Genomic DNA, 112472 nt, shown 5'->3' with positions numbered 1-112472 from the left:
TAACGGTGCACGATCTCTACGCGCACTATCCTGATTTCTTTATTGATATCCCTTACGAGCAGGAGCTGCTGCGTCAGCATGACGTGATTGTGTTCCAGCATCCGCTTTATACCTATAGCTGTCCGGCGCTGCTGAAAGAGTGGCTGGACCGCGTGCTGAGCCGGGGCTTCTCCAGCGGGGTGGGGGGCAACCAGCTGGCGGGAAAGTACTGGCGTAGTGTGATTACGACCGGTGAACCCGAAAGCGCTTACCGTCACGACGGGCTGAACCGCTATCCGATGAGCGATATCCTCAGGCCATTCGAACTGACGGCGGCCATGTGCCGTATGCACTGGATGAGCCCGATTATTGTCTACTGGGCGCGGCGTCAGGATCCGAAAGAGCTGGCAAGCCACGCCAGAGCCTACGGTGAATGGCTGGCGTCGCCCATTCCGGCAGGAGGTCGTTAATGGAAGGATCGAATTTACTCCTTGCCGGGGTGCTGTTTTTATTTGCGGCCGTCGTCGCGGTGCCGCTTGCTGCACGCATTGGTATCGGTGCGGTGCTGGGGTATCTGCTGGCGGGGATCGCGATTGGGCCCTGGGGGCTGGGATTCATCAGCGATGTAGATGAGATCCTCCATTTCTCCGAGCTGGGCGTGGTGTTCCTGATGTTCATCATCGGCCTGGAGCTGAATCCTTCGAAATTGTGGCAACTCCGGCGCTCTATCTTTGGCGTGGGCGCCGCGCAGGTGTTGTTCAGCGCCGCGATCCTGGGCGGCCTGTTAATGCTGACCCACTTTTCATGGCAGGCGGCGGTGATTGGCGGGATAGGCCTTGCGATGTCGTCGACGGCGATGGCGCTGCAGCTGATGCGCGATAAAGGGATGAATCGCAACGAAGCCGGTCAGCTTGGCTTTTCGGTGCTGCTGTTCCAGGATTTGGCGGTGATCCCGGCGCTGGCGCTGGTGCCGCTGCTGGCGGGGTCCGGGGACGATCACTTCGACTGGGCTAAAATCGCCATGAAGGTGCTGGCCTTCGCGGGCATGCTGATTGGTGGTCGTTTCCTGTTACGCCCCGTGTTCCGCTTTATTGCCGCGTCTGGCGTTCGCGAGGTGTTTACCGCCGCGACGCTGCTGCTGGTGCTGGGATCGGCGTTGTTTATGGACGCGCTGGGGCTGTCGATGGCGCTCGGGACCTTTATCGCCGGGGTGCTGCTGGCGGAGAGCGAGTATCGGCACGAACTGGAAATTGCCATCGATCCCTTCAAAGGGCTGCTGCTAGGCCTGTTCTTTATTTCGGTGGGGATGGCGCTTAACCTTGGCGTCCTCTATACCCATCTGCTGTGGGTGATAGTGAGCGTCGCCATTCTGGTCGCGGTGAAGATGCTGGTGCTGTACGTGATGTCACGTATCTACGGGCTGCGCAGTTCGGAACGCATGCAGTTTGCCAGCGTGTTAAGCCAGGGAGGCGAGTTCGCGTTTGTGCTGTTCTCGACCGCATCCTCCCAGAAGCTGTTTAAAGACGATCAGATGGCGCTTTTGCTGGTGACGGTCACGCTGTCTATGATGACCACGCCGCTGCTGATGAAGATGGTGGATAAACTGCTGTCGCGCCGCCTGAACCCAAATGACGATGAAGACGAAGCGCCGTGGGTGGAAGACGACAAGCCGCAGGTGATTGTGGTGGGCTTTGGCCGTTTTGGACAGGTGATTGGACGCCTGCTGATGGCGAACAAAATGCGCATTACGGTACTGGAGCGGGATATCAGCGCGGTCAACCTGATGCGTAAATATGGCTACAAGGTTTACTACGGCGATGCGACCCAGCTCGAGCTGCTGCGCTCGGCGGGGGCGGAAGCGGCAGAGTCCATCGTGATTACCTGTAATGATCCGGAAGACACGATGAAGCTGGTGGATCTGTGCCAGCAGCATTTCCCGCATCTGCATATTCTGGCGCGTGCGCGGGGACGTGTTGAAGCTCACGAATTGTTGCAGGCGGGTGTGAAACACTTCTCCCGTGAGACGTTCTCCAGTGCGCTGGAGCTGGGCCGTAAGGCGCTGATCTCGCTCGGCATGCATCCGCATCAGGCGCAGCGCGCCCAGATGCACTTCCGCCGGCTGGATATGCGGATGCTGCGCGAGCTTATGCCGGTACATACCGATACGGCGCAGATCTCCCGCGTGCGGGAAGCGCGTCGCGAGCTGGAGGAGATCTTCCAGCGAGAGATGCAACAGGAACGACGCCAGCTTGATGGCTGGGATGAATTTGAATAAAGGGTAACGAAAGATGGCTGTACGTAAACGCTTTATCGCGGGTGCAAAATGCCCGACCTGCCAGGCGCAAGATACCTTGGCGATGTGGCGGGAAAATAATGTTGATGTTGTTGAGTGTGTTAAGTGCGGTCACCAGATGCGTGAGGCCGATAAAGAGGCCCGCGATCACGTTCGCAAAGAAGAGCAAGTTATCGGGATTTTTCATCCGGACTAGCGATATGCCCTGAGTTTTTTTAAGCTAAAGGGTACACGGGTGCAGATTTCCGCTACAATCTGCGCCAGCAATTTTCCCACGCTCAGGAGATATCATGAAAGTAGCAAAAGACCTGGTGGTCAGCCTGGCCTATCAGGTACGTACAGAAGACGGTGTGTTGGTTGATGAGTCTCCGGTGAGTGCGCCGCTTGACTACCTGCATGGTCACGGCTCCCTGATTTCTGGCCTGGAAACCGCGCTGGAAGGTCATGAAGTTGGCGACAAATTTGACGTTGCTGTAGGCGCGAACGACGCTTACGGTCAGTATGACGACAACCTGGTTCAGCGCGTTCCTAAAGACGTGTTCATGGGCGTTGACGAACTGCAGGTTGGCATGCGCTTCCTGGCTGAAACTGACCAGGGCCCGGTTCCTGTTGAAATCACCGAAGTGGAAGATGACCACGTCGTGGTTGACGGTAACCACATGCTGGCTGGCCAGAACCTGAAGTTCAACGTAGAAGTTGTTGCGATCCGTGAAGCGACCGAAGAAGAGCTGGCTCATGGCCACGTTCACGGTGCGCACGGTCACGACCATGACCACGATCACGGCCACGACGGCTGCTGCGGTGGTCACGGCCACGATCACGACCATGGTCACGACCACGGTAAAGGTGGTTGCGGTAACGGCGGCTGCGGTTGCCACTAATTCCGTCATGCGGAAAATAAAAAAGCGGGATAATAATCCCGCTTTTTTTACGCCTCAATAATGAGGAGGTGGCGTCTCTTCTGACTGAGAGGCAATGTTTGACGGCTGTGTAGCCTTCAGCTTTTCCGTCAGCAGGCGCATATGATCCCGCAGTTTTGCCATTTCGAGCTCATGTGCGGTCACGGTCTGGTTTAGCTCTTCGATGGTGATGTCCTGAAAAGCCAGGCGGCTTTCCAGCTCAGCCATTCTCGCTTCTATTGCTGTATCCTTCATCATTCACCTCGTTTATTTCAGATTCGCCATAATGGCCCTGCGGCGGCGCAGTTTAACTGAGTTTATCCTTAAGTACAGTCCGCATCCCCTTGGCAGGAAACTTATTTAAACAAAAATAGTCTGAAAAGTGGCGAGAATTGGAAGTGTCTGTCTGTAGATTTCTTCCGCAACGTTTTATAGTACGTAACTCATTTACGTTTAACGCTGGGGTGAGAGTCCCCAGGCCCTGGAGATATGGATGAAATCACTGTTTAAAGTAACGCTGCTGGCGACGACGATGGCTGTTGCGCTGAACGCGCCGCTGTCATTCGCTGCTGATACTGCTGCGAAGCCTGCTGCCACTGCAGACAGCAAAGCGGCGTTCAAAAATGACGACCAGAAATCCGCCTACGCACTGGGCGCATCTCTGGGTCGCTACATGGAAAACTCTCTGAAAGAACAAGAGAAACTGGGCATCAAACTGGATAAAGCTCAGCTGATCGCGGGCGTTCAGGACGCATTTGCAGATAAGAGCAAGCTGTCTGACCAGGAAATTGAACAGACTCTGCAGGCGTTCGAAGCGCGCGTGAAGGGTGCCGCGCAGACCAAGATGGACGCGGACGCTAAAGACAACGAAGCGAAAGGCAAAGCCTACCGCGATACCTTTGCCAAAGAGAAAGGTGTGAAAACCTCTTCTACCGGCCTGGTGTACAAAGTTGAGAAAGAAGGCACCGGCGATGCGCCTAAAGACAGCGACACCGTTGTTGTGAACTACAAAGGTACGCTGATCGACGGTAAAGAGTTCGATAACTCTTACACCCGCGGTGAGCCGCTCTCCTTCCGTCTGGATGGTGTGATCCCTGGCTGGACTGAAGGCCTGAAAAACATCAAGAAAGGCGGCAAGATCAAGATGGTTATCCCACCGGATCTGGCCTATGGCAAAACCGGCGTTCCGGGTATCCCTGCCAACTCTACGCTGGTCTTTGACGTAGAGCTGCTGGATATCAAACCGGCACCGAAAGCGGATGCGAAAGCAGACGCACCGGCTGACGATAAAGCCGCTGCTGCTAAGAAGTAATGTTGAAAAAAACCGCCGCCTTTCAGGCGGCGGTTTTTTTATTGTGGGGCAGATATAATTAACACTGGAAAGCGCTACGCACGCTGTATTAATTTAGTTGTCCGTGTAGATAATGAGCCTGCCCTGAAAACCTAACGACAGGCTCCTGAAAAGGAGTGTTTTTTTCATGTCCAGGTCGCTTTTAACCAACGAAACCAGTGAACTTGATTTGCTGGATCAACGTCCTTTCGATCAGACCGACTTCGATATTCTGAAATCCTACGAAGCGGTAGTGGACGGGTTAGCGATGCTCATTGGCTCCCACTGCGAAATCGTATTGCACTCCCTGCAAGATCTGAAGTGTTCCGCCATCCGCATTGCGAATGGTGAGCATACTGGCCGTAAAATTGGTTCGCCAATTACCGACCTTGCATTGCGTATGCTGCATGACATGACCGGCGCGGACAGCAGCGTCTCAAAATGCTATTTCACCCGCGCCAAAAGCGGCGTGCTGATGAAATCAGAAACCATCGCGATTCGAAACCGCGAGCATCGTGTTATTGGGCTGCTGTGCATCAACATGAACCTTGATGTGCCATTCTCGCAAATTATGAGCACCTTTATTCCACCAGAAACGCCGGACGTTGGCTCTTCTGTTAACTTTGCCTCCTCCGTTGAAGATCTGGTGACGCAGACGCTTGAGTTTACGATTGAAGAGGTGAATGCCGATCGCAACGTCTCGAACAACGCCAAGAATCGCCAGATCGTGCTTAATCTCTACGAAAAAGGGATTTTTGATATTAAAGACGCCATCAACCAGGTGGCCGATCGTCTGAACATCTCCAAGCACACGGTCTACCTCTATATTCGCCAGTTCAAAAGCGGCGATTTCCAGGGACAAGACAAGTAATGCGTTTTGCGTTAATGGTGACAGGCCCGGCGTACGGCACTCAGCAGGCCAGCAGCGCGCTGCAGTTTGCGCATGCGCTACTGGCGGCCGGACATGAGCTAGCGAGCGTCTTCTTCTATCGGGAAGGGGTGTATAACGCGAATCAGTTTACGTCACCGGCGAGCGACGAATTCGATCTGGTGCGCGCCTGGCAGGCATTAAACGAAAAGCAGGGCGTAGAACTGCACATCTGCGTGGCGGCGGCACTGCGCCGCGGGGTGACCGATGCAACCGAAGCCGCACGTCTTGGTTTATCGGGTTCTAACCTGCAGCCCGGCTTTTCGTTGAGTGGCCTGGGTGCACTGGCACAGGCGGCATTAACCTGCGACAGAGTGGTGCAATTCTGATGAAGCGTGTCGCGTTTGTTTTTTCCTCCGCACCGCACGGCAATGCGTCCGGCAGAGAAGGGCTGGATGCGCTGCTCGCGACCTCAGCATTGACCGAAGATATCGGTGTCTTCTTTTTGGGCGACGGCGTATTTCAGCTTCTGGCGGGGCAACAGCCTCAGGCCATTCTGGCGCGTGATTACATCGCGACGTTCAAAGTGTTACCGCTTTACGATATCGAAACCTTCTATGTCTGTGCCGACTCCCTGGCTGCGCGCGGCCTAAACGAGGCAACGCCTTTCGTGCTGGATGTGACAGTCTTGTCTTCTGCTGCATTGCGCGAACACCTTTCCCACTACGACACCGTTCTGACTTTCTGAGGCTGACATGCTCCATACTCTGAGCCATTCACCGTGGCAATGTGATATCGACGCGTTACTGAGTATGCTGCGCGAAGGTGATGACCTGCTGCTGATTCAGGATGGTGTGCTTGCCGCACTGGACGGCAGTCGTTTCGTTGAAATTCTCACGAATGCCCCCATAACAGTCTCTGCGCTGAAGGACGATCTGGATGCGCGGGGTCTTTCTGGTCAAATTTCAGCCAAAATTGACGTGGTTGGCTATACTGATTTCGTCAATCTTACTGTGACGCACGCCAGTCAAATGAACTGGTGATTTGAGATCGCTGTATATTTCTTGACACCTTTTCGACGTAGCCCTAAAATTTCGCGTCCTCATATTGTATGAGGTCGTTTTATTACGTGTTTACGAAGCAAAAGCTAAAACCAGGAGCTATTTAATGGCAACAGTTAACCAGCTGGTACGCAAACCACGCGCACGCAAAGTTGCAAAGAGCAACGTGCCTGCGCTGGAAGCCTGCCCGCAGAAACGTGGCGTATGTACTCGTGTATATACCACCACTCCTAAAAAACCAAACTCCGCACTGCGTAAAGTATGCCGTGTGCGTTTGACTAACGGTTTCGAAGTGACTTCCTACATCGGTGGTGAAGGTCACAACCTGCAGGAACACTCCGTGATCCTGATCCGTGGCGGTCGTGTTAAAGACCTTCCGGGTGTTCGTTACCACACCGTTCGTGGTGCGCTCGACTGCTCAGGTGTTAAAGACCGTAAGCAGGCTCGCTCCAAGTACGGCGTGAAGCGTCCTAAGGCTTAATGGTTCTCCGTTAAGTAAGGCCAAACTGATTTATCTTAATGTCAAACTAAACTCTTTGAGTTTTGGACAATCCTGAATTAACAACGGAGTATTCCCATGCCACGTCGTCGCGTCATTGGTCAGCGTAAAATTCTTCCAGATCCGAAATTCGGATCAGAACTGCTGGCAAAATTTGTAAATATCCTGATGGTAGATGGTAAAAAATCTACTGCAGAAGCAATCGTATACAGCGCGCTTGAGACCCTGGCTCAGCGTTCTGGTAAAAATGAACTGGAAGCTTTCGAAGTCGCTCTCGACAACGTTCGCCCAACCGTAGAAGTTAAGTCCCGCCGCGTTGGTGGTTCTACTTATCAGGTTCCAGTTGAAGTTCGTCCGGTTCGTCGTAATGCTCTGGCAATGCGTTGGATCGTTGAAGCTGCTCGTAAACGCGGTGATAAATCCATGGCTCTGCGTCTGGCGAACGAACTTTCTGATGCTGCAGACAACAAAGGTACTGCAGTTAAGAAACGTGAAGACGTTCACCGTATGGCAGAAGCCAACAAGGCGTTCGCACACTACCGTTGGTAATCCCTTCGGAGTATTAGTCACCAGGCGGGCGCTTCAGAGAAGCCGCCCGCTCTGGGTAACTTAACTGAACGCCTAAAGATATAAACGAGGAATCAAATGGCTCGTACAACACCCATCGCACGCTACCGTAACATCGGTATCAGTGCGCACATCGACGCCGGTAAAACCACTACTACCGAACGTATTCTGTTCTACACCGGTGTAAACCATAAAATCGGTGAAGTTCATGACGGCGCAGCCACCATGGACTGGATGGAACAGGAGCAGGAGCGTGGTATCACTATCACCTCCGCAGCGACTACTGCATTCTGGTCAGGTATGGCTAAGCAGTACGAACCGCATCGCGTAAACATCATCGACACCCCAGGGCACGTTGACTTCACCATCGAAGTAGAACGTTCCATGCGTGTTCTTGACGGCGCGGTAATGGTTTATTGCGCAGTTGGTGGTGTTCAGCCACAGTCTGAAACCGTATGGCGTCAGGCGAACAAATATAAAGTTCCACGCATCGCGTTCGTTAACAAAATGGACCGTATGGGTGCTAACTTCCTGAAAGTTGTTGGCCAGATCAAAACCCGTCTGGGCGCGAACCCTGTTCCGCTGCAGCTGGCAATTGGTGCTGAAGAAGGCTTCACCGGCGTTATCGACCTGGTGAAAATGAAAGCCATCAACTGGAACGATGCAGACCAGGGCGTTACCTTCGAATACGAAGATATCCCAGCTGCAATGCAGGACCTGGCTGACGAATGGCACCAGAACCTGATCGAATCCGCTGCTGAAGCTTCTGAAGAGCTGATGGAGAAATACCTGGGTGGTGAAGAACTGACTGAAGAAGAGATCAAAAAAGCTCTGCGTCAGCGCGTTCTGAACAACGAAATCATCCTGGTAACCTGTGGTTCTGCGTTCAAGAACAAAGGTGTTCAGGCGATGCTGGATGCGGTAGTTGACTACCTGCCATCCCCAGTTGACGTTCCTGCGATCAACGGCATCCTGGACGACGGTAAAGATACTCCGGCTGAGCGTCACGCAAGCGACGAAGAGCCATTCTCTGCACTGGCGTTCAAAATTGCTACCGACCCATTCGTGGGTAACCTGACCTTCTTCCGCGTTTACTCTGGTGTGGTTAACTCCGGTGACACCATCCTGAACTCCGTGAAAGCGGCGCGTGAACGTTTTGGCCGTATCGTACAGATGCACGCTAACAAACGTGAAGAGATCAAAGAAGTTCGTGCGGGCGACATCGCTGCAGCTATCGGTCTGAAAGACGTGACCACTGGTGACACCCTGTGTGACCCGGATCACCCGATCATTCTGGAGCGTATGGAATTCCCTGAGCCGGTAATCTCCATCGCAGTTGAACCAAAAACCAAAGCTGACCAGGAAAAAATGGGTCTGGCTCTGGGCCGTCTGGCAAAAGAAGACCCATCATTCCGCGTATGGACTGATGAAGAATCTAACCAGACCATCATCGCTGGTATGGGTGAACTGCACCTGGACATCATCGTTGACCGTATGAAGCGTGAATTCAACGTTGAAGCGAACGTGGGTAAACCTCAGGTTGCTTACCGCGAAGCGATTCGCGCGAAAGTTACCGATGTTGAAGGTAAACACGCTAAGCAGTCTGGTGGTCGCGGTCAGTACGGTCACGTTGTGATCGACATGTACCCACTGGAGCCGGGCTCTAACCCGAAAGGTTACGAGTTCATCAACGACATTAAAGGTGGTGTAATTCCTGGCGAATACATCCCAGCCGTTGATAAAGGCATCCAGGAACAGCTGAAAGCGGGCCCTCTGGCTGGCTATCCGGTTGTTGACATGGGTGTTCGTCTGCACTTCGGTTCTTACCACGACGTTGACTCCTCTGAACTGGCGTTTAAACTGGCTGCGTCTATTGCCTTTAAAGAAGGCTTTAAGAAAGCAAAACCAGTTCTGCTTGAGCCAATCATGAAGGTTGAAGTAGAAACTCCTGAAGAGAACACCGGTGACGTTATCGGTGACTTGAGCCGTCGTCGCGGTATGCTGCGTGGTCAGGAATCCGAAGTAACTGGCGTTAAGATCCACGCTGAAGTTCCGCTGTCTGAAATGTTCGGATATGCAACTCAGCTGCGTTCTCTGACCAAAGGTCGTGCATCATACACCATGGAATTCCTGAAGTATGATGATGCGCCTAACAACGTTGCTCAGGCCGTTATTGAAGCCCGTGGTAAGTAATCCACAGGATTAAAACCTAAGTCCCGTGCTCTCTCCACAGGGGAGAGCACTATAGTAAGGAATATAGCCGTGTCTAAAGAAAAATTTGAACGTACAAAACCGCACGTCAACGTTGGTACTATCGGCCACGTTGACCATGGTAAAACTACCCTGACTGCTGCAATCACTACCGTTCTGGCTAAAACCTACGGTGGTTCTGCTCGTGCATTCGACCAGATCGATAACGCACCAGAAGAAAAAGCTCGTGGTATCACCATCAACACTTCCCACGTTGAATATGACACCCCGACTCGCCACTACGCACACGTAGACTGCCCAGGCCACGCCGACTATGTTAAAAACATGATCACCGGTGCTGCGCAGATGGACGGCGCGATCCTGGTTGTTGCTGCGACTGACGGCCCAATGCCTCAGACTCGTGAGCACATCCTGCTGGGTCGTCAGGTAGGCGTTCCTTTCATCATCGTGTTCCTGAACAAATGCGACATGGTTGATGACGAAGAGCTGCTGGAACTGGTAGAGATGGAAGTTCGTGAACTGCTGTCTCAGTACGATTTCCCAGGCGACGATACTCCAATCGTTCGTGGTTCTGCTCTGAAAGCGCTGGAAGGCGAAGCTGAGTGGGAAGCTAAAATCATCGAACTGGCTGGCTTCCTGGATTCTTACATCCCAGAACCAGAGCGTGCGATTGACAAGCCGTTCCTGCTGCCAATCGAAGACGTATTCTCCATCTCCGGTCGTGGTACCGTTGTTACCGGTCGTGTAGAGCGCGGTATCATCAAAGTTGGTGAAGAAGTTGAAATCGTTGGTATCAAAGAGACTGCTAAGTCTACCTGTACTGGCGTTGAAATGTTCCGCAAACTGCTGGACGAAGGCCGTGCTGGTGAGAACGTTGGTGTTCTGCTGCGTGGTATCAAACGTGAAGAAATCGAACGTGGTCAGGTTCTGGCGAAGCCAGGCTCAATCAAGCCACACACCAAGTTCGAATCTGAAGTATACATCCTGTCCAAAGACGAAGGCGGCCGTCATACTCCGTTCTTCAAAGGCTACCGTCCACAGTTCTACTTCCGTACAACTGACGTGACCGGTACCATCGAACTGCCAGAAGGCGTTGAGATGGTAATGCCAGGCGACAACATCAAGATGGTTGTGACTCTGATCCACCCAATCGCGATGGACGACGGTCTGCGTTTCGCAATCCGTGAAGGCGGCCGTACCGTTGGCGCGGGCGTTGTTGCTAAAGTTCTGGGCTAATTAATTATCCCCGAATAAAAAAGGACGCTTCGGCGTCCTTTTTTGTTTTCTGCCGCTCAGTTACTATCACAAAATTTCGCATTTTTTGCCTGCTCCCGCCCCGTATTGTGGCGTTTGTGCTATTGTAATCATAACCATTCTCACTTACACTTTGCGCATAATTTGAACGGGAGTCTCTATGTACGTTTGTTTATGTAATGGTGTAAGCGACAAGAAAATACGTCAGGCCGTTCGCCAGTTTCAGCCTCAGTCATTTCAGCAGCTACGCAAATTTGTTCCGGTGGGAAATCAATGCGGTAAATGTGTACGTGCTGCGCGAGAGATCATGCAGGACGAATTGATGCAGATCCCGGAATACAAAGAGATCGCGTAAGCGCCCATCTTTTTTTTGACATCCCTGTAGCCCGATCTACGCTTCAATGAGTGGAAGCGGAGGGACTATATAATGAAAGGTGATGTTAAAATCATAAGTTATCTCAATAAATTATTGGGAAATGAGCTTGTCGCAATTAACCAGTACTTTCTTCACGCAAGAATGTTCAAAAACTGGGGGCTTAAACGTCTGAACGACGTTGAGTACCATGAATCGATCGATGAAATGAAGCACGCTGATAAATATATCGAGCGTATTTTATTCCTTGAAGGTATTCCAAACCTGCAGGATCTCGGAAAGCTGGGCATCGGAGAAGATGTCGAAGAGATGCTGCGTTCCGACCTCAGGCTGGAACTTGAAGGTGCCAAAGATCTCCGTGAAGCCATTGCCTATGCCGACAGCGTACATGACTACGTCAGTCGCGATATGATGATCCAGATCCTGGCCGATGAAGAAGGCCATATTGACTGGCTGGAAACGGAGCTGGATCTGATTGCTAAAATCGGTCTGCAGAACTACCTTCAGTCGCAGATTAAAGTGGAAGAGTAACCACCGTCTTCCAGCCTACGCATAAACCCGCTGCTGCCAGAAATGGCCCAAAAGGCAGTGGGTTTTTTAATGCTCCCTTATCGCCGGTGAGTAACGAAAACACAAGAATGCTAAGTAGCGCCATAAGCGCAGCGAGTAACGCCAGTGTAGGCAGCATGCACCAGCCATGCCACGCGCCAAGCGCCGCCAGGTATTTTACATCGCCGTATCCCATCCCTTCACGCCGGCAGATAAACCGATATCCCCAGTAAATAACGGCAAAGCCGACATATCCAGCCATCGCTCCCACCACTGCACTCGGCAGAAAATCAGGTTGGACACAGAGCTGAAAGAGCAGGCCCGCCCATAGCAACGGGCAGAGAAATTTATCGGGAAGCAGTCCGTAGCGAATATCTGCACGGACGAGAAAGGTAGTCAGCGAAAAATAGATCAGCAAAAAGGGGAGGGTGGTTAACATGGCAAAGGCCTCAAAGGGGTTTGAGCGCATACTCGTTATAATCGACCTGGCCGGCAATCTACGAAATCGACACTTGCGTAGGGGTTCCAGACAAAGAAACGAGAACGGATTACATTGCATAAAATGTTGCGCACCTTAACGCATCCTCCGCCACTGGCGCTTAATTTCTAAACGGCACTTGCGTCTTGTCCAGATTTACGTATAATGCGCGGGCTTGTCGTAATTGACGGCGGGTTCAATCAGAACCAGAGTAGCTCATTTTGTTACTCAACAATGCTCCCAATTGGGGAGCTACGTAAGAACGGTTACACTCTCCCATCAATCGTAATGGGTTTGAGGAGTAATCATTTTCGTTTATAAAATAATTGGAGCTCTGGTCTCATGCAGAACCAAAGAATCCGTATCCGCCTTAAAGCGTTTGATCATCGTCTGATCGATCAATCAACCGCGGAAATCGTCGAGACTGCTAAGCGCACTGGTGCGCAAGTCCGTGGTCCGATCCCGCTGCCGACCCGCAAAGAGCGCTTCACCGTTCTGATCTCTCCGCACGTCAACAAAGACGCGCGTGATCAGTACGAAATCCGCACTCACAAGCGTCTGGTTGACATCGTTGAGCCAACTGAGAAAACCGTTGATGCTCTGATGCGTCTGGATCTGGCTGCCGGTGTAGACGTGCAGATCAGCCTGGGTTAATCAGGTCATCGAGCGATTGAGAGGTTGATACAATGATTGGTTTAGTCGGTAAAAAAGTGGGCATGACCCGCATCTTCACTGAAGATGGCGTTTCAATCCCAGTAACCGTAATCGAAGTTGAAGCAAACCGCGTTACCCAGGTTAAAGATCTGGCTAACGATGGCTACCGCGCTGTTCAGGTGACCACTGGTGCTAAAAAAGCTAACCGTGTAACCAAACCAGAAGCGGGTCACTTCGCTAAAGCTGGCGTAGAAGCTGGCCGTGGTCTGTGGGAATTCCGTCTTGCTGAAGGCGAAGAGTTCACCGTAGGTCAGGACATTAGCGTTGAGCTGTTTGCTGACGTTAAAAAAGTTGACGTAACCGGTACCTCTAAAGGTAAAGGTTTTGCTGGTACCGTTAAGCGCTGGAACTTCCGTACCCAGGACGCTACCCACGGTAACTCCTTGTCTCACCGCGTTCCGGGTTCTATCGGTCAGAACCAGACTCCGGGCAAAGTGTTCAAAGGCAAGAAAATGGCAGGTCAGCTGGGTAACGAACGTGTGACCGTTCAGAGCCTGGACGTAGTACGTGTTGACGCTGAGCGCAACCTGCTGCTGGTTAAAGGTGCAGTTCCGGGTGCAACCGGTAGCGACCTGATCGTTAAACCAGCTGTGAAGGCGTAAGGGGATAGCAATGGAATTAGTATTGAAAGACGCGCAGAGCGCGCTGACTGTTTCCGAAACTACCTTCGGTCGTGATTTCAACGAAGCGCTGGTTCACCAGGTTGTTGTTGCTTATGCAGCTGGTGCTCGTCAGGGTACTCGTGCTCAGAAGACTCGTGCTGAAGTAACTGGTTCTGGCAAAAAGCCATGGCGCCAGAAAGGTACCGGCCGTGCGCGTTCAGGTTCTATCAAGAGCCCGATCTGGCGTTCAGGTGGCGTGACCTTCGCTGCGCGTCCACAGGACCACAGTCAAAAAGTTAACAAAAAGATGTACCGCGGCGCGCTGAAAAGCATCCTGTCCGAACTGGTACGTCAGGATCGTCTGATCGTTGTCGAGAAGTTCTCTGTTGAAGCGCCTAAAACTAAGCTGCTGGCACAGAAACTGAAAGACATGGCTCTGGAAGATGTGCTGATCATCACCGGTGAGCTGGACGAGAACCTGTTCCTGGCCGCACGTAACCTGCACAAGGTTGACGTACGCGATGCGACTGGTATCGACCCGGTTAGCCTGATCGCCTTCGACAAAGTCGTAATGACTGCTGATGCTGTTAAGCAAGTTGAGGAGATGCTGGCATGATTCGTGAAGAACGTCTGCTGAAGGTGCTTCGCGCACCGCACGTTTCTGAAAAAGCGTCTACTGCGATGGAAAAAACAAACACCATCGTTCTCAAAGTTGCTAAAGACGCGACCAAAGCAGAGATCAAAGCTGCTGTGCAGAAACTGTTTGAAGTCGAAGTCGAAGTCGTTAACACCCTGGTAGTTAAAGGGAAAGTTAAACGTCACGGACAGCGTATCGGTCGTCGTAGCGACTGGAAAAAAGCTTACGTCACCCTGAAAGAAGGCCAGAATCTGGACTTCGTTGGCGGCGCTGAGTAAGTCGGAGGAGTAATACAATGGCAGTTGTTAAATGTAAACCGACATCTCCGGGTCGTCGCCACGTAGTTAAAGTGGTTAACCCTGAGCTGCACAAGGGCAAACCTTTTGCTCCGTTGCTGGAAAAAAACAGCAAATCCGGTGGTCGTAACAACAATGGCCGTATCACCACTCGTCACATCGGTGGTGGCCACAAGCAGGCTTATCGTATTGTTGACTTCAAACGCAACAAAGACGGTATCCCAGCAGTTGTTGAACGTCTTGAGTACGATCCGAACCGTTCCGCGAACATCGCGCTGGTTCTGTACAAAGACGGCGAACGCCGTTACATCCTGGCCCCTAAAGGCCTGAAAGCTGGCGACCAGATTCAGTCTGGCGTTGATGCTGCAATCAAAGCAGGCAACACCCTGCCGATGCGCAATATCCCGGTTGGTTCTACCGTTCATAACGTAGAAATGAAACCAGGTAAAGGCGGTCAGCTGGCACGTTCCGCTGGTACTTACGTTCAGATCGTTGCTCGTGATGGTGCTTATGTCACCCTGCGTCTGCGTTCTGGTGAAATGCGTAAAGTCGAAGCAGACTGCCGCGCTACTCTGGGCGAAGTTGGCAATGCTGAGCATATGCTGCGCGTTCTGGGTAAAGCAGGTGCTGCACGCTGGCGTGGTGTTCGTCCTACCGTTCGCGGTACTGCGATGAACCCAGTCGACCACCCACATGGTGGTGGTGAAGGTCGTAACTTTGGTAAGCACCCGGTAACTCCGTGGGGCGTTCAGACCAAAGGTAAGAAGACCCGCAGCAACAAGCGTACTGATAAATTTATCGTACGTCGCCGTAGCAAATAATTTTAGAGGATAAGCCATGCCACGTTCTCTCAAGAAAGGTCCTTTTATTGACCTGCACTTGCTGAAGAAGGTAGAGAAAGCGGTGGAAAGCGGAGACAAGAAGCCCCTGCGCACTTGGTCCCGTCGTTCAACGATCTTTCCTAACATGATCGGTTTGACCATCGCTGTCCATAATGGTCGTCAGCACGTTCCAGTCTTTGTTACCGACGAAATGGTTGGTCACAAACTGGGTGAATTCGCACCGACTCGTACTTATCGCGGCCACGCTGCTGATAAAAAAGCGAAGAAGAAATAAGGTAGGAGGAAGAGATGGAAACTTTAGCTCAACATCGCCATGCTCGTTCTTCTGCTCAGAAGGTTCGCCTTGTTGCTGACCTGATTCGCGGTAAGAAAGTGTCGCAGGCCCTGGACATCCTGACCTATACCAACAAGAAAGCTGCGGTATTGGTCAAGAAAGTACTGGAATCTGCCATTGCTAACGCTGAACACAACGATGGCGCTGACATCGACGATCTGAAAGTCGCGAAAATTTTCGTAGATGAAGGCCCAAGCATGAAGCGCATTATGCCGCGTGCGAAAGGTCGTGCAGATCGCATCCTGAAGCGCACCAGCCACATTACTGTGGTTGTGTCCGATCGCTGAGACTCTGGAGACTAGCAATGGGTCAGAAAGTACATCCTAATGGTATTCGCCTGGGTATTGTAAAACCATGGAACTCTACCTGGTTTGCGAACACCAAAGAATTCGCTGACAACCTGGACAGCGATTTTAAAGTACGTCAGTACCTGACTAAGGAACTGGCTAAAGCGTCTGTATCTCGTATCGTTATCGAGCGTCCAGCGAAGAGCATCCGTGTGACTATTCACACTGCTCGTCCTGGCATCGTTATCGGTAAGAAAGGCGAAGACGTAGAAAAACTGCGCAAGGTCGTAGCGGATATCGCTGGCGTTCCTGCACAGATCAATATCGCTGAAGTTCGTAAGCCTGAACTGGACGCTAAATTGGTTGCTGACAGCATCACTTCACAGCTGGAACGTCGTGTTATGTTCCGTCGTGCTATGAAGCGTGCTGTACAGAACGCAATGCGTCTGGGCGCTAAAGGTATCAAAGTTGAAGTTAGCGGCCGTCTGGGCGGCGCGGAAATCGCACGTACCGAATGGTACCGCGAAGGTCGTGTACCGCTGCACACTCTGCGTGCTGACATCGACTACAACACCTCTGAAGCGCACACCACTTACGGTGTAATCGGCGTTAAGGTATGGATCTTCAAAGGTGAGATCCTGGGTGGTATGGCTGCTGTTGAACAACCGGAAAAACCGGCTGCTCAACCTAAAAAGCAGCAGCGTAAAGGCCGTAAATAAGGAGCGTCGCTGATGTTACAACCAAAGCGTACAAAATTCCGTAAAGTGCACAAAGGCCGCAACCGTGGTCTGGCGCAGGGTACGGATGTTAGCTTCGGCACTTTCGGTCTGAAAGCTGTTGGCCGTGGTCGTCTGACTGCACGTCAGATCGAAGCAGCACGTCGTGCAATGACCCGTGCAGTTAAGCGTCAAGGTAAGATCTGGATCCGTGTATTCCCGGACAAACCGATCACCGAGAAGCCACTGGAAGTTCGTATGGGTAAAGGTAAAGGTAACGTGGAGTACTGGGTTGCCTTGATCCAACCGGGCAAAGTCCTTTATGAAATGGACGGTGTTCCGGAAGAGCTGGCCCGTGAAGCCTTCGGCCTGGCAGCAGCGAAACTGCCTATCAAAACCACCTTTGTAACTAAGACGGTGATGTAATGAAAGCAAAAGAGCTGCGTGAAAAAAGCGTTGAAGAGCTGAACGCTGAGCTGCTGAACCTGCTGCGTGAGCAGTTCAACCTGCGTATGCAGGCTGCAAGTGGCCAGCTGCAACAGACTCACCTGCTGAAGCAAGTGCGTCGCAATGTTGCACGCGTTAAGACTTTACTGACTCAGAAGGCGGGTGCGTAATGACCGATAAAATCCGTACTCTGCAAGGTCGTGTTGTTAGCGACAAAATGGAGAAATCCATTGTTGTAGCTATCGAACGTATTGTGAAACACCCGATCTACGGTAAATTCATCAAGCGTACGACCAAACTGCACGTACATGACGAGAACAACGAATGTGGTATCGGCGACAAGGTTGAAATCCGTGAATGCCGTCCACTGTCCAAGACTAAGTCCTGGACGCTGGTTCGCGTTGTAGAGAAAGCGGTTCTGTAATACAGTACGCCTTCTCAATACGAATAAACGGCTCAGCGATGAGCCGTTTATTTTTTCTACCCATATTGCAGAAGCGGTGTTATAATGCCGCGCCCTCGATATGGGGCTTTTTAACGGCTCTGATTTTAGAGTCTCAGGTAGTAGTTGACATTAGCGGAGCACTAAAATGATCCAAGAACAGACTATGCTGAACGTCGCCGACAACTCCGGTGCACGTCGCGTAATGTGTATCAAGGTTCTGGGTGGCTCGCACCGTCGCTACGCAGGCGTAGGCGACATCATCAAGATCACCATCAAGGAAGCAATTCCACGTGGTAAGGTCAAAAAAGGTGATGTGCTGAAGGCGGTAGTGGTGCGCACCAAGAAGGGTGTTCGTCGCCCTGACGGTTCTGTCATTCGCTTCGATGGTAATGCATGCGTTATTTTAAACAATAACAGCGAGCAGCCTATCGGCACGCGTATCTTTGGGCCGGTAACTCGTGAACTTCGTACTGAGAAGTTCATGAAAATTATCTCTCTGGCACCAGAAGTACTCTAAGGAGCGAATCATGGCAGCGAAAATCCGTCGTGATGACGAAGTTATCGTGTTAACCGGTAAAGATAAAGGTAAACGCGGTAAAGTAAAAAATGTTCTGTCTTCCGGCAAACTTGTCGTTGAAGGTATCAACCTGGTTAAGAAACATCAGAAGCCGGTTCCGGCCCTGAACCAACCAGGTGGCATCGTTGAAAAAGAAGCTGCTATTCAGGTTTCTAACGTTGCAATCTTCAATGCGGCTACCGGCAAGGCTGACCGTGTAGGCTTTAGATTCGAAGACGGCAAAAAAGTCCGTTTCTTCAAGTCTAACAGCGAAACTATCAAGTAATTTGGAGTAGTACGATGGCGAAACTGCATGATTACTACAAAGACGAAGTAGTTAACAAACTCATGACTGAGTTTAACTACAATTCTGTCATGCAAGTCCCTCGGGTCGAGAAGATCACCCTGAACATGGGTGTTGGTGAAGCGATCGCTGACAAGAAACTGCTGGATAACGCAGCAGCTGACCTGACAGCAATCTCCGGTCAAAAACCGCTGATCACCAAAGCACGCAAATCTGTTGCAGGCTTCAAAATCCGTCAGGGCTATCCGATCGGCTGTAAAGTAACTCTGCGTGGCGAACGCATGTGGGAGTTCTTTGAGCGCCTGATCACTATTGCTGTTCCACGTATCCGTGACTTCCGTGGCTTGTCCGCTAAGTCTTTCGACGGTCGTGGTAACTACAGCATGGGTGTCCGTGAGCAGATCATCTTCCCAGAAATCGACTACGATAAAGTCGACCGCGTGCGTGGTTTGGATATTACCATTACCACTACTGCGAAATCTGACGAAGAAGGCCGTGCTCTGCTGGCTGCCTTTGACTTCCCGTTCCGCAAGTAAGGTAGGGTTACTGAATGGCTAAGCAATCAATGAAAGCACGCGAAGTAAAGCGCGTAGCTTTAGCTGATAAATTCTTCGCTAAACGCGCTGAACTGAAAGCGATCATTTCTGATGTGAACGCTTCCGACGAAGATCGTTGGAATGCGGTTCTCAAGCTGCAGTCTCTGCCGCGTGATTCCAGCCCGTCTCGTCAGCGTAACCGCTGTCGTCAAACAGGTCGTCCACATGGTTATGTGGGCAAGTTTGGGTTGAGCCGTATCAAACTGCGTGAAGCCGCCATGCGCGGTGAAGTGCCAGGCTTGAAAAAGGCTAGCTGGTAATTACCAATTGAATCACGGGAGTAAAGACAGATGAGCATGCAAGATCCGATCGCGGATATGCTGACCCGTATCCGTAACGGTCAGGCCGCGAACAAAGTTGCGGTCACCATGCCTTCCGCCAAGCTGAAAGTGGCAATTGCCAACGTGCTGAAGGAAGAAGGTTTTATCGAAGATTTTAAAGTTGAAGGCGACACCAAGCCGGAACTGGAACTTACTCTTAAGTATTTCCAGGGTAAAGCTGTTGTAGAAAGCATTCAGCGTGTCAGCCGCCCAGGCCTGCGCATCTATAAGAAAAAAGATGAGCTGCCAAAAGTTATGGCTGGTCTTGGTATCGCAGTTGTTTCTACCTCTAAAGGTGTTATGACTGATCGTGCAGCGCGCCAGGCTGGTCTTGGTGGCGAAATTATCTGCTACGTAGCCTAATCGGAGGAAAGAATGTCTCGTGTTGCTAAAGCACCGGTCGTTATTCCTGCCGGCGTTGATGTAAAAATCGACGGTCAGGTTATTACGATCAAAGGTAAAAACGGCGAGCTGACTCGTACCCTCAACAAAGCTGTTGAAGTTAAACATGCAGATAACGCTCTGACCTTCGGTCCACGTGATGGTTTCGTGGATGGATGGGCTCAGGCTGGTACCGCGCGTGCCCTGCTGAACTCAATGGTTGTTGGTGTTACCGAAGGCTTCACTAAAAAGCTTCAGCTGGTTGGTGTAGGTTATCGTGCAGCTATCAAAGGGAATGCAGTAGGCCTGTCTCTGGGCTTCTCACACCCTGTTGAGCATCCGCTGCCGGCCGGTATCACTGCAGAATGTCCGACTCAAACTGAAATCGTGCTGAAAGGCGCTGATAAACAGCTGATCGGTCAGGTTGCAGCAGATCTGCGCGCCTACCGTCGTCCTGAGCCTTACAAAGGCAAGGGTGTTCGTTACGCCGACGAAGTCGTGCGTACCAAAGAGGCTAAGAAGAAGTAAGGTAACACTATGGATAAGAAATCTGCTCGTATCCGTCGTGCGACCCGCGCACGCCGCAAGCTCAAAGAGCTGGGTGCAACTCGCCTGGTGGTACATCGTACCCCGCGTCATATTTACGCACAGGTAATTGCACCGAACGGTTCTGAAGTTCTGGTAGCTGCTTCTACTGTAGAAAAAGCTATCTCAGAACAATTGAAGTACACCGGTAACAAAGACGCCGCTGCAGCTGTAGGTAAAGCTGTTGCTGAACGCGCTCTGGAAAAAGGCATCAGCAATGTTTCCTTTGACCGTTCCGGGTTCCAATATCATGGTCGTGTCCAGGCACTGGCAGATGCTGCCCGTGAAGCTGGCCTTCAGTTCTAAGGTAGAGGTGTAAGATGGCTCACATCGAAAAACAGGCTGGCGAACTGCAGGAAAAGCTGATCGCGGTAAACCGCGTATCTAAAACCGTTAAAGGTGGTCGTATTTTCTCCTTCACAGCTCTGACTGTAGTAGGCGATGGTAACGGTCGCGTTGGTTTTGGTTACGGTAAAGCGCGTGAAGTTCCAGCAGCGATCCAGAAAGCGATGGAAAAAGCCCGTCGCAATATGATTAACGTCGCGCTGAACAACGGTACCCTGCAACACCCAGTTAAAGGTGTTCACACGGGTTCTCGTGTATTCATGCAGCCAGCTTCAGAAGGTACCGGTATCATCGCCGGTGGTGCAATGCGCGCCGTTCTGGAAGTTGCTGGGGTTCATAACGTTCTGGCCAAAGCATATGGTTCCACCAACCCGATCAACGTGGTTCGTGCAACTATTGATGGCCTGGAAAATATGAATTCTCCAGAAATGGTCGCTGCCAAGCGTGGTAAATCCGTTGAAGAAATTCTGGGGTAATTGACCATGGCAAAGACTATTAAAATCACTCAAACCCGCAGTGCAATCGGTCGTCTGCCGAAACACAAGGCAACGCTGCTTGGCCTGGGTCTGCGTCGTATTGGTCATACCGTTGAGCGCGAGGATACTCCTGCTGTTCGTGGTATGGTCAACGCGGTTTACTTCATGGTTAAAGTTGAGGAGTAAGAGATGCGTTTAAATACTCTGTCTCCGGCCGAAGGCTCTAAAAAGGCGGGTAAACGCCTGGGTCGTGGTATCGGTTCTGGCCTCGGCAAAACCGGTGGTCGTGGTCACAAAGGTCAGAACTCTCGTTCTGGCGGTGGCGTACGTCGCGGTTTCGAGGGTGGCCAGATGCCACTGTACCGTCGTCTGCCGAAGTTCGGCTTCACCTCTCGCAAAGCAGCGATCACAGCGGAAATCCGTCTGTCTGACCTGGCGAAAGTTGAAGGCGGCGTTGTAGACCTGAACACGCTGAAAGCAGCAAACATTATCGGTATCCAGATCGAGTTCGCGAAAGTGATCCTGGCTGGTGAAGTTTCTACTCCGGTAACTGTTCGTGGCCTGCGTGTTACTAAAGGTGCTCGTGCTGCTATCGAAGCTGCTGGCGGTAAAATTGAGGAATAAGTAGCAGATGGCTAAGCAACCGGGATTAGATTTTCAAAGTGCCAAAGGTGGATTTGGCGAGCTGAAACGCAGACTGCTGTTTGTTATCGGCGCGCTGATTGTGTTCCGTATTGGCTCTTTTATTCCGATCCCTGGTATCGATGCCGCTGTACTTGCCAAACTGCTTGAGCAACAGCGAGGCACCATCATTGAAATGTTCAACATGTTCTCTGGTGGTGCTCTCAGCCGTGCTTCTATCTTTGCATTGGGTATTATGCCGTACATTTCGGCATCTATTATTATCCAGCTGCTGACGGTCGTTCATCCGGCCCTGGCAGAGTTGAAGAAAGAAGGGGAGTCTGGACGTCGTAAGATTAGTCAGTACACCCGTTACGGTACTCTGGTGCTGGCAATATTCCAGTCGATCGGTATTGCTACCGGTCTGCCGAATATGCCTGGTATGCAGGGCCTGGTGTTAAACCCGGGCTTTGCATTCTATTTCACCGCTGTTGTAAGTCTGGTCACAGGGACTATGTTCCTGATGTGGCTCGGCGAACAGATTACTGAGCGTGGTATCGGTAACGGTATCTCTATCATTATCTTCGCCGGTATTGTTGCGGGCCTCCCGCCAGCCATCGCCCATACTATCGAGCAAGCGCGTCAAGGCGACCTGCACTTCCTCCTGTTGCTGTTGGTTGCAGTATTAGTATTTGCAGTGACGTTCTTTGTTGTCTTCGTTGAACGTGGTCAACGCCGCATTGTGGTGAACTACGCTAAACGTCAGCAGGGTCGTCGTGTCTATGCTGCACAGAGCACACATTTACCGCTGAAAGTGAACATGGCGGGGGTTATCCCGGCTATCTTCGCTTCCAGTATTATTCTGTTCCCGGCGACCATCGCGTCATGGTTCGGGGGCGGTACTGGTTGGAACTGGCTGACAACAATTTCGCTGTATTTGCAGCCTGGGCAACCACTTTATGTGTTACTCTATGCGTCTGCGATCATCTTCTTCTGTTTCTTCTACACGGCGTTGGTCTTCAACCCGCGTGAAACAGCAGATAACCTGAAGAAGTCCGGTGCATTTGTACCAGGAATTCGTCCGGGAGAGCAAACGGCGAAGTATATCGATAAAGTAATGACTCGCCTGACTTTGGTTGGTGCGCTTTATATTACTTTTATCTGCCTGATCCCGGAGTTCATGCGTGATGCAATGAAAGTACCGTTCTACTTCGGTGGGACCTCACTGCTTATCGTTGTTGTCGTGATTATGGACTTTATGGCTCAAGTGCAAACTCTGATGATGTCCAGTCAGTACGAGTCTGCATTGAAGAAGGCGAACCTGAAAGGCTACGGCCGCTAAATGGTCGCCTGAGAAGTTACGGAGAGTAAAAATGAAAGTTCGTGCTTCCGTCAAGAAATTATGCCGTAACTGCAAAATCGTTAAGCGTGATGGTGTCATCCGTGTGATTTGCAGTGCCGAGCCGAAGCATAAACAGCGCCAAGGCTGATTATTTCGCATATTTTTCTTGCAAAGTTGGGTTGAGCTGGCTAGATTAGCCAGCCAATCTTTTGTATGTCTGTACGTTTCCATTTGAGTATCCTGAAAACGGGCTTTTCAGCATGGTGCGTACATATTAAATAGTAGGAGTGCATAGTGGCCCGTATAGCAGGCATTAACATTCCTGATCAGAAACATGCTGTGATCGCATTAACTTCGATCTACGGCGTCGGCAAGACCCGTTCTAAAGCCATTCTGGCTGCAGCGGGTATCGCTGAAGATGTTAAGATCAGTGAGCTGTCTGAAGAACAAATCGACACGCTGCGTGACGAAGTTGCCAAATTTGTCGTTGAAGGTGATCTGCGCCGTGAAATCAGCATGAGCATCAAGCGCCTGATGGATCTTGGTTGCTATCGCGGTTTGCGTCATCGTCGTGGTCTGCCAGTGCGCGGTCAGCGTACTAAGACCAACGCACGTACCCGTAAGGGTCCGCGCAAACCGATCAAGAAATAATCGGGGTGATTGAATAATGGCAAAGGCACCAGTTCGTGCACGTAAACGTGTAAGAAAACAAGTCTCTGACGGCGTGGCTCATATCCATGCTTCTTTCAACAACACCATCGTTACTATTACTGATCGTCAGGGTAACGCATTGGGTTGGGCAACAGCCGGTGGTTCCGGTTTCCGTGGTTCTCGCAAATCCACTCCGTTCGCAGCTCAGGTTGCAGCAGAGCGTTGCGCAGAAGCCGTAAAAGAATACGGCATCAAGAATCTGGAAGTTATGGTTAAAGGTCCGGGTCCGGGTCGTGAATCTACTGTTCGCGCTCTGAACGCCGCTGGTTTCCGCATCACGAATATTACTGATGTGACTCCGATCCCTCATAACGGTTGTCGTCCGCCGAAAAAACGTCGCGTATAACGCTCCGTTTTTTAGGTTAGTTGGAGATAGAAAATGGCAAGATATTTGGGTCCTAAGCTCAAGCTGAGCCGTCGTGAGGGCACCGACTTATTCCTTAAGTCTGGCGTTCGCGCGATCGATACCAAGTGTAAAATTGAACAAGCTCCTGGCCAGCACGGTGCGCGTAAACCGCGTCTGTCTGACTATGGTGTGCAGTTGCGTGAAAAGCAAAAAGTTCGCCGTATGTACGGTGTGCTGGAGCGTCAGTTCCGTAACTACTATAAAGAAGCAGCACGTCTGAAAGGCAACACAGGTGAAAACCTGCTGGCTCTGCTGGAAGGTCGTCTGGACAACGTTGTATACCGTATGGGCTTCGGCGCTACTCGTGCTGAATCACGTCAGCTGGTTAGCCACAAAGCAATCATGGTAAACGGTCGTGTTGTTAACATCGCTTCTTATCAGGTTAAAGCGAATGACGTTGTTAGCATTCGTGAGAAAGCGAAAAAGCAATCTCGCGTGAAGGCCGCTCTGGAGCTGGCTGAGCAGCGTGAAAAGCCAACCTGGCTGGAAGTTGATGCTGGCAAGATGGAAGGTACGTTCAAGCGTCAGCCAGAACGTTCTGATCTGTCTGCGGACATTAACGAACACCTGATCGTCGAGCTTTACTCCAAGTAAAGCTTAGTACCAAAGAGAGGACACAATGCAGGGTTCTGTGACAGAGTTTCTAAAACCGCGCCTGGTAGATATCGAGCAAGTGAGTTCGACGCACGCCAAGGTGACCCTTGAGCCTTTAGAGCGTGGCTTTGGCCATACTCTGGGTAACGCACTGCGCCGTATTCTGCTCTCATCGATGCCGGGTTGCGCGGTGACCGAGGTTGAGATTGATGGTGTACTTCATGAGTACAGCACCAAAGAAGGCGTTCAGGAAGATATCCTTGAAATCCTGCTCAACCTGAAAGGGCTGGCGGTGAGAGTTCAGGGTAAAGATGAAGTTATTCTTACTCTGAATAAATCTGGCATTGGCCCTGTGACTGCAGCCGACATCACCCACGACGGTGATGTTGAAATCGTCAAGCCGCAGCACGTGATCTGCCACCTGACCGATGAGAACGCAGCTATTAGCATGCGTATCAAAGTTCAGCGCGGTCGTGGTTATGTGCCGGCTTCTGCCCGAATTCATTCGGAAGAAGATGAGCGCCCAATCGGCCGTCTGCTGGTCGACGCATGCTATAGCCCTGTAGAGCGTATTGCCTACAATGTTGAAGCAGCGCGTGTAGAACAGCGTACCGACCTGGACAAGCTGGTCATCGAAATGGAAACCAATGGCACAATCGATCCTGAAGAGGCGATTCGTCGTGCGGCGACCATCCTGGCAGAACAACTTGAAGCTTTCGTTGACTTACGTGATGTACGTCAGCCGGAAGTTAAAGAAGAGAAACCAGAATTCGATCCGATCCTGCTGCGCCCTGTTGACGATCTCGAATTGACTGTCCGCTCTGCTAACTGCCTTAAGGCAGAAGCTATCCACTATATCGGTGATCTGGTACAGCGTACCGAGGTTGAGTTGCTGAAAACGCCGAACCTGGGTAAAAAATCTCTTACTGAGATTAAAGACGTGCTGGCTTCACGTGGTCTGTCTCTGGGCATGCGCCTGGAAAACTGGCCACCGGCAAGCATTGCTGACGAGTAACCGGATCACAGGTTAAGGTTTTACTGAGAAGGATAAGGTCATGCGCCATCGTAAGAGTGGTCGTCAACTGAACCGCAACAGCAGCCATCGCCAGGCTATGTTCCGCAACATGGCAGGTTCATTGGTTCGTCATGAGATCATCAAGACGACCCTGCCTAAAGCGAAAGAGCTGCGTCGCGTAGTTGAGCCGCTGATTACTCTTGCCAAGACTGACAGCGTTGCTAATCGTCGTCTGGCATTCGCCCGTACTCGTGATAACGAGATCGTGGCAAAACTGTTTAACGAACTGGGCCCGCGTTTCGCGAGCCGTGCCGGTGGTTACACTCGCATTCTGAAGTGTGGTTTCCGTGCAGGCGACAACGCGCCGATGGCTTACATCGAGCTGGTTGATCGTTCAGAGAAAGCAGAAGCTGCTGCAGAGTAATCTGCAGTAACGTAAAAAAACCCGCTCCGGCGGGTTTTTTTATATCCGCGATACCCCCACTTCTCTACAATGTCTGTATCAATTCTGTTCATCCCCTGGAGCTGGTAATGTGGTTGCTCGACCAGTGGGCAGAACGCCATATTCGCGATGCCCAAAAAAAAGGTGAATTCGACGATCTCCCGGGGAGCGGTGAACCCCTTGCGCTTGACGATGACTCGCACATCGCGCCTGAACTACGGGCTGGATACCGTTTACTGAAAAATGCGGGCTGTCTCCCCCCGGAGCTCGAACAGCGCAGAGAGGCTGTTGAACTGGCCGATCTTCTCAAAGGGATCCGCTATGACGATCCACGACATTCTGAACTTAGCCGCCGCCTCGCCCTGCTTGAACTCAAGCTGCGCCAGGCTGGTATGAACACTGATTTTTTGCGCGGTGAATTCGGTGAAAGATTGATGCAGAAAATAAACGAGGAGTAGTTATGTACCGTATCGGTGAACTTGCGAAGCTTGCTAATGTCACGCCGGATACCATCCGATATTACGAAAAGCAGCAGATGATCGATCATGAAGTTCGGACTGAAGGGGGCTTTCGCCTTTATACCGATAACGATCTGCAGCGCCTGCGGTTTATTCGTTATGCGCGTCAGCTCGGTTTCACACTGGATTCGATCCGCGAATTATTATCGATCCGCATCGATCCGGAACATCACACCTGCCAGGAATCTAAAAGCATAGTGCAGGCCCGGCTGGATGAAGTTGAAGCGCGTATACAGGAACTGCAAACCATGCAGCGCTCTCTGCAAAGGCTGAATGATGCCTGCTGCGGTACGGCCCACAGCAGCATTTACTGTTCAATTCTCGAAGCCCTTGAACAGGGAGCGAGTGGAGAAACGCAGGGCTGTTGATTTTTAGTTCAACCGGGTCTAGACTCGCTTCGTCATAAACCCTGCTCTGGAGACATTATGAGCCGCTATCAGCACACGAAAGGACAAATTAAGGACAATGCCATTGAGGCGTTACTTCACGACCCGTTATTCAGGCAGCGCGTTGAGAAGAATAAAAAAGGGAAAGGAAGTTATCTGCGTAAAGACAAACATGAAAAACGGGGTAACTGGGAGGCCAGTGGCAAGCAAGCGAATCGCTTATTTACCACTGGCCTTCCTGCTTTTATCTGTTGATTAGATGCGGTTATTTTGCTCTTTTAACAGATCGCGGATCTCACTCAACAGCACTTCTTCTTTCGTTGGCGCAGGTGCTGCAGCTGGCTCTTCTTTTTTACGGTTGAGCCTGTTGATCAGCTTGATGGCCATAAATATGGCAAACGCGACAATCACAAAATCAAATACGTTCTGAATAAATACGCCGTAGTGCATCACTACTGCCGGAACATCACCCTGCGCTTCACGCAGCGTGAAAGCGAACTGTTTGAAATCAATGCCGCCGATTAACAACCCTAAAGGTGGCATGATAATGTCGGCCACTAATGATGAAACAATCTTACCGAATGCCGCACCAATAATGACACCCACTGCCAAATCCACCACGTTCCCGCGCATCGCAAATTCGCGAAATTCTTTAATAAAACTCATTGTTCTCTCCTTGTGCCAGCTGACGAGTTTAAGTTTAACAAATCATTAGCCAATTGCCATTCGGGATAATTAAACATTATGAAAAATAAAAGGCACAGAAATGAAAAGGATAAAGTAAGGGTGCTCTTTCTCGAGCACCCAATTCTTTAAAGGAAGAATGGACTTGGCTGGAATAAACGTTCGACGTCGGTAATAAACTTTTTATCGGTAAGGAACATAATAACGTGATCGCCTTGCTCAATTCGTAAATTATCATTGGCAATCATGACATCATTCCCGCGCACAACGGCGCCGATAATCGTGCCTGGCGGCAGTTTAATTTCGTCGATCGAACGGCCGACGACGCGCGACGTCGTTTCATCTCCATGAGCAACGGCTTCAATGGCTTCCGCTACGCCACGGCGGAGCGATGACACACCGACAATATCCGCTTTACGAACATGGCTCAGGAGCGCGGAAATTGTCGCCTGCTGAGGGGAAATAGCAATATCAATAACGCTACCCTGAACCAGATCGACATACGCCTTGCGCTGAATAAGCACCATGACTTTTTTTGCCCCCATGCGCTTCGCGAGCATGGCGGACATTATATTCGCCTCGTCATCGTTGGTGACGGCAATAAAGAGATCAACCTGATCAATATGCTCTTCAGCCAGTAGCTCCTGATCCGACGCATCACCATAAAATACAATCGTATTTTGCAGTTTTTCCGCCAGTTCAGCAGCACGTTGTTGATCGCGCTCGATCAACTTCACGCTGTAATCTTTTTCCAGCCGATGTGCCAGGCCGGCACCGATATTGCCACCGCCGACCAGCATAATGCGCTTATAGGGTTTTTCGAGACGCTGAAGTTCACTCATCACCGCACGAATATGCTGTGAGGCCGCAATAAAGAAGACCTCATCACCGGCTTCGACAATCGTGGAGCCTTGCGGGCGAATTGGCCTGTCGTGGCGGAAAATCGCTGCAACGCGCGTATCAATATGCGGCATGTGCTCGCGCATGGTGGAAAGCGCATTGCCGATTAATGGTCCGCCATAATAGGCCTTAACCACTGCCAGGCTCACTTTGCCCTCGGCAAAGTTAACCACCTGCAAGGCACCCGGATATTCGATCAGGCGATAGATATTGTCGATAACCAGCTGTTCTGGCGCGATGAGGTGGTCAATGGGGACCGCTTCGGAATTAAACAGTTTTTCAGCATCGCGAACATAGTCCGGAGAGCGAATACGCGCAATTCGGTTTGGCGTGTTGAAAAGCGAGTAGGCCACCTGACAGGCCACCATATTGGTTTCGTCAGAACTGGTTACCGCAACCAGCATGTCGGCATCGTCGGCGCCCGCCTCACGAAGAACACGTGGGTGCGAACCATGACCCTGCACCACGCGCAGGTCAAACTTGTCCTGTAATACACGCAGACGATCGCCGTTGGTATCAACAATTGTGATGTCGTTGTTTTCGCCAACCAGGTTTTCCGCCAGCGTTCCGCCCACCTGTCCTGCACCCAGAATGATAATCTTCATATCTCGTGACCTGTTCTCAACATCACTCTTTGATTAGCTTAGCGTAAAAGAAGCCATCGCCCTCTTCAGCACCCGGCAGGTTCTGCAGACCCGGGCATTCAGGCGTTCCCGTATCGCTCAGCGCGGCGTCCGGCGTACGTTTAAGGAAGGCCGCGATTTGCTGGCTGTTTTCTTCCGGCAGTACGGAGCAGGTCGCATAGACCAGCGTTCCGCCAGATTTAAGATGCGGCCAAATGGCGTCGAGAATGTCGGATTGCAGTTGGGCAAGTTCCTGAATATCACGATCGCGGCGTAGCCACTTGATGTCCGGATGACGACGAATAACACCGGTTGCAGAGCAGGGGGCGTCCAGCAAAATGCGATCGAACTGGGTTTCACCGCACCATTCTGCGGGTTTGCGTCCATCGCCCTGCTTAACCTGAGCCTTCATGCCGAGACGCTTGAGGTTGTCGTAGACGCGTGAGAGACGCTGTTCATCGACGTCCACTGCCATCACGCTGGCCTGCGGAGCCACTTCCAGAATATGCGTCGTTTTGCCCCCAGGTGCGGCGCAAAGATCGAGGATCTGCTCACCATTTTTGGGTTCAAGCCAGGTCATGCAACCCTGCGCCGAGGCATCCTGTACGGTTACCCAACCTTCATCAAAACCGGGTAATGCATGTACCGGTGCAGGTGAGGCTAAGCGTACGGCATCCGGATAGGCTTCATGCGGGAATCCACTCATTCCAGCTTCTTCAAGTAATGCCAGCCATGCGTCACGAGTGTGGTGATTACGATTCACGCGTAGCCACATTGGCGGGCGCTGGTTGTTGGCATCGGCAATCTCCTGCCACTGCTGTGGATAAGCTTTTTTCAGGCGCCTCAACAGCCAGTCCGGGTGCAGAAAACGTGCTTCGCTTTGGGTAAATTCAGCCAGAAGCTCTTCCTGCTGTCTCTGGAACTGACGCAGTACGCCGTTGATCAGACCTTTCAGTTGAGGGCGTTTAATCGCAACGGCGCCTTCAACCGTCTCAGCCAGCGCGGCATGAGGTGGGATGCGGGTATGAAGAAGCTGATAAAAACCCACCATAATCAAATAGTGTACGGTGCGTTGCTTGCCTGTCATTGGGCGTGACATCAGCTTGTTAATCAGCCACTCAAGCTGAGAAAGCGTGCGCAGAACGCCAAAGCAGAGCTCCTGAAGCAGGGCTTTGTCTTTATCAGATACTTTTTGTTGCAGGGGAGGCAGGACGTTACTTAAGGACTGGCCCTGCTCGATAACCTGCTCAACGGCCTGAGCCGCCATACTGCGTAGATTTTGTTTTTTCATAACCGTAAAAATAAAAATGCCCGGAAACACCGGGCCTTAAGGATAGATTTGCTCAGGCAAGACGATTGCCCGGAATAAACCATTCGCGACGGGAATTTAACAGATCCTGAGCGCTCATGGCCTTCTTACCGGCCGGTTGTAGCGATTCAAGATTCAGGATCCCTTGCCCAGTCGCCACCTGAATTCCGTTCTTGTTGGCGTCAATAATCGTACCGGGTTCAGCCGTGGTAGTACCGCTAATGACGGAGGCTTTCCAGACTTTCACCGGCTGCTCATCAATCTCCATCCAGCTCATCGGCCACGGATTAAAAGCGCGAATGCAGCGTTCAAGCTGCGCGGCTGACAGGGACCAGTCGATACGCGCTTCTTCTTTGCTCAGTTTTTCGGCATAAGTCACCAGCGCGTCATCCTGAACTTCCGGTTTCGCCGTATTGTCTGCAAGCTGCTGGAGCGTCTCGATAAGCCCTTGTGGGCCAAGGTCTGCCAGTTTGTCATACAGCGTAGCGCTGGTATCGTCTGACGTTATGGGGCACGCCAGTTTATACAGCATATCGCCTGTGTCTAAACCTACGTCCATCTTCATGATAGTAACGCCCGTTTCGGCATCACCAGCCCACAGCGAGCGCTGGATTGGTGCAGCACCACGCCAGCGCGGGAGCAGAGACCCATGCACGTTGATGCAACCCAGGCGGGGCATATCAAGCACAGCTTTTGGCAGAATTAAACCGTAAGCTACCACCACCATTACGTCGGCATTCAGGTCAGCAACCAGCTGCTGATTTTCCTGTGGGCGTAACGATGCGGGCTGGAATACGGGTAGCCCATGCTCTTCTGCCAGCACCTTTACCGGGCTCGGCATCAGTTTTTTGCCGCGACCAGCAGGACGGTCGGGCTGGGTAAAGACGCCAACAACCTGGTGACCAGACGATAACAGCGCGTCAAGATGACGCGCTGCAAAATCAGGGGTTCCCGCGAAGATAATACGTAGTGTTTTAGACACGATGATCCTTGTATCCGGGGGGACGTTATGCGCGAGAACGCAAACGATCCAGTTTCTCTACTTTTTGACGAATACGCTGCTGTTTCAGCGGCGAGAGATAATCGATAAACAGTTTACCGACCAGGTGATCCATCTCATGCTGAATACAAATTGCCAGCAGGTCGTCTGCTTCCAGTTCGAACGGATTACCGTCACGATCCAGCGCGCGAATTTTCACCTTTTCGGCACGCGGTACTAAAGCGCGCTGTTCAGGAATGGACAGACAGCCTTCCTCAATACCGGTTTCGCCACTCTTTTCGAGCAGCTCAGGGTTGATCAGCACCAGACGCTCATCGCGATTTTCGGAAACATCAATCACGATAATACGCTTATGAATATCCACCTGCGTCGCCGCTAGGCCAATACCTTCTTCGGCGTACATGGTATCGAACATATCATCAACGATACGCTGGATTTCTGCATTCACTTCTTTGACCGGTTCAGCGACGATGCGAAGGCGCTCGTCCGGAATATGTAACACTTGCAAAACTGCCATAAATTTCCAGAGTCGTGTTCAGGAGTTGATAAGAATACTCCCTCTATTCTAGACAAATCCCCCATCGATTGACAGCATCAGTGACCAATCGCAATGATTGCGGAGGCCGCTTATGGCAGGGGAAAGGATGACGTCTACCGAGATATGGCTACGGCTAGTACACACTGGGTCTCTGTGTGGTGATGTAATGCTGGAAGCGGCTGCGCGACTGCAGAAGCTGGAACACCTCAACGTGCTCGTCGCCAGAGAGGCCGGGCTGACAGCAAAGCAGGCTGAACGGTTCTTTGCACTCGATGAGAGCGAGCTGGAACGTAGCCTTGTGTGGCTTGAGCAGCCGGGACATCATTTATTAACGCCCAACCATCCCCTATATCCCCCTTTGCTCCGTACGATCCCTGATTATCCCGGGGCGTTATTCGTAAAAGGTAATCCTGAGGCGCTTAATACCGTTCAGTTGGCGGTGGTAGGTAGTCGTGCGCCGTCATGGTACGGCGAGCGATGGGGAAAAATCCTGTGCGAACAACTGTCTCAAAGCGGTTTCACGATCACCAGCGGGCTGGCCTGCGGTATTGACGGCGTAGCCCACAGCGCGGCGCTGTCAGTTAAGGGACGAAGTGTAGCGGTGCTGGGGAACGGTCTTTTTAGCATTTATCCACGCCGGCATCAGGCGTTGGCGATGAGGCTTATTGAATCTGACGGCGCGATAGTTTCTGAGTTTCCGCTTTCCGCACAGCCCAGGCCGGCAAACTTTCCGCGTCGGAATCGGATTATCAGCGGGCTTAGCAAAGGCGTGCTGGTGGTTGAAGCGGCGCGCCGAAGCGGTTCGCTGGTCACGGCGCGATGCGCGCTCGAACAGGGGAGAGAAGTCTTCGCCTTGCCTGGTCCGATAGGTAATCCCGGATGCGAGGGACCCCACTGGCTGATTAAGCAAGGGGCAACGCCGGTAACGGAAGTAGGAGATATTCTTGAAAATTTGCAATATGGGTTGCAATGGCTGCAGGAAGATCCCGAAAAGCGACAATATTCATCAGATCAGGGAAAGGTGGCATTGCCATTTCCCAAGCTCCTGGCTAACGTAGGAGATGAGGTAACACCTGTTGACGTTGTCGCTGAACGTGCCGGCCAACCTGTGCCAGTAACGGTAGCACAGCTACTCGAACTGGAGTTAGCAGGGTGGATCGCAGCTGTACCCGGCGGCTATGTCCGATTAAGGAGGGCATGCCATGTTCGACGTACTGATGTATTTGTTTGAGACTTACATCCATAACGAAGCAGAAATGCGAGTGGATCAGGACAAATTGACACAGGATCTTACCGATGCGGGGTTTGAGCGGGAAGATATCTATAATGCGTTGATGTGGCTGGAAAAACTGGCTGATTATCAGGAAGGCCTCGCCGAACCGATGCAGCTTGCTTCTGACCCATTGTCAGTACGCATTTATACAGCGGAAGAGTGTGAAAGGCTGGACGCCAGCTGCCGGGGGTTCATCTTATTCCTTGAGCAGATTCAGGTGCTGAACCTCGAAACGAGAGAAATGGTGATAGAGCGCGTCATGGCGCTGGATACAGCAGAATTTGAACTGGAAGATCTCAAGTGGGTGATCCTGATGGTTCTGTTTAATATCCCGGGCTGTGAAAACGCCTATCAGCAAATGGAAGAATTACTCTTTGAAGTGAATGAAGGTATGCTGCACTAATTCAATGTGCAGCACCAAGAGTTGTTATGGCCAAATCAGCACTATTCACGGTGCATAAAAACGAGCCCTGCCCGCAGTGCGGGGCTGAACTTGTTATTCGGTCCGGGAAACACGGCCCGTTTCTCGGTTGTTCACACTATCCGGAATGTGATTATGTCCGTCCCCTGAAAAGCCAGGCGGATGGACATATCGTTAAAATTCTGGAGGGTCAGTATTGCCCACTCTGCGGTGGTGAATTAGCCCTGCGGCAGGGGCGATTCGGCATGTTTATTGGATGTAGCCGCTACCCGGAATGTGAGCATACGGAACAAATTGATAAGCCTGATGAAACGGCAATTGCGTGCCCTCAGTGTCAGCGCGGTCAGTTGGTACAGCGCCGTTCCCGTTATGGTAAGACTTTCCATTCGTGCGATCGCTACCCTGAATGCCAGTTCGTTATCAATTTTAAACCGGTAGCGGGAACCTGCCCTCATTGCAATTATCCGCTACTTATAGAGAAGAAAACCGCGCAAGGCATTAAACGCTTCTGCGCCAGTAAACAATGTGGAAAGCCGGTTACGGCGGATCAAAATAGTGAATAATAACCTGCCATCAGGCTCCATTGCGCATGCTGTGGACGTACTGAAAAAAGAAGAAGTCATCGCCTATCCAACTGAAGCTGTTTTTGGAGTCGGTTGCGATCCTGACAGCGAGACGGCCGTAAGCCGACTGCTTGCCTTAAAACAAAGACCCGTCGAGAAAGGGCTGATTTTGATCGCTGCGAATTATGAGCAGCTTAAACCCTATATCGATGACTCCATGCTGACGCCGGCGCAGCGCGAGACTATCTTCTCCGCGTGGCCTGGCCCGGTGACCTTCGTTTTCCCGGCGCAGCCGACTACGCCTCGCTGGTTAACCGGACGTTTTGATTCCCTCGCCGTTCGCGTAACTGACCATCCGCTGGTGGTTGAACTTTGCCTGGCATTTGGTAAACCGCTGGTCTCAACCAGCGCCAACCTGACCGGATTGCCACCTTGTCGGACAACCGAAGAAGTACTGGCGCAGTTCGGGAATGACTTCCCAGTCGCTGTCGGTGAAACGGGAGGGCGCCTGAATCCGTCTGAAATTCGCGACGCTTTGACCGGCGAACGTTTTCGCCAGGGGTAGTCTCATGGAAACCTATGCTGTTTTTGGTAATCCGATTGCACACAGCAAGTCACCGTTGATTCATCAGCAATTTGCGAAGCAGCTGCAGATAAATCATCCCTATGGTCGCGTACTGGCACCGGTGGATGCATTTATTCCAACGCTGGAGGCTTTTTTCGCCGCGGGCGGTAAAGGCGCGAATGTGACGGTTCCTTTTAAAGAGGAAGCCTTCGAACGAGCGGATGAGCTCACCGAGCGCGCTTCACTGGCTGGTGCAGTCAATACCCTAAAACGGCTTGAGGATGGACGCCTTTTGGGTGACAACACAGACGGAGTTGGTTTACTTAGCGATCTGGAACGACTGTCGTTTATTAAGCCCGGGTTTCGGGTCCTGCTGATTGGTGCGGGTGGCGCATCGCGGGGAGTACTGTTGCCTCTGCTTTCACTGGACTGTGCGGTGACCATTACCAACAGAACCTTTTCCCGCGCGGAAGCGCTGGCGGCGTTGTTTGCGCATACCGGCAGCGTGAGCGCGGTAGCGCTTGACGATCTTGCCGATCGTGAGTTCGATCTTGTCATCAATGCCACGTCCAGCGGCATCAATGGCGAGATCCCGGCAATTCCCGCTTCTCTGGTCAGCGCGCATATGTACTTCTATGACATGTTTTATCAGAAAGGGAAGACGCCTTTCCTGAGCTGGTGTAAACAACACGGCGCGAAACAGTTAGCCGATGGACTGGGAATGCTGGTGGGGCAGGCTGCGCATGCGGTGCTGCTCTGGCATGGCGTGTTGCCTGCGGTCGAACCTGTCATTGAAAAGTTAAAGCAGGAGCTTTCGGCGTGAACCAGGCTATTCATTTCCCGGACAGAGAGATCTGGGATGAGAGTAAACAAGCGGTCTGTTTTCCGGTGCTGGTGCAGGGGATGCAACTTACCTGTGCCATTCATGGGGAGACGCTGTTGCGCCGTTTTGGCGGTTCAGACCCTATAGCGGTATTTTGCGAAAATCGCTGGGATCTGGAAGAAGAAGCCAGCGATTTAATCCGCGAACAGCAGGAAGACGATCAGGGCTGGGTTTGGTTGTCCTGATCCAAATAGTCATTCTTCCAGTTAACGTAGTTGTTCGCCGAGTATTTTAATCCTTCGATCTCCGCCTCCTTCAGGGGGCGGATCTGTTTTACCGGGCTTCCCAGATAGAGATAGCCACTCTCCAGCCGTTTGTTCTGCGGGACCAGGCTACCGGCACCAATCATTACGTCATCTTCTACTATGACGCCATCCAGCAAAATCGACCCCATGCCAACAAGTACGCGATTCCCGATAGTGCAGCCGTGAAGCATCACCTTATGGCCGACGGTAACCTCTTCTCCAATGATGAGGGGATTACCGTCCGGGTTATAGGAGGATTTATGCGTGACATGCAGAACGCTGCCGTCCTGAATATTGGTACGGGCGCCAATCGACACATAGTTAACATCTCCCCTGATGGCGACGAGGGGCCAGATGCTGACGTCATCGGCCATTCGGACATCGCCGATCACCACGCTGCTGGCATCGATCATCACGCGATCGCCTTTTTGGGGGAACAGATCTTTATAAGGACGTAATGCTGCGGGCATATCTACCTCTAACAATGAGCGCTATACAGAAGACTTTGATCATATTAATGGATCGCGGCAAGGCAAAATACGTCAATATTTAAGCAGATCGGGCGGGATTTCAGCGAAAAGCGCGGAAAATCAGCAGTCGGAAAAAAAGATCTAAAAAATACTTGTGCTAAAAAATGGGATCCCTATAATGCGCCTCCATCGACACGGCGGATGTGAATCACTTCACACAACAAGCGGTTCGGTTGAAGAGAAAAATTCTGAAATAACGGGTTGACTCTGAAAGAGGAAAGCGTAATATACGCCACCTCGCAACGGTGAGCGAAAGCCGCGTTGCAACTGCTCTTTAACAATTTATCAGACAATCTGTGTGGGCACTCAAAGTGACATGGATTCTTAACGTCGCAAGACGAAAAATGAATACCAAGTCTCTGAGTGAACATACGTAATTCATTACGAAGTTTAATTCACGAGCATCAAACTTAAATTGAAGAGTTTGATCATGGCTCAGATTGAACGCTGGCGGCAGGCCTAACACATGCAAGTCGAGCGGTAGCACAGAGAGCTTGCTCTCGGGTGACGAGCGGCGGACGGGTGAGTAATGTCTGGGAAACTGCCTGATGGAGGGGGATAACTACTGGAAACGGTAGCTAATACCGCATAACGTCGCAAGACCAAAGAGGGGGACCTTCGGGCCTCTTGCCATCAGATGTGCCCAGATGGGATTAGCTAGTAGGTGGGGTAACGGCTCACCTAGGCGACGATCCCTAGCTGGTCTGAGAGGATGACCAGCCACACTGGAACTGAGACACGGTCCAGACTCCTACGGGAGGCAGCAGTGGGGAATATTGCACAATGGGCGCAAGCCTGATGCAGCCATGCCGCGTGTATGAAGAAGGCCTTCGGGTTGTAAAGTACTTTCAGCGGGGAGGAAGGCGATAAGGTTAATAACCTTGTCGATTGACGTTACCCGCAGAAGAAGCACCGGCTAACTCCGTGCCAGCAGCCGCGGTAATACGGAGGGTGCAAGCGTTAATCGGAATTACTGGGCGTAAAGCGCACGCAGGCGGTCTGTCAAGTCGGATGTGAAATCCCCGGGCTCAACCTGGGAACTGCATTCGAAACTGGCAGGCTAGAGTCTTGTAGAGGGGGGTAGAATTCCAGGTGTAGCGGTGAAATGCGTAGAGATCTGGAGGAATACCGGTGGCGAAGGCGGCCCCCTGGACAAAGACTGACGCTCAGGTGCGAAAGCGTGGGGAGCAAACAGGATTAGATACCCTGGTAGTCCACGCCGTAAACGATGTCGACTTGGAGGTTGTGCCCTTGAGGCGTGGCTTCCGGAGCTAACGCGTTAAGTCGACCGCCTGGGGAGTACGGCCGCAAGGTTAAAACTCAAATGAATTGACGGGGGCCCGCACAAGCGGTGGAGCATGTGGTTTAATTCGATGCAACGCGAAGAACCTTACCTACTCTTGACATCCAGAGAACTTTCCAGAGATGGATTGGTGCCTTCGGGAACTCTGAGACAGGTGCTGCATGGCTGTCGTCAGCTCGTGTTGTGAAATGTTGGGTTAAGTCCCGCAACGAGCGCAACCCTTATCCTTTGTTGCCAGCGGTTAGGCCGGGAACTCAAAGGAGACTGCCAGTGATAAACTGGAGGAAGGTGGGGATGACGTCAAGTCATCATGGCCCTTACGAGTAGGGCTACACACGTGCTACAATGGCGCATACAAAGAGAAGCGACCTCGCGAGAGCAAGCGGACCTCATAAAGTGCGTCGTAGTCCGGATTGGAGTCTGCAACTCGACTCCATGAAGTCGGAATCGCTAGTAATCGTAGATCAGAATGCTACGGTGAATACGTTCCCGGGCCTTGTACACACCGCCCGTCACACCATGGGAGTGGGTTGCAAAAGAAGTAGGTAGCTTAACCTTCGGGAGGGCGCTTACCACTTTGTGATTCATGACTGGGGTGAAGTCGTAACAAGGTAACCGTAGGGGAACCTGCGGTTGGATCACCTCCTTACCTTAAAGAACCTGCCTTTGTAGTGCTCACACAGATTGTCTGATGAATGATGAACTTCTGAATGTACTTTTGAGTGCATTAAGAAGTTTTGCTCTTTAAAAATCTGGATCAAGCTGAAAATTGAAACGACACACATGTTATGTGTGTTCGAGTCTCTCAAATTTTCGCAATCAGAAGTGAAACATCTTCGGGTTGTGAGGTTAAGCGACTAAGCGTACACGGTGGATGCCCTGGCAGTCAGAGGCGATGAAGGACGTGCTAATCTGCGAAAAGCGCCGGCGAGGTGATATGAACCTTTGACCCGGCGATGTCCGAATGGGGAAACCCAGTGCAATTCGTTGCACTATCGTTAACTGAATACATAGGTTAACGAGGCGAACCGGGGGAACTGAAACATCTAAGTACCCCGAGGAAAAGAAATCAACCGAGATTCCCCCAGTAGCGGCGAGCGAACGGGGAGCAGCCCAGAGTCTGAATCAGCTTGTGTGTTAGTGGAACGGTCTGGAAAGTCCGGCGATACAGGGTGACAGCCCCGTACACGAAAGCACACAGGCTGTGAACTCGAAGAGTAGGGCGGGACACGTGGTATCCTGTCTGAATATGGGGGGACCATCCTCCAAGGCTAAATACTCCTGACTGACCGATAGTGAACCAGTACCGTGAGGGAAAGGCGAAAAGAACCCCGGCGAGGGGAGTGAAAAAGAACCTGAAACCGTGTACGTACAAGCAGTGGGAGCACCTTCGTGGTGTGACTGCGTACCTTTTGTATAATGGGTCAGCGACTTATATTCTGTAGCAAGGTTAACCGTATAGGGGAGCCGAAGGGAAACCGAGTCTTAACTGGGCGTTAAGTTGCAGGGTATAGACCCGAAACCCGGTGATCTAGCCATGGGCAGGTTGAAGGTTGGGTAACACTAACTGGAGGACCGAACCGACTAATGTTGAAAAATTAGCGGATGACTTGTGGCTGGGGGTGAAAGGCCAATCAAACCGGGAGATAGCTGGTTCTCCCCGAAAGCTATTTAGGTAGCGCCTCGTGAACTCATCTTCGGGGGTAGAGCACTGTTTCGGCTAGGGGGCCATCCCGGCTTACCAACCCGATGCAAACTACGAATACCGAAGAATGTTATCACGGGAGACACACGGCGGGTGCTAACGTCCGTCGTGAAGAGGGAAACAACCCAGACCGCCAGCTAAGGTCCCAAAGTCATGGTTAAGTGGGAAACGATGTGGGAAGGCACAGACAGCCAGGATGTTGGCTTAGAAGCAGCCATCATTTAAAGAAAGCGTAATAGCTCACTGGTCGAGTCGGCCTGCGCGGAAGATGTAACGGGGCTAAACCATGCACCGAAGCTGCGGCAGCGACGCTTATGCGTTGTTGGGTAGGGGAGCGTTCTGTAAGCCGTTGAAGGTGTGCTGTGAGGCATGCTGGAGGTATCAGAAGTGCGAATGCTGACATAAGTAACGATAAAGCGGGTGAAAAGCCCGCTCGCCGGAAGACCAAGGGTTCCTGTCCAACGTTAATCGGGGCAGGGTGAGTCGACCCCTAAGGCGAGGCCGAAAGGCGTAGTCGATGGGAAACAGGTTAATATTCCTGTACTTGGTGTTACTGCGAAGGGGGGACGGAGAAGGCTATGTTAGCCGGGCGACGGTTGTCCCGGTTTAAGCATGTAGGCGGAGGTTCCAGGTAAATCCGGTACCTTATTAACGCTGAGGTGTGATGACGAGGCACTACGGTGCTGAAGTAACAAATGCCCTGCTTCCAGGAAAAGCCTCTAAGCATCAGGTAACACGAAATCGTACCCCAAACCGACACAGGTGGTCAGGTAGAGAATACCAAGGCGCTTGAGAGAACTCGGGTGAAGGAACTAGGCAAAATGGTGCCGTAACTTCGGGAGAAGGCACGCTGATATGTAGGTGAAGCCCCTGCGGGTGGAGCTGAAATCAGTCGAAGATACCAGCTGGCTGCAACTGTTTATTAAAAACACAGCACTGTGCAAACACGAAAGTGGACGTATACGGTGTGACGCCTGCCCGGTGCCGGAAGGTTAATTGATGGGGTTAGCGGCAACGCGAAGCTCTTGATCGAAGCCCCGGTAAACGGCGGCCGTAACTATAACGGTCCTAAGGTAGCGAAATTCCTTGTCGGGTAAGTTCCGACCTGCACGAATGGCGTAATGATGGCCAGGCTGTCTCCACCCGAGACTCAGTGAAATTGAACTCGCTGTGAAGATGCAGTGTACCCGCGGCAAGACGGAAAGACCCCGTGAACCTTTACTATAGCTTGACACTGAACACTGGTCCTTGATGTGTAGGATAGGTGGGAGGCTTTGAAGCGTGGACGCCAGTCTGCGTGGAGCCGACCTTGAAATACCACCCTTTAATGGCTGGTGTTCTAACGTAGACCCGTGATCCGGGTTGCGGACAGTGTCTGGTGGGTAGTTTGACTGGGGCGGTCTCCTCCCAAAGAGTAACGGAGGAGCACGAAGGTTAGCTAATCCTGGTCGGACATCAGGAGGTTAGTGCAATGGCATAAGCTAGCTTGACTGCGAGAGTGACGGCTCGAGCAGGTGCGAAAGCAGGTCATAGTGATCCGGTGGTTCTGAATGGAAGGGCCATCGCTCAACGGATAAAAGGTACTCCGGGGATAACAGGCTGATACCGCCCAAGAGTTCATATCGACGGCGGTGTTTGGCACCTCGATGTCGGCTCATCACATCCTGGGGCTGAAGTAGGTCCCAAGGGTATGGCTGTTCGCCATTTAAAGTGGTACGCGAGCTGGGTTTAGAACGTCGTGAGACAGTTCGGTCCCTATCTGCCGTGGGCGCTGGAGAATTGAGGGGGGCTGCTCCTAGTACGAGAGGACCGGAGTGGACGCATCACTGGTGTTCGGGTTGTCATGCCAATGGCACTGCCCGGTAGCTAAATGCGGAAAAGATAAGTGCTGAAAGCATCTAAGCACGAAACTTGCCCCGAGATGAGTTCTCCCTGACCCTTTAAGGGTCCTGAAGGAACGTTGAAGACTACGACGTTGATAGGTCGGGTGTGTAAGCGCAGCGATGCGTTGAGCTAACCGATACTAATGAACCGTGAGGCTTAACCTTACAACGCCGAAGCTGTTTCGGCGGATGAGACAGACACGATTTTCAGCCTGATACAGATTAACAGAATTTGCCTGGCGGCTTTAGCGCGGTGGTCCCACCTGACCCCATGCCGAACTCAGAAGTGAAACGCCGTAGCGCCGATGGTAGTGTGGGGTCTCCCCATGTGAGAGTAGGGAACTGCCAGGCATCAAATTTAGCGTGCTGATATGGCTCAGTTGGTAGAGCGCACCCTTGGTAAGGGTGAGGTCCCCAGTTCGACTCTGGGTATCAGCACCACTTTATACTTAGGTTAAAGTTCGGCAAGAAGTAAAAGAATTTGTCTGGCGGCTTTAGCGCGGTGGTCCCACCTGACCCCATGCCGAACTCAGAAGTGAAACGCCGTAGCGCCGATGGTAGTGTGGGGTCTCCCCATGTGAGAGTAGGGAACTGCCAGACATCAAATAAGTGAAAAGGCCATCCGAAAGGATGGCCTTTTTGCGTTTATGGGCGAAAAAAGGTAGGCCGGGTAAGGCGAAGCCTCCACCCGGCAGAGCAAACAACTAATGAATTACCTGTGACAGGAATGCTCGCGTACGTTCTGACTTCGGATGGGCAAAGAACTCATCCGGCGGCGCCTGTTCGACAATCTCACCACGGTCCATAAAGATCACCCGGTCGGCCACGGTTCGCGCAAACCCCATCTCATGTGTAACACAAAGCATGGTCATGCCGGATTGTGCCAGCCCAATCATGGTGTCCAGAACCTCTTTCACCATTTCCGGATCGAGGGCAGATGTCGGTTCATCAAACAGCATAATTTTCGGCTTCATACACAGCGAACGGGCGATAGCCACACGCTGCTGTTGGCCACCCGATATCTGGCCAGGGAACTTATTGGCATGCTCTGCGATACGTACGCGTTCCAGGTAGTGCATTGCCAACGCCTCCGCTTCCTTTTTCGGCATCTTTCGTACCCAAATCGGCGCAAGCGTACAGTTCTGCAGAACGGTCAGGTGCGGAAACAGATTAAAGTGCTGAAATACCATTCCTACTTCCTGACGTACGCGTTCGATATTGCGGATATCTTCATTCAGCTCGATACCATCAACCACAATGCGTCCTTGCTGATGTTCTTCAAGATGATTAATACAGCGAATGGTTGTGGATTTTCCGGAGCCCGAAGGGCCGCAAAGGACGATGCGTTCTCCCTGCTTTACCTTAAGATTAATGTCCCTCAGGACATGAAATTGTCCGTACCATTTATTCACATTTTCCAGCGTAATCATCGCGTCGGCGGGTGTCATAGTTATTTGGCTCATAATTTCCTCAGTGCGGTGTACGCCCGGTGTTAAAGCGCTTTTCCAGATGCTGGCTGTAGCGCGACATGCTAAAACAAAAGATCCAGTAGATCAGGGCAGCAAAGACATATCCTTCGGTGGACATACCCAGCCAGACAGGGTCAACGGTTGCCTGTTGCACGCTGCTAAAGAGATCGAACAATCCGATAATGATCACCAGGCTGGTATCCTTGAAGAGGGCAATGATCGTGTTGACCAGACCCGGAATGACCAGCTTGAGTGCTTGTGGAAGAATGACCAGTCCCTGCGTTTTCCAGTAACCGAGAGCCAGTGATTCCGCCGCTTCGTACTGGCCCTTAGGCAACGCTTGCAGACCACCACGTACAACTTCAGCGACATAGGCGGACTGGAAGAGAATCACCCCCACCAGGGCACGGATCAGCTTGTCGATGGTTGTTCCCTCTGCCATAAACAGCGGCAGCATGACTGATGACATAAACAGAACGGTGATAAGCGGTACGCCGCGCCAGAACTCAATGAAGATAACGGAGAGCACACGGACGATCGGCATTTTTGAACGCCGTCCCAGGGCCAGTAAAATCCCCCACGGTAAAGCACCGGCTATCCCCACTGAAGCGATAATCAGCGTCAGCGTCAGCCCGCCCCACTGGCGTGTTTCAACGCGTTCCAGTCCCAGGAAACCGCCATACAACAGTACCCAGACAATAATCGGATAAACTACGGCCCAGGCAGCAATATAGCGTCCAAGATGTGGCAGCTTTTTCCAGAACATAGCCGCGACAGAGAGCAGGCCGATAACCAGCGCCAGATTTATCCGCCAGCGCTGTTCATGGGGATACAATCCATACATGAACTGGCCGAAGCGCTCATGAATAAACACCCAGCAGGCGCCGGCTTTTGTGCAGTCAGCTCGGGTTGAACCGACCCAGTTGGCCTGTAAAAACGCCCAGTTCAGCAGGGGAGGAATCAATTCCCACATGAGCCACAGGCAGACAATCGTCAGCAGGCTGTTACTCCAGTTGGAGAACAGATTCTTACGCGCCCACAGAATGAAACGTCCACCTGTCGAGTTGGCAGGGCGCGAGGAGTGCGACAGTATCGCTTTTGTCATCATAGATCCTTAGCGCTCGACCAGTGCTATACGGCGGTTATAAAGGTTCATCAGCAGTGAAATCACCAGGCTGATGATCAGATAGACAGACATCGTGATGGCGATGGTTTCAATGGCTTGTCCGGTCTGGTTAAGCACGGTTCCGGCGAAGAGTGACACCATATCCGGATAACCAATCGCAGCGGCCAGCGACGAGTTTTTGACAATATTGAGATACTGGCTGGTCAGGGGAGGAATGATGACCCGTAAAGCCTGCGGAATAATGACCTGACGAAGCGTCACGGTATGGGGTAATCCCAGCGAGCGCGCCGCCTCGTGCTGCCCATAAGGAACGGCCTGGATCCCTGCACGGATAATCTCTGCGATAAACGCGGACGTATAAATCGACAGCGCCAGCGTCAGGGCTGCCAGCTCGGGAATTAATACCATTCCGCCCTGAAAGTTAAAGCCCCGCAGATGTGGAATATCCCAGTGCAAAGCGGCCCCAAACAGCCAGTGTGCAATTAGCGGGAGGCTAACGATCAGGACAACTGCCGTGGGCCAGGTTCTACGAAGCTGACCGGTTTTGATCTGATGCTTGCGGTTAAAACGGAATACCCCCGCAGAGAGCGCAAGCACTATCACAATCGCGCCGATAAAAGCGTACAGCCCTTCACCCGGCTGAGGAGAAGGAATGGACAACCCACGGTTACTCAGGAAGAACAGCTCAAACGCGTCGACGGCCTGGCGGGGACCGGGAAGGTTACGCAGTACGGCGAAATACCAGAAGAAGATCTGCAGGAGCGGGGGGATATTGCGGAACGTCTCGATGTAAACAGTCGACAGTTTCCGCAGAAGCCAGTTTTCAGAAAGACGCGCCAGGCCAATAAAGAAGCCCAGTATCGACGCGAAGACGATACAAAGCGCCGATACCAACAGCGTATTCAGTAAACCGACCACGAACACGCGTCCGTACGTGTCACCTTCCTGGTAATCAATAAGGTGCTGAACAATACCAAACCCCGCGCTGCGATCTAAAAACGCGAAACCGGAGGTAATGCCGCGGTTATTCAGGTTGGTGATGGTGTTATGGATGAGATACACGGCGATGAGAACAACCGCAACAATAGCAATAATCTGGAATAGCCAGGCGCGGACCGCGGGATGAGAAAAGGATAGCGATCCTTTTACGGCTGAGCGGCGATGGGACATAAAGAAACCTCAGTAACCATGACTCTGGAGTGGGCACTGCCGGAGCAGTGCCCGTTACAGCTATGACTTAACGTACTGGTGGTGCGTACTGAATACCGCCGTTGTTCCAGAGATTGTTCTGGCCGCGTTTGATCTTCAGCGGGCTTTCCGATCCCACGTTGCGCTCAAAGATCTCAGAGTAGTTGCCCACCTGTTTGATGATGTTGTAAGCCCACTTGTTATCCAGCTTCAGATCCTTGCCGAAATCACCTTCTTTACCGAGCAGGTGTGCCATATCCGGGTTGGATGGCTTAGCGGCTTTCTCATCAACGTTTTTAGAGTTGATGCCCATCTCTTCTGCGTTCAGCATGGCAAACAGCGTCCAGCGAACGATGGAGAACCAGTCTTCATCACCACGACGAACGACGGGGCCGAGAGGCTCTTTGGAGATGACTTCAGGCAGGACAATCCACTCTGCCGGGTTGCTCAGCTTAATGCGTAAGGCATACAGCTGTGACTGGTCAGAGGCCAGCGTGTCGCAACGGCCGGATTCCAGCGCTTTGGCCGATTCATCCGAGCGGTCGAATGTCACAGGGGTGTATTTCATGTTGTTTGCTTTGAAATAATCCGCGACGTTCAGCTCGGTATCGGTGCCCGCCTGGATACAAACGGTGGCGCCATCCAGTTCCTTGGCGCTTTTCAGGCCCGCTTTATTGTGGGTCAGGAAGCCGATGCCGTCATAATAGGTCACGCCCGTAAATGACATCCCCATGCCGGCATCACGGGAGGAAGTCCAGGTGGTATTACGGGAGAGCATGTCGACCTCACCGGACTGCAGCGCCGTAAAGCGTTCTTTCGCCGTCAGCGGGGTATATTTTACTTTGCTGTCATCGCCAAAAACGGCGGCTGCAACGCCACGGCAGACATCCACATCAATACCGGTAAATTTGCCGTTCGCATCGGCATAAGAGAAGCCAGGCAAACCGTCACTGATACCACATTGAACAAAACCTTTCTTTTTAACGGCATCCAGTGTCGTTCCCGCATGGGCTTGACCGGCTACGGCAAACAACATGCCTGCAGCGGCCAGGCTGGCTATCATCGTCTTTTTCATAATGCATCCTGTGTGGCGAAATTTATCGTTATAGAGGCGTTTTTAAACGCTTTACCTGTCTGTGGCTTTGGCCAACGTTTATAAAGCAAACGTAATGCCAGTTTTGCGTTCGACAAAATAAGAGACGAGTGAACGCTTAATGCTGAGTGTAGACAGGCTTAAATAAAACGAGCGCCCCAGAACGGTGCGAAATTACAACCTGTGCCACAAATCGGAGCAAAAGTTGCGAGTTGGGTCAGGAAAAAGAAGATATAGTTTTCAGCGTGAATATTGGCAGGGTATTCAATAATCTTAATGTGTGAAAATCATCACGATAGAATAAGTAATTTGAATGAGTATGCGAAAAAGTTGTGACTGACTTCAGGCTTAGATTAATTTAGTGAATATTTACAGGGCTATTTTTTTACTTATTTGAAAATACTGCACTCATTAAAAGCAAAAGCGCGGCCAGAGCCGCGCTTTCTTAACAGATGTTACTTCGTCAGGGCAACAATACCCAGCGTCAGACCCGCTACTGCGGCAGCACCGCCGGCGATAGCACCCGCAGTCTCCCAGTTATCCTGGGTGGTGCCTTTCATACAGGTATTGGTATGAACCAGTCGGCCCTGGTCGTCGTAAACCGGTACACATGGAGAATCGTGCGCGCAACCAGCAAGCAGCGCAGCGAGAAGTGCAACGGAAATGAATCTTTTCATGATGTTACCTCAGTATTATTTCTCATCCGCTATAAAGCCAGGAGGGCTATTAACGAACTGGAGGTTATTTTATCACCGGGGTAAGTCCTCGTTACACGAGGAATAATCTCAAATTATGTAGTTTGTAAAAATCGTGGAGAAAAGTCGGTTTCAGGAGGAATTAATGGAGAAATTATGGAGTTGCAAGAGACTGTTTTTACTTAATGCAAATCATCATATTCTTAATGCTTCCTTTATGTAAAACCTAATTCGTTGTTTAAGTTAAAAATAAAAAGGCACCAGAGGTGCCTTTTCAGGGAAACATTAACCTTTATGGTGAGTAAACCGTCGCCGAACAACCACAAAGAAAACGGGCACGAAGAAAATCGCCAGAAGCGTTGCGGAAAGCATTCCCCCCATAACGCCCGTACCGACGGCGTTTTGCGCGCCGCTCCCGGCCCCGGTGCTGATCACCAGCGGCATGACGCCTAGAATAAAGGCCAGGGATGTCATCAGGATCGGTCGAAGGCGCATCCTGGAAGCTTCCAGCGTGGCTTCAATAATGCCTTTGCCTTCTTTATCCATCAGGTCTTTAGCAAATTCGACGATCAGGATGGCGTTTTTCGCCGATAAACCAATCGTCGTCAGCAGGCCGACCTGGAAATAGACGTCATTGTTTAACCCGCGCAGCGACGCTGCGAGAAGAGCCCCAATGACCCCAAGCGGCACAACCAGCATAACGGAGAACGGAATGGACCAGCTTTCATACAGCGCAGCAAGGCACAGGAACACCACGATCAGTGAAATGGCGTACAGGGCAGGCGCCTGGTTACCCGAGAGCCGCTCCTGATAAGACATCCCCGTCCAGTCATAGCCGATGCCGGAAGGCAGTTTTGCCGCGAGACTTTCCATCATAGCCATGGCCTCACCGGTGCTTTTACCCGGGGCTGATTCACCCAGGATCTCCATAGAGGGCATCCCGTTATAGCGTTCCAGACGAGGTGAACCATACACCCAGCGAGTGTTGCTGAAGGCGGAGAACGGGACCATTTCCCCATTCGCGCTGCGCACGTAAAGGTTGTTAATATCTCCCGGCAACATACGGAATTTTGCGTCGGCCTGTACGTAGACCTTTTTCACTCGGCCATGATCGATAAAGTCATTCACATAGGTGCCACCTAAGGCCGTCGAAATCGTCTGGTTGACGTCAGAAAGGCTGACGCCCAGCGCCTGCGCTTTCTCCTGATCGACATCCAGCTTGAACTGAGGCGTATCTTCAAGACCGTTAGGGCGCACGCGAACCAGCAGGTCAGGGTGCTCATGCACCATGCTGAGCAGTTGGTTACGCGCCTGCGTCAGCTGGGTATGCCCCAGGTTGGCCTGATCGATCAATTCAAAATCGAAGCCCGTGGCGGTACCCAGTTCGATAATTGCAGGCAGGTTAAACGGGAACACGAGGCCATCTGTAATTTGACTGAAGGCTTTTGTCGCGCGACCCACAATGGCTTCAACGCCGTTTTCCGCCCCCGGGCGCTCCTCCCAGGGCTTCAGGCTGACGAAGGCGATACCGGCGTTCTGACCCTGGCCGCTAAAGCTAAAGCCGTTTACGGTAAAGACGGATTCCACGTTCGCCTTTTCGTTGTTCAGATAGTAATCCTGAACCTGATCGAGGACCTGCTGAGTACGCGTCTGGGTTGCACCCGCCGGGAGTTGAACCATCGTCATAAACACCCCCTGATCCTCTTCGGGCAGGAAGGAGGTAGGCAAGCGCAGGAAGAGCACCGCCATCCCACCGACGATAATGACGTACACCGCCAGATAGCGCCCTGTCTTACGCAAAATACCGCTCACGCTGTTGCTGTAGTGCTCCACGCTTTTATCAAAGAGCGCATTAAACCAGCCGAAGAAGCCACCTTTCTTCTCATGATGGTCGCCGGATACGGGCTTAAGCAACGTTGCGCAGAGTGCGGGCGTAAGGATTAGCGCAACCAGTACGGACAACGCCATAGCGGAAACGATAGTCAGCGAGAACTGACGATAGATCGCCCCCGTCGAGCCGCCAAAAAAGGCCATCGGAATAAAGACCGCCGAGAGCACCATGGCGATCCCCACCAGTGCACCCTGGATCTGCTCCATCGACTTCTGCGTGGCCTCTTTCGGCGGCAGTTTGTCTTCGACCATGACGCGTTCAACGTTCTCAACGACCACGATAGCATCATCGACCAGCAGACCTATCGCCAGCACCATACCGAACATCGTCAGGGTGTTGATGGAGAAACCGAATGCCGCCAGAACCGCAAAGGTACCCAGCAGAACGACCGGCACCGCGATAGTCGGGATGAGCGTCGCCCGCAGGTTTTGCAGGAACAGGTACATGACCAGGAAGACGAGAATGATTGCTTCAAACAGGGTCTTCACCACTTCGTGAATGGAGATTTTCACAAAAGGGGTGGTGTCATAGGGATAGACAACTTTCAGCCCCTGCGGGAAGAACTGCTGCAGTTGCGCCAGCTTGCTCTTAATGGCTGCCGCGGTGTCCAGCGCATTTGCCCCGGTTGCCAGCTTAATCCCCAGGCCGGTTGCCGCCTGCCCGTTGATTTTAGTGACCATGTTGTAGTTTTCGCCACCCAGCTCAATACGAGCCACGTCCTTCAGATGAACCATCGAGCCGTCCTGATTCACCTTGAGCGTCACGCGGCCAAACTCTTCCGGTGATTTCAGGCGGGTTTGCGCGATGATTGAGGCATTCAGCTGTTGCCCGGGAATGGACGGCGTTCCGCCCAGCTGGCCTGCCGCTATCTGGTCGTTCTGCGTTTTCAGCTGGTTGATAATATCCTGCGGCGTCAGCTGGTATTTGTTCATCGCGTTGCTGTCGAGCCAGATGCGCATCGCATACTGAGCGCCAAACAGCTGAACGTCACCGACGCCAGACGTTCGGCTGATGGCATCTTTGACGTTCGAAGCGACATAGTCAGAGATGTCATTCTGCGTGAGATTTTTGTTGTCTGAAACAAAGCCAGCGACCAGCAGGAAGCTGCTGCTGGATTTCTCCACGCCAATCCCTTGCTGCTGAACCTCTTGCGGCAGCAGCGGCATGGCGAGCTGCAGCTTGTTCTGCACCTGTACCTGGGCGATGTCCGGATCGGTTCCTGACTCGAAGGTCAGGGTGATGGTGACGTTACCCGCCGAATCGCTGGTGGAGGACATATACATCAGCTTATCGATACCGTTCATGTTCTGTTCGATAACCTGGGTCACGGTATCCTGCACCGTTTGAGCGTCCGCTCCCGGGTAAGTCGCGGATATCGCCACGGCGGGAGGAGCAATGGTCGGATACTGTGCGACGGGAAGTTTGAGAATGGCCAGCCCGCCTGCAATCATCAAAATGATGGCAAGTACCCAGGCGAAAACCGGTCTCTGAATAAAGAAATTAGCCATGTCGTCGTCCCTTAACCGGCTGGCGTCGTGGTGATATCAGGCGTGGCGACGACGGTTACCCCGGGTCTGACTTTCTGTAGCCCGCTGACTATCACGCGGTCACCGTTTTTCAGCCCTTCCGTCACCAGCCAGCGATCGCCAATTGCCTGAGGGGCCACGACGGTTCGCGGCTCAACCTGGTTTTTATCGTTCACCACCAGCACGGTTGCATCGCCTCGCGGTGTACGGGTCACGCCTTGCTGTGGTACCAGAATCGCCTCCGGCTGGGTGCCTTCATCAATGCGGGCGCGAACGAACATGCCGGGTAACAACAGATGCTGAGGGTTCCGGAAAATGGCGCGCAGGGTGATCGAGCCGGTACTTTCATCGACCGTGACGTCAGAGAACTGCAATGTGCCTTTTAGCGGGTAGGGCTGCCCGTTCTCCATCAGCAGCTCAACGTTGCTGGCGATATCACCTTTTTGCAGGCTCGTCTGTTTCAGGTGCATAAAATCATTACTGGACTGGGTGACATCAACATAAATCGGATCGAGCAGCTGGACCGTTGCCAGCGCTGCGGCTTGCCCGTTCGTCACCAGCGCCCCTTCGGTCACGCTGGATTTCCCGATACGACCATCAACCGGAGAGGTCACTTTGGTGTAGGCAAGGTTGATACGTGCGCTCTCAACACCCGCTTTTGCGGCAACCACGCTGGCATCTGCCTGCTGAGCCGTCGCCACGGCCTGGTCATACTCCTGCTTACTGACATACTGGGTGCCTACCAGCGGGAGATAACGTTTCACCGTCAGGTGCGCAATATTGGCCGCCGCCTGAGCCTTCGCCAGTTCGCCTTTCGCGCTGTCATAGGCTGCCTGATAGGGCGCAGGATCAATCTGGTAAAGTGACTCGCCCGCTTTTACATCGCTACCCTCCGCGAAGTTACGGCGCAGGATAATGCCGCTAACCTGAGGACGAACCTCCGCAACGCGAAATGCATCTGTTCTGCCCGGGAGTTCAGTGGTGACCGCCAGAGGCGCGCTTTTCACAATATGCACGCTGACCTGAGGCGCCTGCTGGTGTTGCTGTTGATTTTCCTGACCATCGCATCCAGTGAGCAGTACCGCGCAGACAATGAAACCGGATAAGGGCAAACGTCTGAAATGATTCGTCATTACTGTTCCTTTAAATACCCATTCACCGATATATGCCGCGAATCGGTAGCAGGGGCAGAGGGATAAAAATAAAATGTAGCTGCGTATAATAATGAGGGTATTTAATGTTTTTTAATTTATAAGTGCGAATGACCATGCTTGTAGAAAAAATCAGAATCAGACTGGGTCCATTCAGGGATATACTTCAGGCATGTTAATCAGGTAAATGAGTTTAATGTTTTTAATTATTCACTCCGCCAATTTAATTGGAACAATATATTTATATTGATTATAAATTAAGAGGGGTGACTTTTTTTGTGCAAAATTAAAACGGCTTTTAGTGAATACTTACATTTGCATGAACGCAATATTATTTTTAAACCTTGTGAGTAACGAGTAGTTGCCTATGGCGCGTAAAAAGAAAGAAGAGGCTCAACAAACCCGGCAGCAGCTGATTGAGGCGGCTATTGAACAGTTTGCGACGCGGGGCGTAGCCAGCACGACGCTGACGGATATCGCTGATGCTGCTAAGGTGACGCGCGGCGCGATCTACTGGCACTTCACCAGTAAATCTGAAATATTTAATGCCATCTGGGAACAGCAATTACCGCTTCGCGAGATTATTCACGACAGGCTTTCCTTTTCCGATAGTGACGATCCATTGTTAAAACTTCGTGAGCAATTTATTACTGCGCTTCAGTATATTGCCCATGAACCCCGGCAATGTGCGCTTTTACAAATTCTGTATCATAAGTGTGAATTTAGCAGCGATATGATTTCTGAACGTGAAATTAGAAAGCGTATCGGATTCAACGAAGACACGCTACGCGCCGCGCTGGAGACCTGTATTTCGCGAAACATCATTTCGCCACAGGTGAATGTTGATCTCACCTTGATTGTATTTCACGGTTTTTTTAGCGGAATAATTAAAAACTGGTTAATGAATAACGACAGTTTTAATCTTTATCAGCAGGCTCCCGCTCTGGTCGATAGCATACTGGCGACACTCCCGGTTATTCGCGTGTCGCCGGATGATGCTTACTGCTCAGCGCCGGGTAACATTTCCCCTCGGGCACAAAGTGCTTCTATGGTCTGCGCGCTGACGGGTTTACCTAACAGATAACCCTGAAGGGTGTTACAGCCCAGCTCGGTTAAAAAGGCTTGCTGCGCTTCGGTTTCCACACCTTCAGCCACAACTTTCAGGTTAAGTGTTTTAGCGAGAGCCACAATCGCTGAGACAATAGTGGCATCCTCGCTCTCGCCGCTGAGCTCTTGCACAAACGCCCTGTCGATTTTCAATTCACAGGCCGGTAAGCGCTTGAGGTACAGCAGGCTCGAATATCCGGTGCCAAAATCATCAATGGAGGCCTTCACCCCCGCATTCGTCAGCTCTGTCAGCACCCGTACGCTCTCATCCGGGTTGCTCATCGCCGTGGTTTCCGTCACTTCGAGGATCAACATTTCCGGTGGCACCTGATGAAGTGCCAGGCAGTCGAGAACCGTTTTAACCAGCGAAGGTTGTTCAAACTGCAGTGTCGACAGGTTTACCGCCATTGACCAGGTTTGATGTCCCTGAAGATGCCATTCCCGCAGCTGGCGACAGGCTTCATTAATCACCCAGTTGCCAATCGGGACGATCAGCCCCGTTTTTTCCGCCAGCGGCAGAAAAAGGTCCGGCGTCAGTAACCCTTGCTTAGGATGCTGCCAGCGCAACAGCGCCTCGAATCCGAGGACCGGGCCCGCCGGGGCGTGAAATTTTGGCTGATACAGCAGGCGCAGCTCATTGCGATCGATCGCCATCCACAAATCGTTCATTAACTGGAGATGGGTCTGCGCCAGGGTGTTCATGGAGGGCTGGAAGAAGTGGTAACCGTTACGGCCCATATGCTTCGTGTGATACATCGCCGCGTCGGCGTTAAACATCAGCTCACGCTCGGTTTTGCCGTCGTGAGGGTACAGCGCGATACCAATGCTGAGGGTCACCACCAGTTCATAGGGGCTGAGATTGAAGGGGCTATCGATCGCGCGCACCAGCGAATTCGCCAGCGATGCCGCGTCGTCCGGACCTTCTCCCTCTGCCAGCAGAACAAATTCATCACCGCCGATGCGTGCAAGGGTGAACTGGCCCTTCAGGAGAAGCAGCAGGCGCTGCGTAACGGCGACCAGCAGCCTGTCACCGACATCATGGCCGTAGGCGTCATTGATAGCTTTAAAGCCGTCAAGATCCATGAACATCAGGGCAAAGTGATTCCCTTCACGATCGGCTTTGCTGATGGCCTGATCGAGTCTGTCTTCCAGCAGGATACGGTTGGGCAGACGCGTCAGGGTATCGTGTAGCGCCAGCTGAGCGAGTTCCCGGTTAGCTTCTGCCAGCGACGAGGCCAGAAGGGCGGTACGTGCCTGAAGGCGGGCATCCAGCATCGACACCAGCAGGGTGATCCCAAGAATAGAGAGCGCGACGACGCTGACCAGCACCGCCAGCCAGCTCCCGTTAATCCCCTCATGGTGAACCATTGTGGACATCGGAAACTGCGCCGCTTTCATCCCGGCATAGTGCATGCCGGCAATGGCAATTCCCATCGTGATGGCGGCACCCATGCGCATCAGCACGACCTGCGCGGCTTCGCGACGCAGGCGGAAGGTCAGCCATAATGCCGCGAGTGAAGCGGCAAGCGCAATCACGACCGAAATGGCCACCCAGACCTTGTCCCAGATTATCCCGGGCATCACCTCCAGCGCCGCCATGCCGGTGTAATGCATGGCCACAATACCGCTTCCCATTACCAGCGCGCCGGGCAGCAGTCGGCGCAGGCGTAGTTGCTCGCAGCTCACAAGCCATAGCGCAAACAGCGACGAACCCACGGCGATGACCATGGATAGCACCGTCAGGGTGGCGTTGTAGCTCATGCTCATGGAGAGGTCCATTGCCAGCATGCCGATAAAATGCATGGCCCAGACGCCAATCCCCATAGCAATACCGCCGCCAGCCAGCCAGACGCGGGCTGCGACGCCCTCACTCCCGGCGACGCGTGCAGCCATGTTCAGCGCGGTATACGCAGCAAGAATGGCAACAACAAAGGAGAGGACGACAAGGATAGGGTTGTATTGGCTGACCAGCATGGACGGTTCTACTCGAGTGTGGGGTTACGCTAGAGCGGTTGAGAAGGGCGAGACATTATCACCGTCAGGTAATGGCTCAAAGGGATTTAAATCCCCGTTTTTAGTGGGTAATAACGGGGTGATTTGCGCAATCGGGCGGTTAGTCGAGCTCTGAGCAGTTCACGAGTTTCAGCGGATTGACGGAGTTCATATTGCGACACTTATCGGTTTCGGTGCTCATCAGTTCAATCAACTGCATAAGGAGTGTATCGAAAATGAGAACGGAGATTGCAAAGACAACCAGCCACCAGTATTTACGAATCATTGTGTCATTCCGCGAGAAAATCGCCAGTAAGGTGGGGGAAATATACACGAAAAACTGGGGTTGAAAAGCAGGAGAGGCGAAGGTTTACAATGCGTTGACGGAGAAGCGCAGGTAATAAAAAAGGCGCTTCCCCATGCCGAAGAGCGCCTTTTTAAACAAGCATTTAACTGATTAGTATCAGTTCATGCCGTATTTTTTCAGTTTCTTACGCAGAGTACCACGGTTGATACCCATCATCAGCGCAGCGCGGGTTTGGTTACCGCGGGTGTATTGCATCACCATGTCCAACAGTGGCTGTTCAACTTCAGCCAGTACCAGCTCATACAGATCATTAACATCCTGACCATTCAGTTGAGCAAAATAGTTCTTCAGTGCCTGTTTAACCGAGTCACGCAGGGGCTTTTGAGTTACCTGGTCCTGAGAGTTAACGGTAGAAACGGTCAGTACGTCAGAATTTACGCGTTGTTCGAACATAGTTCTGTCAGCTCTTTATTTCATTACGCAAGATTTTCGAAGTATGCCTCCAACGCCTCCAGCTGTACGCTGGCATCCTCTATGGCGTTGAATGTGCGCCGAAACTGGTCATCTGGAGCGTGCTCCTGGAGATACCAGGAGACGTGTTTACGCGCAATTCGGTACCCTTTTGCCTGACCGTAGTGGTCATGCAGTTCCCGAACATGCGAACAAAGCAAGCGCTTAACCTCTGCCAGAGGCAGCGGGGCAAGCAGCTCCCCAGTGTCCAGATAATGCTGGATTTCCCGGAAGATCCAGGGTCTTCCCTGAGCTGCACGTCCTATCATCAGAGCATCAGCTCCCGTATAGTCGAGTACAGCCCTGGCTTTAAGCGGGTCAGTTATGTCGCCATTCGCGATAATCGGAATGGAAACTTTCTGCTTAACTGCCCGAATGCTGTCGTATTCAGCTTCACCGTTGAACAAACAGGCGCGAGTGCGTCCATGGATGGTCAGGGCCTGAATGCCACAGTCTTCGGCCAGTTGGGCAATCTCTACACAGTTACGGTGTTCCGGCGACCAACCCGTGCGAATCTTCAACGTAACAGGAACGTCCACCGCGCTGACAACCGCCGTCAGGATAGCTTTCACCTGGTCGGGGTATTGCAGAAGGGCTGAACCTGCAAGCTTGCGATTCACCTTTTTGGCCGGGCACCCCATATTGATATCAATAATCTGGGCACCACTTTCCACGTTAATCCGCGCGGCATCTGCCATCTCTTCAGGCACGCTTCCGGCAATTTGCACGGTGCGGATACCTGGTTCATCAACGTGCACCATCCGAAGGCGGGATTTATCGCTTTCCCAAACCTGCGGGTTAGACGACATCATCTCGGATACGGTTAAACCGGCTCCCATCTCATAGCACAGCGTCCTGAACGGCCGGTCTGTAATACCTGCCATTGGGGCTGCGATCAGGCGATTTCTAAGCTGGTGGTGTCCGATGCGCATGAGTTAAGAAATGACCATACTGTGACTGCAAGGCGGCGTATATTACGCATTTTTTGCACGAGATGAAAGGCCAAACTTTGAACAATCCACTGTTGTAGATCAAGGAATCGCCGCCCAATCTTCACGTTAAAAATTATTCATTATTTAAATCATTAAGTTATATGATAATGGTTATTTTATGGGCGCTTACAATTTCCCGTAACTTCTCATCATTTCTGAATAAATGCGTCGCTGAAGCGGGATAATCTGCTGTTTTTAACAGCAGATTTCCCTTCTTCTTTGCGATCTGCGTCGCATTTTAGAACATGATCGTCATGCGAAAAATGCGTGTTATTCGACCACGACGCGCCCATGCAGCGACTGTACCGGACGGTTATTATCGTAATGCATTGTCCGGGTGAATCTGGCAAGTTGTTCTGCAGAAACCGTCAGGGGCTGTTTAAGTACAATCCAGGTAACGCCTTCTGAACACGGTGGAGTGGTCAGTGAACCGCTAAAGCGCCAGTACGTTTTATTTTTTGGCAGCAGTTTGTTCAGGTTGAGATCCTGTTTGATGGAGACGTTCTGCTCGGCCTGCTGAGGCATAACGCGCCACAGTTTTTCAAGCTCCGGGTTTGCGGCCCCTTTATCAAACATGACCGCCACCACCGTCAGTTCCCCACTGGCATTTTTATGAACCAGATGCATTTCCATCGCGTATCTCTTGCCATGTACGGTGTTTTCGCTCGGCGCGTGGAAATGGAACTGCTGTAACGTCCAGGTTTGCTTATCGAGAGTAAGGGTATCGCGGGTGTTCGCCTGTTCACCTGCCTGAATGGTATGGCCATTGTTCGTCAGTGTAACAGGGCCATCAACGTAGTGGGTTTGTAGCGGGGAGAGATGGGCGTTAGTGGTCGAATCAATATTAACAGGAGACTGGTTCATACCGCTTTGACAGGTCTTATATGCCTCGTCCATCTCGCCCCAGTGTTGCGGTGAACCTTCCCCTTCATAGCTCCAGTGTGATGCAAATGCTGAAGCCGAAATCATGCTCAGCGCCAGCAGCGCTGCCTTGCCTGTAACGTGTGTCATCATATTCTTCCGGTGAATTTTTGTAATACAAATCAACATGATTTGTAGGGTTATTTTACCGAAGAATGAACGGGGGAGAGAGGATTATCAGAGGGTGAGAGGCGTGGTCAGATGACCACGCCAGATTCTTATTTTTTACGGCCGGTGATGCGGCACCACTCTTCTTTTTCCACCACCGGGTCGAGAGCAAAGAGATCGGCGTAAGCTTCACACACGCTGTCGGCCTGGCTTGCCAGGATACCGGAAAGCCCCAGCAGACCGCCCTCAACGGGCAGCACGCTGATTAACGGAGCCAGTTCGCGCAGTGGGCCCGCCAGAATGTTTGCGACCACCACATCGGCTTTCATGGCTTCTGGCTGAGCATCCGGCAGATACAGCTCCAGACGATCGGAGACGCCGTTACGCTCGGCATTATCGCGGCTGGCCTGAATCGCCTGCGGATCGATATCGATCCCGATGGCTTTTGCCGCGCCCAGCTTCAGGGCTGCAATCGCGAGGATCCCGGATCCGCAGCCGAAGTCGATCACTGTCTTACCGTCCAGATCCAGACCATCCAGCCACTGCAGGCACAGAGATGTGGTTGGGTGAGTACCGGTACCAAACGCCAGGCCCGGGTCGAGCATCACGTTCACTGCGCTTTCATCAGGGACATCGCGCCAGCTCGGACAGATCCACAGACGTTTGCCGAACTGCATCGGGTGGAAGTTATCCATCCACTCGCGTTCCCAGTCTTTATCTTCCAGCTGTTCGATTTTATGCACGAAACCTGCGCCCAGCAGAGGATGATTCTCCAGAATCGCGACAACCTCTTTCATATCGGTTTCGGCATCAAACAGGCCAATAACGTCGGTATCACCCCACAGGCGGGTTTCGCCCGGCAGCGGCTCAAAGACCGGCGTGTCATGCGTGTCCTGGAAGGTGATAGAGACCGAACCGGCCTCCATCAGCGCATCGCTCAGCTCTTCGGCGTTCGCGCCGGTTGTGTTCAGTTTTAGTTGGATCCACGGCATGGCAAAACTCTTTATTTATCAGTAGAAATCATAGCGGGTTGTGGGACGGGCTGACCGAAACGGTTCCCCACCACAAACGCCAGTAAACTTAGCAGTAACGAAGGCACAATTGGATGGAAGCCCAGGTACTGAATCTTAAACGTTGCGAGGACGGCGTAAAGCACGCCGCCGACAATCATCGCGCTCAGCGCACCGGCGGCATTCGCGCGCTCCCAGTAGAGCCCTAACACCAGCGGCCACAGGAATACCGCTTCAAGCCCACCAAATGCCAGCAGGTTCAGCCAGATGATCATCTCCGGCGGGCGCCACGCGGCTAACAGCAGCAATGCCCCTAACACCAAAGTAATAACGGCCGACATGCGCTTCAGGCGCCGTTCATTCTCTGCCTGCTCAGGACGCAGGTTCAAATAGAGATCTTTAATGATCGTAGCGGAACTTTGCAGCAGCTGAGCGTTGATGGTCGACATAATGGCGGCCATCGGTGCGGCGAGGAAGATCCCGGCGGCAAATGGCGGCAGCACTTTAACCATCAGGGTTGGGATAACCAGATCGGGTACGGTAAGGTCAGGAATAACTGCCCGACCTAACGCGCCCGCCAGGTGCATACCAAACATCAGGATCGCAACCACGATAGTGCCGATAATGATACCTCTGTGCACGGCTTTGCTGTCTTTGTAAGAGATACAGCGTACGGCGGTATGCGGCAGGCCAATCACCCCAAAGCACACCAACACCCAGAACGAGGTCATAAAGGTTGGCGAAAGGATGTCATCCGCGCCCTGCGGCGAAACCAGTTTTGGATCGATCGTCTCGAGCGTTTCAACCGCATGGCTCAGGCCGCCCGCGGCGTGGACGATGCCGACCAGCAGGACAAGAGTGCCGATAAGCATAACCATGCCCTGCATCGTATCGTTCAGCACGCTGGCGCGGAATCCGCCAAACGCGGTATACAGCGCAATGCTGACTCCGAAGATGATCAAGCCTGTCTCGTAGGGAATACCCGCTGCCGTTTCCAGCAGGCGTGCCCCGCCGATAAACTGTACCGTCATTGCGCCAATAAAGGCCACCAGCAGGCTTAAGCTGGCCAGCCACACCAGTAAACGGCTCTGATAGCGGGCAAACAGCATATCGTTGAGCGTCACGGCATTATAACGGCGCGCCAGAATGGCAAATTTTTTACCCAGTATGCCCAGCGAGAGCCAGACGGCAGGAAGCTGGATCATCGCCAGCAGCACCCAGCCTAACCCGTATTTATAGGCCGCACCGGGCCCGCCGATAAACGAACTGGCGCTGATGTAGGTCGCGGTCAGCGTCATGGCCAGCACGACGCCGCCCATCGAGCGGCTACCCAGAAAATACTCGTTCAGGAAGGTGCCCGTCGTTCTTTTACGCATGGCGTAAACGGATAAACCAAACACCACTAACAAGTAAGCGATAAGCGGCAGAATGACTTCAAGCTGCATCATCGTCCTCCAGCGGAATATCGCGATAAATGAATTTCACCATTGCCCAGCACAGCAGGATGAAGACCAGCGGTACCAGCAGACACGCCATTTCGAACCAGTGCGGCAGGCCGGTGATGCCAATAGCGGAGTCAGGTAAGTAAGCAGTTACTAACCATGCAGCGAGATAGAGAAGGGTCAGCCACAGCGCCCAGCGCGCTTCTTTATGGGCCTGAACAAAACGTTTGTCCATTTTTTGTCCCTTGTGGATGAAGAAAGCGGGGATTGTACATGATGGGGCCTGGGGATCCCCAGAAATAAAAAAGGCCGGATAATCCGGCCTTTTAGCAACACAGGTCTCTTACTTCTCGTTCAGACCGAGTTTTTTCTCCAGATAGTGGATGTTGGTTCCACCATTCTGGAAGTGCTCGTCGCTCATGATACGCATCTGCAGATCAACGTTGGTTTTGATACCGTCGATGATCAGCTCCTGCAGGGCGTTTTTCATGCGGGCAATCGCCACGTCACGGTTTTCGCCGTAGCAGATAAGCTTGCCGATCATTGAGTCATAGTACGGCGGTACGGTGTAACCGGCGTAGATATGAGACTCCCAGCGCACACCAAAGCCACCCGGCGCGTGGAAACGCGTGATTTTACCCGGGCTTGGCAGGAAGGTGTTCGGGTCTTCGGCGTTGATACGGCACTCTACCGCATGGCCTTTCACCACAACTTCTTCCTGCTTGATGGACAGCGGCTGGCCTGCAGCGATACGCAGCTGTTCTTTGATCAGGTCAACGCCGGTGATCATTTCGGTAACCGGGTGTTCAACCTGAATACGGGTGTTCATTTCGATGAAATAGAACTCGCCGTTTTCGAACAGGAACTCAAAGGTACCTGCACCGCGATAGCCGATATCGACACACGCTTTGGAGCAACGCTCGCCGATGTAGCGACGCAGTTCCGGGGTAATGCCCGGTGCTGGTGCTTCTTCGACCACTTTCTGGTGACGACGCTGCATGGAGCAGTCACGTTCTGCCAGATAGATCGCGTTACCCTGACCGTCAGCCAGCACCTGAATTTCGATGTGGCGTGGGTTTTCCAGGTATTTTTCCATGTACACCATGTCATTGCTGAAAGCGGCTTTCGCTTCTGCTTTGGTCATGGAGATGGACTGCGCCAGTTCAGCATCGCTACGCACAACGCGCATACCGCGACCGCCGCCGCCGCCGGACGCCTTGATGATAACCGGGTAGCCAATGCGTTTAGCATGAGCACGGTTAGCATCCATGTCGTCGGTCAGAGGGCCGTCAGAGCCTGGTACGGTTGGAACACCGGCTTTTTTCATCGCGGTGATTGCAGACACTTTGTCGCCCATCAGGCGGATGGTGTCGGCTTTCGGGCCGATGAAGATGAAGCCAGAGCGTTCAACCTGCTCAGCAAAGTTGGCGTTCTCAGAGAGGAAGCCGTAACCCGGATGAATTGCCACCGCGCCGGTGATTTCAGCGGCGCTGATGATAGCCGGGATGTTCAGATAGCTTTTTACGGACGGAGCCGGGCCAATACAGACCGTCTCATCCGCCAGCAATACGTGTTTTAAATCGCGATCCGCGCTTGAGTGCACAGCGACGGTCTTGATGCCCAGTTCTTTACAGGCACGAAGAATACGCAGTGCGATCTCGCCGCGGTTGGCGATAACAATTTTATCCAGCATGTACGCCTCGTTACTCGATGACGACCAGCGGCTCGTCAAATTCAACCGGCTGACCACTTTCGACCAGAATCGCTTTAACAGTACCTGATTTGTCTGCTTCGATCTGGTTCATCATTTTCATCGCTTCAACGATGCACAGGGTATCGCCTACGTTGACTTTCTGACCCACTTCGATGAACGCCTTCGCGTCCGGGCTCGGGGTGCGGTAGAAAGTACCAACCATTGGGGAACGTACGATGTGACCACTGATTTCTGCTGCAGCGGCAGGTGCGGCTTCAGCTGCTGGCGCAACGGCTGCGGAGAGCGCAGGCTGCTGCACTGGCGCAGCATAAGCTTGCTGCATTACCGGGAAGCTAGCGGCTGGGGCTGCACGGCTGATGCGTACAGACTCTTCGCCTTCAGAAATTTCCAGTTCGGAGATGCCTGATTCTTCAACCAGCTCGATCAGTTTTTTAATCTTACGAATATCCATGAGTGGGTTCCGTACTCTTGTTTAGTGTGATTGTGACAAGCGTTTTACCGCTGTCTGTAAAGCGTATGAATAGCCGTCTGCGCCCAGTCCACAGATAACGCCAGCAGCGATATCTGACAGATACGAATGGTGACGGAACGGCTCTCGGGCGTGCACATTACTCAGGTGGATCTCGATAAACGGGATACTCACCGCGAGCAGTGCGTCGCGGATAGCAACACTGGTGTGCGTAAACGCGGCCGGATTGATCAGGATATAGTCCACATTGTCTTTAGCCTGATGAATACGGTCGATGAGTGCGTACTCCGCATTCGACTGAAAATGATCCAAATCCACATTCAGTGACGCTGCTTCCGTTCCCAGACGGTTAACAATTTCACTCAATGTTAGCGTGCCGTACTTCTCTGGCTCACGGGTGCCGAGCATGTTCAGGTTCGGTCCGTTCAAAACTAAGATATGGAATTTATCAGTCATTATGCCGCTATCTCCTGCGATTTTCGGGTAAAAAACAAAATATACCTTCGAAACGCAAATGTCACCTTTTCAGAGGCTTAAAACCGCTGTCAGGCGAACCAAGGTCGCACATTATAACGATTTCGTAGCATTTAGCAGCTAAATACTGGTCTTATCAGGGAAGATTATCAACCGCTATCCGAAAAAGATTTGCGGTTGACGGGTAATCTGCGGGAAAACGCACAGTTTCGCGAACTATCGCAACCACTGGCGGAACTTCTTGTAACGCCATGCCAAAAGCGCCACGGCCGCCAGTGCATAAAGGATTGGCTGCGGCGAGAGGATCTTCACCGACCACAGGTAATGAATGGGAGCGAGGATCGCGACAAGATAGACGAAGTTATGCAGAAGCTGCCAGCGCCTGCCCAGTTTTCGCTGCGCATATTGCGTGGATGTCAGCGCTAACGCCAGTAAAACCACCCAGCTCACGATACCCAGCGTCAGATAAGGACGTGTCACCAGTTCGCGGCCAAGCAGCGCCAGATTGTTAATTCCCAGTTCCAGCAGGGCGTAGCTGGTGAGGTGCAGCGTCGCCCAGGCAAAACACCATAGCCCTAACAGGCGACGGGTGCGTATCAATAAGGGCTGTTTAGCGTAGCGCGCCAGCGGCGAGACGAGCAAGGTGGCCAGCAAAAATTTCAGAGCCATCCGACCGGTAAAATGCTGGATATCCTTCGCCGGGTCTGCGCTAAAGAGCCCCTGGCTTGCGGCCCAGAACAGCCATATAAAAGGAAGCAGCCCGGCCAGGTGCAGCAGCACTTTCAGCCAGGTAATCTGTTTTGCCGTTAAACGCACTCAGAAGTTCTCCCGTAAGTTGAGGCCACGGTAAAGCGAGGCCACTTCATCCGCATAGCCGTTAAACAGCAGCGTCGGCTGGCGCTTCACGTCCAGCGCACCGCCGGAACCGATAAACCGCTCGGTTGCCTGCGACCAGCGCGGATGATCCACGTGCGGGTTCACGTTGGCGAAGAAACCGTATTCGTCCGGGGCCGCCAGATTCCAGGTGGTTGGCGGACGTTCGCGGGTAAGCTTAATGCTGACGATAGACTTAATCCCTTTGAAGCCATATTTCCACGGTACGGTTAAACGGATGGGGGCACCGTTCTGCGGCGGAAGCGCTTTGCCATAAACGCCAACGGTCAGCAGGGTGAGGGGGTGCATAGCTTCGTCGAGACGTAGCCCTTCCACATATGGATATTCAAGCCCGCCGCCGATGAACCGATCTTTCTGCCCGGGCATCTCGTCCGGCGCATAGCGCGTCTGGAAAGCGACATATTTTGCATTGCTGGTGGGTTCAACCATCGCCAGCAGTTTATGCAGCGGGAAGCCGACCCAGGGCACAACCATCGACCAGGCTTCCACGCAGCGCATGCGATAGATACGCTCTTCGAGCGGGAAACGGGTGGTGAGATCGTGATGGTCCAGCGTCAGGGGTTTCGCCACTTCGCCATCAATTTTCAGCGTCCACGGATCGGTTTTGAGGCTCCCCGCGTTGGCGGCAGGATCGGCCTTATCGAGACCAAATTCGTAGAAGTTGTTGTAGCCGGTAACTTTATCTTCCGGCGTGAGCGTCAGCTTGTTTTGCCATTCGGCCGGTTTGGTAAAGGTGAGCGGGGCGCCGGATGGGGCCTTTGGCCGATCGTTGCCTTTAAACCAGTCGAGCAGGTCGGCGTGTGCCGCGGGAGAGAGCGTCAGGGCTGTGGCGCTGATGCCAAGCATTTTCAGGATCTGGCGGCGCTGTAACATAAAGACAGACTCAGACGTTACGTCAGCTTCCGTCAGTTTTCGGTTTTTCATGGCATCCTCCGTCATGCGTTTTTCTAAGCATGACGGAGGAGAGGGATTCGCGCGAATATGTCACGAAAATTTGAAGATTAGGCGATTTTCACCAGCGCGCGGCCGTGGAATTGGTTGTCCATGATCTTACTGGCGTATTCCGGCGCCTGGCTGAGGGTTATCTCCGTTGCGCTCTGGGTATAGAAAGATTCCGGCAGATCGCGCACCAGCCGTTCCCAGGCTTGATGACGACGGGCCGGCGGGGTCATCACGGAATCCACGCCCTGCAGGCGTACGTTACGCAGAATAAATGGCATCACGGTGGTTGGCAGGGCAAATCCGCCCGCCAGACCGCAGGCTGCCACGCAGCCGCCGTAGTTCATCTGCGCCAGGACTTTTGCCAGCACCTTATCACCGACGGTATCCACCGCCCCAGCCCAAACCTGTTTTTCCAGCGGACGGGTTTCGGCAAATTCGTCGCGGCTGAGAATGCGGCTGGCACCGAGCTGGCGCAGATAGTCATGGGTGCTTTCTCGGCCGGAAACCGCAGCGACCTGATAGCCCAGCTTGTGGAGCAGCGTGACTGCCGTGCTGCCCACGCCTCCGCTGGCGCCGGTGACGACAATTTCCCCTGACTCAGGGCGGATAGCTGCATCTTCCAGCGCCATCACGCACAGCATGGCGGTAAAGCCTGCCGTGCCGACGATCATCGCCTTGCGGCCATCCATGCCTTTCGGCACAGGCACCAGCCAGTCGCCCTTCACGCGCGCCTGCGTTGCCAGCCCGCCCCAGTGATTTTCACCCACGCCCCAGCCGGTGAGCAGCACATGCTGGCCCGGATGGAAGCGCGGATCCTCGCTGGTATGAACCCGCCCAGCGAAATCGATCCCCGGCACCATAGGGAAATTTCGGATGATTTTACCCTTACCGGTAATAGCCAGCGCATCTTTATAATTTAAACTGGACCAGTCGATGTCGACGGTTACGTCGCCTTCCGGCAGGCGACTCTCTTCAACCGCCTGCACTGAGGCAAGCGTTTTGCCGTCCTGCTGTTCTAAGATCAAAGCCTGCATACGGGGTCCTCACGACTCAGATGATTGGAAAATAATTTCTGAAGACTATACTCGCTCAGGGAAACGCAGTGCCGATTTAACGCAATAAATTGCCAGATACGCCCGATTTGGTAGTATGCCGCATTTGAAATGCAAGTTAGCGCTTACTCGCTACCCCATCAACCCACGGAGTAATCTCAAGGATGCGATTAACGACGAAGTTCTCAGCTTTTATCACCTTGCTGACGGGGCTTACCATTTTTGTCACGCTTCTGGGCTGTTCCCTGAGTTTTTACACCGCCATTCAGGACAAGCTGGTCAACCGGGTACAGTCTGTTGCCTCGGTGATTGATACGCGTCTGCTGACGACGCCCCTACCGGCGCTCTCCCGTGAGCTTGATGAGTTGATGGTACCTGTTGATATCGTTCAGATCGACATTCTGCAGGGAAAGCATCGTGTTTTAAGCCATGAACGACCGGGAAGCTATCGCCCCGCGGGCGTGGTAAGCCAGTATCGGGAAGTGACGGTGCATTCCCTTAAAAATCCGGGGATGACCATACACATGGTCTACCTCGATCCGATGGCCAGCTATTTCCGTTCCATGATGACCACCGCACCGCTCACCGTCGCCGTTGCGTTTATCGTCCTGCTGATCTTTCTCGCGGTCCGCTGGCTGCGCCGCCAGCTTTCCGGTCAGGAGCTGCTGGAGATGCGATCCGTACGTATCCTGAACGGTGAACGCGGCCCGCAGGTGCGTGGCTCTGTCCACGAGTGGCCGTCACGCGCCAGCAGCGCGCTCGATACCCTGCTCTCCGAAATCCAGTTTGCCAGCGACCAGCGCAGCCGTATGGATACGCTGATCCGCTCTTATGCGGCGCAGGATAATAAAACTGGCCTTAACAACCGTCTTTTCTTTGATAATCAGCTCGCCACGCTGCTCGACGATTCAGAAAAAGTGGGGACACACGGGGTGGTGATGATGATTCGCCTGCCCGATTTCGATCTCCTGCGCGACACCTGGGGACAGCGAGCCGCGGAAGAAAACCTCTTTACGCTGATCAACCTGCTCTCCACCTTTATTATGCGCTACCCGGGCGCGCTGCTGGCCCGCTATCACCGCAGCGACTTTGCCGTGCTGTTGCCTCACCGTACGCTGAAGGAATCCGAAAGCATCGCCAGCCAGCTGCTGAAGGCGGTAGATGCGCTGCCGCAGAGCAAAATGCTCGACAGGGACGATATGGTCCACATGGGGATCTGCGCCTGGCGTGGCGGACAATCCACAGAGCAGGTGATGGAACATGCGGAAGCCGCTACCCGCAACGCCGTGTTACAGGGGGCCAACGGATGGGCGGTTTACGATGACTCGCTGCCGGAAAAAGGGCGCGGCAACGTGCGCTGGCGAACGCTGATTGAGCAAATGCTCAGCCGCGGCGGTCCACGTATTTATCAAAAACCCGCGGTCATGAAAAACGGCAACGTTCATCACCGTGAACTGATGTGTCGTATTTTTGACGGTACCGAAGAGGTCATCTCTGCGGAATATCTGCCGATGGTGCTGCAATTTGGCCTGTCCGAAGAGTATGACCGCCAGCAAATTACCCGGCTGATTCCGTTTTTATCCTTCTGGCCTGAAGAAAACCTGGCGTTACAGGTCACCGTGGAGTCGTTAATACGCCCACGTTTTCAGCGCTGGCTACGTGATACGCTAATGCAATGCGAAAAATCGCAACGTAAACACATTATTTTTGAACTTGCTGAGGCCGATGTAGGTCAACACATCAGCCGGTTACGTCCGGTGGTACGTTTGATCAATGCGCTCGGTGCACGTATCGCTGTGACGCAGGCAGGTTTAACGCTGGTCAGCACCAACTGGATCAAGGAACTGGATGTGGAGTTATTAAAGCTACATCCGGGGCTGGTAAGGAATATTGAGAAGCGTACGGAAAACCAGCTGCTGGTACAGAGTCTGGTAGAAGCGTGCAAGGGTACGCGAACACAAGTATTTGCCACGGGCGTGCGCTCCAGAAGCGAATGGCAGATGTTAACAGCGCGCGGCGTGATGGGCGGTCAGGGGGATTTTTTTGCTGCCTCTCAACCGCTTGACACCAACGTGAAAAAATATTTGCAAAGATACTCTGTTTGACCTGCCGTTTACGCTGTTTTCACGTAGAATATCGCGCCTGTAGCTTTGAGTATGTCGAGCAAAAAGCCAGTGAACGACCTGTAACGGGTTACAAACGTCAGTGGGGAACGCTACTGTTTACTCAGCCCTGAGGGAATCAGGGGATGATTTTGTAACATCAGGAAACGTACTGCACAAATTTTCACCGTTGCAGATGATTTTTGCGCCTTGTCGCTGCTGCGTGTGGTTGGTAAAGTAAGCGGATTTTGTTTTCCGCCCCAGCTTTCAGGATTATCCCTTAGTATGTTGAAAAAATTTCGTGGCATGTTTTCCAATGACCTGTCCATTGACCTGGGTACCGCGAATACCCTTATTTATGTAAAAGGACAAGGCATCGTATTGAATGAGCCTTCCGTTGTGGCCATTCGTCAGGATCGTGCAGGCTCGCCGAAAAGCGTTGCTGCAGTGGGTCATGACGCGAAGCAGATGCTGGGTCGTACCCCTGGCAACATCGCCGCCATTCGCCCAATGAAAGACGGCGTTATCGCCGACTTCTTCGTGACTGAAAAAATGCTTCAGCACTTCATCAAGCAGGTTCACAGCAACAGCTTCATGCGTCCAAGCCCGCGTGTTCTGGTGTGTGTGCCGGTTGGTGCAACCCAGGTAGAGCGTCGCGCAATCCGTGAATCTGCCCAGGGTGCAGGTGCACGTGAAGTGTTCCTGATTGAAGAGCCAATGGCTGCGGCCATCGGTGCTGGCCTGCCTGTTTCCGAAGCTACCGGTTCTATGGTTGTGGATATCGGTGGTGGTACCACTGAAGTGGCCGTTATCTCTCTGAACGGCGTGGTGTACTCCTCTTCCGTACGTATCGGTGGTGACCGCTTCGATGAAGCCATCATTAATTATGTGCGCCGTAACTACGGCTCTCTGATCGGTGAAGCCACCGCAGAGCGTATCAAACACGAAATCGGCTCTGCGTATCCGGGCGATGAAGTGCGTGAGATCGAAGTACGTGGCCGTAACCTGGCTGAAGGTGTTCCACGCGGTTTCACCCTGAACTCCAACGAAATTCTGGAAGCTCTGCAGGAACCACTGACGGGCATCGTGAGCGCGGTAATGGTTGCGCTGGAACAGTGCCCACCAGAGCTGGCGTCCGATATCTCCGAGCGCGGTATGGTTCTGACCGGTGGTGGTGCGCTGCTGCGTAACCTCGACCGCCTGTTAATGGAAGAGACAGGTATTCCTGTCGTAGTTGCAGAAGATCCACTGACTTGCGTCGCCCGTGGTGGTGGCAAGGCGCTGGAAATGATCGACATGCACGGCGGCGATTTGTTCAGCGAAGAGTAGTCGAGTTTGAGAGGGTAGCAATTTGCTACCCTTTCTCTCTGACGCGAGAATACGCATAGCCTATGAAGCCAATTTTTAGCCGTGGCCCATCGCTACAGTTTCGCCTTATTCTGGCGGTTCTGGTTGCGCTTGGGGTCATTATTGCCGATAGCCGCCTCGGTACGTTCAGCCAGATCAGAACGTACATGGATACCGCCGTCAGTCCTTTCTACTTTGTTTCAAATGGTCCCCGTGAACTGCTCGACTCCGTTTCTCAAACGCTGTCTTCGCGCGACCAACTCGAACTCGAAAACCGGGCATTACGTCAGGAACTGCTGCTGAAAAACAGCGAACTGCTGATGCTGGGGCAATACAAGCAGGAGAACGCGCGTCTGCGTGAACTGCTCGGCTCGCCGCTGCGTCAGGATGAGCAGAAAATGGTCACGCAGGTGATCTCCACCGTGAACGACCCCTACAGCGATCAGGTTGTGATCGACAAAGGGAGCGTGAACGGGGTGTATGAAGGTCAGCCTGTTATCAGTGATAAAGGCGTTGTGGGCCAGGTTGTTGCCGTGGCCAAACTGACCAGCCGCGTGCTGCTGATTTGCGATGCCACGCATGCTCTGCCGATCCAGGTTCTGCGCAACGACATCCGCGTGATTGCGGCCGGTAACGGCTGTACCGACGACCTGCAGCTGGAACACCTGCCGGCTAACACGGATATTCGCGTGGGCGACGTGCTGGTGACGTCCGGCCTGGGTGGACGCTTCCCTGAAGGCTATCCGGTTGCGGTGGTCTCTTCGGTCAAGCTGGATACCCAGCGTGCCTATACCGTGATTCAGGCCCGTCCAACCGCCGGTTTGCAGCGTCTGCGCTATCTGCTGCTGCTGTGGGGCGCCGATCGTAACGGTTCTAATCCGATGACGCCTGAAGAGGTGCATCGCGTGGCGAACGAGCGCCTGATGCAGATGATGCCGCAGGTTCTCCCACCTGCGGATTCCATGGGGCCGCCTGCGCCAGTACCGGCGCCGGCAACCGGGTTAACGCAGCCGCTGCCGGATGCGCCGCCACCGCCTAAACTCTCTTCGGGAGGGCAGTAGTGGCAAGCTATCGTAGCCAGGGACGCTGGGTCATCTGGCTCTCGTTTCTCATTGCACTGTTACTGCAAGTGATGCCCTGGCCGGATGATATTCTCGTTTTCCGGCCAAACTGGGTATTACTCATTTTACTCTACTGGATCCTTGCCCTGCCGCATCGCGTAAATGTCGGCACAGGTTTCGTGATGGGTGCCATACTGGATCTCATTAGCGGCTCTACGCTTGGCGTGCGCGCCTTGTCCATGAGCATTATTGCGTACCTCGTCGCACTCAAATTCCAGCTCTTTCGTAACCTTGCGCTCTGGCAACAGGCCCTGGTAGTGATGCTATTGTCGCTCGCTGCGGATATCGTTGTTTTCTGGGCAGAGTTTTTAGTGATCAACGTCTCTTTCCGACCGGAAGTGTTCTGGAGTAGTGTAGTAAACGGTGTGCTCTGGCCATGGTTATTCCTGCTGATGCGTAAGGTTCGCCAGCAGTTTGCTGTGCAATAAAAGGTTTCTATGACGTCTTTGTATCTCGCTTCCGGCTCCCCGCGCCGTCAGGAACTCCTGACGCAGCTAGGCGTCTCTTTTGAACGCATCGTTACCGGCATTGAAGAAAAACGTGCTGAGGGCGAAAGCGCTCAACAGTACGTGTCTCGCCTGGCGCGCGAGAAAGCGCAGGCGGGCGTGGCCAGTGTGCCACGCGATCTTCCCGTCCTGGGAGCAGATACCATCGTTATTCTGAACGGTGAAGTGCTTGAGAAACCGCGCGACGCCGATCATGCGGCGCGCATGCTGCACAAAATGTCCGGACAAACGCATCAGGTGATGACGGCCGTCGCCCTGGCTGACCGCCAGCACGTGCTGGATTGCCTGGTAGTGACCGAAGTGACGTTCAGAGTACTTACCGACGACGACATCGCCGCTTATATTGCCAGCGGTGAACCAATGGATAAAGCAGGTGCATACGGTATTCAGGGGCTGGGTGGCTGTTTTGTCAGGAAGATTAATGGCAGCTATCACGCCGTAGTCGGCTTACCGCTGGTGGAAACGTATGAGTTGCTGAGCAATTTTAACTCACTGCGTGAGGGAAGGGATAATTATGACGGCTGAATTGTTGGTAAACGTAACGCCATCGGAAACCCGTGTGGCCTATATTGATGGTGGCATTCTTCAGGAAATTCATATAGAGCGTGAAGCGCGGCGCGGAATAGTAGGCAATATCTACAAAGGTCGTGTCAGTCGCGTACTACCGGGTATGCAGGCGGCTTTTGTAGATATTGGACTGGATAAGGCGGCGTTTTTACATGCCTCCGATATCATGCCGCACACCGAGTGCGTCGCGGGCGAAGAGCAAAAGCAGTTTGCCGTGCGCGATATTTCTGAACTGGTGCGTCAGGGACAGGATCTGATGGTGCAGGTGGTGAAAGACCCCCTCGGTACCAAAGGCGCCCGTCTGACCACCGACATCACCTTACCTTCCCGCTATCTGGTCTTTATGCCCGGCGCGTCGCACGTGGGCGTTTCGCAGCGTATTGAGAGCGAAACCGAGCGCGAGCGTCTGAAGAAAGTGGTCAGCGCCTACTGCGATGAACAGGGCGGGTTTATCATCCGTACCGCTGCGGAAGGGATCAGCGAAGAAGACCTGGCGTCGGATGCGGCTTACCTGAAGCGCGTCTGGACCAAGGTGATGGAGCGTAAAAAACGCAACCAGACCCGCTACCAGCTCTACGGTGAGCTGGCCCTTGCTCAGCGCGTTCTGCGCGACTTTGCCGATGCCCAGCTCGACCGCATTCGCGTGGACTCACGCCTGACCTATGAAGCCCTGCTGGAATTTACCGCTGAGTACATCCCGGAGATGCCTGGCCTGCTGGAACATTATTCAGGGCGTCAGCCGATTTTCGATCTCTATGATGTCGAAAACGAGATCCAGCGCGCGCTGGAGCGTAAGGTTGAGCTGAAGTCAGGCGGCTATCTGATCATCGATCAGACCGAAGCGATGACCACCGTCGATATCAACACCGGCGCGTTCGTCGGTCATCGCAACCTGGATGACACCATCTTCAACACCAACATCGAAGCCACGCAGGCGATTGCGCGCCAGCTTCGTCTGCGCAATCTGGGCGGCATTATCATCATCGACTTCATCGATATGAGTAATGAAGACCATCGTCGCCGCGTGCTGCACTCGCTTGAGCAGGCGCTGAGCAAAGACCGCGTGAAAACCAGCATTAACGGCTTCTCGCAGCTGGGGCTGGTGGAAATGACGCGTAAGCGTACCCGCGAGAGCGTTGAGCATGTGCTGTGTAATGAATGCCCAACCTGCCATGGGCGCGGAACGGTAAAGACGGTTGAGACCGTCTGCTACGAAATTATGCGTGAAATCGTTCGTGTCCATCATGCCTACGACTCCGATCGTTTTCTGGTCTATGCTTCCCCTGCGGTGGCTGAAGCGCTGAAAGGCGAAGAGTCACACGCGCTGGCGGAAGTGGAAATCTTTGTCGGCAAACAGGTAAAAGTACAAATTGAACCGCTCTATAACCAGGAGCAGTTTGACGTCGTGATGATGTAAGACGCAGTACGCTGCGTGACGAAAGCTGACAAGGAGAGATGCGTGAGGCGATTGCCGGGGATTTTATTGCTTACAGGGGCAACGCTGGTCGTGATTGTCGCGTTGCTCGTGAGCGGGCTACGCCTCGTATTACCGCATCTGGACAGCTGGCGTCCGCAGCTGCTGGCTAAAATCGAATCCACCACCGGCGTGCCGGTGAACGTAAGCCAGATTAGCGCTAACTGGCAGAATTTTGGCCCGACGCTCGATGTCCGGGATATCAACGCCAGCCTCAAAGATGGCGGCCACCTGAAAATCAAACGCGTGACCCTGGCGCTGGACGTCTGGCAAAGCCTGCTGCATCTGCGCTGGCAGTTTCGCGATCTCACCTTTTATCAACTCCAGTTCCTGACCAATACGCCTCTGTCCGGCGGCGATAGCGGTCAGGGTCTGGAAGCCAACCGCTTCAGCGATCTTTTCCTCCGTCAGTTCGATCACTTCGATCTGCGCGACAGCGAAGTGAGCTTCATTACCCTTTCCGGCCAGCGCGCCGAACTGGCGATCCCCCAGCTGACCTGGCTCAACGGTAAAGAACGTCACCGCGCCGAGGGGCAGGTCAATCTCTCAAGCCTGAATGGCCAGCACGGTGTGATGCAGGTACGGATGGATCTGCGGGACGATGACGGTCTGTTAAACAACGGCAAAGTCTGGCTGCAGGCCGACGATGTTGACGTGAAGCCGTGGCTGGGCGACTGGCTCCAGCAAAATATGCAGCTGGAGACTGCCCGCTTCAGCCTTGAAGGCTGGCTGACCCTGACCAAAGGCGAATTTGCCAGCGGCGATATCTGGCTCAAGCAGGGGGGCGCCAGCTGGAAAGGCGAAAAACAGCAGCATCAGCTTTCCGTCGATAACCTCACCGCGCACGTGACCCAGGAGAAAGAGGGCTGGCAGTTTGCTATTCCGGATACGCGCATCACCATGGACGGCAAGCCGTGGCCGCGCGGTGCGCTGACGCTGGCCTGGATGCCGGAGCAGGACGTCGGCGGCACGGCCAGTAAACGCAGCGATGAGCTGCGCATCCGCGCCAGCAACCTGGATTTGGCGGCCATTGAAGGCCTGCGCTCGATGGCGGCAAAGCTCTCTCCGGACCTGGGCGAGATCTGGCTGGCAACGCAGCCGAGCGGGAAAATAGACGCTCTGGCGCTGGATATTCCGCTCCAGGCGACGGAAAAAACCCGCTTCCAGGCAACGTGGAAAGATCTTGCCTGGAAGCAGTGGAAGCTGCTGCCGGGGGCGGAGCACTTTAGCGGCAAGCTGGAAGGCAGCGTGGAAAACGGCAGGCTAACGGTTGATATGCACGATGCCAAAATGCCTTACGAGACGGTCTTCCGCGCGCCGCTGGAAATCGAACAGGGCAGTGCGGTGCTTAACTGGCTCCGTAACGACAAGGGTTTCCAGCTTGATGGTCGCCATATCGATGTGAAAGCCAAAGCGGTGCACGCGCGCGGCGATTTCCGCTATCTGCAGCCTGTAGGTGACGAGCCGTGGCTGGGCATTCTGGCCGGGATCAGCACCGATGACGGCTCTCAGGCCTGGCGCTACTTCCCGGAAAACCTGATGGGAAAAGCCCTGGTGGACTATCTCAGCGGCGCGATTCAGGGCGGTCAGGCGGACAATGCCACGCTGGTGTACGGCGGTAATCCGCATCTTTTCCCGTACAAACACAATGAAGGCCAGTTCCAGGTGCTGGTGCCGCTGCATAACGCGACCTTTGCGTTCCAGCCCGGCTGGCCCGCGCTGAAAGATCTGGATATCGAGCTCAACTTCCTCAATGACGGACTATGGATGAAGTCCGACAGCGTGGCGCTGGGCGGCGTGACGGCCAGCAACCTGACGGCCAACATCCCGGATTACTCCAAAGAGAAGCTGCTGATTGATGCCGACATCAATGGCCCGGGCAAAGCGGTGGGGCCGTACTTTGAGGAGACGCCCTTGAAAGAGTCGCTGGCGGCGACGCTCCAGCAGCTACAGCTTGATGGCGATGTGAATGCTCGCTTACATCTTGATATCCCGCTGGACGGCGAGATGACCACCGCCAAAGGCGACGTCCGCCTTAAGAACAACAGCCTGTTCATCAAACCCCTTGAGAGCACGCTGAAAAATCTCAGCGGGCAGTTCAGCTTTGACAACGGAAACCTGAAGAGCGAGCCGCTTACGGCCAGCTGGTTTAATCAGCCCGTTAATATCGACTTCACGACCACCGAGGGTGAAAAGGCTTATCAGGTGGCCGTCAATCTCGACGGTAACTGGCAGCCAGCGCGCATGGAGGTCCTGCCGAAGCCCATTGAGGCGTCAGTGCAGGGCGCAGTCGCCTGGCAGGGTAAAGTGGCAATTGACCTGCCTTATCACGCGGGCGCCCAGTATAAGGTCGACATCGCGGGCGATCTGAAAAACCTTCAGAGCCAGCTGCCTGCGCCGCTGGATAAACAGGCCGGACAGCCGCTGCCGGTAAAGCTGAACGTCGATGGCAACCTGAACAGCTTCGCGCTGACCGGAAGCGCGGGCGGGACAAACCACTTCAACAGCCGCTGGCTGCTTAACCGCAAGCTCACCCTCGACAAAGCCATCTGGACAACGGATAGCCGCTCCACGCCGCCTCTGCCGGAGCTGTCGGGCATTGAGCTGAATCTCCCGCCGATGGACGGTGCAGAGTGGCTGGCGCTGTTCCAGAAAGGCGTTGGGCAAAACGTTGATGAAACCGCCCAGTTCCCGCAAACCATTACCGTACGCACGCCGTCACTGATGATGGGCGGGCAGCAGTGGAACAACCTGAGCCTGGTTTCACGGCCTGGCGCTAACGGCACGAAGGTGGAGGCCCAGGGCAGAGAGATCAACGGTACGCTGACCATGCGCAATCACGCGCCGTGGCAGGCGGCGATCCGCTACCTCTACTACAACCCGGCAAGCGCCGCGAGCGGGAAAGATAAACCGGCAGAAGCCTCGCCGCTGAGCAATGTCTCCCGCGTCGATTTTCGCGGCTGGCCCGATCTCCAGTTACGCTGTGCAGAGTGCTGGCTGTGGGGGCAGAAATACGGCCGTATTGACGGTGATTTCACTATTCAGGCCAACACGCTTACGCTCTCCGGCGGCCTGGTTGATACCGGTTTTGGCCGCATGACGGCCGCAGGGGAATGGGTGAACAACCCGGGCGAGCAGCGAACGTCCCTGAAGGGCGACATTAAAGGCAACAAGCTGGATGCGGCAGCCAATTTCTTTGGAATCAGCACGCCGCTGCGCGGCTCGTCGTTTGACGTCGATTACGATCTTCACTGGCGTGACGCCCCGTGGAAGCCGGATGAGGCCTCGCTGAACGGCATTCTGAAAACCCGCTTCGGCAAAGGTGAAATTGCCGACGTGAGCACGGGGCGCGCCGGGCAGATCCTGCGCCTGCTGAGTTTTGATGCGCTGCTGCGCAAGCTGCGCTTCGATTTCAGCGATACCTTCAGCGAAGGTTTCTACTACGATTCCATCCGCAGCACGGCGTGGATCAAGGACGGCGTTCTGCATACGGACGACACGCTGGTGGATGGCCTGGAAGCGGATATCGCCATGAAAGGCTCCGTCAACCTCGTGCGTCGCGAGCTGGATATGGAAGCCGTGGTGGCGCCGGAAATTTCCGCGAGCGTGGGCGTGGCGGCGGCCTTTGTGGTGAACCCGATTGTCGGTGCGGCGGTGTTTGCCGCCAGCAAAGTGCTGGGGCCGCTGTGGAGCAAGGTCTCCATTCTGCGCTACCGCATTACCGGTCCGGTAGATAAACCGCAGATTAACGAGGTGCTGCGCCAGCCGCGCAAAGATGCACAGCAATGATTTGACGTGGGCAGGTAATTGCCTCACTCTCAATAAATACGATCTTTATACCGCCACGGGCGGCAACGAACGAGTAGCAATACGATGAGTCTGAACCTGGTAAGTGAACATTTGCTCGCAGCGAACGGCCTGAGCCATCAGGACCTGTTCTCCATTCTTGGTCAACTGACCGAACGCCGTCTCGACTACGGCGACCTTTATTTCCAGTCGAGCTATCACGAATCCTGGGTTTTAGAAGACAGCATCATCAAAGATGGCTCCTACAACATTGACCAGGGCGTCGGCGTCCGTGCCGTCAGCGGCGAGAAAACCGGTTTCGCCTATGCCGATCAGATTAGCCTCACCGCACTCGAGCAGAGCGCGCAGGCCGCACGTACCATTGTGCGTGATACCGGCGATGGTCGCGTGAAAACCCTGGGAGAAGTGCAGCACTCAGCGCTTTATACCAGCATCGATCCGCTGCAGAGTATGAGCCGTGAAGAGAAGCTGGATATCCTGCGTCGCGTGGACAAAGTCGCCCGCGCGGCGGATAAACGCGTGCAGGAAGTTTCAGCCAGCCTGAGCGGCGTGTATGAGTTGATTCTGGTTGCGGCAACGGACGGTACCCTTGCGGCAGACGTTCGCCCGCTGGTGCGCCTCTCTATCAGCGTGCAGGTCGATGACGACGGCAAACGCGAACGCGGCTCAAGCGGCGGCGGCGGTCGTTTCGGCTATGACTGGTTCCTGGGCGACGTTGATGGTGAAGCACGCGCCGACGCGTGGGCGAAAGAAGCCGTGCGCATGGCGCTGGTGAATCTGAATGCCGTCGCGGCGCCGGCGGGTTCATTCCCGGTGGTGCTGGGCGCCGGCTGGCCGGGCGTACTGTTACACGAAGCCGTAGGCCACGGCCTGGAAGGCGACTTTAACCGTCGCGGGACGTCCGTGTTCAGCGGTCAAATCGGGCAGCTTGTCTCCTCTGAGCTGTGCACCGTGGTGGATGACGGCACCATGCGCGATCGTCGCGGCTCGGTGGCTATCGACGATGAAGGTACGCCAGGCCAGTACAATGTGCTGATCGAAAACGGCGTGCTGAAAGGCTACATGCAGGACAAACTTAACGCGCGCCTGATGGGCGTCGCGCCGACGGGCAACGGACGCCGTGAATCTTACGCGCATCTGCCGATGCCGCGCATGACCAACACGTACATGCTGCCGGGCAAATCGACGCCGCAGGAGATTATCGAATCCGTCGATTACGGTATCTTTGCGCCAAACTTTGGTGGCGGCCAGGTGGACATTACCTCCGGTAAGTTTGTTTTCTCCACGTCAGAAGCGTATCTGATCGAGAAAGGCAAAGTGACCAAAGCGGTGAAGGGTGCGACGCTGATTGGCTCCGGTATTGAAGCCATGCAGCAGATCTCAATGGTCGGTAACGATCTGAAGCTGGATAACGGCGTGGGCGTCTGCGGTAAAGAGGGCCAGAGCCTGCCGGTTGGCGTGGGCCAGCCAACGCTGAAGGTGGACAACCTGACGGTGGGCGGCACGGCGTAATTTCCTGACCCTCTCCCCAAAGGGGAGAGGGGACTGCTCCACGCTGTCTTTTCTCCCTCGTCCTTTTGGAAAAAAGCCTACTCTTTCCTTCTCCCCCGCATCCCCTGAAACAGCTCCGCCACGTCCACAAAATATTCGGTCAGATAGTTAATACACACCTGAACCTTGAGCGGGAGTTTGTCTTTTTCGGTATACAGGGCGTACACCGGTCGCGGATCGGACTGGTAGCGCGGGAAGAGGATCTCCAGCACGCCGCTGTTGATCTCGTTGATCACCCACATTAACGGCACGTAGGCGATCCCGGCGCCGGCCACCAGCCAGCGTGAAATCGTCATCGGATCGTTGGTGACAAACCGTCCTTCCGGCAGCAGCCTGGTGGAAATCCCTTCCGGAGCGATCAGCTCAAATTCATTATCGGGCCGCACGCTGTACTCCAGCCACGAGTGGTTGGTGAGATCGCCGGGTTTCTCCGGAACGCCGTACTGCGCCAGATAGCTTTTCGAGGCGCAGACGACCATCGGCATGCTGCCCAGCCGTCGCGAGAACAGGCTGGAATCCTGCAACGCGCCGACGCGGATCACCACGTCCAGCCCGTCGGCAATCAGATCCGGCGCCGGGATACCCGTCACCAGATTGACCGTAAGACCGGGGTACTCTTTCAGCATATCCGCGGTCATGGCAGCGAGAACATTTTGTGCCATAGTTGAAGAACACCCGATGCGCAGCGTGCCGATAGGGGTGTTGTTGAAGGCATACAGCTGTTCGTGAACATCCTGCACTTCAAGCAGCATGCGGCGACAGCCCTGATAGTAAATTTTACCCGCTTCGGTCAGCCCAATGCTGCGGGTACTGCGGTTGAGCAGCTTGACCTGAAGCTCATCTTCCAGTTTGGACACCGTCTGGCTGATGGATGAGACGCTCATCTGAAGCTGGCGGGCAGCGGCGGTAAAAGAGCCCAGCTCAACCACTTTGGCGAAGACCGACATGCGTTTTAAACGTTCCATTGTTCACTCTGGCTTAAAAGTGATTTAGATCACATATTATAGATAACAGCATAACAGTTACGTTAATATATTATTTATTACATAACGGCTGCGCCATTCTCGCCCGGCGTTTCTTGCTCTCCTGCGGTGGCGTGCGCTAAAAAATTCTGAAGCCTGCACTCTCTCTTATCAAGGTCAACATGAGTCTGTTTCCCGTTATCGTGGTGTTCGGTCTGTCGTTCCCACCGATATTTTTCGAGCTTCTTTTATCACTGGCGATCTTCTGGCTGGTGCGCAAGGTGCTGGTCCCTACCGGGATCTACGATTTCGTCTGGCACCCTGCATTGTTCAATACCGCGCTGTATTGCTGCCTGTTTTACCTGATATCGCGCATGTTTGTCTGAGGTTGATGTGAAAACGCTAACAAGAAAAATCTCCCGCACTGCCATCACAATGGCGCTGGTTATCCTCGCCTTCATCGCTATTTTCCGCGCCTGGGTTTATTACACCGAATCACCGTGGACGCGTGATGCACGCTTCAGCGCCGATGTGGTGGCAATAGCCCCTGACGTGGCCGGCCTTATCACGGCGGTCAACGTCCACGATAACCAGCTGGTGAAAAAAGATCAGGTCCTGTTCACCATCGACCAGCCTCGTTACCAGAAAGCGCTGGAAGAGGCGGAAGCGGACGTGGCCTATTATCAGGCGCTGGCTGCGGAGAAACGCCGCGAGGCAGGTCGCCGTAATCAGCTGGGCGTTCAGGCAATGTCCCGCGAAGAGATTGACCAGTCCAATAACGTGCTGCAAACCGTGCTGCACCAGCTGGCGAAAGCGCAGGCAACGCGCGATCTGGCGAAGCTCGATCTCGAGCGCACCGTGATCCGCGCGCCATCCGATGGCTGGGTCACCAACCTTAACGTCTATGCCGGGGAATTCATTACCCGTGGCTCTACCGCCGTGGCGCTGGTTAAACAGAACTCCTTCTACGTGCTTGCCTATATGGAAGAGACCAAGCTGGAAGGCGTGCGCCCAGGTTACCGGGCGGAAATCACGCCGCTCGGCAGCAACCGCGTCTTTAAAGGCACCGTCGACAGCGTTGCTGCAGGGGTGACTAACTCCAGCAGCTCTAACGATGCCAAAGGGATGGCGACGGTCGATTCCAACCTGGAGTGGGTGCGTCTGGCACAGCGCGTGCCGGTACGTATTCATCTGGATGAACAGCAGGGAAATCTGTGGCCTGCGGGTACCACGGCGACGGTGGTGATCACCGGTGAAAAGGACCGGGATGCCAGCCAGGACTCGTTCTTCCGTAAAATTGCCCACCGCCTGCGCGAGTTTGGTTAATCGCCATGGGTATCTTTTCCATCGCCAGCCAGCATATTCGCTTCGCCGTGAAGCTGGCGTGCGCCATCGTGCTGGCGCTGTTTGTTGGCTTTCACTTCCAGCTTGAAACTCCTCGCTGGGCAGTGCTGACGGCTGCGATTGTCGCGGCGGGCCCTGCCTTTGCCGCGGGCGGGGAGCCCTATTCTGGCGCGATCCGCTATCGCGGGATGCTGCGTATCATCGGGACGTTTATCGGCTGTTTCGCGGCGCTGACCATTATTATTTTGATGATCCGCACCCCGCTGCTGATGCTGATGGTGTGCTGTATCTGGGCGGGTTTCTGCACCTGGATCTCGTCTCTGGTGAAAGTGGAGAACTCCTACGCCTGGGGACTGGCGGGCTATACCGCGCTGATTATTGTCATCACTATCCAAAGTGAACCGCTGCTCGCCCCGCAGTTTGCGGTTGAGCGCTGCAGCGAGATTGTGATTGGTATTGTCAGCGCGATCGTCGCTGACCTGCTTTTCTCTCCGCGCTCCATCAAGCAGGAAGTCGACCGTGAGCTCGACGCGCTGATTGTTGCCCAGTATCAGCTGATGCAGCTGTGCATTAAGCATGGCGACAGCGAAGAGGTGGATAAAGCCTGGAGCGGGCTGGTACGTCGTACGCAGGCGCTGGAAGGAATGCGCAGCAACCTTAATATGGAGTCGTCGCGCTGGGCCCGCGCGAATCGTCGCCTGAAAGCCCTCAACACCGTATCTCTGACGCTGATTACCCAGGCCTGTGAAACCTATCTGATTCAGAACACCCGGCCGGAAGTTGTCACCGATACGTTCCGCGAACTGTTTGCCGAGCCGGTGGAAACCGTACAGGACGTGCATAAGCAGCTTAAGCGCATGCGCCGGGTGATTGCCTGGACCGGGGAGCGCGACACGCCGGTAACCATCTACACCTGGGTCGGCGCCGCGACGCGCTATCTGCTTCTGAAGCGCGGCGTGATCGGTAACACCAAAATCAGCGCGGCGGAAGAAGAGGTGTTGCAGGGTGAAGTGGTGATCAAGGCGGAATCCGCCGAGCGCCATCACGCCATGGTCAATTTCTGGCGTACGACGCTTGCCTGCATGCTCGGCACGCTGTTCTGGCTGTGGACGGGCTGGACGTCCGGCAGCGGCGCGATGGTGATGATTGCCGTTGTGACCGCACTGGCGATGCGTCTGCCTAACCCGCGTATGGTCGCCATTGATTTCCTTTACGGCACGATTGCCGCGTTGCCGATAGGCGCGCTCTATTTCCTGGTCATCATCCCGTCGACGCAACAGAGCATGCTGCTGCTCTGTATTAGCCTGGCGGTAATGGCGTTCTTTATCGGCATTGAAGTGCAAAAGCGGCGTCTGGGATCGCTGGGGGCGCTGGCGAGTACGATTAACATCATCGTGCTCGATAACCCGATGACCTTCCATTTCAGCCAGTTCCTCGACAGCGCGTTAGGCCAGCTGGTGGGCTGCTTCCTGGCCATGATGGTGATACTGCTGGTGCGGGATAACTCGCAGGCAAGAACGGGCCGCGTGCTGCTGAACCAGTTCGTGTCGGCTGCCGTGTCGTCTTTGACAACCAATACCGCGCGCCGTAAAGAGAACCACCTGCCCGCGCTCTACCAGCAGCTGTTTTTGCTGCTGAACAAGTTCCCGGGCGATATCGCGAAGTTCCGCCTGGCGTTAACCATGATCATTGCGCACCAGCGTTTGCGTAACGCGCCCGTGCCGATCAACGACGATTTGTCGGCATACCACCGCCAGCTGCGTCGTACCGCCGATCACGTGCTTTCTGCCAGCAGCGATGACAAACGGCGTCGCTACTTTACGCAGCTGCTTGAAGAGCTCGATACCTATCAGGAAAAGCTCAAGCACTGGGAGGCGCCGCCTCAGGTGACCGAGCCGGTAGGACGGCTGGTGTTTATGCTGCATCGCTACCAGAATGCCCTCACGGATAACTGACTGAAGTAAAAAAACCGACGCCAAAAGCGTCGGTTTTTTTGTGGCTATACTTATCCCAGCACGTTCTTACATTTCAGAAAGGGAGAACACATGACGACCCAGGCGCTTCAGGACCACATCCTTTTTCAGACCGGTTATCTGGTCAACGGAATCTGGAAAACGCTGGATACAACCTTTGATGTGCTGAATCCCGCGACCGGCGAGGTCATTGCTAAAGTCGCAAAAGCGGGTAAAGCGCAAACCGAAGACGCTATTGCAGCGGCTACCCAGGCCTTCCCGGCATGGCGTGCCAAAACCGCGAAAGAACGCTCGGCGATTCTCTACCGCTGGTACGAACTGATTATTGAGAATAAAAGCTGGCTCGGGCGGTTGATGACCACCGAACAGGGCAAACCCCTGAAAGAAGCGGAGGGAGAAGTCGAGTACGCCGCCAGCTTTATCCAGTGGTTTGCCGAAGAGGCCAAACGCGCGAACGGTGAAATTATTCCGCCGATAAAACCCGGCTCACGCATTCTGGCGACCCGTGAACCCATTGGCGTGGTCGCGGCGATTACGCCGTGGAACTTCCCGATGGCCATGCTCACCCGCAAGTTAGGCCCGGCGCTGGCAGCAGGATGCACCGGGGTCATTAAACCGGCCAATAACACGCCGCTCAGCGCATTTGCGCTGCTTACGCTGGCGAAACAGGCCGGTGTGCCCGACGGTGTTCTCAACGCCGTCGCCGGGAATACGCATGAAATCAGCGATGCGATCATGGCAAGCCGCGACGTGCGTAAAATCTCCTTTACCGGCTCAACCTCCGTCGGCAAAACGCTGGTGCGTAACGCCGCAGAAACCATGAAAAAAGTCTCGATGGAGCTGGGGGGAAATGCCCCGTATATCGTTTTTGAGGATGCGGACATCGACGCAGCGGTTAAGGGCGCGATCGCCAACAAGTTCCGCAATGCCGGGCAGGTCTGCGTCAGCGTGAACCGTTTTTATATTCAGGAAACCGTCTACGACAAATTTGTGAATAAACTTGCCGATGCGGTGAAGGCGCTGAAGGTGGGTAATGGTCTCGAAGAGGGGGTGGTCGTCGGGCCGCTGATTGAACCTTCGGCGGTCAACAAGGTGCGTGAGCATGTCGACGACGCCGTTGCCCGGGGCGCAACCGTACTGGCTGGGGGTAAGCCCCATCCGCTTGGCGGAAATTTCTGGATGCCAACCGTGCTGGGCGACTGCCATGAAGGCATGAAGCTGGCAGAAGAAGAGACGTTTGGCCCGGTGGCGGCGTGCTTCCGTTTCACCTCGGAAGATGAAGTCATCCAGCGCGCCAACAACACGCCCTATGGGCTGGCGGCTTACTTCTATACCCAGAATCTTTCCCGGGTCTTCCGCGTTTCACAGGCCATCGAGAGCGGGATGATCGGCATCAACGAGTGCGCCGTCTCCACGGAGCTTGGGCCCTTTGGCGGCGTAAAAGAGTCAGGCCTTGGACGAGAGGGCTCCGTGCTGGGGCTGGAAGAGTATCTGGAAGTTAAAACCCTGCATATTGGGGGATTATAAAAGACAGGGCGGCATCTGCCGCTCGCCTGGACTGGGTGGCTGGCAATGAAAACCTATACGTTTGATTTTGACGAGATCGACAGTCAGGAAGACTTCTACCGTGAATTTATCCGGGCGTTTGATCTTGAACGGGAAAGCGTGACGAATCTGGATACGCTGTGGGACGTGGTCACCGGCAGTCAGTTGCCGCTACCGCTGGAAATTGAGTTCATCCATTTGCCCGATAAGCTGCGAAGACGTTTTGGCGCACTGATATTGCTGTTTGATGAAGCGGAAGAAGAGCTTGAAGGGCAGCTGCGCTTTAACGCGCGGCATTGAATGAAAAAAGCCCCTGACCATAAGGCCAGGGGCAAGTCGTATGATGAGATACGACGAGGGTTTATTTATACAGTTCTGCCGTTGCATGCCAGTGGTCACCCTGATTCAGTTCGGTGACGCGATAGCTGCTGGCGCCTGCTTTTTCAGCTTTGGCGGCAAGTTCGTGACGAATATCCATCGGTGAACCGGTGACAGACGTTACGGAGACGCTGCCCATACGCTGTAGATTTTGTGCCTGGTCGGCATTTACCTGCTGTACGGCTGCGCTCGCGCCGAAAGAGAGAACGGATGCCAGACCGAGGGTTGCGATGATCAATTGGGTTTTCATAGTCTTTACTCCTGAATAGGGTTTTTACTCAACGGCGAGAAGGGTTGAACCGCTATTTTTATGCCTGGTGCCGTTGAGTGGAGATTTACGTCTTCAGTTATTACTAAAACTTATTTGTACAGCTCAGCGGTGGCGTGCCAGTGGTCACCGGAACGCGCTTCGATGATGCGATAGGATGACGCACCCTGTTCTTCCGCTTTTTTGTTCAGCATCTCATGCATGTCCATTGGCGATGTGCCGACCGCGCCGACAGAAACCGTACCGATGGCCTGACGGGATTGCGCCTGGTCAGCATTGATAGAGTCAGCTGCGAAAGCACCGAATGACAGGACGGACAGGACGCTGAGCGCCGCTACAGTTGATTTGATTTTCATGATTTTTACCTCGTCGAATTTTTTAGTGGGGTCTTGTTTCGTGACCCTCATCACAAAATCAAGTATACACTAATAACGGTAAAAATTAATACCAGGCTAATGGTTTCTATTGTTATTACGTGTTAACCAGTCTGTTTTTTATAACCAAATCGCATAATATTGGGCGTTTTTTGTTCATTTTAGTTGGTTATATCTAATAAAATCATATGGATATCAGCTTTTGATTTTTTGTGCGATTTTTTGATTTAGCATTCACCAGATGAATGTTAATAGGTGGTAAAAAGCACTATTTGTCAAAGTGAAGGGCAGTAGAAAAGAGGGGAGAACGCAGCGGAAGCAGAACGATCCCCGCAGCGGCGCTACGGGGAGAGGGGATTAGAGTTCCTGTTCGAACAGTACCAGAATGGCTTCGTGGAGATCTTTCACAGAGAAACCGCTAGCCGGTGTGGTAAAGATGGTGTCATCACCGGCGATAGTCCCGAGGATACCTTCCGTTTTACCCAGCGAGTCCAGCATGCGGGCAATGAGCTGCGCGGCACCCGGGCTTGTGTGGATCACCACGACGGCGTCGTTATGATCGATATCCAGAACCAGGTTTTTGAGCGGGCTGGAGGTGGTCGGCACGCCAAGTTCTGCCGGCAGGCAATAGACCATCTCCATCTTGGCGTTACGCGTACGCACCGCGCCAAATTTCGTTAACATGCGGGAGACTTTCGACTGGTTGATGTTATCGAAGCCTTGTTCCTGCAGCGCCTGAACAATTTCTCCCTGAGAACTGAATTTCTCTTCTTTGAGTAGCGCCTTAAACGCCTTTACTAATTCTTCTTGCTTAGACGAGCTTCGCATAAGTCACCCGGAATATGACGATAGAAACAACATTATTATGCATGTGGATGAATTTTTATGCAAATTATCTACTCAGCGCCAGGCTGAAATAATGTTATGAAAGGGAGTGATTTTATCAGATTTCGTTATCAGAAAACATGCCTGGGTCACGCCGCGCAAATAAGCTTAAAAGTAAATTAAATGTTATCAAAATGATGTTGTTTTGGTGGCGGGGCAGGGTGTATTGTAACCACCTCTTAATGCGTTGCCCTCTGTCGTCAGATAGTCTTCTGGTGAGAGATAAAGTCGCGTGACCTCAAATTCTTTAGCTACGAAAATTGTAATTATTTACTTGCTGAATTATGGTCGCCGCAACGGATTTACAGATACTTAAGTTAACCATAATAAGGAGTTTAGGATGAAAGTCGCAGTCCTCGGCGCTGCTGGTGGTATCGGCCAGGCGCTTGCCCTACTACTGAAAACCCAACTGCCTTCAGGCTCAGAACTCTCCCTGTACGATATTGCTCCGGTAACCCCAGGTGTGGCGGTTGACCTGAGCCACATCCCGACTGCTGTAAAAATCAAAGGCTTCTCCGGTGAAGATGCACGTCCTGCGCTGCAGGGTGCCGACGTGGTGCTGATTTCTGCAGGCGTGGCGCGTAAGCCAGGCATGGATCGTTCAGACCTGTTCAACGTCAACGCGGGCATCGTGAAAAACCTGGTGCAGCAGATTGCAGAAATCTGCCCGAAAGCATGCATCGGGATCATCACTAACCCGGTGAACACCACCGTGGCTATCGCGGCAGAAGTGCTGAAGAAAGCGGGTGTTTACGACAAAAACAAACTGTTCGGCGTAACCACGCTGGATATCATCCGTTCCAACACCTTTGTTGCTGAGCTGAAAGGCAAGCAGCCAACAGAAGTGGAAGTACCGGTAATCGGCGGTCACTCTGGCGTCACCATCCTGCCTCTGCTGTCGCAGATCCCAGGCGTGAGCTTCACCGAGCAGGAAGTGGCTGACCTGACTAAACGCATCCAGAACGCGGGCACCGAAGTGGTGGAAGCGAAGGCGGGTGGCGGTTCTGCAACCCTGTCTATGGGCCAGGCGGCTGCGCGTTTTGGTCTGTCACTGGTTCGCGCTCTGCAGGGCGAGAAAGGCGTTGTTGAATGCGCTTACGTTGAAGGCGATGGCGAACACGCTCGCTTCTTCTCTCAGCCGCTGCTGCTGGGTAAAAACGGTATCGAAGAGCGTAAATCCATTGGTACGCTGAGCGCGTTTGAACAACACGCGATGGAAGGCATGCTGGATACGCTGAAGAAAGATATCACCCTGGGCGAAGAGTTCGTTAACAAGTAAAACGAACCGTCTCCCGGTAAAAAAAACGGAGCTTATCGCTCCGTTTTTTTATGCCTATCAGTTAGTGGCCGGGTATTCCTGAATCGTCACGTGCAGCGTCAGTTTCTTATCGTTGCGCATGACCTCAACAGGGATAATAGAACCCGGGCGAATTTCTGCCACCTGATCCATCGTCTCCAGCGCAGAGACCGCTGGCGTGCCGTTGACCGACACAATGACATCATTAACCTGAATACCCGCATTCGCCGCCGGACCACCCGGTGCCACCTCGTTAACCACGATACCCTGAATCTGATCGATACCGCCGCCCTGGGTATGCATCGGCGCAATTTCGCGCCCGCCGATACCGATATAGCCGCGGATCACGCGTCCGTCGCGGATCAGTTTATCCATGATTTTGGTCGCCAGCTGGAACGGAATGGCAAAGCCGATCCCTTCCGGCGTCTCACCGTCGTTACTCTTATCGAACGAGAGGGTGTTGATGCCCATCAGCTCGCCCAGCGAGTTGACCAGCGCCCCGCCGGAGTTACCGTGGTTGATGGAGGCATCGGTTTGCAGGAAGTTCTGCCGCCCGGAGGGGTTCAAACCGATACGACCGGTCGCGCTGATAATCCCCTGGGTGATGGTCTGGCCCAGGTTGTAAGGGTTACCGATAGCCAATACGACGTCACCAATATGCGGGGTACGTTTACGGTTGATCGGGATGACCGGCAAACCGCCCGTGGCGTTAATTTTCAGAACGGCCAGGTCGGTCAGGCTGTCAGACCCAACGAGTAACGCCTCAAACACGCGGCCATCCTGCAGGGCGACGATGATCTGGTCGGCATCGTTAATCACGTGCTTGTTGGTAATAATGTAGCCGCGCTCGTCCATGATCACGCCGGAGCCGAGGGTACGGATCTCCAGCTGGTTATGGGCTGAGGTATTCAGACCACGGTTATAGACGTTAACCACGGCAGGTGCGGCACGGCGGACGGCCTGGTTATAGGTAGCCGGCGTTTCATCCGTGCTATCGAACTGGGGAGCCGACAGTTTATTGAACTGACGTAAAGACGGCAGCGCCAGCAGCAGCAGGCCAGCGACAATCAAACCGATGACAGTAGAACGTAAGAGCTTTAAAAGCATGATGCGCGTGTCGTTAAAAAAGGAACGATTTGCAGCATAACATGAGTTATCCGGACATCACACGCAGCGGTGATGTCCGGGTCGCAAATGCTTAGCGCAACAGAATATAGATGGACTCATTGCCACGCATGACCTGCAGGGCAATAACCGCTGGTTTGCTTTCCAGCACCTTGCGCAGTTCGGCAATAGACTGCACGCGGTTGCGGTTGACACCGATAATCACGTCATCCTGATGCAATCCGGCCTGTGCGGCAGGGCTGCTCTTCTCGACGGTGTCGATGCTGATGCCTTTCGTACCGTCCTTCAGCTGCCCGTCGCTCAACGTAGCCCCCTGTAGCGCCGGGGCGATAAGCTCCGCGCTGGCCGAGGATGAAGTGCTCTTATCCAGCGTCACCTCAACGTCAAGCGGCTTACCGTCACGGATCAGGCCCAGCTTCACTTTGGCGCCAGGTTCCGTCGTGGCAATCCGTGAGCGCAGTTCTGCAAAGCTATTCAGCGGTTTGTCGTTCAGGCTGACGATCACATCTCCCGATTTCACGCCCGCTTTTGCCGAGCCGGAGTTTGGCAGCACTTCACTGACAAACGCCCCGCGCTGTACGTTGATATTGAACGCTTTTGCGATATCCGCGCTCATCTCCATACCTTTAATACCCAGCAGCCCGCGTTTGATTTCACCGAACTGGATCAATTGCTGCGCCAGGGTTTTGGCCATATTGCTGGGGATAGCAAAACCGATCCCGATGCTGCCGCCGCCCGGGGCCAGAATCGCCGTGTTAATCCCAATCAGCTCGCCGTTAAGGTTGAGCAACGCTCCGCCGGAGTTACCCCGGTTGATTGAGGCATCGGTCTGGATAAAGTTTTCCAGCCCTTCCAGATTGAGGCCGCTGCGCCCGAGCGCCGAGACGATCCCGGAGGTGGCGGTCTGCCCTAAGCCAAAGGGGTTGCCTACGGCGACGGCAAAATCGCCGACGCGCAGTTTGTCGGAATCCGCGATGGCAATCTGGGTCAGGTTGCTCGGATTTTGCACCTGCAGCAGCGCGATGTCGCTCTGGTCATCGCCGCCGATCAGTTTGGCATCAAATTCACGGCCATCGTTCAGCTGGACGCTGATTTTATCGGCCTGGCTGATGACGTGGTTGTTGGTCAGGATATAGCCTTTTGCCGCATCAATAATGACGCCAGAACCCAGGCCTTCAAAAGGCTGAGCCTGCTGGTCGGGAGACTCATCGCCAAAATATTTTTTCAGTTCTTCAGGGACGCGTTGGCTTTGTACTGCGGTGCCCTCAACCTGAACGCTGACGACCGCCGGCAACACTTTTTCCAGCATAGGCGCGAGGCTTGGAATGGCCGCCTGGCCAGGCACCTGGGAGGGAATGGCGGCAAATACAGGGACGGACGCCGAGAGAGATAACCCGACACTTAACGCGATAGCGCTCAACAGCTGGTTTTTTTTCTTCATCGATGTTGACTCTCGTAACCTGGAATAAAGGAAAAACGGCCCTAAAAACACGTTGATGTTATTGAATTTTAAACCGCTGAACAATGAGGTGTTTAACTAAATGATAGCTGGGGTCATCAGGAAAGGACGGGCGCAATCGCTGCGCCCGTAAAATATATTCAGGTTGTGCGATTAATCGCGTTTTACACCGCCGCGCAGCAGGCCGGACGCGCCATCGGAATAGTCGCGAGGCATCTGAACGGGCGCCTGATCGTTACCGGCTTCAGAGTCAGCCAGACGGTTGCGGAACGGGTTGGTTTCCGCGGTCATTTCCGGCAGCAGGCTGCTGGAGCTTTTTGCCATATGTTGATAAAGCTGACGATAGTCGGTTGCCATGTTGTCCAGCAGCTCGGCGCTACGGGCAAAGTGGCTGACCAGCTCTTCACGATACTCTTCCAGCTCGGCTTTGTTCTTTTCCAGTTCGTACTGCAGTGACTGCTGCTGACGCAATTTGCGATTACCGAAACGCATGGCCACAGCACCGATGACGATGCCGACGACTAAACCGATTAGCGCATATTCCCAGGTCATGAACTTCTCCCGTTGTCTTGTTGTTCCGTAGGGTGTTGGCTCGGCTCCTGCCTGTGCCTGATAATGCCACTATAACCGCTATTTCTGCAGAAGTGGAATCCTGACGTATCATCGCGTAGTGTAGAACGGCCTTTTTTTCATCAGTCACGTCTGCTGGTGAGCGTTAATTGAAGGAATAACAATAAGATTATGCAAAACCTGTCCCCTGCATCGCGATATCAACTGGCCCTTAACGAGGGCACTCATCAGCCTGATGACGTTCAACGTGAGGCGGTAAACCGTCTGGAGATGATTTATCAGGAGCTCACGGCAAAACCCGCTGAAGTCGAACAGAACGGTGGGCTAAAGGCGGCATTTGGGCGGTTGCTCGGTAAAAAAGCGCCACAGGCTCACGCGCCGGTACGCGGTTTATATATGTGGGGCGGGGTCGGTCGCGGAAAAACCTGGCTGATGGACCTGTTTTACATGAGCCTGCCTGGCGCACGTAAGCAGCGTCTGCACTTCCATCGTTTTATGCTGCGGGTGCATGAAGAGCTGACCGCACTGCAGGGCAAAAGCGATCCGCTGGAGATTGTGGCCGACAGGTTCAAAGCTGAAACCGACGTGCTCTGCTTCGACGAGTTTTTTGTGTCTGACATCACCGATGCCATGCTGCTAGGCGGCCTGATGAAGGCGCTATTTGCCCGCGGGATCACGCTGGTGGCTACGTCGAATATCCCGCCGGATGAACTCTATCGTAACGGCCTGCAGCGCGCACGCTTCCTGCCCGCCATCGATGCCCTCAAGCAGCACTGCGATATCATGAACGTCGATGCCGGTGTCGATTATCGTCTGCGCACGCTGACCCAGGCACACCTGTGGCTTTCGCCGTTAAATGCAGAGACCACCCGCGAGATGGATACACTTTGGCTGGCGCTGGCGGGGGCAAAACGCGAGCACGCCCCGAAACTCGAGATTAACCATCGCCCGCTGCCCACCCTTGGCGTCGAAAACCAAACGCTGGCGGTCTCCTTTACGACGCTCTGCGTGGATGCCCGCAGCCAGCACGACTACATTGCGCTTTCGCGTCTGTTCCACACCGTGATGGTGCTGGACGTGCCGGTGATGACGCGGCTGATGGAGAGTGAAGCACGGCGCTTCATTGCGCTGGTGGACGAGTTTTATGAGCGCCACGTCAAGCTGGTGGTCAGCGCCGAGGTACCTTTATATGAGATTTACCAGGGTGAGCGGCTGAAGTTTGAGTTCCAGCGCTGCCTGTCGCGCCTGCAGGAGATGCAGAGTGAGGAATACCTGAAGCTGGAGCATATGCCGTAACAAATGCCCCCCTCTCCCGTGGGAGAGGGGCTGGGGGTGAGGGCACCAGACCGCACAATACCCACCCCCGAAAAACCCATTCCAAATCACATTTAAGGGTCGATCTTTGACCTCAACTTCTCTATAATCTTGCGACCCCACGTTACGAGAAGGTTTTTTTCCCGAAACTTTCTATGTGTCGGCATGTGCTATTCGAAGGGGTAGGTTTGCCGGACTTTGTCGTGTGAACCTCAACTGACTAAACGTTTGGGTGTTCACCAACGTGTAACTTATTATTTGGGTAAGCTTTTAATGAAAACTTTTACAGCTAAACCAGAAACCGTACAGCGCGACTGGTATGTTGTTGACGCGACCGGTAAAACTCTGGGCCGTCTGGCTACTGAACTGGCTCGTCGCCTGCGCGGTAAGCATAAAGCGGAATACACTCCGCACGTTGATACCGGTGATTACATCATCGTTCTGAACGCTGATAAAGTTGCTGTAACCGGCAACAAGCGTACTGACAAAGTGTACTATCACCACACCGGCCACATCGGTGGTATCAAAGAAGCGACCTTTGAAGAGATGATTGCCCGCCGTCCTGAGCGTGTGATTGAAATCGCGGTTAAAGGCATGCTGCCAAAAGGCCCGCTGGGTCGTGCTATGTTCCGTAAACTGAAAGTTTACGCAGGCAACGAGCACAACCACGCGGCACAGCAACCGCAAGTTCTTGACATCTAATCGGGATTATAGGCAATGGCTGAAAATCAATACTACGGCACTGGTCGCCGCAAAAGTTCCGCAGCTCGCGTTTTCATCAAACCGGGCAGTGGTAAAATCGTAATCAACCAGCGTTCTCTGGAACAATACTTCGGTCGCGAAACTGCCCGCATGGTAGTTCGCCAGCCGCTGGAACTGGTTGATATGGTAGAAAAACTGGATCTGTACATCACCGTTAAAGGTGGTGGTATCTCCGGTCAGGCAGGTGCGATCCGTCACGGTATCACCCGCGCTCTGATGGAGTACGACGAATCCCTGCGTTCTGAACTGCGTAAAGCTGGCTTCGTTACTCGTGACGCGCGTCAGGTTGAACGTAAGAAAGTGGGTCTGCGTAAAGCACGTCGTCGTCCACAGTTCTCCAAACGTTAATCCATTCTGCTTACGCAGAACGATTGGCGAAAAACCCGCTTCGGCGGGTTTTTTTATGGATAATGCGCAGGTTATCCACAATATCCATGCATATATCTTCTCTTTTTCCACATTTCCAGAATCCCCTCACCACAAAGCCATCAAAATCTGGTAAACTATCATCCAATTTTCTGCCCAAATATCGGTGAATACTCGATTTTTGTTCGTTTCTTGAACAATGTGTTTTCTCTGGGATGGGCGATACAACATCTGGCTGGCCCCTGTTGGGCTGGTAGCAGTAAAAATTCTGAATATACCTGGAGGTTTTCATGGCTGTCGCTGCCAACAAACGTTCGGTAATGACGCTGTTTTCTGGTCCTACTGACATTTATAGCCATCAGGTTCGTATCGTGCTGGCCGAGAAGGGTGTCAGTTTTGAGATCGAGCATGTGGAAAAGGATAACCCGCCTCAGGATCTGATCGATCTCAACCCGAGCCAAAGCGTACCGACGCTGGTGGATCGCGAGCTGACCCTGTGGGAATCCCGTATCATTATGGAATATCTGGATGAGCGTTTCCCGCATCCGCCACTGATGCCTGTTTACCCTGTCGCGCGTGGTGAAAGCCGCCTGTACATGCAGCGTATCGAAAAAGACTGGTACTCGCTGATGAACGTGATTACCAGCGGTTCTGCTTCTGAAGCTGACGCTGCACGTAAACAACTGCGTGAAGAGCTGCTGGCGATCGCTCCTGTGTTTGGTCAGAAACCATTCTTCCTGAGCGATGAGTTCAGCCTGGTGGATTGCTACCTGGCACCACTGCTGTGGCGTCTGCCAACCCTGGGCGTAGAGTTCAGCGGTCCTGGCGCGAAAGAGCTGAAGGGCTATATGACTCGCGTATTTGAACGCGACTCTTTCCTGGCATCTTTAACTGAACCGGAACGTGAAATGCGTCTCGGCCGAGGCTAATGACTGTGGAAATGTCACAACTTACCCCACGCCGTCCTTATCTGCTGCGCGCCTTCTATGAATGGCTGCTGGATAACCAGCTCACGCCGCACCTGGTTGTGGATGTGACGTTGCCGGGCGTGCTGGTTCCTATGGAATATGCGCGTGACGGGCAGATCGTACTGAACATTGCGCCGCGTGCGGTGGGTAACCTGGAGCTGGCAAACGATGAAGTGCGCTTCAACGCGCGTTTCGGCGGCGTGCCGCGTCAGGTTTCCGTACCTCTGGCAGCCGTGCTGGCTATCTACGCGCGTGAAAACGGTGCGGGTACCATGTTCGAGCCGGAAGCGGCGTATGATGAAGATGTTGCCAGCCTGAATGATGACAACGCATCCGATGAGCGCGAAAGCGACACGGTGATGTCACTTATCGATGGTGATAAACCCGATCATCATGACGACAATGACCCTGATGACGATCCGCCTCCGCGCGGTGGTCGTCCGGCACTTCGCGTCGTGAAATAAAAAAACAGGCCCAATCGGGCCTGTTTTTTTTACACTTCCAGGTAGTTCAGGATCCCGTCAGCGGCTTTACGCCCTTCGGCAATCGCCGTTACCACCAGGTCAGAACCGCGAACAATATCGCCACCGGCGAAGATTTTCGGGTTGCTGGTCTGGAATGCGTTGTCGCTGCCTTCTGGCGCAATCACGCGGCCCTGCGAATCCAGCTCAACGCTGTGCTTCGCCAGCCATTCCATGCTGTGAGGACGGAAACCGAACGCCATCACCACGGCATCGGCCGGGATCACGTGCTCAGAACCGGCTACGATCTCGGCGCGACGACGACCTTTCGCATCCGGTGCGCCCATCTCAGTGCGCGCCATCTTCACGCCGCTCACTTTACCGTTGGCATTCACTTCAATACCCAGAGGCTGGATGTTGAACTGGAACTCCACGCCCTCTTCACGCGCGTTTTTCACTTCGCGTTTAGAGCCCGGCATGTTCTCTTCGTCACGACGGTAGGCGCAGATCACGTGTGCCGCATTCTGACGAATGGAGGTACGCACGCAGTCCATCGCGGTATCACCGCCGCCCAGCACTACCACGCGTTTGCCTTCCATGCTGACGAACGGCTCATCGGCGGTTTCGCCGTAGCCCATGATCTGCTTGGTGTTGGCAATCAGGAACGGCAGCGCATCGTACACGCCCGGCGCGTCTTCGTTCTCCAGACCGCCGCGCATGGACTGATAGGTGCCCACGCCAAGGAACACGGCGTCGTAATCCTTCAGCAGGTCGTCGAGCTGCACGTCGCGACCCACTTCCACGTTCAGTTTGAACTCAATGCCCATGCCGGTGAAGATTTCACGGCGACGGGTCATGACCTCTTTTTCCAGCTTGAAGGCCGGAATACCGAAGGTCAGCAGACCGCCGATTTCCGGATGGCGGTCAAAGACCACCGCCTTCACGCCGTTGCGGGTCAGCACGTCCGCACAGGCCAGGCCCGCCGGGCCCGCGCCGATGATTGCCACGCGCTTGTCGGTTTGCTTCACGCCGGTCATATCCGGACGCCAGCCCATCTCGAACGCTTTATCGTTGATATAGCGCTCGATGTTGCCGATTGTCACCGCGCCGAACTCGTCGTTCAGCGTACAGGAACCTTCGCACAGACGGTCCTGAGGACACACGCGGCCGCACACTTCCGGCAGGGTGTTGGTCTGGTGAGACAGCTCGGCGGCTTCAAAAATACGTCCTTCGTTAGCCAGCTTCAGCCAGTTCGGGATGTAGTTATGTACCGGACATTTCCATTCGCAGTAAGGGTTCCCGCAGGACAGGCAGCGGTCTGCCTGTGCCTTGGCCTGGCCTTCTGAAAACGGCTCGTAGATTTCAACAAATTCAATTTTGCGGATCTTCAGCGGTTTCTTTGGCGGATCAACACGCTGCAGGTCGATAAACTGGTATACGTTCTGGCTCATCTGAATTCCTTACTGCGCCTGCACGCGCAGCTCTGCTGCGCTACGACTACGGTGACCCAACAGGGCTTTAACATCGCTGGACTTCGGCTTAACCAGCGCGAATTTCGCAGAGAACGCTGGCCAGTTCGCCAGGATCTCTTCGCCGCGCGAAGAACCGGTATGCTGCACGTGTTCGGTAATCAAACCGCGCAGGTGTTCTTCATGGATAGCCAGCGTATCAACGTCCAGCACTTCCACCAGCTCCGGGTTCACGCGTTTGCGGAACTCACCGTCTTCATCCAGGACATACGCAAAACCGCCCGTCATGCCCGCGCCGAAGTTCACGCCGGTTTTACCCAGAACGCAAACAATCCCGCCCGTCATGTATTCACAACCGTTATCGCCAATGCCTTCCACCACGGTGATAGCACCGGAGTTACGCACCGCAAAACGCTCGCCCGCACGGCCTGCTGCAAACAGACGACCGCCGGTCGCGCCGTACAGGCAGGTGTTACCGATGATGCTGGCTTCATGGCTGCGGAAGGCTGAGCCAACCGGAGGACGCACCGCCAGCAGACCGCCCGCCATGCCTTTACCGACGTAGTCGTTGGCATCGCCGGTCAGGTACAGCTCAACGCCGCCTGCGTTCCATACGCCGAAGCTCTGACCCGCGGTACCGCTGAAGTGCGCGGTAATCGGATCCGCTGCCAGCCCCTGGTCACCGTGCGTCTGCGCGATATAACCGGAGAGGGAGGCGCCCACGGAGCGGTCGGTGTTGCGGATATCGAACCAGAACGTTTTGCTCTGCTTGTCGTCCACGTACGGTTTCGCCTGCTGCAACAGCTGCGCGTTCAGCACGCCGTTATCGAACGGCGGGTTGTTCTCGGTGCAGTAGACCGCTTTGCCAGGGTGCGGCTGCGCGGTTTCCAGCAGCTTAGACAGCTCAAGCTTCTGTTGCTTCGCGGTGAAGCCTTCCAGCTCTTTCAGCAGGTCAGTGCGGCCAATCAGGTCCACCAGACGCTTCACGCCCAGCTGCGCCATCAGCTCGCGGGTTTCGCGGGCGATGAACTCAAAGTAGTTGGTCACTTTGAACGGCAGACCGTGATAGTGGTTCTTACGCAGCTTCTCGTCCTGGGTAGCAACGCCGGTTGCGCAGTTGTTCAGGTGGCAAATACGCAGGTATTTACAGCCGAGCGCAACCATTGGGCCGGTACCGAAGCCGAAGCTTTCCGCGCCGAGGATCGCCGCTTTAATGATGTCGAGGCCGGTTTTCAGGCCGCCGTCCACCTGCAGGCGTATCTTGTGACGCAGGCCATTCGCCACCAGCGCCTGCTGGGTTTCCACCAGGCCAAGCTCCCACGGACAGCCTGCATATTTCACGGAGGAGAGCGGGCTGGCACCGGTACCGCCGTCGTAACCGGCGATGGTGATGAGGTCCGCATAGGCTTTCGCCACGCCGGTAGCGATGGTGCCGACGCCCGGTTCGGAAACCAGCTTCACGGAGATCATCGCCTTCGGGTTGACCTGCTTCAGGTCGAAAATCAGCTGCGCTAAGTCCTCGATAGAGTAGATATCGTGGTGCGGTGGCGGGGAGATCAGCGTCACGCCCGGCACGGAATAGCGCAGTTTGGCAATGTACGGGGTAACTTTATCACCCGGCAGCTGGCCGCCTTCGCCCGGTTTAGCACCCTGAGCGACTTTAATCTGGATCACGTCGGCGTTGACCAGGTACGCAGGCGTCACGCCAAAGCGACCGGATGCCACCTGCTTGATACGGGACACTTTGTTGGTGCCGTAACGCGCCGGATCTTCACCGCCTTCGCCGGAGTTGGAGTTACCGCCGATGCTGTTCATGGCTTCCGCCAGCGCTTCGTGGGCTTCCGGACTCAGCGCGCCGATGGACATCGCTGCGGTATCGAAGCGTTTGAACAGTTCCGATGCAGGCTCAACGTCGTCAATGCTGACCGCTTCATCGCCCGGATTGAGGGCAATGAGGTCGCGCAGCGTTGCCGCCGGACGGTTGTTTACCAGCTCAGCGTACTGCTGGTAATCGCTGTATTCACCGCTCTGAACCGCCTGCTGCAGCGTGCGCACCACGTCCGGGTTATAGGCGTGGTATTCGCCGCCGTGAACGTATTTCAGCAGACCGCCCTGATCCAGCGGCTTACGTGCCAGCCAGGCGCGTTTGGACAGATTCACCAGATCCTGCTGGAAGTCAGCAAAACCGGCGCCGCCGATGCGGCTGACCACGCCCTGGAAGCAGAGGTTGGCGACCTCGTCATGCAGGCCGACCGCTTCAAACAGCTTCGAACAGCGGTAGGAGGCAATGGTCGAGATGCCCATTTTGGACATGATCTTGTACAGGCCTTTGTTGATGCCGTTACGGTAGTTCAGCATCACCGCGCGGTAATCTTTGTCGATCGCGCGGGTATCCACCAGGCGTGCCAGCGTTTCGTAGGCCAGATACGGGTAGATCGCCGTCGCACCGAAGCCTAACAGCACGGCAAAGTGGTGCGGGTCGCGGGCGCTGGCGGTTTCAACAATGATGTTGGCGTCGCAGCGCAGGCTCTTGTCGACCAGACGCGTCTGGATAGCGCCAACCGCCATCGGGGCAGGCACCGGCAGACGGTTTTTCGCAATATTGCGGTCGGACAGCACCAGCAGAACGGTACCGTTACGCACCATCTGTTCGGCTTTGTCACACAGCGCATTCACCGTCTCTTCGAGGCTCGCTTCGGTCACGTCGAAGGTAATATCGAGCGTGTCGGCGCGGTAGTGCTCCTCTTTCATGGTGGTGAGCTGTTTGAAATCGGAGTACAGCAGGATCGGCGATTTAAAGGTCAGACGGTGCGCCTGGCCTTCGGCCTCGCAGAAGACGTTCATCTCGCGACCGATGCTGGTGGCCAGCGACATCACGTGCGCTTCACGCAGCGGGTCGATCGGCGGGTTGGTCACCTGCGCAAACTGCTGACGGAAGTAGTCGTAAATAATGCGCGGCTGGCTGGAGAGCACGGCAAACGGGGTATCGTCACCCATGGAGCCGACCGCTTCCTGGCCGTTTTCACCGAGCACGCGAATAACGGAGTCCAGCTCTTCCGCGCTGTAGTTAAACTGTTTCTGGAAGCTTGCAAGCGTATCGTCGTCCAGTTCGCGGCGGCCCACTTCTTCATCCGATAAATCTTCGAACGGCACGAGGCGACGGACGTTCTTCTCCATCCACTCTTTGTACGGATGGCGGCTTTTAAGATCGTGATCGGTTTCGGCAGAGTGCAGAATGCGCCCGCCGCGGGTGTCGATAACCATCAGCTCGCCCGGGCCGACGCGGCCTTTCTCGACCACTTCGTCAGGCTGGTAATCCCAGATACCGACTTCAGAGGCGCAGGTGATGAGCTTGTCTTTGGTGATAACGTAGCGCGCCGGACGCAGACCGTTACGGTCCAGGTTACAGGCGGCGAAGCGGCCGTCAGACATGACGATGCCCGCCGGGCCGTCCCACGGCTCCATGTGCATGGAGTTAAAGTCGAAGAACGCGCGCAGCTCAGGGTCCATATCCGGGTTGTTCTGCCAGGCCGGTGGCACGAGCAGACGCATGGCGCGCACGATGTCCATCCCGCCCGCCAGCAGCAGTTCCAGCATGTTATCCATGGAGCTGGAGTCAGAGCCGGTTTCGTTCACGAACGGCGCGGCATCGTGCAGATCGGGGATCAGTGGCGTCTGGAATTTATAGGTACGGGCGCGGGCCCACTGGCGGTTACCGGTGATGGTGTTGATCTCGCCGTTGTGCGCCAGGTAGCGGAACGGCTGCGCCAGCGGCCAGCGTGGAACGGTGTTGGTGGAGAAGCGCTGGTGGAACAGGCAAATGGCCGATTCCAGACGCAGGTCCGCCAGGTCCAGGTAGAAGCGCGGCAGGTCAGCCGGCATACACAGACCCTTATAGATGTTCACCAGGTTAGAGAGGCTACAAACGTAGAACTCTTTATCGTCCTGGAGACGTTTTTCAATGCGGCGGCGGGCAATAAACAGACGGCGTTCCATATCACGCGGACGCCAGCCCGCAGGCGCGTTGACGAAAATTTGTTCAATGCGAGGCAGCGAGGAGAGGGCGATTTCACCGAGCACCCCTTCGTTGGTTGGCACATTGCGCCAGCCGACAATCGACAGGGTTTCACGCTGAAGTTCTTCTTCGACGATGCGGCGTGAGGCGGCAGCCTTTTCAGGATCCTGATTCAGGAACAGCATGCCGACAGCGTAGTTTTTGGCTAAACGCCAGCCGCGCTCTTCCGCCACGATGCGGAAGAAACGATCCGGTTTTTGCAGCAGCAGGCCGCAACCGTCGCCGGTTTTACCATCGGCAAGAATAGCGCCACGGTGCTGCATTCGGGCCAGTGCGTGAATAGCAGTACGCACTACCTTGTGGCTAGGTTCGCCTTCTATGTGGGCGATCAGGCCGAAACCACAGTTATCCTTCTCAAGGGATTTATCGTACAACATATCAGTGAACCTCCCCAGGCTCGTCGGGCTTCCCACTGAACTTTACCGTGGCGCACAGGCACAGAAAGAGCATGGCGACGGGGTTTGCGTTTCATACGCGGACCTCGCATTCGCCCTCTTTTTCATCCTTTCGCGCAGGTAAACAAGTTTGAGGACTTGCTTCAGAGGGAATCTCAATTACTGCATAAATATGATGAGCAGGCCGCTCATCCAGAAAGCTTCCAGCGGATTTCCAACTTATCGGGAATTGGTACACAGGTCAAATGGCAATCTTATTTATACAAAAATGTGCTAAAGAGCGTTTATGTCTTTGAAAGTAAATGTTATTTAACTATTTTTACATTGAATGTATGCCCTGGCAGGACGCAGCGGAGTGTGATCTGACTCACTATATGAAAGCGGTATTATCAATGCAGCGTGCTGAATAGCCGTTTTATAGCAGAATAATAATCTGGAAATGGCTGCAAACCCGCATAAACCCACTGTTTTTCAGTGGTGGCGCTATAAATGAAAAAAACAATCAGAACATAAGGAAAAGTAATCACGAATGGCGTGAATGAAATTGCAGTAATCCTGAGTATTTATTCATATAGATAAAGGCCGTCCAGGGCGATTGATCCAGGTCATCGCCGACAGAGGCTAAAAGTGGCAGGCTTGTCCCCTTTCTCCGGGACGGTCTATCAGATTATGCAGTTACAGAAATTAGTCAATATGTTTGGTGGGGATCTTTTGCAGCGGTACGGGCAAAAGGTTCATAAGCTGACGCTGCACGGCGGGTTTAGCTGCCCGAATCGCGATGGCACCATCGGGCGCGGCGGCTGCACCTTCTGTAACGTTGCGTCCTTTGCTGACGAAGCCCAGCAGCATAAATCTATCGCTGAACAGCTTGCCCATCAGGCCAGCCTGGTGAACCGCGCGAAGCAGTATCTGGCCTATTTTCAGGCCTACACCAGCACGTGGGCGGAGGTGCAGGTGCTGCGCTCTATGTACCAGCAGGCCGTCAGCCAGGCTAACATCGTTGGGCTGTGCGTGGGCACGCGCCCGGACTGCGTACCGGACGCGGTGCTGGACCTGCTCAGCGAGTACAAAGAACAAGGCTACGAGATCTGGCTGGAGCTGGGCTTGCAGACCGCGCATGACAAAACCCTGCACCGTATTAACCGTGGCCATGATTTCGCCTGCTACCAGCGCACCACGCGCCTGGCCCGAGAGCGCGGGCTGAAGGTCTGCTCGCATCTGATTGTCGGCTTGCCGGGTGAAGGGCAGCAGCACGGCCTGGAGACGCTGGAAAAGGTGGTTGAGACCGGCGTGGACGGCATTAAGCTGCACCCGCTGCATATCGTTACGGGCAGCATTATGGCGAAAGCCTGGGAAGCCGGACGGTTAAGCGGTATTGAGCTTGAGGACTATACGGTGACGGCGGGGGAGATGATTCGCCACACCCCGCCGGAAATCGTCTACCACCGTATTTCGGCCAGCGCCCGCCGTCCAACGCTTCTGGCACCGCTATGGTGTGAGAACCGCTGGACGGGGATGGTGGAAATCGACCGCTATCTGCAGGAGAACGGTGTGCAGGGTTCAGCGCTTGGCCGCCCGTGGGTTCCCCGTCTACCGGCGACGGCCGCCTAACAGACTTCCCAGCATGCCGCGCACTATCTGATTGGTGACCTGCCGCGCCGCGCTTTTCGCCATGGTCTGTACCACGCCGTCGCGCTTGCCGCCGCGCAGCCCGGTGCTGCCGAACAGGATGTCTTTGAGCCCCCCGAGAATACCGTCATCCACGGCGACGGACTGTCCTTGAGCGGCAGGCGCATCCTGCGACTCCGTTGTCGCCTGCACCCCTTTTTGCAGCATCTCGAACGCGGACTCGCGATCCACCTCGTCTTCGTACTTCCCGTAAACCGGAGAGTGGTTAATCAGGCCATTACGTTCATCGTCGGTAACCGGCCCCATGCGCGAGCAGGGCGCGATCACCATGGCGCGTTCCACCACGGACGGGCTGCCCTTCGCATCCAGGAACGAGATCAGCGCTTCACCGGTGCCTAACGCCTGAATCGCCGCTTCGGTATCAAAGGCAGGATTGGCGCGCATGGTTTGCGCGGCGGCTTTCACCGCTTTCTGATCCTTCGGCGTAAAGGCGCGCAGGGCGTGCTGCACGCGGTTACCGAGCTGGCCGAGAACGTTATCCGGAATGTCCGACGGGTTTTGCGAGACAAACCAGACGCCAACGCCTTTGGAGCGGATCAGGCGAATGACCTGTTCAATCTTATCCAGCAATACCTGCGGCGCGTCGTTAAACAGCAGGTGCGCTTCGTCGAAGAAGAAGACCAGCTTCGGTTTTTCCAGATCGCCCGCTTCGGGTAACTGTTCGTACAGTTCGGAGAGCATCCACAGCAGGCTGGCGGCGTAGAGCTTTGGCATCTGGTAGAGCTTCTCGGAGCTCAGAATGTTGATGATGCCTTTGCCGCTGCTGTCGGTGCGCATCCAGTCTTTGATATCCAGCATCGGCTCGCCGAAGAAGTGCTCTGCGCCCTGTTGCTCCAGCGTCAGTAACCCGCGCTGAATGGCACCCACCGAGGCGCTGCTGATATTGCCGTACTGGTTCTGGAAGGATTTGGCGTTATCGCCGATGTACTGGGTAATGGCGCGCAGATCTTTGAAATCAAGCAGCAGCAGGCCCTGATCGTCGGCAATGCGGAAGATAATATTCAGCACGCCGGACTGCACGTCGTTGAGATTAAGCAGACGGGCCAGCAGCAGCGGGCCGAGATCGGAGACGGTGGCGCGCACCGGGTGGCCTTTCTCACCAAAGATATCCCACACTACTACCGGATTGTTATGCGGCGTCCAGTCCGTAATGCCAATATTCTTCAGCCGTTCGAGCAGTTTTTCAGAGGCCGTTCCTTCCTGAGCCACACCGGTTAAATCGCCTTTCACGTCAGCCATAAAGACCGGTACGCCAATCTCCGAAAGCGACTCCGCCAGCTTTTGCAGGGTGACGGTTTTCCCCGTCCCGGTCGCTCCGGTGATCAGACCGTGGCGGTTCGCCATCGCGGGCAGTAAATACAGCTCTTTTTCCAGCGTCCTGGCAATTAACAATGGTGTACTCATGATGCGCTTCCTCTCTTTGTCCTGGGGGGAGTATAGGCAATCTGGCCGCAATTTGGTTGAGTAAATTCCTGACTTTGCGGCGCATTATCCAGCGCGGACTATGCTTTTGCATACGGTTCACAAAAATAGTGGGAAACGATGTCCAGATTCTTCTTTAACGATCGCAAACAGCTGGTCAACGATGCCATTGAAGGCATACTGCTTTCTGCGCCACACGCAAATCTCGTCAAACTTGATATCGATCCGGCCATCAGGATCGTCGCACGCGGCGACTGGGACAAGAGCCGCGTGGCGGTGATCTCCGGCGGCGGCTCAGGCCACGAACCCGCGCACGCCGGGTTTGTTGGCAAAGGGATGCTGACGGCGGCAGTGTGTGGCGATCTGTTTGCCTCGCCGAGCGTGGATGCGGTGCTGAACGCCATTGTGGCGGTCACGGGCGATCGCGGCTGTCTGCTGATCGTCAAAAACTACACCGGCGATCGCCTGAACTTTGGTCTGGCGGCAGAAAAGGCCAAACGCTACGGCCTGAAGGTGGAGATGGCGATCGTGGCGGACGATATCGCGCTGCCGGATAACAAACAGCCGCGCGGTATTGCCGGTACGGCACTGGTGCACAAGATTGCGGGCTATGCGGCGGAGCACGGTAAATCGCTAAGCGAGGTGCGGGATATTGCGCAACAGGCCTGCGATAACCTCTGGAGCCTGGGCGTTGCGATGCAAACGTGCAACCTGCCGGGCAGCGACGAGGAAGAGGGGCGCATTAAGCAGGGCCATGTCGAGCTGGGGCTGGGCATTCACGGCGAGCCCGGTGCTTCCGTCGTGGATACGCAGAACAGTAAAGCCATTATCGACACGCTGGTGACGCCGTTACGCGCGCAGGCGGGAGAGGGGCGGTTTGCGGTATTGATTAACAATCTCGGCGGCGTATCGGCGCTGGAGATGGCGCTGCTGACCAAAGAGCTGGCGCATTCGGCGCTGAAAGAGGAGATAGCGTACCTGATAGGCCCCGCGCCGCTGGTGAGCGCGCTGGACATGAAGGGCTTTTCGCTCACGCTGCTGAAGCTCAATGACTTCTTTGAAAAGGCGATTCACGCCGAGGTCGAAACGCTGGGCTGGCAGAAGCCCGTGGCGTTTGCGCCACTGCGCACCGTGGCGCATACCGCCATTCACGATCGCGTGGAATACACTCCGTCGGACAATCTGCGGGTGGGCGAATATGTTTCCTCGGTGACGAAAACGCTGCTCCAGCTGGAAAACCGACTGAACGCGCTGGATGCCAAAGTGGGCGACGGTGATACCGGCTCCACTTTTGCGCAAGGGGCGCGGGATATTGCGCAGCGTCTGGAGGATCGCAAGCTCCCGCTTGATAACGTATCGACGCTGCTGTTGCTGGTGGGCGAGCGGCTGGCGACGGTGATGGGCGGATCGAGCGGGGTGCTGATGTCGATCTTCTTCACCGCGGCCGGGCAAAAGCTTCACGATGGTCAGCCGCTGCCCGAGGCATTGCTCAGCGGGCTGGCGCAGATGAAGCAGTACGGTGGGGCAGATCTCGGCGATCGTACCCTGATCGACGCGCTGCAACCGGCGCTTGAAGCATTGAAGAATGGCGATCTTCAGGCAGCGGCGAAGGCAGCACAGCACGGTGCCGAAGCAACGGCGAAAATGGCGAAAGCCGGTGCGGGGCGCTCGTCGTATGTGAATAAAGAGAATCTGGATGGGGTAATGGATCCCGGTGCGGTTGCGGTGACTGAGGTGTTTAAGGCCATGGTAGATGCAAAACGGTAACGACCGTTACCGTTTTTAGTGTGTGCGCCCTCTCCCTGTGGGAGAGGGTTGGGGTGAGGGCATCAGGCCGCACATTCCCCGCCTATGTCACATCAAAAATCCGCTTTCAACACCACGCGGTAGCGGGCTTTGCCGTCACGCACGTGCTGGATCGCTTCGTTGATTTTCGACATCGGATACAGTTCGGTGGTCGGCGCCACTTTGGTGCGTCCGGCAAACTTCATCAGTTTGCGCAACTCAAACGGCGTACCGGTCGCGGAGCCTGACACGCTGCGATCCCCGCCGATCAGGGTAAACGCCGGAACCGGCAGCGGCTTCATCACGGCACCTACGGTGTGGAAGTTACCGCCGTAGGCCAGCGCCTCAAAGTACGGCTGCCAGTTGAGATCGACGTTAACGGTGTTTATGATCAGGTCAAACTGCCCAGCCAGCGCGTTCAGCGCATCAGGATCGCGGCTGTTAACGACTTTATCCGCACCCATCGCCAGCACTTCTTTCTCTTTCGCCGGGTTCGAGCTAAACGCCGTGACTTCACAGCCCATTGCGTGCAGCAGCTTGATGGCGATATGGCCCAGACCGCCAATACCGATGACGCCCACGCGGCTGGTGGCGGTGATATGGTGCATCAGCAGGGGTTTGAAGACGGTGATACCGCCGCACAGCAGCGGACCGGCGGATTCGATATCAATGCTGTCCGGCAGCGGGATGACCCATTGCCAGTCGGCGCGCAGCTTATCGGCAAAACCGCCCTTGTTCAGAATGGTGGGAACGGCGCCTTCGAGGCAGTTGATCTGATTGCCGCTGATACAGGCATCGCAGTGGCCGCAGCTGCGTGCCGTCCAGCCAATGCCCACGCGTTGGCCTACCTTCAGCCCTTTGTCCTGTGCGGCACTACCGAGCGCCACGACGCGGCCAATGACTTCGTGCCCGGCAACCAGCGGATAGCTCGAGAAGCCCCATTCGTTGTCGATCATCGAGAGATCCGAGTGGCAGATCCCGCAGTAATCAACCTGTACTTCGACGTCTTCTGCTTTTAGTTCGCCCGCATCGTACTCGTACAGCTCAAGTTCTGCACCCGCCTGCGGTGCGGCGTAGCTTTTTATCTTCGACATCGTGTTTCCCCCGTTGTGGTGTGAACTGAGAGTGTAGAGCATTCAGTTTACAGCCGCTTAACAGAAGAGGGCAGGAACGAAAGTTACAGACTTTTCAGCATCCTGACTTCGCAATCAACGTGGCCGGTACAGCCCAGCGGCGCATCGATATGCTCAAAGCCCAGATGTTCATACAGGCCGATGGCCTCTTTGAGGAAAGCGGTTGTTTCAAGGTAGCAGCGGGTAAAACCCTGCTTGCGCGCGTGGTCCAGCGCCATCAGCGCCAGCTTTTTCGCCAGCCCTTGCCCGCGCGCCGTTGGCAGAAAATACATTTTCTGCAGCTCACAGATATCCGGCTCGCTGCAGCTGAGGGGCGCCACGCCGCCGCCGCCCACAACCTGACCGTTCTGCTCGATTACCCAGTAGGCATGCCCTGGCTGGCTGTAGAGCTGGTAAAGCTCGTCCAGGTTCGGGTCGGCAACCGTGTAGCCTTTGTCAGCCGTCAGGCCATATTCGGCAGAAACGGTGCGGATAACGGCGGCGATTGCCGGGTTATCCTGCTCAGCGATCCGGCGCATCGTCGTCGCGACGGGGGTAATCACGCTCATAGCATTACTCATTACAAAAATTGACACATAACTGCTGTTAATAGCACCGCAGAAAGGGGAGTGCAAGCGAGGAGTTTTCAGGAAGGATACCCCTTACGCCCTGAAGCGTAAGGGGTAAAAGCATTACAGGGCTGCGATAACCGCCTGCTGCTCGATCAGCTTGGTCTTCGCATCTGCGAAGGCAACCAGACGCTCACGCTCTTTCGCGATGACCGCTTCCGGCGCGCGGGCGACAAAGCCTTCGTTCGCCAGCTTGCTTTCGATTTTGCCAATTTCCACGTCGACTTTTGCCACTTCTTTCGCCAGACGAGCCAGCTCGGCGTCTTTGTCGATCAGGCCCGCCATTGGGATCAGCAGCTCGGCGCCGTCGATGATTTTTGTCACGGAAACCGGACCTTTGTCATCCGCAGGCAGCACGGTGATGCTTTCCAGACGCGCCATGGTTTTCAGGAAGGTGTTGTTCTCGGTGACGCGACGAACGGCCGCCTCGCTGCAGCCACGCAGCAGCAGCTCCAGCGGTTTGCCTGGGGCGATGTTCATTTCAGCACGGATGTTACGTACCGCAACGATCGCCTGTTTCAGCCACTCGGTATCCGCGGACGCCGCTTCATCAACCTTGGCCGCATCGAATTCCGGGAACGGCTGCAGCATGATGGTATCGGCGTTGATGCCTGCAATCACCTTCACGCGCTGCCAGATGGTTTCGGTGATGAATGGAATGACCGGATGCGCCAGGCGCAGCAGACCTTCCAGAACGGTAATCAGCGTATTGCGCGTGCCGCGCAGCTCCGCCTCAGTGCCGCCGTTCATCACCGGCTTCGCCAGCTCCAGATACCAGTCGCAGAACTGGTTCCAGGTGAATTCATACAGGATGCCCGCCGCGATATCGAAGCGGTAGCTGTCCAGCGCCTCGCGGAACGCTTTCACCGTCTGGTTGAATTCCGCCAGGATCCAGCGGTCTGCCAGAGACAGCGTCATCTCGCCGCCGTTGAAGCCGCAATCCTGATCTTCGGTATTCATCAGCACGAAGCGGCTGGCGTTCCACAGCTTGTTACAGAAGTTACGGTAACCTTCCAGACGCTTCATGTCCCAGTTGATGTCACGACCGGTTGAGGCCAGTGCCGCCAGGGTGAAGCGCAGGGCGTCGGTACCGTGAGACTCGATCCCGTTCGGGAACTGCTTCTCGGTACGCTTGCGGATTTTCTCAGCCAGCTGCGGCTGCATCATGTTGCCGGTACGTTTTTCCAGCAGATCTTCCAGAGAGATACCGTCAACCATGTCCAGCGGGTCAATAACGTTACCCTTGGACTTGGACATTTTCTGGCCTTCGTCGTCGCGGATCAGACCGGTCATGTAGACGGTATGGAACGGAACCTGCGGCTTGCCGTCTTCGTCTTTGATGAAGTGCATGGTCATCATGATCATGCGGGCAATCCAGAAGAAGATAATGTCGAAGCCGGACACCATCACGCTGGTTGGGTGGAACTGACGCAGCGCGTCGGTGTTTTCTGGCCAGCCGAGGGTGGAGAAGGTCCACAGCGCGGAGGAGAACCAGGTGTCCAGCACGTCTTCGTCCTGACGCAGCGCAACGTCCGCGCTCAGGTTGTTTTCCTGACGCACTTCGTCTTCGCTACGGCCAACGTAAACGTTGCCTTCGTTGTCGTACCACGCCGGAATACGGTGACCCCACCACAGCTGACGAGAGATACACCAGTCCTGAATGTCGCGCATCCAGGAGAAGTACATGTTTTCGTACTGCTTCGGCACGAACTGAATGCTGCCGTTTTCAACCGCTTCCACAGCCGGTTTCGCCAGCACGTCGGCACGCACGTACCACTGGTCGGTCAGCATTGGCTCGATAACCACGCCGCCACGGTCGCCGTACGGCACGGTCAGATCGTGAGGTTTGATCTCTTCCAGCAGGCCGAGCGCGTCAACGGCAGCCACGATGGCTTTACGTGCGGCAAAACGCTCCAGCTTCTGGAACTCAGCCGGGATGTCGCTGGAGTAAACGTCGGATTCGTTGCCTTTGGTATCGTACACTTCTGCGCTTTCGCGGATATCGCCGTCGAAGGTCAGAATGTTGATCATCGGCAGGGCGTGACGACGACCAACTTCATAGTCGTTGAAGTCGTGCGCAGGGGTGATTTTTACGCAGCCGGTGCCTTTTTCCATGTCGGCGTGTTCGTCGCCCACAATCGGAATACGGCGGTTTACCAGCGGCAGCACCACGAATTTGCCGATCAGATCTTTATAACGCGGATCTTCCGGGTTAACGGCCACGCCGGTATCGCCCAGCAGGGTTTCCGGACGGGTCGTTGCAACCACCAGGTAATCTTTTCCGTCGGCGGTTTTTGCGCCATCGGCCAGCGGATAGCGGATGTGCCACATGGAGCCTTTAGACTCGCGGTTTTCCACTTCCAGGTCAGAGATGGCGGTGCGCAGTTTCGGATCCCAGTTTACCAGGCGTTTGCCGCGGTAAATCAGGTCTTCTTTGTACAGGCGGACGAAGACTTCTTTAACAGCGTTGGACAGGCCTTCGTCCATGGTGAAGCGCTCGCGCTCCCAGTCCACGGAGTTGCCGAGACGGCGCATCTGACGGGTAATGGTGCCGCCGGATTCCGCCTTCCACTGCCAGATTTTGTCGATGAACGCATCGCGACCGTAGTCGTGACGGGTTTTACCTTCTTCAGCGGCAATTTTACGCTCAACCACCATCTGGGTCGCGATACCCGCGTGGTCAGTCCCCGCCTGCCACAGGGTGTTTTTACCCTGCATGCGCTGGTAGCGGATCATGGTGTCCATGATGGTCTGCTGGAAAGCATGACCCATATGCAAACTGCCGGTGACGTTCGGCGGCGGGATCATGATGCAGAAGGACTCTTTGCTTTCGTCGCCGTTAGGCTTGAAATAGCCCTGCTGTTCCCAGTGCTCGTAAAGCGGCTGTTCGATATCGCGTGGGTTATATGTCTTTTCCATTATTTCCAGGTTGCCGTATTCAGGTTAAAACCAGCCAGGCGGTACGCTTTATAGCGTTCGCGCGCCAGTTGTTTCAAAGATTCTTCGTAAGGGACAAAGTCTACCACTTCTGTGAAAGCGGTGGCAAAATCTGCAAAATCTATCCGCAGGCTAATCAGAATATCGCGCGCGCTGCTGTTGCGCTTTTGCGGCCAGGCAATTTCAACCGGTGCACCGCCGCGCGGGCCTTCGCCCGACAGATTATGCGGCACAAAACTCTCCGGGGGGCGCGCCCACAGCGCTTCATCCAGGCGAATCGCCTGCTGTTCATCTTCACAGGCAATCAGAACGCGTTTACCTGCGCGCCAACGTTCTGCGGCAATTTCACACACCAGCTGTTCTACGGCGCTGAGGCCATCCTGATGGGTGTCGTTGTCCAGAAGGTAGAACGTTGCATTCTTCATATATGGGGCTTCTTGTGCTCACTTTAAATGCTTAAGCCGGGTGGCGGCTTCGCCTTACCCGGCCTACGGTTTACTGCCGTTTTGACTTACTCGTCGCCGTTAAAACCTGCGCGGTTCAGCAGGAACTGCGACAGCAGCGCCACTGGACGGCCGGTTGCGCCTTTGGCTTTACCGGAGCGCCATGCGGTGCCCGCGATATCCAGGTGTGCCCAGTTGTACTTGCGGGTGAAGCGTGCCAGGAAGCAGCCCGCGGTGATCGCCCCGCCAGGACGTCCGCCAATGTTCGCCATATCCGCAAAGTTAGACTCCAGCTGATCCTGATACTCGTCACCCAGCGGCAGACGCCATGCGCGGTCCCCGGCCTGCTCTGAGGCACCAATAAGCTCGTGCGCCAGCGGGTTGTGGTTCGACATCAGGCCGGTGATGTGGTGACCCAGCGCAATCACGCAGGCTCCGGTGAGGGTGGCGACGTCAATCACCGCTTCCGGCTCGAAGCGCTCAACGTAGGTCAGCACGTCACACAGCACCAGACGCCCTTCGGCGTCGGTGTTCAGCACTTCAACGGTCTGGCCGGACATGGTGGTCAGAACGTCACCCGGACGATAGGCGCGCCCGCCAGGCATGTTTTCGCAGCCCGCCAGTACGCCGATCACGTTGATAGGCAACTGCAGTTCCGCGACCATGCGCATCACGCCGTAAACCGCCGCCGCACCGCACATGTCGTACTTCATCTCATCCATGCCTTCGGCAGGCTTGATGGAGATACCGCCGGAATCGAAGGTCAGGCCTTTACCGACGAGCACAATCGGGCGCGCGTCTTCGGACGGATTGCCTTTGTACTCGATGACGGACATCAGGGATTCGTTCTGCGAGCCGTTACCGACCGCCAGGTAAGAGTGCATCCCCAGCTCTTTCATCTGCTGTTCGCCGATGACGCGGGTAATGACGTTTTTGCTGTAGGCGTCGGCAAGCTGACGCGCCTGAGAGGCCAGGTACGCCGCGTTACAGATGTTAGGCGGCATGTTGCCGAGATCTTTGGCCGCTTTAATGCCGGCCGCGATCGCCAGACCGTGCTGGATCGCTCGTTCGCCGCTGGTCAGCTCGCGACGGGTTGGCACGTTAAAGACCATTTTACGCAGCGGACGACGCGGCTCGCTTTTATTGGTCTTCAGCTGATCGAAGCTGTACAGACTCTCTTTTGCCGTTTCAACCGCCTGACGCACTTTCCAGTAGGTGTTACGCCCTTTAACGTGCAGCTCCGTCAGGAAGCAGACTGCTTCCATTGAGCCAGTATCATTCAGCGTATTGATTGTTTTCTGAATTACCTGCTTATACTGACGTTCATCCAGCTCGCGTTCTTTGCCGCAGCCAATCAGCAGAATACGTTCTGACAGTACGTTCGGAACATGGTGCAGTAACAGCGTCTGCCCAGGTTTGCCTTCCAGTTCGCCACGGCGCAGCAGGGCGCTAATATAGCCGTCACTGATTTTATCGAGTTGCTCGGCGATCGGGGAGAGTCGGCGTGGTTCAAAGACGCCCACAACGATGCAGGCACTCCGCTGTTTCTCCGGGCTACCGCTTTTTACACTGAACTCCATGCACTACGCTCCTGAATCTTAAAGACAACGGCGGCAGCTACGGATAGAATTGAAACCTTTCGTAACTCATGTCCGCTGTTGTGGTGACTTCGTGTTAATCTTACGTTACTACGGTTTCGACACGTCAGAAAAAGTCCTGAAGCGTGAATCCGCCGGATGTTTTAATCTTAGCGATGATTTCGACGACTCAAGAGAATAAATGACGTTTAAGCCATGAAACAAGCGATTTTCCAGCAAAGAGACGGGTTTTTACGGGCGTATTTAAAGTGATAATCATAAGATATCTGGTGCGGGAGACGCTCAAAAGCCAACTGGCGATCCTCTTCATCCTGCTGCTGATTTTTTTCTGTCAGAAGCTGGTTAAGATCCTCGGTGCGGCCGTTGACGGCGAAATTCCAACAAATCTGGTGCTTTCCCTGCTTGGTTTAGGGATCCCGGAAATGGCGCAGCTCATCCTGCCGCTAAGTCTTTTCCTTGGCCTGCTCATGACGCTTGGGAAACTCTACACCGAGAGTGAAATCACGGTGATGCATGCCTGTGGCCTGAGCAAAGCGGTACTGGTGAAAGCGGCCATGATACTGGCGCTGTTCACGGGTATTGTCGCGGCGGTGAATGTGATGTGGGCGGGTCCCA

General features: G+C 54.1%; 119 protein-coding genes, 1 tRNA gene and 4 rRNA genes (2 of these 124 cut by a window edge). 80 read left to right on the top strand and 44 right to left on the bottom strand.

All coding sequences use genetic code 11. The features are described 5' to 3' along the window. The 4 genes from kefG to slyD form a co-directional block, all read left to right on the top strand. Nucleotides 1-449, top strand: the 3' portion of a protein-coding gene (kefG, locus tag NWV12_RS20235; protein WP_021242220.1) for a glutathione-regulated potassium-efflux system ancillary protein KefG. 106 nt of this gene lie to the left of the window's left edge; the window shows 449 of its 555 coding nt (coding positions 107-555); its start codon lies off the left edge, out of view; the stop codon is at nt 447-449. Continuing rightward, nucleotides 449-2254: a glutathione-regulated potassium-efflux system protein KefB gene (gene kefB / locus NWV12_RS20230; protein WP_048981423.1), complete on the top strand. Its 1806-nt coding sequence runs from the start codon at nt 449-451 to the stop codon at nt 2252-2254. Before kefG ends, kefB begins: the two co-directional genes overlap by 1 nt. A 13-nt stretch (nt 2255-2267) precedes the next feature. After that, on the top strand, nt 2268-2468 hold the full coding sequence (locus NWV12_RS20225) for a YheV family putative zinc ribbon protein (protein ID WP_033146793.1): 201 nt from the start codon (nt 2268-2270) through the stop codon (nt 2466-2468). Nucleotides 2469-2562: 94 nt separating this feature from the next. After that, a complete protein-coding gene (slyD, locus tag NWV12_RS20220; protein WP_014885491.1) occupies nt 2563-3153 on the top strand; it encodes a peptidylprolyl isomerase in 591 nt (196 codons plus the stop codon). Between the two features lie 54 nt (nt 3154-3207). On the opposite strand, the gene NWV12_RS20215 is transcribed toward slyD, so the two are convergent. Beyond that, nucleotides 3208-3426: a protein SlyX gene (locus tag NWV12_RS20215; protein WP_023309461.1), complete on the bottom strand. Its 219-nt coding sequence runs from the start codon at nt 3424-3426 to the stop codon at nt 3208-3210. A gap of 238 nt (nt 3427-3664) precedes the next feature. Here NWV12_RS20215 and fkpA point away from each other — a divergent pair, with 238 nt between their 5' ends. The 11 genes from fkpA (at nt 3665) to bfr (ending at nt 11865) form a co-directional block, all read left to right on the top strand. Next, nucleotides 3665-4483, top strand: coding sequence for an FKBP-type peptidyl-prolyl cis-trans isomerase (gene fkpA / locus NWV12_RS20210; RefSeq protein WP_023309460.1), 819 nt, complete (start codon nt 3665-3667; stop codon nt 4481-4483). Between the two features lie 166 nt (nt 4484-4649). Then, entirely contained in the window at nt 4650-5372 is a 723-nt protein-coding gene (locus NWV12_RS20205; protein ID WP_014171909.1) for a transcriptional regulator, read from the top strand. Next, nucleotides 5372-5758 (top strand): sulfurtransferase complex subunit TusD, encoded by a 387-nt coding sequence (gene tusD / locus NWV12_RS20200; protein WP_033146792.1) that lies wholly within the window; start codon nt 5372-5374, stop codon nt 5756-5758. The genes NWV12_RS20205 and tusD overlap by 1 nt, the downstream gene beginning before the upstream one ends. Further along, a complete protein-coding gene (gene tusC, locus NWV12_RS20195; RefSeq protein WP_033146791.1) occupies nt 5758-6117 on the top strand; it encodes a sulfurtransferase complex subunit TusC in 360 nt (119 codons plus the stop codon). Before tusD ends, tusC begins: the two co-directional genes overlap by 1 nt. A 7-nt stretch (nt 6118-6124) precedes the next feature. After that, nucleotides 6125-6412, top strand: a complete 288-nt coding sequence (gene tusB, locus NWV12_RS20190; RefSeq protein ID WP_033146790.1) for a sulfurtransferase complex subunit TusB — start codon at nt 6125-6127, stop codon at nt 6410-6412. 124 nt (nt 6413-6536) lie between these two features. Continuing rightward, nucleotides 6537-6911: a 30S ribosomal protein S12 gene (gene rpsL / locus NWV12_RS20185; protein WP_000246815.1), complete on the top strand. Its 375-nt coding sequence runs from the start codon at nt 6537-6539 to the stop codon at nt 6909-6911. Nucleotides 6912-7007: 96 nt separating this feature from the next. After that, nucleotides 7008-7478 carry a 30S ribosomal protein S7 gene (rpsG, locus tag NWV12_RS20180; protein WP_004106370.1) on the top strand — a complete coding sequence of 157 codons (471 nt, stop codon included), beginning with the start codon at nt 7008-7010 and terminating at the stop codon, nt 7476-7478. A gap of 96 nt (nt 7479-7574) precedes the next feature. Further along, nucleotides 7575-9689, top strand: a complete 2115-nt coding sequence (gene fusA, locus NWV12_RS20175; protein WP_033146789.1) for an elongation factor G — start codon at nt 7575-7577, stop codon at nt 9687-9689. 69 nt (nt 9690-9758) lie between these two features. Continuing rightward, on the top strand, nt 9759-10943 hold the full coding sequence (gene tuf, locus NWV12_RS20170; protein WP_014068448.1) for an elongation factor Tu: 1185 nt from the start codon (nt 9759-9761) through the stop codon (nt 10941-10943). Nucleotides 10944-11121: 178 nt separating this feature from the next. Then, nucleotides 11122-11316, top strand: a complete 195-nt coding sequence (bfd, locus tag NWV12_RS20165; protein WP_008503493.1) for a bacterioferritin-associated ferredoxin — start codon at nt 11122-11124, stop codon at nt 11314-11316. 72 nt (nt 11317-11388) lie between these two features. Continuing rightward, complete coding sequence (gene bfr, locus NWV12_RS20160) at nt 11389-11865, top strand: bacterioferritin (RefSeq protein WP_008503492.1); 477 nt, start codon at nt 11389-11391, stop codon at nt 11863-11865. Here bfr and NWV12_RS20155 read toward each other — a convergent pair. Next, entirely contained in the window at nt 11849-12322 is a 474-nt protein-coding gene (locus NWV12_RS20155) for an A24 family peptidase (RefSeq protein ID WP_048979825.1), read from the bottom strand. The genes bfr and NWV12_RS20155 overlap by 17 nt on opposite strands. Before the next feature lie 381 nt (nt 12323-12703). On the opposite strand from NWV12_RS20155, the gene rpsJ reads away from it, so the two are divergent. From rpsJ to NWV12_RS20000, 31 genes are all read left to right on the top strand, one after another. After that, complete coding sequence (gene rpsJ, locus NWV12_RS20150; RefSeq protein ID WP_001181005.1) at nt 12704-13015, top strand: 30S ribosomal protein S10; 312 nt, start codon at nt 12704-12706, stop codon at nt 13013-13015. 32 nt (nt 13016-13047) lie between these two features. Then, nucleotides 13048-13677 (top strand): 50S ribosomal protein L3, encoded by a 630-nt coding sequence (rplC, locus tag NWV12_RS20145; RefSeq protein ID WP_006178923.1) that lies wholly within the window; start codon nt 13048-13050, stop codon nt 13675-13677. Nucleotides 13678-13687: 10 nt separating this feature from the next. Continuing rightward, nucleotides 13688-14293 (top strand): 50S ribosomal protein L4, encoded by a 606-nt coding sequence (gene rplD, locus NWV12_RS20140; protein WP_000424395.1) that lies wholly within the window; start codon nt 13688-13690, stop codon nt 14291-14293. Next, on the top strand, nt 14290-14592 hold the full coding sequence (rplW, locus tag NWV12_RS20135; protein ID WP_000617546.1) for a 50S ribosomal protein L23: 303 nt from the start codon (nt 14290-14292) through the stop codon (nt 14590-14592). The genes rplD and rplW overlap by 4 nt, the downstream gene beginning before the upstream one ends. Nucleotides 14593-14609: 17 nt before the next feature. Then, nucleotides 14610-15431: a 50S ribosomal protein L2 gene (gene rplB / locus NWV12_RS20130; RefSeq protein ID WP_000301859.1), complete on the top strand. Its 822-nt coding sequence runs from the start codon at nt 14610-14612 to the stop codon at nt 15429-15431. Between the two features lie 16 nt (nt 15432-15447). Next, nucleotides 15448-15726, top strand: coding sequence for a 30S ribosomal protein S19 (rpsS, locus tag NWV12_RS20125; protein ID WP_001138117.1), 279 nt, complete (start codon nt 15448-15450; stop codon nt 15724-15726). A gap of 14 nt (nt 15727-15740) precedes the next feature. Next, nucleotides 15741-16073: a 50S ribosomal protein L22 gene (gene rplV, locus NWV12_RS20120; protein ID WP_002919773.1), complete on the top strand. Its 333-nt coding sequence runs from the start codon at nt 15741-15743 to the stop codon at nt 16071-16073. A gap of 17 nt (nt 16074-16090) precedes the next feature. Next, nucleotides 16091-16792: a 30S ribosomal protein S3 gene (rpsC, locus tag NWV12_RS20115; protein WP_000529945.1), complete on the top strand. Its 702-nt coding sequence runs from the start codon at nt 16091-16093 to the stop codon at nt 16790-16792. A 12-nt stretch (nt 16793-16804) separates the two neighbouring features. Next, nucleotides 16805-17215, top strand: a complete 411-nt coding sequence (gene rplP / locus NWV12_RS20110; RefSeq protein WP_002919759.1) for a 50S ribosomal protein L16 — start codon at nt 16805-16807, stop codon at nt 17213-17215. Then, the gene (gene rpmC, locus NWV12_RS20105; protein ID WP_003863282.1) at nt 17215-17406 is read left to right on the top strand and encodes a 50S ribosomal protein L29; all 192 of its coding nucleotides are present in this window, start codon (nt 17215-17217) and stop codon (nt 17404-17406) included. Before rplP ends, rpmC begins: the two co-directional genes overlap by 1 nt. Next, nucleotides 17406-17660, top strand: a complete 255-nt coding sequence (rpsQ, locus tag NWV12_RS20100) for a 30S ribosomal protein S17 (RefSeq protein ID WP_008503489.1) — start codon at nt 17406-17408, stop codon at nt 17658-17660. Before rpmC ends, rpsQ begins: the two co-directional genes overlap by 1 nt. Nucleotides 17661-17826: 166 nt before the next feature. Beyond that, nucleotides 17827-18198, top strand: coding sequence for a 50S ribosomal protein L14 (rplN, locus tag NWV12_RS20095; protein ID WP_002919748.1), 372 nt, complete (start codon nt 17827-17829; stop codon nt 18196-18198). A gap of 10 nt (nt 18199-18208) precedes the next feature. Beyond that, nucleotides 18209-18523 carry a 50S ribosomal protein L24 gene (gene rplX, locus NWV12_RS20090; protein WP_003863287.1) on the top strand — a complete coding sequence of 105 codons (315 nt, stop codon included), beginning with the start codon at nt 18209-18211 and terminating at the stop codon, nt 18521-18523. A 14-nt stretch (nt 18524-18537) separates the two neighbouring features. Continuing rightward, the gene (rplE, locus tag NWV12_RS20085) at nt 18538-19077 is read left to right on the top strand and encodes a 50S ribosomal protein L5 (RefSeq protein WP_001096206.1); all 540 of its coding nucleotides are present in this window, start codon (nt 18538-18540) and stop codon (nt 19075-19077) included. Between the two features lie 14 nt (nt 19078-19091). Beyond that, a complete protein-coding gene (gene rpsN / locus NWV12_RS20080; RefSeq protein ID WP_003863291.1) occupies nt 19092-19397 on the top strand; it encodes a 30S ribosomal protein S14 in 306 nt (101 codons plus the stop codon). Nucleotides 19398-19427: 30 nt separating this feature from the next. Continuing rightward, nucleotides 19428-19820: a 30S ribosomal protein S8 gene (rpsH, locus tag NWV12_RS20075; RefSeq protein WP_006178918.1), complete on the top strand. Its 393-nt coding sequence runs from the start codon at nt 19428-19430 to the stop codon at nt 19818-19820. Between the two features lie 12 nt (nt 19821-19832). Beyond that, nucleotides 19833-20366, top strand: coding sequence for a 50S ribosomal protein L6 (gene rplF, locus NWV12_RS20070; protein ID WP_003863296.1), 534 nt, complete (start codon nt 19833-19835; stop codon nt 20364-20366). Nucleotides 20367-20375: 9 nt separating this feature from the next. Continuing rightward, on the top strand, nt 20376-20729 hold the full coding sequence (rplR, locus tag NWV12_RS20065; RefSeq protein ID WP_003863297.1) for a 50S ribosomal protein L18: 354 nt from the start codon (nt 20376-20378) through the stop codon (nt 20727-20729). Nucleotides 20730-20743: 14 nt separating this feature from the next. After that, nucleotides 20744-21244: a 30S ribosomal protein S5 gene (rpsE, locus tag NWV12_RS20060; protein ID WP_003863299.1), complete on the top strand. Its 501-nt coding sequence runs from the start codon at nt 20744-20746 to the stop codon at nt 21242-21244. Nucleotides 21245-21250: 6 nt separating this feature from the next. Next, the gene (rpmD, locus tag NWV12_RS20055; RefSeq protein ID WP_003863301.1) at nt 21251-21430 is read left to right on the top strand and encodes a 50S ribosomal protein L30; all 180 of its coding nucleotides are present in this window, start codon (nt 21251-21253) and stop codon (nt 21428-21430) included. A 3-nt stretch (nt 21431-21433) separates the two neighbouring features. After that, on the top strand, nt 21434-21868 hold the full coding sequence (rplO, locus tag NWV12_RS20050) for a 50S ribosomal protein L15 (RefSeq protein ID WP_003863304.1): 435 nt from the start codon (nt 21434-21436) through the stop codon (nt 21866-21868). A gap of 7 nt (nt 21869-21875) precedes the next feature. After that, nucleotides 21876-23207: a preprotein translocase subunit SecY gene (gene secY, locus NWV12_RS20045; protein ID WP_003863305.1), complete on the top strand. Its 1332-nt coding sequence runs from the start codon at nt 21876-21878 to the stop codon at nt 23205-23207. 31 nt (nt 23208-23238) lie between these two features. Beyond that, on the top strand, nt 23239-23355 hold the full coding sequence (gene rpmJ, locus NWV12_RS20040) for a 50S ribosomal protein L36 (RefSeq protein WP_000868187.1): 117 nt from the start codon (nt 23239-23241) through the stop codon (nt 23353-23355). A gap of 146 nt (nt 23356-23501) precedes the next feature. Further along, nucleotides 23502-23858 carry a 30S ribosomal protein S13 gene (gene rpsM / locus NWV12_RS20035; RefSeq protein WP_003863308.1) on the top strand — a complete coding sequence of 119 codons (357 nt, stop codon included), beginning with the start codon at nt 23502-23504 and terminating at the stop codon, nt 23856-23858. Nucleotides 23859-23874: 16 nt separating this feature from the next. Continuing rightward, the gene (rpsK, locus tag NWV12_RS20030) at nt 23875-24264 is read left to right on the top strand and encodes a 30S ribosomal protein S11 (RefSeq protein ID WP_003863312.1); all 390 of its coding nucleotides are present in this window, start codon (nt 23875-23877) and stop codon (nt 24262-24264) included. Nucleotides 24265-24297: 33 nt separating this feature from the next. Further along, a complete protein-coding gene (rpsD, locus tag NWV12_RS20025) occupies nt 24298-24918 on the top strand; it encodes a 30S ribosomal protein S4 (RefSeq protein ID WP_004868345.1) in 621 nt (206 codons plus the stop codon). A gap of 25 nt (nt 24919-24943) precedes the next feature. Then, the gene (locus NWV12_RS20020) at nt 24944-25933 is read left to right on the top strand and encodes a DNA-directed RNA polymerase subunit alpha (RefSeq protein ID WP_002919219.1); all 990 of its coding nucleotides are present in this window, start codon (nt 24944-24946) and stop codon (nt 25931-25933) included. A gap of 40 nt (nt 25934-25973) precedes the next feature. Then, complete coding sequence (rplQ, locus tag NWV12_RS20015; protein ID WP_001216368.1) at nt 25974-26357, top strand: 50S ribosomal protein L17; 384 nt, start codon at nt 25974-25976, stop codon at nt 26355-26357. A 107-nt stretch (nt 26358-26464) separates the two neighbouring features. After that, entirely contained in the window at nt 26465-26833 is a 369-nt protein-coding gene (locus NWV12_RS20010) for a DUF1992 domain-containing protein (protein WP_048977002.1), read from the top strand. A gap of 2 nt (nt 26834-26835) precedes the next feature. Beyond that, on the top strand, nt 26836-27261 hold the full coding sequence (zntR, locus tag NWV12_RS20005; protein WP_029740638.1) for a Zn(2+)-responsive transcriptional regulator: 426 nt from the start codon (nt 26836-26838) through the stop codon (nt 27259-27261). A 57-nt stretch (nt 27262-27318) separates the two neighbouring features. After that, nucleotides 27319-27534 (top strand): alternative ribosome-rescue factor A, encoded by a 216-nt coding sequence (locus NWV12_RS20000; protein WP_023333665.1) that lies wholly within the window; start codon nt 27319-27321, stop codon nt 27532-27534. Here NWV12_RS20000 and mscL read toward each other — a convergent pair whose 3' ends face one another. From mscL to def, 5 genes are all read right to left on the bottom strand, one after another. Further along, the gene (gene mscL / locus NWV12_RS19995) at nt 27535-27945 is read right to left on the bottom strand and encodes a large-conductance mechanosensitive channel protein MscL (protein ID WP_048977001.1); all 411 of its coding nucleotides are present in this window, start codon (nt 27943-27945) and stop codon (nt 27535-27537) included. It abuts the gene before it with no gap. Between the two features lie 146 nt (nt 27946-28091). Then, nucleotides 28092-29468, bottom strand: a complete 1377-nt coding sequence (gene trkA / locus NWV12_RS19990) for a Trk system potassium transporter TrkA (RefSeq protein ID WP_008503482.1) — start codon at nt 29466-29468, stop codon at nt 28092-28094. Between the two features lie 22 nt (nt 29469-29490). Next, entirely contained in the window at nt 29491-30777 is a 1287-nt protein-coding gene (gene rsmB / locus NWV12_RS19985; RefSeq protein WP_048979828.1) for a 16S rRNA (cytosine(967)-C(5))-methyltransferase RsmB, read from the bottom strand. 52 nt (nt 30778-30829) lie between these two features. Beyond that, a complete protein-coding gene (fmt, locus tag NWV12_RS19980) occupies nt 30830-31777 on the bottom strand; it encodes a methionyl-tRNA formyltransferase (RefSeq protein WP_039262757.1) in 948 nt (315 codons plus the stop codon). A gap of 25 nt (nt 31778-31802) precedes the next feature. After that, complete coding sequence (gene def / locus NWV12_RS19975; RefSeq protein ID WP_006812188.1) at nt 31803-32312, bottom strand: peptide deformylase; 510 nt, start codon at nt 32310-32312, stop codon at nt 31803-31805. 127 nt (nt 32313-32439) lie between these two features. Here def and dprA point away from each other — a divergent pair, with 127 nt between their 5' ends. From dprA to NWV12_RS19945, 6 genes are read left to right on the top strand one after another with little or no spacing between them, the layout of a single operon-like run. Then, entirely contained in the window at nt 32440-33564 is a 1125-nt protein-coding gene (dprA, locus tag NWV12_RS19970; RefSeq protein WP_048979829.1) for a DNA-protecting protein DprA, read from the top strand. Continuing rightward, nucleotides 33536-34009 carry a DUF494 family protein Smg gene (gene smg, locus NWV12_RS19965; RefSeq protein ID WP_008503477.1) on the top strand — a complete coding sequence of 158 codons (474 nt, stop codon included), beginning with the start codon at nt 33536-33538 and terminating at the stop codon, nt 34007-34009. Before dprA ends, smg begins: the two co-directional genes overlap by 29 nt. Nucleotides 34010-34035: 26 nt before the next feature. After that, nucleotides 34036-34590, top strand: a complete 555-nt coding sequence (locus tag NWV12_RS19960) for a type I DNA topoisomerase (protein ID WP_048979821.1) — start codon at nt 34036-34038, stop codon at nt 34588-34590. Next, nucleotides 34583-35155 carry an L-threonylcarbamoyladenylate synthase type 1 TsaC gene (gene tsaC, locus NWV12_RS19955; RefSeq protein WP_033146781.1) on the top strand — a complete coding sequence of 191 codons (573 nt, stop codon included), beginning with the start codon at nt 34583-34585 and terminating at the stop codon, nt 35153-35155. Before NWV12_RS19960 ends, tsaC begins: the two co-directional genes overlap by 8 nt. Nucleotides 35156-35159: 4 nt before the next feature. Further along, complete coding sequence (gene aroE, locus NWV12_RS19950; protein WP_048979823.1) at nt 35160-35978, top strand: shikimate dehydrogenase; 819 nt, start codon at nt 35160-35162, stop codon at nt 35976-35978. Then, nucleotides 35975-36223: a DUF1488 domain-containing protein gene (locus tag NWV12_RS19945; protein WP_047059619.1), complete on the top strand. Its 249-nt coding sequence runs from the start codon at nt 35975-35977 to the stop codon at nt 36221-36223. The genes aroE and NWV12_RS19945 overlap by 4 nt, the downstream gene beginning before the upstream one ends. Here the strand turns inward: NWV12_RS19945 and NWV12_RS19940 are convergent. Next, nucleotides 36199-36753 carry a gamma carbonic anhydrase family protein gene (locus NWV12_RS19940; protein ID WP_048979824.1) on the bottom strand — a complete coding sequence of 185 codons (555 nt, stop codon included), beginning with the start codon at nt 36751-36753 and terminating at the stop codon, nt 36199-36201. The genes NWV12_RS19945 and NWV12_RS19940 overlap by 25 nt on opposite strands. Nucleotides 36754-37225: 472 nt before the next feature. On the opposite strand from NWV12_RS19940, the gene NWV12_RS19935 reads away from it, so the two are divergent. From NWV12_RS19935 to rrf (NWV12_RS19915), 5 genes are all read left to right on the top strand, one after another. Then, a 16S ribosomal RNA gene (locus tag NWV12_RS19935) occupies nt 37226-38765 on the top strand. Between the two features lie 198 nt (nt 38766-38963). Next, a 23S ribosomal RNA gene (locus NWV12_RS19930) occupies nt 38964-41869 on the top strand. A gap of 70 nt (nt 41870-41939) precedes the next feature. Further along, nucleotides 41940-42055: ribosomal RNA gene (gene rrf, locus NWV12_RS19925) — 5S ribosomal RNA — on the top strand. A 14-nt stretch (nt 42056-42069) separates the two neighbouring features. Then, a tRNA-Thr gene (locus tag NWV12_RS19920) sits at nt 42070-42145 on the top strand. Nucleotides 42146-42188: 43 nt separating this feature from the next. Next, nucleotides 42189-42304, top strand: a 5S ribosomal RNA gene (gene rrf / locus NWV12_RS19915). The 16S, 23S and 5S rRNA genes sit together here with 1 tRNA gene alongside, the layout of an rRNA operon. A 104-nt stretch (nt 42305-42408) precedes the next feature. Here rrf (NWV12_RS19915) and NWV12_RS19910 read toward each other — a convergent pair. The 7 genes from NWV12_RS19910 to NWV12_RS19880 form a co-directional block, all read right to left on the bottom strand. Beyond that, on the bottom strand, nt 42409-43167 hold the full coding sequence (locus NWV12_RS19910) for an amino acid ABC transporter ATP-binding protein (protein ID WP_023309440.1): 759 nt from the start codon (nt 43165-43167) through the stop codon (nt 42409-42411). Nucleotides 43168-43174: 7 nt separating this feature from the next. Next, complete coding sequence (locus NWV12_RS19905) at nt 43175-44278, bottom strand: amino acid ABC transporter permease (RefSeq protein WP_048975681.1); 1104 nt, start codon at nt 44276-44278, stop codon at nt 43175-43177. A 9-nt stretch (nt 44279-44287) separates the two neighbouring features. Next, nucleotides 44288-45469 carry an amino acid ABC transporter permease gene (locus tag NWV12_RS19900; protein ID WP_048981143.1) on the bottom strand — a complete coding sequence of 394 codons (1182 nt, stop codon included), beginning with the start codon at nt 45467-45469 and terminating at the stop codon, nt 44288-44290. Nucleotides 45470-45536: 67 nt separating this feature from the next. After that, nucleotides 45537-46562, bottom strand: a complete 1026-nt coding sequence (locus tag NWV12_RS19895; RefSeq protein WP_023333654.1) for an amino acid ABC transporter substrate-binding protein — start codon at nt 46560-46562, stop codon at nt 45537-45539. Between the two features lie 473 nt (nt 46563-47035). Then, the gene (locus tag NWV12_RS19890) at nt 47036-47257 is read right to left on the bottom strand and encodes a lipoprotein (protein WP_008502867.1); all 222 of its coding nucleotides are present in this window, start codon (nt 47255-47257) and stop codon (nt 47036-47038) included. Between the two features lie 303 nt (nt 47258-47560). Then, a complete protein-coding gene (locus NWV12_RS19885) occupies nt 47561-50674 on the bottom strand; it encodes an efflux RND transporter permease subunit (RefSeq protein WP_101744691.1) in 3114 nt (1037 codons plus the stop codon). 11 nt (nt 50675-50685) lie between these two features. Continuing rightward, nucleotides 50686-51825, bottom strand: a complete 1140-nt coding sequence (locus NWV12_RS19880; RefSeq protein WP_048981147.1) for an efflux RND transporter periplasmic adaptor subunit — start codon at nt 51823-51825, stop codon at nt 50686-50688. Nucleotides 51826-52210: 385 nt separating this feature from the next. Between NWV12_RS19880 and envR the strand changes: the two genes are divergently transcribed. Next, nucleotides 52211-52927, top strand: a complete 717-nt coding sequence (envR, locus tag NWV12_RS19875) for an acrEF/envCD operon transcriptional regulator (RefSeq protein WP_048981149.1) — start codon at nt 52211-52213, stop codon at nt 52925-52927. On the opposite strand, the gene NWV12_RS19870 is transcribed toward envR, so the two are convergent. The 14 genes from NWV12_RS19870 to NWV12_RS19805 form a co-directional block, all read right to left on the bottom strand. Continuing rightward, entirely contained in the window at nt 52843-54924 is a 2082-nt protein-coding gene (locus NWV12_RS19870; protein ID WP_048981151.1) for a bifunctional diguanylate cyclase/phosphodiesterase, read from the bottom strand. The genes envR and NWV12_RS19870 overlap by 85 nt on opposite strands. 139 nt (nt 54925-55063) lie before the next feature. Continuing rightward, nucleotides 55064-55228 (bottom strand): DUF2556 family protein, encoded by a 165-nt coding sequence (locus tag NWV12_RS19865; RefSeq protein ID WP_048981153.1) that lies wholly within the window; start codon nt 55226-55228, stop codon nt 55064-55066. Nucleotides 55229-55405: 177 nt separating this feature from the next. Then, the gene (gene fis / locus NWV12_RS19860) at nt 55406-55702 is read right to left on the bottom strand and encodes a DNA-binding transcriptional regulator Fis (protein WP_000462905.1); all 297 of its coding nucleotides are present in this window, start codon (nt 55700-55702) and stop codon (nt 55406-55408) included. A 23-nt stretch (nt 55703-55725) separates the two neighbouring features. Beyond that, nucleotides 55726-56691 (bottom strand): tRNA dihydrouridine synthase DusB, encoded by a 966-nt coding sequence (gene dusB, locus NWV12_RS19855; RefSeq protein ID WP_023309409.1) that lies wholly within the window; start codon nt 56689-56691, stop codon nt 55726-55728. A gap of 330 nt (nt 56692-57021) precedes the next feature. Further along, nucleotides 57022-57762 carry a carbonic anhydrase gene (locus tag NWV12_RS19850; RefSeq protein WP_048981155.1) on the bottom strand — a complete coding sequence of 247 codons (741 nt, stop codon included), beginning with the start codon at nt 57760-57762 and terminating at the stop codon, nt 57022-57024. Nucleotides 57763-57890: 128 nt separating this feature from the next. Next, nucleotides 57891-58772 carry a 50S ribosomal protein L11 methyltransferase gene (prmA, locus tag NWV12_RS19845; RefSeq protein WP_039260393.1) on the bottom strand — a complete coding sequence of 294 codons (882 nt, stop codon included), beginning with the start codon at nt 58770-58772 and terminating at the stop codon, nt 57891-57893. Between the two features lie 11 nt (nt 58773-58783). Further along, nucleotides 58784-60235 (bottom strand): sodium/pantothenate symporter, encoded by a 1452-nt coding sequence (gene panF / locus NWV12_RS19840; RefSeq protein WP_048981157.1) that lies wholly within the window; start codon nt 60233-60235, stop codon nt 58784-58786. Beyond that, nucleotides 60225-60467: a YhdT family protein gene (locus NWV12_RS19835; protein ID WP_006178860.1), complete on the bottom strand. Its 243-nt coding sequence runs from the start codon at nt 60465-60467 to the stop codon at nt 60225-60227. The genes panF and NWV12_RS19835 overlap by 11 nt, the downstream gene beginning before the upstream one ends. A 108-nt stretch (nt 60468-60575) precedes the next feature. Continuing rightward, complete coding sequence (gene accC / locus NWV12_RS19830; protein ID WP_023333644.1) at nt 60576-61925, bottom strand: acetyl-CoA carboxylase biotin carboxylase subunit; 1350 nt, start codon at nt 61923-61925, stop codon at nt 60576-60578. 10 nt (nt 61926-61935) lie between these two features. Continuing rightward, nucleotides 61936-62397 carry an acetyl-CoA carboxylase biotin carboxyl carrier protein gene (gene accB, locus NWV12_RS19825; RefSeq protein WP_010436174.1) on the bottom strand — a complete coding sequence of 154 codons (462 nt, stop codon included), beginning with the start codon at nt 62395-62397 and terminating at the stop codon, nt 61936-61938. Nucleotides 62398-62418: 21 nt separating this feature from the next. Further along, entirely contained in the window at nt 62419-62871 is a 453-nt protein-coding gene (gene aroQ / locus NWV12_RS19820; protein WP_023309405.1) for a type II 3-dehydroquinate dehydratase, read from the bottom strand. 234 nt (nt 62872-63105) lie between these two features. Beyond that, nucleotides 63106-63705, bottom strand: a complete 600-nt coding sequence (gene msrQ / locus NWV12_RS19815; protein ID WP_032659655.1) for a protein-methionine-sulfoxide reductase heme-binding subunit MsrQ — start codon at nt 63703-63705, stop codon at nt 63106-63108. Next, nucleotides 63706-64707, bottom strand: coding sequence for a protein-methionine-sulfoxide reductase catalytic subunit MsrP (gene msrP, locus NWV12_RS19810; protein WP_032659657.1), 1002 nt, complete (start codon nt 64705-64707; stop codon nt 63706-63708). Nucleotides 64708-64784: 77 nt separating this feature from the next. Continuing rightward, a complete protein-coding gene (locus tag NWV12_RS19805) occupies nt 64785-65759 on the bottom strand; it encodes an MDR family oxidoreductase (protein WP_048981160.1) in 975 nt (324 codons plus the stop codon). A gap of 182 nt (nt 65760-65941) precedes the next feature. On the opposite strand from NWV12_RS19805, the gene csrD reads away from it, so the two are divergent. From csrD to tldD, 8 genes are all read left to right on the top strand, one after another. Further along, nucleotides 65942-67882 carry an RNase E specificity factor CsrD gene (gene csrD, locus NWV12_RS19800; RefSeq protein WP_048981162.1) on the top strand — a complete coding sequence of 647 codons (1941 nt, stop codon included), beginning with the start codon at nt 65942-65944 and terminating at the stop codon, nt 67880-67882. A 282-nt stretch (nt 67883-68164) separates the two neighbouring features. Further along, nucleotides 68165-69208, top strand: a complete 1044-nt coding sequence (gene mreB / locus NWV12_RS19795; RefSeq protein WP_000913396.1) for a rod shape-determining protein MreB — start codon at nt 68165-68167, stop codon at nt 69206-69208. A gap of 62 nt (nt 69209-69270) precedes the next feature. Continuing rightward, on the top strand, nt 69271-70287 hold the full coding sequence (gene mreC, locus NWV12_RS19790; RefSeq protein ID WP_033146767.1) for a rod shape-determining protein MreC: 1017 nt from the start codon (nt 69271-69273) through the stop codon (nt 70285-70287). Beyond that, the gene (gene mreD / locus NWV12_RS19785) at nt 70287-70775 is read left to right on the top strand and encodes a rod shape-determining protein MreD (RefSeq protein WP_023309399.1); all 489 of its coding nucleotides are present in this window, start codon (nt 70287-70289) and stop codon (nt 70773-70775) included. Before mreC ends, mreD begins: the two co-directional genes overlap by 1 nt. Before the next feature lie 9 nt (nt 70776-70784). Continuing rightward, nucleotides 70785-71378 (top strand): nucleoside triphosphate pyrophosphatase, encoded by a 594-nt coding sequence (locus NWV12_RS19780; protein WP_023309398.1) that lies wholly within the window; start codon nt 70785-70787, stop codon nt 71376-71378. After that, complete coding sequence (gene rng / locus NWV12_RS19775; protein WP_010436156.1) at nt 71368-72837, top strand: ribonuclease G; 1470 nt, start codon at nt 71368-71370, stop codon at nt 72835-72837. The genes NWV12_RS19780 and rng overlap by 11 nt, the downstream gene beginning before the upstream one ends. Before the next feature lie 42 nt (nt 72838-72879). Continuing rightward, nucleotides 72880-76683: an AsmA2 domain-containing protein YhdP gene (gene yhdP / locus NWV12_RS19770; RefSeq protein WP_048981163.1), complete on the top strand. Its 3804-nt coding sequence runs from the start codon at nt 72880-72882 to the stop codon at nt 76681-76683. Between the two features lie 84 nt (nt 76684-76767). Beyond that, entirely contained in the window at nt 76768-78213 is a 1446-nt protein-coding gene (gene tldD, locus NWV12_RS19765) for a metalloprotease TldD (protein ID WP_029740073.1), read from the top strand. A 77-nt stretch (nt 78214-78290) separates the two neighbouring features. Here tldD and aaeR read toward each other — a convergent pair whose 3' ends face one another. Beyond that, a complete protein-coding gene (gene aaeR / locus NWV12_RS19760) occupies nt 78291-79217 on the bottom strand; it encodes an HTH-type transcriptional activator AaeR (RefSeq protein WP_048981165.1) in 927 nt (308 codons plus the stop codon). A gap of 179 nt (nt 79218-79396) precedes the next feature. Here aaeR and aaeX point away from each other — a divergent pair, with 179 nt between their 5' ends. From aaeX to NWV12_RS19735, 5 genes are all read left to right on the top strand, one after another. Beyond that, nucleotides 79397-79600: a p-hydroxybenzoic acid efflux pump operon protein AaeX gene (gene aaeX, locus NWV12_RS19755; protein WP_003860416.1), complete on the top strand. Its 204-nt coding sequence runs from the start codon at nt 79397-79399 to the stop codon at nt 79598-79600. A 7-nt stretch (nt 79601-79607) separates the two neighbouring features. Continuing rightward, nucleotides 79608-80540 (top strand): p-hydroxybenzoic acid efflux pump subunit AaeA, encoded by a 933-nt coding sequence (aaeA, locus tag NWV12_RS19750; RefSeq protein WP_023309394.1) that lies wholly within the window; start codon nt 79608-79610, stop codon nt 80538-80540. 5 nt (nt 80541-80545) lie between these two features. Next, the gene (aaeB, locus tag NWV12_RS19745; protein WP_048981167.1) at nt 80546-82513 is read left to right on the top strand and encodes a p-hydroxybenzoic acid efflux pump subunit AaeB; all 1968 of its coding nucleotides are present in this window, start codon (nt 80546-80548) and stop codon (nt 82511-82513) included. Nucleotides 82514-82603: 90 nt separating this feature from the next. Then, nucleotides 82604-84058 (top strand): NAD-dependent succinate-semialdehyde dehydrogenase, encoded by a 1455-nt coding sequence (locus NWV12_RS19740; RefSeq protein WP_032659670.1) that lies wholly within the window; start codon nt 82604-82606, stop codon nt 84056-84058. 45 nt (nt 84059-84103) lie between these two features. After that, nucleotides 84104-84376 (top strand): barstar family protein, encoded by a 273-nt coding sequence (locus tag NWV12_RS19735; protein WP_023309391.1) that lies wholly within the window; start codon nt 84104-84106, stop codon nt 84374-84376. Nucleotides 84377-84437: 61 nt separating this feature from the next. Here the strand turns inward: NWV12_RS19735 and yhcN (NWV12_RS19730) are convergent, their stop codons facing one another. The 3 genes from yhcN (NWV12_RS19730) to argR all read right to left on the bottom strand — a co-directional run bounded on the left by yhcN (NWV12_RS19730) (nt 84438) and on the right by argR (nt 85924). After that, a complete protein-coding gene (gene yhcN / locus NWV12_RS19730) occupies nt 84438-84704 on the bottom strand; it encodes a peroxide/acid stress response protein YhcN (RefSeq protein WP_048981169.1) in 267 nt (88 codons plus the stop codon). A gap of 110 nt (nt 84705-84814) precedes the next feature. Further along, nucleotides 84815-85078, bottom strand: coding sequence for a peroxide/acid stress response protein YhcN (gene yhcN / locus NWV12_RS19725; protein WP_023309389.1), 264 nt, complete (start codon nt 85076-85078; stop codon nt 84815-84817). Between the two features lie 375 nt (nt 85079-85453). After that, complete coding sequence (gene argR / locus NWV12_RS19720; protein ID WP_023309388.1) at nt 85454-85924, bottom strand: transcriptional regulator ArgR; 471 nt, start codon at nt 85922-85924, stop codon at nt 85454-85456. Between the two features lie 397 nt (nt 85925-86321). Here argR and mdh point away from each other — a divergent pair, with 397 nt between their 5' ends. Next, on the top strand, nt 86322-87260 hold the full coding sequence (gene mdh / locus NWV12_RS19715; RefSeq protein WP_023309387.1) for a malate dehydrogenase: 939 nt from the start codon (nt 86322-86324) through the stop codon (nt 87258-87260). Between the two features lie 57 nt (nt 87261-87317). Here mdh and degS read toward each other — a convergent pair whose 3' ends face one another. The 3 genes from degS to zapG form a co-directional block, all read right to left on the bottom strand. Continuing rightward, complete coding sequence (gene degS / locus NWV12_RS19710) at nt 87318-88385, bottom strand: outer membrane-stress sensor serine endopeptidase DegS (RefSeq protein ID WP_023309386.1); 1068 nt, start codon at nt 88383-88385, stop codon at nt 87318-87320. A gap of 91 nt (nt 88386-88476) precedes the next feature. Beyond that, nucleotides 88477-89844, bottom strand: coding sequence for a serine endoprotease DegQ (gene degQ / locus NWV12_RS19705; RefSeq protein WP_023309385.1), 1368 nt, complete (start codon nt 89842-89844; stop codon nt 88477-88479). Between the two features lie 171 nt (nt 89845-90015). Continuing rightward, a complete protein-coding gene (gene zapG, locus NWV12_RS19700; protein WP_008502832.1) occupies nt 90016-90414 on the bottom strand; it encodes a Z-ring associated protein ZapG in 399 nt (132 codons plus the stop codon). Nucleotides 90415-90603: 189 nt separating this feature from the next. Between zapG and zapE the strand changes: the two genes are divergently transcribed. The 5 genes from zapE (at nt 90604) to sspB (ending at nt 94306) form a co-directional block, all read left to right on the top strand. Continuing rightward, nucleotides 90604-91728: a cell division protein ZapE gene (gene zapE / locus NWV12_RS19695; RefSeq protein ID WP_048981171.1), complete on the top strand. Its 1125-nt coding sequence runs from the start codon at nt 90604-90606 to the stop codon at nt 91726-91728. Between the two features lie 291 nt (nt 91729-92019). Continuing rightward, on the top strand, nt 92020-92448 hold the full coding sequence (rplM, locus tag NWV12_RS19690) for a 50S ribosomal protein L13 (RefSeq protein WP_006178824.1): 429 nt from the start codon (nt 92020-92022) through the stop codon (nt 92446-92448). Between the two features lie 15 nt (nt 92449-92463). Then, nucleotides 92464-92856, top strand: a complete 393-nt coding sequence (gene rpsI, locus NWV12_RS19685; protein ID WP_003860436.1) for a 30S ribosomal protein S9 — start codon at nt 92464-92466, stop codon at nt 92854-92856. A 308-nt stretch (nt 92857-93164) separates the two neighbouring features. Further along, nucleotides 93165-93803, top strand: coding sequence for a stringent starvation protein SspA (sspA, locus tag NWV12_RS19680; protein WP_014885418.1), 639 nt, complete (start codon nt 93165-93167; stop codon nt 93801-93803). Between the two features lie 5 nt (nt 93804-93808). Further along, entirely contained in the window at nt 93809-94306 is a 498-nt protein-coding gene (gene sspB / locus NWV12_RS19675) for a ClpXP protease specificity-enhancing factor (RefSeq protein WP_024906337.1), read from the top strand. Nucleotides 94307-94335: 29 nt separating this feature from the next. Here the strand turns inward: sspB and gltD are convergent, their stop codons facing one another. Continuing rightward, nucleotides 94336-95754 carry a glutamate synthase subunit GltD gene (gene gltD, locus NWV12_RS19670; RefSeq protein WP_023309377.1) on the bottom strand — a complete coding sequence of 473 codons (1419 nt, stop codon included), beginning with the start codon at nt 95752-95754 and terminating at the stop codon, nt 94336-94338. Between the two features lie 9 nt (nt 95755-95763). Continuing rightward, nucleotides 95764-100224 carry a glutamate synthase large subunit gene (gene gltB, locus NWV12_RS19665; RefSeq protein WP_048981173.1) on the bottom strand — a complete coding sequence of 1487 codons (4461 nt, stop codon included), beginning with the start codon at nt 100222-100224 and terminating at the stop codon, nt 95764-95766. Between the two features lie 687 nt (nt 100225-100911). Here gltB and NWV12_RS19660 point away from each other — a divergent pair. Beyond that, on the top strand, nt 100912-101853 hold the full coding sequence (locus tag NWV12_RS19660) for a TIGR01212 family radical SAM protein (protein ID WP_101744690.1): 942 nt from the start codon (nt 100912-100914) through the stop codon (nt 101851-101853). Here NWV12_RS19660 and NWV12_RS19655 read toward each other — a convergent pair. After that, nucleotides 101833-103335: a helicase HerA-like C-terminal domain-containing protein gene (locus NWV12_RS19655; protein WP_101744689.1), complete on the bottom strand. Its 1503-nt coding sequence runs from the start codon at nt 103333-103335 to the stop codon at nt 101833-101835. The genes NWV12_RS19660 and NWV12_RS19655 overlap by 21 nt on opposite strands. Before the next feature lie 138 nt (nt 103336-103473). Here NWV12_RS19655 and NWV12_RS19650 point away from each other — a divergent pair, with 138 nt between their 5' ends. Continuing rightward, nucleotides 103474-105120 (top strand): dihydroxyacetone kinase subunit DhaK, encoded by a 1647-nt coding sequence (locus tag NWV12_RS19650; RefSeq protein ID WP_048981176.1) that lies wholly within the window; start codon nt 103474-103476, stop codon nt 105118-105120. A gap of 92 nt (nt 105121-105212) precedes the next feature. On the opposite strand, the gene NWV12_RS19645 is transcribed toward NWV12_RS19650, so the two are convergent. From NWV12_RS19645 to pepA, 5 genes are all read right to left on the bottom strand, one after another. Continuing rightward, entirely contained in the window at nt 105213-106232 is a 1020-nt protein-coding gene (locus tag NWV12_RS19645) for an NAD(P)-dependent alcohol dehydrogenase (RefSeq protein WP_033146757.1), read from the bottom strand. A gap of 83 nt (nt 106233-106315) precedes the next feature. Further along, on the bottom strand, nt 106316-106819 hold the full coding sequence (locus NWV12_RS19640) for a GNAT family N-acetyltransferase (RefSeq protein WP_039260409.1): 504 nt from the start codon (nt 106817-106819) through the stop codon (nt 106316-106318). Between the two features lie 123 nt (nt 106820-106942). Next, a complete protein-coding gene (locus NWV12_RS19635; protein ID WP_023309367.1) occupies nt 106943-109798 on the bottom strand; it encodes a valine--tRNA ligase in 2856 nt (951 codons plus the stop codon). Further along, nucleotides 109798-110241, bottom strand: coding sequence for a DNA polymerase III subunit chi (gene holC / locus NWV12_RS19630; RefSeq protein WP_008502815.1), 444 nt, complete (start codon nt 110239-110241; stop codon nt 109798-109800). Before holC ends, NWV12_RS19635 begins: the two co-directional genes overlap by 1 nt. 86 nt (nt 110242-110327) lie before the next feature. Continuing rightward, nucleotides 110328-111839, bottom strand: a complete 1512-nt coding sequence (pepA, locus tag NWV12_RS19625; RefSeq protein ID WP_023309366.1) for a leucyl aminopeptidase — start codon at nt 111837-111839, stop codon at nt 110328-110330. Nucleotides 111840-112105: 266 nt separating this feature from the next. On the opposite strand from pepA, the gene lptF reads away from it, so the two are divergent. After that, nucleotides 112106-112472, top strand: partial view of an LPS export ABC transporter permease LptF gene (gene lptF / locus NWV12_RS19620; RefSeq protein ID WP_024906345.1) — the 5' portion only. The gene runs 734 nt beyond the window's last position; only the first 367 of its 1101 coding nucleotides appear in the window; it begins with the start codon at nt 112106-112108; the stop codon falls past the right edge of the window.

Origin of the sequence: Enterobacter sp. Crenshaw, assembly GCF_024734705.1 — a bacterium.
Lineage (GTDB): Bacteria > Pseudomonadota > Gammaproteobacteria > Enterobacterales > Enterobacteriaceae > Enterobacter > Enterobacter asburiae_B.
Note: the sequence above shows the minus strand (reverse complement) of the source record. Positions and strands in the feature narration are given on the sequence as shown.

What these genes read in the sequence shown, in the direction of transcription:
- kefB (WP_048981423.1), top strand. Translation starts at nt 449, where the DNA reads ATGGAAGGATCGAATTTACTCCTTGCCGGGGTGCTGTTTTTATTTGCG.
- NWV12_RS20225 (WP_033146793.1), top strand. Translation starts at nt 2,268, where the DNA reads ATGGCTGTACGTAAACGCTTTATCGCGGGTGCAAAATGCCCGACCTGC.
- slyD (WP_014885491.1), top strand. Translation starts at nt 2,563, where the DNA reads ATGAAAGTAGCAAAAGACCTGGTGGTCAGCCTGGCCTATCAGGTACGT.
- NWV12_RS20215 (WP_023309461.1), bottom strand. Translation starts at nt 3,426, where the DNA reads ATGAAGGATACAGCAATAGAAGCGAGAATGGCTGAGCTGGAAAGCCGC.
- fkpA (WP_023309460.1), top strand. Translation starts at nt 3,665, where the DNA reads ATGAAATCACTGTTTAAAGTAACGCTGCTGGCGACGACGATGGCTGTT.
- NWV12_RS20205 (WP_014171909.1), top strand. Translation starts at nt 4,650, where the DNA reads ATGTCCAGGTCGCTTTTAACCAACGAAACCAGTGAACTTGATTTGCTG.
- tusD (WP_033146792.1), top strand. Translation starts at nt 5,372, where the DNA reads ATGCGTTTTGCGTTAATGGTGACAGGCCCGGCGTACGGCACTCAGCAG.
- tusC (WP_033146791.1), top strand. Translation starts at nt 5,758, where the DNA reads ATGAAGCGTGTCGCGTTTGTTTTTTCCTCCGCACCGCACGGCAATGCG.
- tusB (WP_033146790.1), top strand. Translation starts at nt 6,125, where the DNA reads ATGCTCCATACTCTGAGCCATTCACCGTGGCAATGTGATATCGACGCG.
- rpsL (WP_000246815.1), top strand. Translation starts at nt 6,537, where the DNA reads ATGGCAACAGTTAACCAGCTGGTACGCAAACCACGCGCACGCAAAGTT.
- rpsG (WP_004106370.1), top strand. Translation starts at nt 7,008, where the DNA reads ATGCCACGTCGTCGCGTCATTGGTCAGCGTAAAATTCTTCCAGATCCG.
- fusA (WP_033146789.1), top strand. Translation starts at nt 7,575, where the DNA reads ATGGCTCGTACAACACCCATCGCACGCTACCGTAACATCGGTATCAGT.
- bfd (WP_008503493.1), top strand. Translation starts at nt 11,122, where the DNA reads ATGTACGTTTGTTTATGTAATGGTGTAAGCGACAAGAAAATACGTCAG.
- bfr (WP_008503492.1), top strand. Translation starts at nt 11,389, where the DNA reads ATGAAAGGTGATGTTAAAATCATAAGTTATCTCAATAAATTATTGGGA.
- NWV12_RS20155 (WP_048979825.1), bottom strand. Translation starts at nt 12,322, where the DNA reads ATGTTAACCACCCTCCCCTTTTTGCTGATCTATTTTTCGCTGACTACC.
- rpsJ (WP_001181005.1), top strand. Translation starts at nt 12,704, where the DNA reads ATGCAGAACCAAAGAATCCGTATCCGCCTTAAAGCGTTTGATCATCGT.
- rplC (WP_006178923.1), top strand. Translation starts at nt 13,048, where the DNA reads ATGATTGGTTTAGTCGGTAAAAAAGTGGGCATGACCCGCATCTTCACT.
- rplD (WP_000424395.1), top strand. Translation starts at nt 13,688, where the DNA reads ATGGAATTAGTATTGAAAGACGCGCAGAGCGCGCTGACTGTTTCCGAA.
- rplW (WP_000617546.1), top strand. Translation starts at nt 14,290, where the DNA reads ATGATTCGTGAAGAACGTCTGCTGAAGGTGCTTCGCGCACCGCACGTT.
- rplB (WP_000301859.1), top strand. Translation starts at nt 14,610, where the DNA reads ATGGCAGTTGTTAAATGTAAACCGACATCTCCGGGTCGTCGCCACGTA.
- rpsS (WP_001138117.1), top strand. Translation starts at nt 15,448, where the DNA reads ATGCCACGTTCTCTCAAGAAAGGTCCTTTTATTGACCTGCACTTGCTG.
- rplV (WP_002919773.1), top strand. Translation starts at nt 15,741, where the DNA reads ATGGAAACTTTAGCTCAACATCGCCATGCTCGTTCTTCTGCTCAGAAG.
- rpsC (WP_000529945.1), top strand. Translation starts at nt 16,091, where the DNA reads ATGGGTCAGAAAGTACATCCTAATGGTATTCGCCTGGGTATTGTAAAA.
- rplP (WP_002919759.1), top strand. Translation starts at nt 16,805, where the DNA reads ATGTTACAACCAAAGCGTACAAAATTCCGTAAAGTGCACAAAGGCCGC.
- rpmC (WP_003863282.1), top strand. Translation starts at nt 17,215, where the DNA reads ATGAAAGCAAAAGAGCTGCGTGAAAAAAGCGTTGAAGAGCTGAACGCT.
- rpsQ (WP_008503489.1), top strand. Translation starts at nt 17,406, where the DNA reads ATGACCGATAAAATCCGTACTCTGCAAGGTCGTGTTGTTAGCGACAAA.
- rplN (WP_002919748.1), top strand. Translation starts at nt 17,827, where the DNA reads ATGATCCAAGAACAGACTATGCTGAACGTCGCCGACAACTCCGGTGCA.
- rplX (WP_003863287.1), top strand. Translation starts at nt 18,209, where the DNA reads ATGGCAGCGAAAATCCGTCGTGATGACGAAGTTATCGTGTTAACCGGT.
- rplE (WP_001096206.1), top strand. Translation starts at nt 18,538, where the DNA reads ATGGCGAAACTGCATGATTACTACAAAGACGAAGTAGTTAACAAACTC.
- rpsN (WP_003863291.1), top strand. Translation starts at nt 19,092, where the DNA reads ATGGCTAAGCAATCAATGAAAGCACGCGAAGTAAAGCGCGTAGCTTTA.
- rpsH (WP_006178918.1), top strand. Translation starts at nt 19,428, where the DNA reads ATGAGCATGCAAGATCCGATCGCGGATATGCTGACCCGTATCCGTAAC.
- rplF (WP_003863296.1), top strand. Translation starts at nt 19,833, where the DNA reads ATGTCTCGTGTTGCTAAAGCACCGGTCGTTATTCCTGCCGGCGTTGAT.
- rplR (WP_003863297.1), top strand. Translation starts at nt 20,376, where the DNA reads ATGGATAAGAAATCTGCTCGTATCCGTCGTGCGACCCGCGCACGCCGC.
- rpsE (WP_003863299.1), top strand. Translation starts at nt 20,744, where the DNA reads ATGGCTCACATCGAAAAACAGGCTGGCGAACTGCAGGAAAAGCTGATC.
- rpmD (WP_003863301.1), top strand. Translation starts at nt 21,251, where the DNA reads ATGGCAAAGACTATTAAAATCACTCAAACCCGCAGTGCAATCGGTCGT.
- rplO (WP_003863304.1), top strand. Translation starts at nt 21,434, where the DNA reads ATGCGTTTAAATACTCTGTCTCCGGCCGAAGGCTCTAAAAAGGCGGGT.
- secY (WP_003863305.1), top strand. Translation starts at nt 21,876, where the DNA reads ATGGCTAAGCAACCGGGATTAGATTTTCAAAGTGCCAAAGGTGGATTT.
- rpmJ (WP_000868187.1), top strand. Translation starts at nt 23,239, where the DNA reads ATGAAAGTTCGTGCTTCCGTCAAGAAATTATGCCGTAACTGCAAAATC.
- rpsK (WP_003863312.1), top strand. Translation starts at nt 23,875, where the DNA reads ATGGCAAAGGCACCAGTTCGTGCACGTAAACGTGTAAGAAAACAAGTC.
- rpsD (WP_004868345.1), top strand. Translation starts at nt 24,298, where the DNA reads ATGGCAAGATATTTGGGTCCTAAGCTCAAGCTGAGCCGTCGTGAGGGC.
- NWV12_RS20020 (WP_002919219.1), top strand. Translation starts at nt 24,944, where the DNA reads ATGCAGGGTTCTGTGACAGAGTTTCTAAAACCGCGCCTGGTAGATATC.
- rplQ (WP_001216368.1), top strand. Translation starts at nt 25,974, where the DNA reads ATGCGCCATCGTAAGAGTGGTCGTCAACTGAACCGCAACAGCAGCCAT.
- NWV12_RS20010 (WP_048977002.1), top strand. Translation starts at nt 26,465, where the DNA reads ATGTGGTTGCTCGACCAGTGGGCAGAACGCCATATTCGCGATGCCCAA.
- zntR (WP_029740638.1), top strand. Translation starts at nt 26,836, where the DNA reads ATGTACCGTATCGGTGAACTTGCGAAGCTTGCTAATGTCACGCCGGAT.
- NWV12_RS20000 (WP_023333665.1), top strand. Translation starts at nt 27,319, where the DNA reads ATGAGCCGCTATCAGCACACGAAAGGACAAATTAAGGACAATGCCATT.
- mscL (WP_048977001.1), bottom strand. Translation starts at nt 27,945, where the DNA reads ATGAGTTTTATTAAAGAATTTCGCGAATTTGCGATGCGCGGGAACGTG.
- trkA (WP_008503482.1), bottom strand. Translation starts at nt 29,468, where the DNA reads ATGAAGATTATCATTCTGGGTGCAGGACAGGTGGGCGGAACGCTGGCG.
- rsmB (WP_048979828.1), bottom strand. Translation starts at nt 30,777, where the DNA reads ATGAAAAAACAAAATCTACGCAGTATGGCGGCTCAGGCCGTTGAGCAG.
- def (WP_006812188.1), bottom strand. Translation starts at nt 32,312, where the DNA reads ATGGCAGTTTTGCAAGTGTTACATATTCCGGACGAGCGCCTTCGCATC.
- dprA (WP_048979829.1), top strand. Translation starts at nt 32,440, where the DNA reads ATGACGTCTACCGAGATATGGCTACGGCTAGTACACACTGGGTCTCTG.
- smg (WP_008503477.1), top strand. Translation starts at nt 33,536, where the DNA reads ATGTTCGACGTACTGATGTATTTGTTTGAGACTTACATCCATAACGAA.
- NWV12_RS19960 (WP_048979821.1), top strand. Translation starts at nt 34,036, where the DNA reads ATGGCCAAATCAGCACTATTCACGGTGCATAAAAACGAGCCCTGCCCG.
- aroE (WP_048979823.1), top strand. Translation starts at nt 35,160, where the DNA reads ATGGAAACCTATGCTGTTTTTGGTAATCCGATTGCACACAGCAAGTCA.
- NWV12_RS19940 (WP_048979824.1), bottom strand. Translation starts at nt 36,753, where the DNA reads ATGCCCGCAGCATTACGTCCTTATAAAGATCTGTTCCCCCAAAAAGGC.
- NWV12_RS19910 (WP_023309440.1), bottom strand. Translation starts at nt 43,167, where the DNA reads ATGAGCCAAATAACTATGACACCCGCCGACGCGATGATTACGCTGGAA.
- NWV12_RS19905 (WP_048975681.1), bottom strand. Translation starts at nt 44,278, where the DNA reads ATGACAAAAGCGATACTGTCGCACTCCTCGCGCCCTGCCAACTCGACA.
- NWV12_RS19900 (WP_048981143.1), bottom strand. Translation starts at nt 45,469, where the DNA reads ATGTCCCATCGCCGCTCAGCCGTAAAAGGATCGCTATCCTTTTCTCAT.
- NWV12_RS19895 (WP_023333654.1), bottom strand. Translation starts at nt 46,562, where the DNA reads ATGAAAAAGACGATGATAGCCAGCCTGGCCGCTGCAGGCATGTTGTTT.
- NWV12_RS19890 (WP_008502867.1), bottom strand. Translation starts at nt 47,257, where the DNA reads ATGAAAAGATTCATTTCCGTTGCACTTCTCGCTGCGCTGCTTGCTGGT.
- NWV12_RS19885 (WP_101744691.1), bottom strand. Translation starts at nt 50,674, where the DNA reads ATGGCTAATTTCTTTATTCAGAGACCGGTTTTCGCCTGGGTACTTGCC.
- NWV12_RS19880 (WP_048981147.1), bottom strand. Translation starts at nt 51,825, where the DNA reads ATGACGAATCATTTCAGACGTTTGCCCTTATCCGGTTTCATTGTCTGC.
- envR (WP_048981149.1), top strand. Translation starts at nt 52,211, where the DNA reads ATGGCGCGTAAAAAGAAAGAAGAGGCTCAACAAACCCGGCAGCAGCTG.
- NWV12_RS19870 (WP_048981151.1), bottom strand. Translation starts at nt 54,924, where the DNA reads ATGCTGGTCAGCCAATACAACCCTATCCTTGTCGTCCTCTCCTTTGTT.
- NWV12_RS19865 (WP_048981153.1), bottom strand. Translation starts at nt 55,228, where the DNA reads ATGATTCGTAAATACTGGTGGCTGGTTGTCTTTGCAATCTCCGTTCTC.
- fis (WP_000462905.1), bottom strand. Translation starts at nt 55,702, where the DNA reads ATGTTCGAACAACGCGTAAATTCTGACGTACTGACCGTTTCTACCGTT.
- dusB (WP_023309409.1), bottom strand. Translation starts at nt 56,691, where the DNA reads ATGCGCATCGGACACCACCAGCTTAGAAATCGCCTGATCGCAGCCCCA.
- NWV12_RS19850 (WP_048981155.1), bottom strand. Translation starts at nt 57,762, where the DNA reads ATGACACACGTTACAGGCAAGGCAGCGCTGCTGGCGCTGAGCATGATT.
- prmA (WP_039260393.1), bottom strand. Translation starts at nt 58,772, where the DNA reads ATGCCGTGGATCCAACTAAAACTGAACACAACCGGCGCGAACGCCGAA.
- panF (WP_048981157.1), bottom strand. Translation starts at nt 60,235, where the DNA reads ATGCAGCTTGAAGTCATTCTGCCGCTTATCGCTTACTTGTTAGTGGTG.
- NWV12_RS19835 (WP_006178860.1), bottom strand. Translation starts at nt 60,467, where the DNA reads ATGGACAAACGTTTTGTTCAGGCCCATAAAGAAGCGCGCTGGGCGCTG.
- accC (WP_023333644.1), bottom strand. Translation starts at nt 61,925, where the DNA reads ATGCTGGATAAAATTGTTATCGCCAACCGCGGCGAGATCGCACTGCGT.
- accB (WP_010436174.1), bottom strand. Translation starts at nt 62,397, where the DNA reads ATGGATATTCGTAAGATTAAAAAACTGATCGAGCTGGTTGAAGAATCA.
- aroQ (WP_023309405.1), bottom strand. Translation starts at nt 62,871, where the DNA reads ATGACTGATAAATTCCATATCTTAGTTTTGAACGGACCGAACCTGAAC.
- msrP (WP_032659657.1), bottom strand. Translation starts at nt 64,707, where the DNA reads ATGAAAAACCGAAAACTGACGGAAGCTGACGTAACGTCTGAGTCTGTC.
- NWV12_RS19805 (WP_048981160.1), bottom strand. Translation starts at nt 65,759, where the DNA reads ATGCAGGCTTTGATCTTAGAACAGCAGGACGGCAAAACGCTTGCCTCA.
- csrD (WP_048981162.1), top strand. Translation starts at nt 65,942, where the DNA reads ATGCGATTAACGACGAAGTTCTCAGCTTTTATCACCTTGCTGACGGGG.
- mreB (WP_000913396.1), top strand. Translation starts at nt 68,165, where the DNA reads ATGTTGAAAAAATTTCGTGGCATGTTTTCCAATGACCTGTCCATTGAC.
- mreC (WP_033146767.1), top strand. Translation starts at nt 69,271, where the DNA reads ATGAAGCCAATTTTTAGCCGTGGCCCATCGCTACAGTTTCGCCTTATT.
- NWV12_RS19780 (WP_023309398.1), top strand. Translation starts at nt 70,785, where the DNA reads ATGACGTCTTTGTATCTCGCTTCCGGCTCCCCGCGCCGTCAGGAACTC.
- rng (WP_010436156.1), top strand. Translation starts at nt 71,368, where the DNA reads ATGACGGCTGAATTGTTGGTAAACGTAACGCCATCGGAAACCCGTGTG.
- tldD (WP_029740073.1), top strand. Translation starts at nt 76,768, where the DNA reads ATGAGTCTGAACCTGGTAAGTGAACATTTGCTCGCAGCGAACGGCCTG.
- aaeR (WP_048981165.1), bottom strand. Translation starts at nt 79,217, where the DNA reads ATGGAACGTTTAAAACGCATGTCGGTCTTCGCCAAAGTGGTTGAGCTG.
- aaeX (WP_003860416.1), top strand. Translation starts at nt 79,397, where the DNA reads ATGAGTCTGTTTCCCGTTATCGTGGTGTTCGGTCTGTCGTTCCCACCG.
- aaeB (WP_048981167.1), top strand. Translation starts at nt 80,546, where the DNA reads ATGGGTATCTTTTCCATCGCCAGCCAGCATATTCGCTTCGCCGTGAAG.
- NWV12_RS19740 (WP_032659670.1), top strand. Translation starts at nt 82,604, where the DNA reads ATGACGACCCAGGCGCTTCAGGACCACATCCTTTTTCAGACCGGTTAT.
- NWV12_RS19735 (WP_023309391.1), top strand. Translation starts at nt 84,104, where the DNA reads ATGAAAACCTATACGTTTGATTTTGACGAGATCGACAGTCAGGAAGAC.
- yhcN (WP_048981169.1), bottom strand. Translation starts at nt 84,704, where the DNA reads ATGAAAACCCAATTGATCATCGCAACCCTCGGTCTGGCATCCGTTCTC.
- yhcN (WP_023309389.1), bottom strand. Translation starts at nt 85,078, where the DNA reads ATGAAAATCAAATCAACTGTAGCGGCGCTCAGCGTCCTGTCCGTCCTG.
- argR (WP_023309388.1), bottom strand. Translation starts at nt 85,924, where the DNA reads ATGCGAAGCTCGTCTAAGCAAGAAGAATTAGTAAAGGCGTTTAAGGCG.
- mdh (WP_023309387.1), top strand. Translation starts at nt 86,322, where the DNA reads ATGAAAGTCGCAGTCCTCGGCGCTGCTGGTGGTATCGGCCAGGCGCTT.
- degS (WP_023309386.1), bottom strand. Translation starts at nt 88,385, where the DNA reads ATGCTTTTAAAGCTCTTACGTTCTACTGTCATCGGTTTGATTGTCGCT.
- degQ (WP_023309385.1), bottom strand. Translation starts at nt 89,844, where the DNA reads ATGAAGAAAAAAAACCAGCTGTTGAGCGCTATCGCGTTAAGTGTCGGG.
- zapG (WP_008502832.1), bottom strand. Translation starts at nt 90,414, where the DNA reads ATGACCTGGGAATATGCGCTAATCGGTTTAGTCGTCGGCATCGTCATC.
- zapE (WP_048981171.1), top strand. Translation starts at nt 90,604, where the DNA reads ATGCAAAACCTGTCCCCTGCATCGCGATATCAACTGGCCCTTAACGAG.
- rplM (WP_006178824.1), top strand. Translation starts at nt 92,020, where the DNA reads ATGAAAACTTTTACAGCTAAACCAGAAACCGTACAGCGCGACTGGTAT.
- rpsI (WP_003860436.1), top strand. Translation starts at nt 92,464, where the DNA reads ATGGCTGAAAATCAATACTACGGCACTGGTCGCCGCAAAAGTTCCGCA.
- sspA (WP_014885418.1), top strand. Translation starts at nt 93,165, where the DNA reads ATGGCTGTCGCTGCCAACAAACGTTCGGTAATGACGCTGTTTTCTGGT.
- gltD (WP_023309377.1), bottom strand. Translation starts at nt 95,754, where the DNA reads ATGAGCCAGAACGTATACCAGTTTATCGACCTGCAGCGTGTTGATCCG.
- gltB (WP_048981173.1), bottom strand. Translation starts at nt 100,224, where the DNA reads ATGTTGTACGATAAATCCCTTGAGAAGGATAACTGTGGTTTCGGCCTG.
- NWV12_RS19660 (WP_101744690.1), top strand. Translation starts at nt 100,912, where the DNA reads ATGCAGTTACAGAAATTAGTCAATATGTTTGGTGGGGATCTTTTGCAG.
- NWV12_RS19655 (WP_101744689.1), bottom strand. Translation starts at nt 103,335, where the DNA reads ATGAGTACACCATTGTTAATTGCCAGGACGCTGGAAAAAGAGCTGTAT.
- NWV12_RS19650 (WP_048981176.1), top strand. Translation starts at nt 103,474, where the DNA reads ATGTCCAGATTCTTCTTTAACGATCGCAAACAGCTGGTCAACGATGCC.
- NWV12_RS19645 (WP_033146757.1), bottom strand. Translation starts at nt 106,232, where the DNA reads ATGTCGAAGATAAAAAGCTACGCCGCACCGCAGGCGGGTGCAGAACTT.
- NWV12_RS19640 (WP_039260409.1), bottom strand. Translation starts at nt 106,819, where the DNA reads ATGAGCGTGATTACCCCCGTCGCGACGACGATGCGCCGGATCGCTGAG.
- NWV12_RS19635 (WP_023309367.1), bottom strand. Translation starts at nt 109,798, where the DNA reads ATGGAAAAGACATATAACCCACGCGATATCGAACAGCCGCTTTACGAG.
- holC (WP_008502815.1), bottom strand. Translation starts at nt 110,241, where the DNA reads ATGAAGAATGCAACGTTCTACCTTCTGGACAACGACACCCATCAGGAT.
- pepA (WP_023309366.1), bottom strand. Translation starts at nt 111,839, where the DNA reads ATGGAGTTCAGTGTAAAAAGCGGTAGCCCGGAGAAACAGCGGAGTGCC.